Origin of the sequence: Planococcus maritimus (assembly GCF_001687625.2) — a bacterium.
Taxonomy (GTDB): domain Bacteria; phylum Bacillota; class Bacilli; order Bacillales_A; family Planococcaceae; genus Planococcus; species Planococcus maritimus.
Genome location: NZ_CP016538.2, coordinates 898,300 through 1,013,642 on the forward strand (window position 1 = coordinate 898,300; position 115,343 = coordinate 1,013,642).

General features: G+C 48.3%; 99 protein-coding genes, 3 rRNA genes and 4 riboswitches (1 of these 106 running past the window's edge). Of the genes, 85 read left to right on the forward strand and 17 right to left on the reverse strand.

Annotated elements, in window-relative coordinates; translation table 11 throughout:
* Nucleotides 1-144: 144 nt before the first annotated feature.
* From BBI11_RS04495 to BBI11_RS04735, 50 genes are all read left to right on the forward strand, one after another.
* Nucleotides 145-2,163: a penicillin-binding transpeptidase domain-containing protein gene (locus BBI11_RS04495; RefSeq protein ID WP_068461043.1), complete on the forward strand. Its 2,019-nt coding sequence runs from the start codon at nucleotides 145-147 to the stop codon at nucleotides 2,161-2,163.
* A gap of 136 nt (nucleotides 2,164-2,299) precedes the next feature.
* Nucleotides 2,300-3,925, forward strand: a complete 1,626-nt coding sequence (locus BBI11_RS04500) for an alpha-glucosidase (protein ID WP_237150318.1) — start codon at nucleotides 2,300-2,302, stop codon at nucleotides 3,923-3,925.
* A gap of 226 nt (nucleotides 3,926-4,151) precedes the next feature.
* A complete protein-coding gene (locus tag BBI11_RS04505; protein ID WP_068461045.1) occupies nucleotides 4,152-5,414 on the forward strand; it encodes a S8 family peptidase in 1,263 nt (420 codons plus the stop codon).
* Nucleotides 5,415-5,503: 89 nt separating this feature from the next.
* On the forward strand, nucleotides 5,504-6,736 hold the full coding sequence (locus BBI11_RS04510; protein WP_068461047.1) for a helix-turn-helix domain-containing protein: 1,233 nt from the start codon (nucleotides 5,504-5,506) through the stop codon (nucleotides 6,734-6,736).
* A 1-nt stretch (nucleotide 6,737) separates the two neighbouring features.
* Complete coding sequence (locus tag BBI11_RS16330; protein ID WP_156889039.1) at nucleotides 6,738-6,881, forward strand: hypothetical protein; 144 nt, start codon at nucleotides 6,738-6,740, stop codon at nucleotides 6,879-6,881.
* Nucleotides 6,882-7,031: 150 nt separating this feature from the next.
* Nucleotides 7,032-7,697 (forward strand): GNAT family N-acetyltransferase, encoded by a 666-nt coding sequence (locus BBI11_RS04515; RefSeq protein ID WP_068461050.1) that lies wholly within the window; start codon nucleotides 7,032-7,034, stop codon nucleotides 7,695-7,697.
* Nucleotides 7,698-7,783: 86 nt separating this feature from the next.
* Complete coding sequence (locus BBI11_RS04520; protein WP_068461051.1) at nucleotides 7,784-9,484, forward strand: PucR family transcriptional regulator; 1,701 nt, start codon at nucleotides 7,784-7,786, stop codon at nucleotides 9,482-9,484.
* A gap of 179 nt (nucleotides 9,485-9,663) precedes the next feature.
* On the forward strand, nucleotides 9,664-10,860 hold the full coding sequence (locus BBI11_RS04525) for a M24 family metallopeptidase (RefSeq protein ID WP_068461053.1): 1,197 nt from the start codon (nucleotides 9,664-9,666) through the stop codon (nucleotides 10,858-10,860).
* A gap of 60 nt (nucleotides 10,861-10,920) precedes the next feature.
* Complete coding sequence (locus BBI11_RS04530; RefSeq protein WP_068461055.1) at nucleotides 10,921-12,120, forward strand: cystathionine gamma-synthase family protein; 1,200 nt, start codon at nucleotides 10,921-10,923, stop codon at nucleotides 12,118-12,120.
* Between the two features lie 18 nt (nucleotides 12,121-12,138).
* A complete protein-coding gene (locus tag BBI11_RS04535; protein ID WP_068461057.1) occupies nucleotides 12,139-13,368 on the forward strand; it encodes a M20 metallopeptidase family protein in 1,230 nt (409 codons plus the stop codon).
* Nucleotides 13,358-14,410, forward strand: a complete 1,053-nt coding sequence (locus tag BBI11_RS04540; protein ID WP_068461061.1) for a homoserine dehydrogenase — start codon at nucleotides 13,358-13,360, stop codon at nucleotides 14,408-14,410. Before BBI11_RS04535 ends, BBI11_RS04540 begins: the two co-directional genes overlap by 11 nt.
* 15 nt (nucleotides 14,411-14,425) lie before the next feature.
* Nucleotides 14,426-15,862 (forward strand): aldehyde dehydrogenase family protein, encoded by a 1,437-nt coding sequence (locus BBI11_RS04545; RefSeq protein ID WP_068461062.1) that lies wholly within the window; start codon nucleotides 14,426-14,428, stop codon nucleotides 15,860-15,862.
* A gap of 343 nt (nucleotides 15,863-16,205) precedes the next feature.
* Nucleotides 16,206-17,891: a dihydroxy-acid dehydratase gene (gene ilvD / locus BBI11_RS04550; RefSeq protein ID WP_068461063.1), complete on the forward strand. Its 1,686-nt coding sequence runs from the start codon at nucleotides 16,206-16,208 to the stop codon at nucleotides 17,889-17,891.
* A 476-nt stretch (nucleotides 17,892-18,367) separates the two neighbouring features.
* Nucleotides 18,368-19,837: a nicotinate phosphoribosyltransferase gene (locus tag BBI11_RS04555; RefSeq protein ID WP_068461064.1), complete on the forward strand. Its 1,470-nt coding sequence runs from the start codon at nucleotides 18,368-18,370 to the stop codon at nucleotides 19,835-19,837.
* An 11-nt stretch (nucleotides 19,838-19,848) separates the two neighbouring features.
* Nucleotides 19,849-20,682 (forward strand): ammonia-dependent NAD(+) synthetase, encoded by an 834-nt coding sequence (gene nadE, locus BBI11_RS04560; RefSeq protein WP_068461065.1) that lies wholly within the window; start codon nucleotides 19,849-19,851, stop codon nucleotides 20,680-20,682.
* A gap of 185 nt (nucleotides 20,683-20,867) precedes the next feature.
* Nucleotides 20,868-21,818: an AAA family ATPase gene (locus tag BBI11_RS04565; RefSeq protein WP_068461067.1), complete on the forward strand. Its 951-nt coding sequence runs from the start codon at nucleotides 20,868-20,870 to the stop codon at nucleotides 21,816-21,818.
* A 35-nt stretch (nucleotides 21,819-21,853) separates the two neighbouring features.
* Nucleotides 21,854-23,029 (forward strand): DUF58 domain-containing protein, encoded by a 1,176-nt coding sequence (locus BBI11_RS04570; protein WP_237150319.1) that lies wholly within the window; start codon nucleotides 21,854-21,856, stop codon nucleotides 23,027-23,029.
* On the forward strand, nucleotides 23,026-25,209 hold the full coding sequence (locus BBI11_RS04575; RefSeq protein ID WP_068461071.1) for a transglutaminase TgpA family protein: 2,184 nt from the start codon (nucleotides 23,026-23,028) through the stop codon (nucleotides 25,207-25,209). Before BBI11_RS04570 ends, BBI11_RS04575 begins: the two co-directional genes overlap by 4 nt.
* Before the next feature lie 31 nt (nucleotides 25,210-25,240).
* Nucleotides 25,241-25,342, forward strand: a riboswitch (purine riboswitch).
* Between the two features lie 125 nt (nucleotides 25,343-25,467).
* Nucleotides 25,468-27,006: a glutamine-hydrolyzing GMP synthase gene (gene guaA / locus BBI11_RS04580; protein WP_068465606.1), complete on the forward strand. Its 1,539-nt coding sequence runs from the start codon at nucleotides 25,468-25,470 to the stop codon at nucleotides 27,004-27,006.
* Between the two features lie 113 nt (nucleotides 27,007-27,119).
* A riboswitch (purine riboswitch) is annotated at nucleotides 27,120-27,221 on the forward strand.
* A 109-nt stretch (nucleotides 27,222-27,330) separates the two neighbouring features.
* Nucleotides 27,331-28,668: an NCS2 family permease gene (locus BBI11_RS04585; RefSeq protein ID WP_068461072.1), complete on the forward strand. Its 1,338-nt coding sequence runs from the start codon at nucleotides 27,331-27,333 to the stop codon at nucleotides 28,666-28,668.
* A gap of 453 nt (nucleotides 28,669-29,121) precedes the next feature.
* Nucleotides 29,122-30,672, forward strand: a 16S ribosomal RNA gene (locus BBI11_RS04590).
* A gap of 189 nt (nucleotides 30,673-30,861) precedes the next feature.
* Nucleotides 30,862-33,794, forward strand: a 23S ribosomal RNA gene (locus BBI11_RS04595).
* A 133-nt stretch (nucleotides 33,795-33,927) separates the two neighbouring features.
* Nucleotides 33,928-34,043, forward strand: a 5S ribosomal RNA gene (gene rrf / locus BBI11_RS04600).
* Together the 16S, 23S and 5S rRNA genes form the textbook arrangement of a ribosomal RNA operon.
* A 169-nt stretch (nucleotides 34,044-34,212) precedes the next feature.
* Complete coding sequence (locus BBI11_RS04605) at nucleotides 34,213-34,734, forward strand: DUF2179 domain-containing protein (RefSeq protein ID WP_068465607.1); 522 nt, start codon at nucleotides 34,213-34,215, stop codon at nucleotides 34,732-34,734.
* Complete coding sequence (locus BBI11_RS04610) at nucleotides 34,731-34,919, forward strand: NETI motif-containing protein (RefSeq protein WP_068461074.1); 189 nt, start codon at nucleotides 34,731-34,733, stop codon at nucleotides 34,917-34,919. Before BBI11_RS04605 ends, BBI11_RS04610 begins: the two co-directional genes overlap by 4 nt.
* Before the next feature lie 85 nt (nucleotides 34,920-35,004).
* A riboswitch (purine riboswitch) is annotated at nucleotides 35,005-35,105 on the forward strand.
* Nucleotides 35,106-35,241: 136 nt separating this feature from the next.
* Nucleotides 35,242-35,730 carry a 5-(carboxyamino)imidazole ribonucleotide mutase gene (gene purE / locus BBI11_RS04615; protein WP_068461076.1) on the forward strand — a complete coding sequence of 163 codons (489 nt, stop codon included), beginning with the start codon at nucleotides 35,242-35,244 and terminating at the stop codon, nucleotides 35,728-35,730.
* Complete coding sequence (gene purK / locus BBI11_RS04620) at nucleotides 35,727-36,851, forward strand: 5-(carboxyamino)imidazole ribonucleotide synthase (protein ID WP_068461078.1); 1,125 nt, start codon at nucleotides 35,727-35,729, stop codon at nucleotides 36,849-36,851. The genes purE and purK overlap by 4 nt, the downstream gene beginning before the upstream one ends.
* Nucleotides 36,852-36,867: 16 nt before the next feature.
* Nucleotides 36,868-38,163, forward strand: a complete 1,296-nt coding sequence (gene purB, locus BBI11_RS04625; protein ID WP_068461080.1) for an adenylosuccinate lyase — start codon at nucleotides 36,868-36,870, stop codon at nucleotides 38,161-38,163.
* A gap of 15 nt (nucleotides 38,164-38,178) precedes the next feature.
* Nucleotides 38,179-38,892 (forward strand): phosphoribosylaminoimidazolesuccinocarboxamide synthase, encoded by a 714-nt coding sequence (gene purC / locus BBI11_RS04630; RefSeq protein WP_068461083.1) that lies wholly within the window; start codon nucleotides 38,179-38,181, stop codon nucleotides 38,890-38,892.
* Nucleotides 38,892-39,146, forward strand: coding sequence for a phosphoribosylformylglycinamidine synthase subunit PurS (purS, locus tag BBI11_RS04635; protein WP_068461084.1), 255 nt, complete (start codon nucleotides 38,892-38,894; stop codon nucleotides 39,144-39,146). Before purC ends, purS begins: the two co-directional genes overlap by 1 nt.
* Nucleotides 39,143-39,826: a phosphoribosylformylglycinamidine synthase subunit PurQ gene (gene purQ / locus BBI11_RS04640; RefSeq protein ID WP_068461086.1), complete on the forward strand. Its 684-nt coding sequence runs from the start codon at nucleotides 39,143-39,145 to the stop codon at nucleotides 39,824-39,826. The genes purS and purQ overlap by 4 nt, the downstream gene beginning before the upstream one ends.
* Nucleotides 39,810-42,035 carry a phosphoribosylformylglycinamidine synthase subunit PurL gene (gene purL, locus BBI11_RS04645; RefSeq protein ID WP_068461088.1) on the forward strand — a complete coding sequence of 742 codons (2,226 nt, stop codon included), beginning with the start codon at nucleotides 39,810-39,812 and terminating at the stop codon, nucleotides 42,033-42,035. The genes purQ and purL overlap by 17 nt, the downstream gene beginning before the upstream one ends.
* Entirely contained in the window at nucleotides 42,011-43,432 is a 1,422-nt protein-coding gene (gene purF, locus BBI11_RS04650) for an amidophosphoribosyltransferase (protein ID WP_068461091.1), read from the forward strand. The genes purL and purF overlap by 25 nt, the downstream gene beginning before the upstream one ends.
* Nucleotides 43,433-43,443: 11 nt before the next feature.
* A complete protein-coding gene (gene purM, locus BBI11_RS04655) occupies nucleotides 43,444-44,505 on the forward strand; it encodes a phosphoribosylformylglycinamidine cyclo-ligase (RefSeq protein WP_068461092.1) in 1,062 nt (353 codons plus the stop codon).
* Complete coding sequence (gene purN, locus BBI11_RS04660; RefSeq protein WP_068461093.1) at nucleotides 44,495-45,079, forward strand: phosphoribosylglycinamide formyltransferase; 585 nt, start codon at nucleotides 44,495-44,497, stop codon at nucleotides 45,077-45,079. Before purM ends, purN begins: the two co-directional genes overlap by 11 nt.
* Before the next feature lie 11 nt (nucleotides 45,080-45,090).
* Nucleotides 45,091-46,626: a bifunctional phosphoribosylaminoimidazolecarboxamide formyltransferase/IMP cyclohydrolase gene (purH, locus tag BBI11_RS04665; protein WP_068461094.1), complete on the forward strand. Its 1,536-nt coding sequence runs from the start codon at nucleotides 45,091-45,093 to the stop codon at nucleotides 46,624-46,626.
* 16 nt (nucleotides 46,627-46,642) lie between these two features.
* The gene (gene purD, locus BBI11_RS04670; protein WP_068465609.1) at nucleotides 46,643-47,893 is read left to right on the forward strand and encodes a phosphoribosylamine--glycine ligase; all 1,251 of its coding nucleotides are present in this window, start codon (nucleotides 46,643-46,645) and stop codon (nucleotides 47,891-47,893) included.
* A gap of 190 nt (nucleotides 47,894-48,083) precedes the next feature.
* Nucleotides 48,084-48,674: a GNAT family N-acetyltransferase gene (locus BBI11_RS04675; RefSeq protein WP_068461095.1), complete on the forward strand. Its 591-nt coding sequence runs from the start codon at nucleotides 48,084-48,086 to the stop codon at nucleotides 48,672-48,674.
* Between the two features lie 144 nt (nucleotides 48,675-48,818).
* Nucleotides 48,819-50,555, forward strand: a complete 1,737-nt coding sequence (locus BBI11_RS04680) for an adenine deaminase C-terminal domain-containing protein (protein WP_068461097.1) — start codon at nucleotides 48,819-48,821, stop codon at nucleotides 50,553-50,555.
* On the forward strand, nucleotides 50,555-51,604 hold the full coding sequence (locus BBI11_RS04685; protein ID WP_068461102.1) for a DUF3048 domain-containing protein: 1,050 nt from the start codon (nucleotides 50,555-50,557) through the stop codon (nucleotides 51,602-51,604). Before BBI11_RS04680 ends, BBI11_RS04685 begins: the two co-directional genes overlap by 1 nt.
* A 43-nt stretch (nucleotides 51,605-51,647) precedes the next feature.
* Nucleotides 51,648-51,968: a YerC/YecD family TrpR-related protein gene (locus BBI11_RS04690; RefSeq protein ID WP_068461104.1), complete on the forward strand. Its 321-nt coding sequence runs from the start codon at nucleotides 51,648-51,650 to the stop codon at nucleotides 51,966-51,968.
* A 129-nt stretch (nucleotides 51,969-52,097) separates the two neighbouring features.
* Nucleotides 52,098-52,799: a heptaprenylglyceryl phosphate synthase gene (gene pcrB / locus BBI11_RS04695; protein WP_068461106.1), complete on the forward strand. Its 702-nt coding sequence runs from the start codon at nucleotides 52,098-52,100 to the stop codon at nucleotides 52,797-52,799.
* Nucleotides 52,800-52,830: 31 nt separating this feature from the next.
* Nucleotides 52,831-55,047 (forward strand): DNA helicase PcrA, encoded by a 2,217-nt coding sequence (pcrA, locus tag BBI11_RS04700; RefSeq protein ID WP_068461108.1) that lies wholly within the window; start codon nucleotides 52,831-52,833, stop codon nucleotides 55,045-55,047.
* A gap of 15 nt (nucleotides 55,048-55,062) precedes the next feature.
* On the forward strand, nucleotides 55,063-57,069 hold the full coding sequence (gene ligA / locus BBI11_RS04705; RefSeq protein ID WP_068461109.1) for an NAD-dependent DNA ligase LigA: 2,007 nt from the start codon (nucleotides 55,063-55,065) through the stop codon (nucleotides 57,067-57,069).
* 12 nt (nucleotides 57,070-57,081) lie between these two features.
* Complete coding sequence (locus BBI11_RS04710) at nucleotides 57,082-58,212, forward strand: CamS family sex pheromone protein (RefSeq protein WP_068461110.1); 1,131 nt, start codon at nucleotides 57,082-57,084, stop codon at nucleotides 58,210-58,212.
* Nucleotides 58,213-58,311: 99 nt separating this feature from the next.
* Nucleotides 58,312-58,602, forward strand: a complete 291-nt coding sequence (gene gatC, locus BBI11_RS04715; protein ID WP_068461111.1) for an Asp-tRNA(Asn)/Glu-tRNA(Gln) amidotransferase subunit GatC — start codon at nucleotides 58,312-58,314, stop codon at nucleotides 58,600-58,602.
* Between the two features lie 18 nt (nucleotides 58,603-58,620).
* Complete coding sequence (gene gatA / locus BBI11_RS04720; protein ID WP_068461112.1) at nucleotides 58,621-60,090, forward strand: Asp-tRNA(Asn)/Glu-tRNA(Gln) amidotransferase subunit GatA; 1,470 nt, start codon at nucleotides 58,621-58,623, stop codon at nucleotides 60,088-60,090.
* Nucleotides 60,087-61,517: an Asp-tRNA(Asn)/Glu-tRNA(Gln) amidotransferase subunit GatB gene (gatB, locus tag BBI11_RS04725; RefSeq protein ID WP_068461113.1), complete on the forward strand. Its 1,431-nt coding sequence runs from the start codon at nucleotides 60,087-60,089 to the stop codon at nucleotides 61,515-61,517. The genes gatA and gatB overlap by 4 nt, the downstream gene beginning before the upstream one ends.
* Nucleotides 61,518-62,382: 865 nt before the next feature.
* On the forward strand, nucleotides 62,383-62,940 hold the full coding sequence (locus BBI11_RS04730) for a thioredoxin family protein (protein WP_068461115.1): 558 nt from the start codon (nucleotides 62,383-62,385) through the stop codon (nucleotides 62,938-62,940).
* Between the two features lie 101 nt (nucleotides 62,941-63,041).
* Nucleotides 63,042-63,956, forward strand: coding sequence for a diacylglycerol kinase (locus tag BBI11_RS04735; RefSeq protein ID WP_068461117.1), 915 nt, complete (start codon nucleotides 63,042-63,044; stop codon nucleotides 63,954-63,956).
* Nucleotides 63,957-64,005: 49 nt separating this feature from the next.
* Here the strand turns inward: BBI11_RS04735 and BBI11_RS04740 are convergent, their stop codons facing one another.
* Nucleotides 64,006-64,440, reverse strand: a complete 435-nt coding sequence (locus BBI11_RS04740; protein WP_068461120.1) for an NUDIX hydrolase — start codon at nucleotides 64,438-64,440, stop codon at nucleotides 64,006-64,008.
* A gap of 199 nt (nucleotides 64,441-64,639) precedes the next feature.
* Between BBI11_RS04740 and BBI11_RS04745 the strand changes: the two genes are divergently transcribed.
* From BBI11_RS04745 to BBI11_RS04765, 7 genes are all read left to right on the forward strand, one after another.
* Nucleotides 64,640-65,986: a cytochrome ubiquinol oxidase subunit I gene (locus BBI11_RS04745; protein WP_068461122.1), complete on the forward strand. Its 1,347-nt coding sequence runs from the start codon at nucleotides 64,640-64,642 to the stop codon at nucleotides 65,984-65,986.
* On the forward strand, nucleotides 65,983-67,011 hold the full coding sequence (locus BBI11_RS04750) for a cytochrome d ubiquinol oxidase subunit II (protein ID WP_068461124.1): 1,029 nt from the start codon (nucleotides 65,983-65,985) through the stop codon (nucleotides 67,009-67,011). Before BBI11_RS04745 ends, BBI11_RS04750 begins: the two co-directional genes overlap by 4 nt.
* 15 nt (nucleotides 67,012-67,026) lie before the next feature.
* Entirely contained in the window at nucleotides 67,027-67,137 is a 111-nt protein-coding gene (gene cydS, locus BBI11_RS16750) for a cytochrome bd oxidase small subunit CydS family protein (protein ID WP_374703198.1), read from the forward strand.
* 88 nt (nucleotides 67,138-67,225) lie between these two features.
* Nucleotides 67,226-68,584, forward strand: a complete 1,359-nt coding sequence (rlmD, locus tag BBI11_RS04755) for a 23S rRNA (uracil(1939)-C(5))-methyltransferase RlmD (protein ID WP_068461125.1) — start codon at nucleotides 67,226-67,228, stop codon at nucleotides 68,582-68,584.
* Nucleotides 68,585-68,778: 194 nt separating this feature from the next.
* Nucleotides 68,779-69,204 (forward strand): DUF1801 domain-containing protein, encoded by a 426-nt coding sequence (locus tag BBI11_RS04760; protein ID WP_068461126.1) that lies wholly within the window; start codon nucleotides 68,779-68,781, stop codon nucleotides 69,202-69,204.
* A 126-nt stretch (nucleotides 69,205-69,330) separates the two neighbouring features.
* A complete protein-coding gene (locus BBI11_RS16225; RefSeq protein WP_083389015.1) occupies nucleotides 69,331-69,489 on the forward strand; it encodes a Fur-regulated basic protein FbpA in 159 nt (52 codons plus the stop codon).
* 69 nt (nucleotides 69,490-69,558) lie between these two features.
* Nucleotides 69,559-71,007, forward strand: a complete 1,449-nt coding sequence (locus BBI11_RS04765) for an amidase family protein (protein WP_068461127.1) — start codon at nucleotides 69,559-69,561, stop codon at nucleotides 71,005-71,007.
* 38 nt (nucleotides 71,008-71,045) lie between these two features.
* On the opposite strand, the gene BBI11_RS04770 is transcribed toward BBI11_RS04765, so the two are convergent.
* Entirely contained in the window at nucleotides 71,046-71,888 is an 843-nt protein-coding gene (locus tag BBI11_RS04770) for a TetR/AcrR family transcriptional regulator (protein WP_068461129.1), read from the reverse strand.
* A 184-nt stretch (nucleotides 71,889-72,072) separates the two neighbouring features.
* Here BBI11_RS04770 and BBI11_RS04775 point away from each other — a divergent pair, with 184 nt between their 5' ends.
* From BBI11_RS04775 to BBI11_RS04790, 4 genes are all read left to right on the forward strand, one after another.
* Complete coding sequence (locus BBI11_RS04775; RefSeq protein WP_068461132.1) at nucleotides 72,073-73,539, forward strand: MDR family MFS transporter; 1,467 nt, start codon at nucleotides 72,073-72,075, stop codon at nucleotides 73,537-73,539.
* A 108-nt stretch (nucleotides 73,540-73,647) separates the two neighbouring features.
* Nucleotides 73,648-74,805 carry a DEAD/DEAH box helicase gene (locus BBI11_RS04780; RefSeq protein ID WP_068461133.1) on the forward strand — a complete coding sequence of 386 codons (1,158 nt, stop codon included), beginning with the start codon at nucleotides 73,648-73,650 and terminating at the stop codon, nucleotides 74,803-74,805.
* The gene (locus BBI11_RS04785) at nucleotides 74,805-76,028 is read left to right on the forward strand and encodes an aminopeptidase (RefSeq protein ID WP_068461138.1); all 1,224 of its coding nucleotides are present in this window, start codon (nucleotides 74,805-74,807) and stop codon (nucleotides 76,026-76,028) included. The genes BBI11_RS04780 and BBI11_RS04785 overlap by 1 nt, the downstream gene beginning before the upstream one ends.
* A gap of 12 nt (nucleotides 76,029-76,040) precedes the next feature.
* A complete protein-coding gene (locus BBI11_RS04790) occupies nucleotides 76,041-76,976 on the forward strand; it encodes an SGNH/GDSL hydrolase family protein (RefSeq protein ID WP_068461140.1) in 936 nt (311 codons plus the stop codon).
* Nucleotides 76,977-77,243: 267 nt separating this feature from the next.
* On the opposite strand, the gene BBI11_RS04795 is transcribed toward BBI11_RS04790, so the two are convergent.
* Entirely contained in the window at nucleotides 77,244-78,326 is a 1,083-nt protein-coding gene (locus BBI11_RS04795; protein WP_068465611.1) for a M20 family metallopeptidase, read from the reverse strand.
* A gap of 139 nt (nucleotides 78,327-78,465) precedes the next feature.
* Nucleotides 78,466-78,565, forward strand: a riboswitch (TPP riboswitch).
* A gap of 209 nt (nucleotides 78,566-78,774) precedes the next feature.
* Between BBI11_RS04795 and thiT the strand changes: the two genes are divergently transcribed.
* Both thiT and map read left to right on the forward strand, forming a co-directional pair.
* On the forward strand, nucleotides 78,775-79,236 hold the full coding sequence (gene thiT, locus BBI11_RS04800; protein WP_335645551.1) for an energy-coupled thiamine transporter ThiT: 462 nt from the start codon (nucleotides 78,775-78,777) through the stop codon (nucleotides 79,234-79,236).
* Nucleotides 79,237-79,397: 161 nt separating this feature from the next.
* On the forward strand, nucleotides 79,398-80,150 hold the full coding sequence (gene map, locus BBI11_RS04805) for a type I methionyl aminopeptidase (RefSeq protein WP_068461142.1): 753 nt from the start codon (nucleotides 79,398-79,400) through the stop codon (nucleotides 80,148-80,150).
* A 44-nt stretch (nucleotides 80,151-80,194) separates the two neighbouring features.
* Here map and BBI11_RS04810 read toward each other — a convergent pair whose 3' ends face one another.
* Nucleotides 80,195-80,935, reverse strand: coding sequence for a tryptophan-rich sensory protein (locus BBI11_RS04810; RefSeq protein ID WP_068461143.1), 741 nt, complete (start codon nucleotides 80,933-80,935; stop codon nucleotides 80,195-80,197).
* A gap of 185 nt (nucleotides 80,936-81,120) precedes the next feature.
* Here BBI11_RS04810 and BBI11_RS04815 point away from each other — a divergent pair, with 185 nt between their 5' ends.
* The 3 genes from BBI11_RS04815 (at nucleotide 81,121) to BBI11_RS04825 (ending at nucleotide 84,030) form a co-directional block, all read left to right on the forward strand.
* Nucleotides 81,121-82,920 (forward strand): M3 family oligoendopeptidase, encoded by a 1,800-nt coding sequence (locus BBI11_RS04815; protein WP_068461145.1) that lies wholly within the window; start codon nucleotides 81,121-81,123, stop codon nucleotides 82,918-82,920.
* Nucleotide 82,921: 1 nt separating this feature from the next.
* On the forward strand, nucleotides 82,922-83,470 hold the full coding sequence (locus tag BBI11_RS04820) for a GNAT family N-acetyltransferase (RefSeq protein ID WP_068461146.1): 549 nt from the start codon (nucleotides 82,922-82,924) through the stop codon (nucleotides 83,468-83,470).
* Nucleotides 83,471-83,547: 77 nt separating this feature from the next.
* Nucleotides 83,548-84,030 carry a DinB family protein gene (locus BBI11_RS04825; RefSeq protein WP_068461147.1) on the forward strand — a complete coding sequence of 161 codons (483 nt, stop codon included), beginning with the start codon at nucleotides 83,548-83,550 and terminating at the stop codon, nucleotides 84,028-84,030.
* Nucleotides 84,031-84,036: 6 nt separating this feature from the next.
* Here BBI11_RS04825 and BBI11_RS04830 read toward each other — a convergent pair whose 3' ends face one another.
* From BBI11_RS04830 to BBI11_RS04840, 4 genes are all read right to left on the reverse strand, one after another.
* On the reverse strand, nucleotides 84,037-84,609 hold the full coding sequence (locus BBI11_RS04830) for a beta-class carbonic anhydrase (RefSeq protein ID WP_068461149.1): 573 nt from the start codon (nucleotides 84,607-84,609) through the stop codon (nucleotides 84,037-84,039).
* 30 nt (nucleotides 84,610-84,639) lie between these two features.
* Nucleotides 84,640-85,647, reverse strand: a complete 1,008-nt coding sequence (mreBH, locus tag BBI11_RS04835) for a rod-share determining protein MreBH (protein ID WP_068461153.1) — start codon at nucleotides 85,645-85,647, stop codon at nucleotides 84,640-84,642.
* 128 nt (nucleotides 85,648-85,775) lie between these two features.
* Nucleotides 85,776-85,916, reverse strand: coding sequence for a hypothetical protein (locus tag BBI11_RS16455; protein WP_167358028.1), 141 nt, complete (start codon nucleotides 85,914-85,916; stop codon nucleotides 85,776-85,778).
* Nucleotides 85,917-86,000: 84 nt separating this feature from the next.
* Nucleotides 86,001-87,233: an aminopeptidase gene (locus BBI11_RS04840; RefSeq protein ID WP_068461157.1), complete on the reverse strand. Its 1,233-nt coding sequence runs from the start codon at nucleotides 87,231-87,233 to the stop codon at nucleotides 86,001-86,003.
* A gap of 143 nt (nucleotides 87,234-87,376) precedes the next feature.
* Between BBI11_RS04840 and BBI11_RS04845 the strand changes: the two genes are divergently transcribed.
* From BBI11_RS04845 to BBI11_RS04860, 4 genes are all read left to right on the forward strand, one after another.
* On the forward strand, nucleotides 87,377-88,471 hold the full coding sequence (locus BBI11_RS04845; protein ID WP_068461158.1) for a carbohydrate kinase: 1,095 nt from the start codon (nucleotides 87,377-87,379) through the stop codon (nucleotides 88,469-88,471).
* Nucleotides 88,468-89,379, forward strand: a complete 912-nt coding sequence (locus BBI11_RS04850; RefSeq protein ID WP_068461160.1) for a pseudouridine-5'-phosphate glycosidase — start codon at nucleotides 88,468-88,470, stop codon at nucleotides 89,377-89,379. Before BBI11_RS04845 ends, BBI11_RS04850 begins: the two co-directional genes overlap by 4 nt.
* Before the next feature lie 110 nt (nucleotides 89,380-89,489).
* Complete coding sequence (locus BBI11_RS04855; RefSeq protein ID WP_068461162.1) at nucleotides 89,490-90,797, forward strand: FAD-dependent oxidoreductase; 1,308 nt, start codon at nucleotides 89,490-89,492, stop codon at nucleotides 90,795-90,797.
* The gene (locus tag BBI11_RS04860; RefSeq protein ID WP_068461164.1) at nucleotides 90,794-91,780 is read left to right on the forward strand and encodes a class I SAM-dependent methyltransferase; all 987 of its coding nucleotides are present in this window, start codon (nucleotides 90,794-90,796) and stop codon (nucleotides 91,778-91,780) included. Before BBI11_RS04855 ends, BBI11_RS04860 begins: the two co-directional genes overlap by 4 nt.
* A gap of 416 nt (nucleotides 91,781-92,196) precedes the next feature.
* Here BBI11_RS04860 and BBI11_RS04865 read toward each other — a convergent pair whose 3' ends face one another.
* Complete coding sequence (locus BBI11_RS04865; RefSeq protein WP_068461166.1) at nucleotides 92,197-92,418, reverse strand: DUF1128 domain-containing protein; 222 nt, start codon at nucleotides 92,416-92,418, stop codon at nucleotides 92,197-92,199.
* 58 nt (nucleotides 92,419-92,476) lie between these two features.
* The gene (locus BBI11_RS04870; protein ID WP_068461167.1) at nucleotides 92,477-93,838 is read right to left on the reverse strand and encodes an alanine/glycine:cation symporter family protein; all 1,362 of its coding nucleotides are present in this window, start codon (nucleotides 93,836-93,838) and stop codon (nucleotides 92,477-92,479) included.
* A 188-nt stretch (nucleotides 93,839-94,026) separates the two neighbouring features.
* Between BBI11_RS04870 and BBI11_RS16335 the strand changes: the two genes are divergently transcribed.
* Complete coding sequence (locus BBI11_RS16335) at nucleotides 94,027-94,503, forward strand: YtxH domain-containing protein (protein WP_068461168.1); 477 nt, start codon at nucleotides 94,027-94,029, stop codon at nucleotides 94,501-94,503.
* Nucleotides 94,504-94,515: 12 nt separating this feature from the next.
* Nucleotides 94,516-95,430, forward strand: a complete 915-nt coding sequence (locus BBI11_RS04880) for a YihY/virulence factor BrkB family protein (protein ID WP_068461169.1) — start codon at nucleotides 94,516-94,518, stop codon at nucleotides 95,428-95,430.
* A 27-nt stretch (nucleotides 95,431-95,457) separates the two neighbouring features.
* On the opposite strand, the gene BBI11_RS04885 is transcribed toward BBI11_RS04880, so the two are convergent.
* The 3 genes from BBI11_RS04885 to BBI11_RS04895 form a co-directional block, all read right to left on the reverse strand.
* On the reverse strand, nucleotides 95,458-97,332 hold the full coding sequence (locus BBI11_RS04885) for a heavy metal translocating P-type ATPase (protein WP_237150320.1): 1,875 nt from the start codon (nucleotides 97,330-97,332) through the stop codon (nucleotides 95,458-95,460).
* Nucleotides 97,333-97,499: 167 nt separating this feature from the next.
* Entirely contained in the window at nucleotides 97,500-97,697 is a 198-nt protein-coding gene (locus BBI11_RS04890; RefSeq protein ID WP_068461171.1) for an SE1561 family protein, read from the reverse strand.
* 323 nt (nucleotides 97,698-98,020) lie between these two features.
* Nucleotides 98,021-98,401 carry an OsmC family protein gene (locus BBI11_RS04895; RefSeq protein ID WP_068461173.1) on the reverse strand — a complete coding sequence of 127 codons (381 nt, stop codon included), beginning with the start codon at nucleotides 98,399-98,401 and terminating at the stop codon, nucleotides 98,021-98,023.
* Between the two features lie 79 nt (nucleotides 98,402-98,480).
* Here BBI11_RS04895 and BBI11_RS04900 point away from each other — a divergent pair, with 79 nt between their 5' ends.
* Nucleotides 98,481-99,653, forward strand: a complete 1,173-nt coding sequence (locus tag BBI11_RS04900; protein WP_068461175.1) for an MFS transporter — start codon at nucleotides 98,481-98,483, stop codon at nucleotides 99,651-99,653.
* 54 nt (nucleotides 99,654-99,707) lie between these two features.
* Here BBI11_RS04900 and rlmD (BBI11_RS04905) read toward each other — a convergent pair whose 3' ends face one another.
* Nucleotides 99,708-101,072: a 23S rRNA (uracil(1939)-C(5))-methyltransferase RlmD gene (gene rlmD, locus BBI11_RS04905; protein ID WP_068461176.1), complete on the reverse strand. Its 1,365-nt coding sequence runs from the start codon at nucleotides 101,070-101,072 to the stop codon at nucleotides 99,708-99,710.
* 41 nt (nucleotides 101,073-101,113) lie between these two features.
* Entirely contained in the window at nucleotides 101,114-102,013 is a 900-nt protein-coding gene (locus tag BBI11_RS04910) for a TIGR01777 family oxidoreductase (protein ID WP_068461177.1), read from the reverse strand.
* Between the two features lie 99 nt (nucleotides 102,014-102,112).
* On the opposite strand from BBI11_RS04910, the gene recX reads away from it, so the two are divergent.
* From recX to BBI11_RS04925, 3 genes are read left to right on the forward strand one after another with little or no spacing between them, the layout of a single operon-like run.
* Nucleotides 102,113-102,919, forward strand: a complete 807-nt coding sequence (recX, locus tag BBI11_RS04915) for a recombination regulator RecX (protein WP_068461178.1) — start codon at nucleotides 102,113-102,115, stop codon at nucleotides 102,917-102,919.
* Nucleotides 102,912-103,244: a YfhH family protein gene (locus BBI11_RS04920; RefSeq protein ID WP_068461179.1), complete on the forward strand. Its 333-nt coding sequence runs from the start codon at nucleotides 102,912-102,914 to the stop codon at nucleotides 103,242-103,244. The genes recX and BBI11_RS04920 overlap by 8 nt, the downstream gene beginning before the upstream one ends.
* Before the next feature lie 4 nt (nucleotides 103,245-103,248).
* Nucleotides 103,249-103,503 carry a YfhJ family protein gene (locus BBI11_RS04925; protein ID WP_068461180.1) on the forward strand — a complete coding sequence of 85 codons (255 nt, stop codon included), beginning with the start codon at nucleotides 103,249-103,251 and terminating at the stop codon, nucleotides 103,501-103,503.
* A 46-nt stretch (nucleotides 103,504-103,549) separates the two neighbouring features.
* On the opposite strand, the gene BBI11_RS04930 is transcribed toward BBI11_RS04925, so the two are convergent.
* A complete protein-coding gene (locus BBI11_RS04930; RefSeq protein WP_068461181.1) occupies nucleotides 103,550-104,530 on the reverse strand; it encodes a metal-dependent hydrolase in 981 nt (326 codons plus the stop codon).
* 137 nt (nucleotides 104,531-104,667) lie between these two features.
* Here BBI11_RS04930 and mutY point away from each other — a divergent pair, with 137 nt between their 5' ends.
* The 9 genes from mutY to nikC all read left to right on the forward strand — a co-directional run bounded on the left by mutY (nucleotide 104,668) and on the right by nikC (nucleotide 114,687).
* Nucleotides 104,668-105,732 carry an A/G-specific adenine glycosylase gene (gene mutY, locus BBI11_RS04935; protein ID WP_068461182.1) on the forward strand — a complete coding sequence of 355 codons (1,065 nt, stop codon included), beginning with the start codon at nucleotides 104,668-104,670 and terminating at the stop codon, nucleotides 105,730-105,732.
* A complete protein-coding gene (fabL, locus tag BBI11_RS04940; RefSeq protein ID WP_068461183.1) occupies nucleotides 105,729-106,475 on the forward strand; it encodes an enoyl-[acyl-carrier-protein] reductase FabL in 747 nt (248 codons plus the stop codon). Before mutY ends, fabL begins: the two co-directional genes overlap by 4 nt.
* 99 nt (nucleotides 106,476-106,574) lie before the next feature.
* Nucleotides 106,575-107,120: a nucleoside tri-diphosphate phosphatase gene (gene ntdP / locus BBI11_RS04945; protein WP_058381347.1), complete on the forward strand. Its 546-nt coding sequence runs from the start codon at nucleotides 106,575-106,577 to the stop codon at nucleotides 107,118-107,120.
* Nucleotides 107,121-107,180: 60 nt separating this feature from the next.
* A complete protein-coding gene (locus BBI11_RS04950; RefSeq protein ID WP_068461184.1) occupies nucleotides 107,181-108,926 on the forward strand; it encodes an ABC transporter ATP-binding protein in 1,746 nt (581 codons plus the stop codon).
* A 153-nt stretch (nucleotides 108,927-109,079) separates the two neighbouring features.
* Complete coding sequence (locus BBI11_RS04955; RefSeq protein WP_068461185.1) at nucleotides 109,080-110,099, forward strand: ABC transporter ATP-binding protein; 1,020 nt, start codon at nucleotides 109,080-109,082, stop codon at nucleotides 110,097-110,099.
* Nucleotides 110,074-111,057: an ABC transporter ATP-binding protein gene (locus tag BBI11_RS04960; RefSeq protein WP_068461186.1), complete on the forward strand. Its 984-nt coding sequence runs from the start codon at nucleotides 110,074-110,076 to the stop codon at nucleotides 111,055-111,057. Before BBI11_RS04955 ends, BBI11_RS04960 begins: the two co-directional genes overlap by 26 nt.
* Nucleotides 111,058-111,086: 29 nt before the next feature.
* A complete protein-coding gene (locus tag BBI11_RS04965; RefSeq protein WP_068461187.1) occupies nucleotides 111,087-112,700 on the forward strand; it encodes an ABC transporter substrate-binding protein in 1,614 nt (537 codons plus the stop codon).
* A gap of 83 nt (nucleotides 112,701-112,783) precedes the next feature.
* Nucleotides 112,784-113,788: an ABC transporter permease gene (locus tag BBI11_RS04970; protein WP_068461188.1), complete on the forward strand. Its 1,005-nt coding sequence runs from the start codon at nucleotides 112,784-112,786 to the stop codon at nucleotides 113,786-113,788.
* 47 nt (nucleotides 113,789-113,835) lie between these two features.
* Nucleotides 113,836-114,687 (forward strand): nickel transporter permease, encoded by an 852-nt coding sequence (gene nikC / locus BBI11_RS04975; protein ID WP_208597202.1) that lies wholly within the window; start codon nucleotides 113,836-113,838, stop codon nucleotides 114,685-114,687.
* Nucleotides 114,688-114,719: 32 nt separating this feature from the next.
* Here nikC and BBI11_RS04980 read toward each other — a convergent pair whose 3' ends face one another.
* Nucleotides 114,720-115,343, reverse strand: partial view of an FUSC family protein gene (locus BBI11_RS04980; RefSeq protein ID WP_068461190.1) — the 3' portion only. 462 nt of this gene lie beyond the right edge of the window; the window shows 624 of its 1,086 coding nt (coding positions 463-1,086); the start codon falls outside the window, past its right edge; its stop codon occupies nucleotides 114,720-114,722.

Here is a 115,343-nt window from a genome sequence, read left to right on the forward strand (position 1 = left end):
ACTTCAATTAGCCTGGGTTGTATTTTATGCCAGTCTAATCTAAATGGCTGGTTTTGGGGAGAGTATTAGTATTTTTTTGTTGAATAAGCAAAAAATAGTCGCGAACCCATAACGTGAGCTAGAAAGTTACAGGAGGTCAGGAAGATGAAACGATACATAGCAATGGCAGCAGGGGCAAGTGCACTTATCCTGTCAGCGTGCCAACCCCAGCCGACGCCACAAGACCGTTTGGATGAATACGTCGACCATTGGAACGAACAGGATTTTGCAGCGATGTATGAAGATTATTTAACGGAAGGCTCAAAAGAAACCTTTCCATCAGAAGCGTTTGATGAGCGGCAACAGCAATTAATTGAGGACTTGGGCATTGAGAACTTAGAAGTTAGCTACACAGCTCAGGAAGAAGCGGAATGGGACGAAGCAGAACCGGCCGAATTTCCGTTGGCTGTGCAGATGGAAACGCTAGCAGGCCCAGTTGAATTCGAGCAGACCGTGTCATTGATTTACGAAGAGCAAGAAGACGGGGAGAATTGGTTTGTCGAATGGGATCCGTCGCTAATCTTTAAAGACCTGGAAGCGGACGATGAAGTAGCCGTGCAAACAGAAGCCGCTGAACGCGGTGAAATTTTAGATCGCGAAGGGCGCGGCCTCGCGATCAACGGCACCGGCTATAATCTTGGCGTGGTGCCGGAGCGTCTCGAGGGGGACGGCGACCTGGAGGAAGCCGCTGAACTGCTTGGGCTGACGGTGGAGTCGATTGAAGAAAGCTTGAACCAAAGCTGGGTGCAGCCGGACCAATTCGTGCCGCTGACGAAAGCATCGAAATCGGCTGAACAATTGATCGCTGATGTCGAAGCGAGTGATGTTGCGACTTATCAAGAAACAGCGATGCGCGAATATCCGTACGGAGAAGCATTCGGCCATTTGACCGGCTATATCGGTTCGATTACAGCGGAGCAATTGGAAGAATTGAAAGGTCAAGGCTATGGGGCAACGGACCTGATCGGCCGCCAGGGGCTCGAACGCCGCCTCGAAGAACAGCTTCGTGGTGAGAGCGGTGCGCGCATCCTGATCGACAAGCAGGAAGAAGGAGCGGAAGATATCGTCCTAGCTGAACAGGAGCCAACCGCTGGGGAAGATATAGAGCTGACGATTGATGCTGAATTGCAGACGGCTGCCTATGATTCGATGCAAGGAGAACCAGGTGCTGCGGCCGCAGTGTCACCTGAAACAGGCGAGACCTTGGCACTCATCAGCTCACCAGGATTTGATCCGAATGAATTTATCGCCGGCATCAGCGGCGAACGGTACGCCGAACTATCAGACGACCCATTAAATCCATTGTTCACGCGTTTTGCCGCAAGCTATGCGCCAGGGTCGACGATCAAGCCGGTGACAGCGGCGATTGGCATGGAGGCAGGAACACTTGATCCGCAGCAAGGGCTTGAAATTGATGGCCAGACGTGGCAAAAAGACAGCTCATGGGGCTCGTACCGTGTCTCCCGCTTGCATCCAGAAGCGCCAAATCCGATCGATTTGAACAAAGCGCTTGTCTACTCGGATAATATCTATTTCGCAAGACAAGCACTTGAGATGGGGACTGAGACCTTCATTGACGGCTTGACTTCGTACGGCTTCGGAGAGGAGTTGCCATTTGCCATCGAGCTGGAAAGTTCTCAGATTTCTAATGACGGAACTCTTGGGTCTGAAGGGCAATTGGCCGATACATCCTTTGGCCAAGGGGAGATGCTCGCCAACATCCTGCATCTTGCTTCTGCCTACGAACCATTCTTGAACGGCGGCACGATCTATGAGCCGACGCTTTATGCCAGTGAAGAAGCGGGGCAGGTTTGGAAAGAAGGCTTGATCAGTGAAGGCAATGCGGCTGTGCTTCAAGAAGATCTCCGCAATGTCGTCACGGACGGCTATGCCAAATCAGCGGACATTGCCGCAGTTCCGATCGCCGGCAAAACCGGCACCGCTGAATTGAAAGGCGCTCTCGGCGAAGAAGGGCAGGAAAACGGATTTTTCGTTTCCTATCACGCAGAGCAGCAGGACTTCATTTTGGCAATGATGATTGAATCCATTGAAGACAATGGCGGCAGTGATTACGTTGCAGGCTTCTCCGCCAACGCCATGGAACAGTATTATTTAAATAATTAACCGAAGCCGTCCGCACTTAGCGGGCGGTTTTTAGTATGGAAAAAAGGGGTTTTAGGAAAAAAGGCGTATATTAATAAAAACGGCGGCTGTCCTGGCGATAGGGGAGCTTCCATTTCACAACAGCAGGAAGAGGGGGATGAGCTTGAAAAAGACATGGTGGAAGGAATCAGTTGTGTATCAGATTTACCCGCGCAGTTTTTTCGATACGGACGGCGACGGGTTCGGTGACTTGAACGGCGTCCGGGCCAAACTCGATTACCTGCAAGAACTCGGTGTGGATATGATCTGGTTATGCCCCGTCTACAAATCGCCGAATATTGATAATGGTTATGACGTCAGTGATTACCAGGCAATCATGGATGAAATGGGGACGATGGAAGATTTCGACCGCTTGCTAGAAGATATTCACTCCCGTGGCATGAAGATTATGATGGATCTCGTCTTGAATCATACAAGCGACCAGCATCCGTGGTTTCTTGAATCGAAGTCATCACGCGACAATCCGAAACGCGATTGGTATATCTGGCGAGACAAACCGACAAATTGGGAAAGCATATTCGGAGGGCCGGCCTGGACGTATGACCCGAAAACGAGCCAATACTATTTTCACTTGTTCTCGAAAAGCCAAGTCGACTTGAACTGGGAAAATGCAGAGTTGCGCCGTGCGATATACGACATGATTCTTTGGTGGCTCGATAAGGGAATTGACGGTTTCCGTGTAGACGCCATCAATCACTTGAAAAAAGATTTTACGGACATGCCGAATCCAGAAGGACTGAATTATGTGCCAGCTTGGGAGAAGATGACCAATGTTCAAGGAATCCAGGAGCTGTTAGAAGAGTTGCGCCGCGAAACGTTTGGCCGCTATGATGTGGTGACAGTTGGCGAGGCCAATAGTATCAGGGCGCACGAAATCGGGGAGTGGATCAGTGAAGAAGAAGGGAAATTCAATATGATTTTCCATTTGGAAGCACATGAGGAAGCCTGGAGTGAAGAAAGCGTGGGAGGCGTCGATGTCGATGATTTGAGAATTGTGCTGGACCGCTGGCAACGCAGCACGCAAGGCATTGCATGGAATGCTTTGTATTTGGAAAATCACGACCGCCCGCGCACCGTTTCGACTTGGGGCAACGACCGAGAGCTGTGGCGAGAAAGCGCTACGGCCCTCGCTTGCATGTATTTCTTCATGCAAGGCACGCCGTTCATTTACCAGGGGCAGGAAATCGGCATGACCAATGCGCCATTTGACGACATCGATTTATACCGGGACATCGAGACGAAAAACATGTATCGCTACAATCGCCAAAAAGGGGTGCCTCACAGAGATTTGATGAACACCCTCAGGAAAATCAGCCGGGACCATGCAAGGACCCCAATGCAATGGAATTTTGGTGCAAATGCTGGTTTCACAGGGGGCGAACCGTGGATTCCATTAAATCCGAATTTCAATTGGCTGAACGTAACAGCGCAGCAGCGAGATCCGCAATCGGTTCTGTCTTTTTACAAAAAGATGGTGCAGTTAAGAACGCAGCATGAAGCCTTGATTTACGGCAGCACGCATTTGACCTTTTTGGAATGTCCGTATGTGTATGCTTATACGCGAGAATATGGGCAAGAACGTTATTTGATTATCTCGCACCTCGACAATGATACCTGCTCGTGGTGGAGTCCAGCAGAAGGCCAATTACTGTTGTCGAATTACGTTCATCATATAGACGGCAAATTGCAACCCTACGAAGCAAGGGTATACCTATTAACGTAAAAGTCGCCTAGAGCGGCTTTTTTCATTTTCTCATTTCAAGGCATATCGTTGCAGGTACAAAGGTTCATTATGAAGATATCGGCTTTTTGAGAGACGGATTTTCCCAATTACGCAACGGCTGATTGTCTGCTAGATTTAAAGCATGGCCAAGCCGCAGGATAAACAGGCGGGACGCCGCTTGCTGCAAAGAGCCATGCAAATCTATTCGGAAAAGGGGATTCGAAAGATGAAAAAATCAGCAAAATTCATTACCACAGCTATGTTGGCAGCGACTATGCTCGTACCGGCAATGGGGGTTTCAGCAAATGAAGCTCCAGACGCACAAAAAACGAACGCCAACGAGACGATCCGTGTGCTCGTCGATATGCCAGGAAAAAGTGACTTGAAAAAGGCAAAAGACCAATACGGCGTGCAGTGGGATTTCGATAGCGAAGGCTTCACGACGGATATGACTGAGAAACAATATGAAGCATTGAAGAAAAATAAAAATATAAGTATTGAAAAAGTGCCGGAATTTACAGTAGAAACGACAACACTTGAACCGCAGGCACGCTATCAAGCAATGGCTGCAGCCCAGTCGACTCCATGGGGCATCAAAGCGATGTATAACAATAGTTCCATTACGAAGACAACGGGTGGTTCAGGCGTCAACATTGCTGTACTAGACACTGGCGTCAACACAAGCCATGCAGACCTTGCGGCGAATGTCGAGCAATGTAAAGACTTTACTATTGGAACAAGCATCGTCAATGGTTCTTGTACAGACCGTCAAGGACATGGAACGCACGTAGCTGGATCGGCACTTGCAAACGGAAATGGCGGGTTGTATGGTATAGCACCGCAAGCTGATCTATGGGCTTATAAAGTTCTAGGCGACAATGGATCAGGGTCTGCCGATGATATCGCAACAGCTATCCGTCACGTAGCGGACCAGGCTTCATCACTGAAGCAAAAAACCGTCATCAACATGTCTCTTGGCTCTTCAGCAGAAAGTAGCTTGATCACGAATGCGGTCAACTACGCATACGGTAAAGGTGTTCTTGTCATTGCAGCAGCAGGCAACGAAGGCCCGTACCAAGGGTCGATCGGCTTCCCAGGTGCTTTGCAAAATGCCGTAGCGGTAGCAGCTCTTGAGAACGTACAGCAAAACGGCACGTACCGTGTAGCGGATTTCTCCTCACGCGGTTATAGCCAATACGCTGGTGACTATTCTATCGGCAAATACGATGTAGAAGTTTCAGCGCCAGGCGCAAGCATTTACTCAGCTTGGTACGATGGAGGTTATGCGACAATCAGTGGTACATCGATGGCATCTCCTCACGCAGCAGGACTTGCAGCGAAGATTTGGGCAGCAAACCCAACTGCAACGCATACACAAATCCGCAGCGATCTTCAAAACCGTGCAGCGAATAACGACATCCTATCCGGTTATTATGCAGGATCTGGAGACGATTCCGCTTCTGGATTCGGATTCTATCGCTTGCCATAAGCATGAGTTCCAAAACAAGCCCGGCTGTTACAGCCAGGCTTGTTTTTTTGTGTTAATATTTATATATTCTGACAAAGAAAGGTGAGTTTATGAACATCGGTTCTGTGATTAAATACTATCGCCACAAACACAATCTTACACAGTCACAGCTCGCTGATGGCATCTGTTCCGTCTCGCATCTCAGCAAAATCGAATCCAACACGTATACACCACACGAAGAAACCTATGAAGCGTTGCTGTTAAAAATGGGCGTGCAGTTGAAGAAAGAACTAGAGCACCAGAAACGGCTGGAACAGCAATTGGGGCGATTTATTGATTGTGCACTTCACTACGATCTCGATAATTTACATAAAATCTATAAAGAGCTTTTGGATGAAGATGATTACCTGCAATCGACGGATTTGGTGAATCAATACGAATTATATAAGTTTCGCTATTATGTCTTGGATTTGCAAATGGACAAAGCATCCACACAGCAAAAACTGCTTGAAAAGTTGAAAGCTTCATTTACAGCACCAGAGTTATGGATGAGCCGATTTTTCCAAGCGCTTTATTTCACGACTTTGGGTAAGCAAAAAGAAGCAATGGATTTAATGCACAGATTGGATCAAGGGCTGCAAAGCATTCCACAAAAACTGGAGGGAGAATTTTATTATCAAAAAGCGAGAATTTTAATAGTTCATGATCGATTAGAGCTATCTGCATATTTTGCGGAGCGGGCAGTCCGTTCTTATGAGATGCACCATAATTATATCCGTCTTCTGCATGCGCAGCTGCTGCTCGCAATTAACTACACTAGGCGCAATTTGAGTACTCAGGCCGCCAGCTTATACGAAGTGGTAAAACGCAACGCTCATTTGACCCATCAGTCCGAATTATATCAATCAGTACTTTACAATTACGCAGAATTGCTGAAGAGCCAGAAGCACGACAGCCAAGCATTCGAGATGTTTTCGGAGCTGAAAGACGTGTTACAACCTGGTAGCTATATACACAAAGCAGTTATCGTCAACCTGCTGGAACTTGAAGGCGTAAGTGAAGAAGAGACAGTTGACCTAATTGAACAATTGCGTATGCCCGGGACCCCGAAAGATGAAGAATACTTTAAGTTATACAGTGATTACTACGAGAAACGAGAATTTTCCCAACAAGAACTTTTGAACTATAAAGAAGATAAAATGTTTCCATTTTTCAAAAAATATGGTTATATAAAAGACACCAAACATCTTTCTGAAGAACTTGCGGCTCATTACAAAGACCAACAAGATTGGCAGAAAGCTTATTACTATCAAACTCATATTCTGGAAAGTGACGGTGAATAATATGGAAAAGAAAAAACTTTTAGTTGGCGCAGCATTAGCGCTAATCTTAACGTTGTCAGCTGGGTTGCCTCAACTCGCTATAGAAACAGAAAGTGCTGGTGGAGGCGTGACAGTGAATGGACCACAAGTATTGCCGCCAGTTTAATAAAAATTGAAGAAAAGCTTGCCAAATCGGCAAGCTTTTCTTTTGTGGTGATTTTTAATATGTAAACTGTCGATTGATCCGCCTCCCACAGGATTGTGGGAAGACGCAGCAACTTCGGGTAAACTAAACAAAAAGAAAGGTGGGATGGCAATGTACAAAAAACAGCAATACGTCTTCAAAGATGGGCGCCCGGTGATGGCAACCATCCGGACCTATACGGAAAAAGATTTTCCAGGCTTAATCGACGTGCAGCGCGAAAGTTTCCCACCGCCGTTTCCACCGGACCTACTATGGAATGAGCAGCAACTCCAAAGTCACATCACACTTTACCCTGAGGGTGCGATTTGTGTTGAAATCGGTGGCGAGATTGCGGGATCCATGACAGCGATGCTGACAACGATCGATCCCGAGCATCCGGCACATACGTGGGAACAACTGACGGGTTCGGGATCCATCAACACACATGATCCGCACGGCACATCGCTGTACGTTGTCGATATCGGCATCAAACCAAAATTCCGCCAATTGAAATTAGGTAAACTATTGATGGAAGCGATGTACGAACGCGTTGTTGCAGACGGGATTGAGCGGCTCATTGGCGGCGGGCGCATGCCAGGGTATCACCGGTACGCAGAACAGCTGACAGCGGAACAATACGTGGACCAAGTACTAGCCGGCGAACTAAGGGATCCGGTCATCAGCTTCTTGCTGAGCTGTGGCCGCATGCCTGTTAGCATAATACCTGGATATTTGGCTGATGAAGAATCACTTGATTACGCCTTATTAATGGAATGGAATAATCCTTTCACTCGCTAATTAGTTAGAGTATTCTGACATCACCTTTTTTGAAGCGCTTGTTTTTGCTATACTGGCAGAAACCAACTAGGCGCGGAGGGGATTATATGCAATTGACCGTGCAAGATGTTTTGGATTATGAATTGCTGGAGGGGGCAGTCGTCCGGACCGCCAAAGAGCGAGCAAATGCGCAGCCTGTACACTGGGTATCTGTCATGGAAATGCCGGTAGAGAACTTCGTGCGCCGTAATGAACTGGTATTGACGACTGCGATGGGATGCAATAATGATTTGGAGATTTTCCGGGGATTTGTCCAGGACATTATCGATTCAGGTGCTGCTGTATTGATGATTGCGATGGGACGGCATGTCTATGAGATTCCAAAAGAAATTGCGCAATTGGCGGAAGAAAATGAATTCCTGCTCGTTGAACTGCCATGGGAGCTGCGCTTTTCCACGGTTATTGAAGAAGTGATGATTGATTTGAACGACCTGCATCGACAAGAGCGGCAACGCTCTGAGCAAGTTCAGCAGGATTTGTTGAAACTGATCTTAGCAGATGCGGAATTGGAAAAAATCGCTGCCTATATTCGCCGTGAGCTCGACAGTGCGTTACTCATCACGGATGCCCACGGGACAGTGCAAGCTGCAGCCGGTTTTTCGCGTGCCAAGCTGGAACAATGGGAGCAACAGGTCGCCAAAGGAATTTTCCCGATTCATCAAACAGCCCTAAAGGAGACTCGCGATCCGATGATCCAGAAATTCAGCAGTGGTGAGTTAGGCGGCCGAAAACTTATCCAAGTTCCGGTGTTGCAAGTATCGGAGGAAGCCCAGGGCTATCTATTCGTTGAACTGCCGGAGACTGCCGATGGTCGGCTTGATGTCTTTTCGGTGCATGTGCTCGAGCATGCCGCAACGACGATTTCCTTATGGCGCTCTAGGCAAAATGCAGTCGAAGAAACCAAAGCGGCGTTGCGTATGGATTTTGTCAGAGAGCTTGCCAATGGGGAATTTGCGAGCAAAGAGCAGGCGGCATCTCGGGCGCGGGCGCTTGGCTATGACCTGGAGCTTCCCTATATCAGCCTGGCCGGAAGCCCGGAGAATTTCCGTCACTTGTTCGACCGTAAAAAACCTGGAACCAGTTCATATACCGAGTGGTCGAAAAGCATGGTTGCTTATCTCGAAGAAGAAGTCCATTACGCGGCACATGCCATGAAACGCGCAGTGATGACCGGATATGCAGACGGTTACTTAATCATCTTCTTGGAAAAGCCGCCTGAAAGCGGGCAGGAAAACCAAATTAACTTCCTGGATTTGATCGAACGGCGGCTCGGAAATTTATTGCCTGAAGTGGTCTTGTCCTGGGGCATCGGTGATCATGCAGAAGGATTTGATGGCTTTAGTGACAGTTTCCGGCATGCCAAAACAGCGTTAGACATCGGGCGTAAGAAAAAAGGGCCCGGGCACCGGATGGATTACCGTGACACCCGGGCAGACCGGCTGCTGCTGCAATTGGCCAAAACGGAAGGGATGTTAGACATCATCCAATCGACAATCCAGCCGCTCGCAGGTTACGACCAGCAGCGGCAAATGGACTTGATCGGCACTTTTTCAGCATATAATCATTATCAGGGAAATGTCAGTCAAACGGCACGCGCGTTGAACCTGCATCGCCAATCGCTGCTTTACCGTTTGCGGAAAATAGAGTCATTGACCGGCTTATCGCTAATTGATCCGGATGATTTGTTTCTATTGGAATTATGTGTCCGGACCTATCGCATGGGTGCTGCGGAATACGACGATATTTGAACGAAAGCCTTCTTCTCAAGAAGGCTTTTTTGTATGGGGGAAAATTGACTAAAGGGCAGTGTGCATTTTCATACACTATGACAGATGCCTTAAAATCCACACAGGCGGTATAGTAAAAACAAGAATAAGAAATTGATTATTCCGACTTTTCATTCGTGAATACAAGGAGGGGATTCCCCATGTCGTTCGGAACTGCAGAATATCAGGGGCGTATCAGAAAAACAAAGCAGCAAATGGCGGAAAAAGGCATTGAAGTGCTGCTCATCACGGACCCTGCCAATATGAATTATTTATCCGGCTATGACGCCTGGTCGTTTTATGTCCACCAAATGCTCATTGTCATCGAAGACGAAGACCAGCCTTTGTGGGTCGGGCGGATTATGGACGCAAATGGCGCCAAGATCACTACTTGGCTGTACCACGACAACATCATCCCGTATCCAGAAATCTACGTGCAATCACAAACGCATCACCCAATGGATTTCGTCGCGGAAATCTTGACGCAGATTGGGCAGGACCGGCGTTCGATCGGTGTAGAAATGGAGAATTATTATTTCACGGCCAAATGCTACGAACGCTTGCAAAAAGGCTTGCCGAATGCCCGCTTCCAGGATGCCTCATTGCTTGTCAATTGGGTGCGCATCGTGAAGTCGGATACTGAGATTGCCTATATGAAACGCGCCGCGCGTTTTTCCGAAAAAGCGATGGCGGCCGGCATTGAAATGATTGCAGAAGGCGTCAGGGAATGCGACGTTGCGGCAAGGATCCTCGAAGTGCAGGTGAAAGGCACGAAAGAGCACGGTGGGGACTATCCGGCAATCATGCCGCTTTTGCCGACAGGGGAACGCACCGCCGCGCCTCATTTGACCTGGACCGATAAACGCTATGAACAAGGTGAATCGGTCACGCTGGAGATTGCCGGCTGCTATAAACGCTATCATTCGCCGCTCGCGCGCACCGTGTTTATCGGGACGCCGGACGCCGAACTGCAGCATCTTGCGGAAGTGACGACAGAAGGCATCAACGAATGCATTGCTATGATCAAGCCGGGCATCTATTTGGAAGAAGTGTGTGCGACATGGACCAAAACGATCGCCCGCTACGGATTTGAAAAAGAAGCGCGCATCGGTTATCCCGTCGGCTTGAATTACCCGCCGGATTGGGGCGAGCATACCGCGAGCATCCGCAAGGGCGACCGCACGATACTCGAACCGAACATGGCGTTCCATATGATCCCGGCGATGTGGTTTGACGATTCGGGCTTTGAAGTGAGTGAAACCTTCCGTGTGACAGAAACTGGCTGTGAAACGCTGGCGAATATGCCAAGGGGCTTGTTCACGAAAGGCCATTTAATTGGCTATCAGGGCGGCGCTTGAATAATTGAAAGTGAAAAACTATTTTGCCGAAAAGGCATTCAAAAATTGAGGAGTGAGTTCATGACAAACAAAAAAATCCATCCATCCACATTAGCAGTCTGGGGCGGCGAAAAAGAGTATTTGGCACACGGAGCGTCGCAAGTTCCGGTCGTCTTGAGCGTCGCCTATACGTATGACGATATGGACGAATGGTACGACGTCGCGATCGGTAAGAAAAAAGGGCATATCTACGGCCGCAACACGAACCCGACCGTCCAGGCATTCGAAGACAAAGTAAAATTGCTCGAAGGCGCTGAGGCGGCGACCAGCTTCTCGACCGGCATGGCAGCCATCAGCAATACGCTCGCAACCTTCCTCGTGCCAGGCGACCGCATCGTCTCAATCAAAGATACGTACGGCGGCACGAACAAAATCTTCACGGAGTTTCTGCCGCGTCAGCAAATCGATGTCGCGCTCGTCGACACGGGCGACCATGAAGCGATTGAAGCGGAACTCAAAAAAGGCTGCAAGATCCTTTACTTGGAAACACCAACCAACCCGACTGTCAAAATCACGGACATTGCGCGTATGGCAAAAGCGGGGCATGAAGCGGGAGCGTTGGTCATTATCGACAATACATTCGGCACCCCGATCAACCAAAATCCGCTTGAAGACGGCGTCGATTTGGTGTTGCACAGTGCGACGAAATTCCTCGGGGGACACGCAGATGCACTAGGCGGCGTGTTGGTCGGATCCCACGAACTGGTCGAACAGGTTTACCATTACCGTGAAATCAACGGCGCGACGATGGACCCGATGGCCGCTTATTTATTGCTGCGCGGCATGAAGACTTTGCATTTGCGCATCCGCGAGCAAAGCAAAAACGCGATGGCGCTCGCCAAGTACCTGCAGACCAAAGACATTGTCGAAGATGTCTTCTATCCAGGGCTCGAGACGCATCCGAACCACGATATCGCTAAGCGCCAAATGAAAGGTTTCGGCGGCATGCTGAGCTTTTCAGTCAAAGGCGGTGTCGACACGGTCCGCGACTTGCTGCCGAAGCTCCAATACGCAAACCGAGCTGCAAATTTAGGTGCCGTCGAGACGACAGTCGGTCCGGCACGCACGACAAGCCACGTGGAATGTACGCCGGAAGAACGCGCCGCGATGGGCATTCCGGAAGGCTTGATCCGGGTATCTTGCGGCATTGAAGAAATCGAGGACATCATTAACGATTTCGAGCAAGCGTTCCAGCATGTCGAAACGGTGATGAACGTCTAAGGAAAGCCGGGTGTAAACATGGGGAATAAAGACGAACTCCTGACACAAGCGGAAAAAATGAGCGGCAAGCTCAGCGAATGGCGAAGAATGCTGCACCAATATCCGGAACTGAGCTTCCAGGAATTCCAGACAGCCGATTTTATCGCATCTATTTTGGCGACTATCGATGGCATCACCGTCGAACGGGGGATCGGCGTGCAGACGAGCGTCATCGCAACGCTCGGAAAAGGCGAGGGCCCGGTAATAGCATTGCGTGCGGATATCGATGCTTTGCCGATCACCGAAGCGAATACATGCGATTACCGGTCGAAAACCCCTGAAGTTATGCATGCCTGTGGACACGATGCGCATGCCACCATCCTGCTCGGCGCCGCTTCGCTTCTCGCAGACTACTTCCGGGACAAGCCATTGGGCGGAACGGTCAAGTTCATTTTCCAGCCGGCAGAAGAGATGATTGACGACGAATCCATGTCAGGCTCACCGTATCTGTTGCAAGCGGGCGCTTACGACGAAGCGGAGCTGGCGATTGCGCTTCACATGTGCCCATGGCTACCAGTCGGTTCAGTTCAAATGCATGACGGCATCAGCATGGCGAACGTCGATGTCTTTCACGGGACGATCCAGGGAACCGGCGGGCATGGTGCGTATCCGGAACTCGGCAGCGACCCGACTTGGATGCTCGGCCTCATTTTGCAGGCGCTGCATGGCATCGTGCCGCGGAAAGTATCCGCACTCGAACCCGCGGTCATCAGTGTCGGGCAAATCCATGCAGGAACTGCCAGCAATATCATCCCGCACGAAGTTCAAGTGGAAGGCACTGTGCGAAGCTATTCAGCCAGCACGCGTGATCTGCTCGAAATGGAAATCCGCGATGCATTCGCACTCGCGAAACATCTGGGCGGCGATTATTCCTTCCATTACCAGCGGGGAGAGCCTCCGTTAATCAATGATCGGCATGTGAATGAACAGATCACAAAAGCTATCCAAAAAACGGATCCCTCTGTCAGATTCATTCATCAAGCGTTCGGCATGGGAGGCGAAGACTTCGCTTATGTCACGCAGCAGCTGCCGGGGGCGATGTTTTTCCTCGGCTGTTCGCTGAATGACGGAATCGAGCGGGATTTGCATACGCCGCATTTCGACATCGATGAACGCAGTTTGCCGCTCGGCGCTGCTATTTTAGCAAATGCGGCAATTGGCTTTTTTAAAGGCAAAGACGGAGAAGGAGAGGAACAGCATGGCACATAAACTGGCATTTATCGGATTCGGCGTAGTCGGGCAAGGACTCGCGGAGATTCTGCATGATAAGCGAGAAAGCCTGAAAAACGAAGAAGGCTTCGAAGCGAAAGTCGTAGCGATCTCGGATTTCAGAAAAGGCTCTTTGTATCATCCACAAGGACTTGACCTCGAGGCGGTACTGGAGACTGTACAAACAACGGGGAGTTTGGGCGGCTACCCGAAAACGGAGGGCTTAATCACTGGCTGGGACAGCTTGCAAACCATCACGCAATCGAACGCTGATACAATAGTTGAAGTTTCCTATACGGACGTCAAGACCGGCCAACCGGCAATCGACCATTGCCGCGCAGCATTCGAAAGCGGTAAAAATGTGGTCATGACCAATAAAGGGCCGGTTGCGCTCGCTTACCAGGAATTATCGGCTTTAGCGCACAAGCACCAAGTATCTTGGGGCTTTGAAGGCACGGTCATGAGCGGTACCCCGGCGCTGCGGATGCCGAAACTGGCACTCGCCGGAAACGACATTACTGAAATTCGCGGCATTTTGAACGGCACGACCAATTTCATGCTTATGCGGATGGATGAAGGGGAGAGCTATGAAGCCGCGCTTAGAGAAGCCCAGGCGCTCGGCTATGCAGAAGCGGACCCGACGAGTGATGTAGAAGGCTTGGATGCCCGTTATAAAATCGTTATTCTCGCTCAACATGTCATGGGCATGCCATTATCGGTCGAAGATGTCGAGTGCACAGGCATTTCACAAATGACGCCAGAACTCATCGAGCAAGCACGTGCGGAAGGAAAACGTTGGAAACTAATTGCCACGGCAAAAAAAGACAATGGGATGGTTACAGCGAAAGTTGCAGCTGAAAAAGTGCCGCTGGATGACCCGCTTGCTGCTGTTTCGGGAGCGCTTAATGCCATCACCTACGAAACTGATCTGCTGGGCCCGGTCACCTTGAGTGGCGCAGGAGCGGGCAAAACAGAAACCGGATTTTCTTTGCTTATCGACTTATTGACCATCGCAAAGGCGAGAGAAACGGTGCGTTCATGAAAGGAGGCAGGTTAGATGGCGACACATGTTGAAGGCCAGAAAATGTTTTTGGCAGGTGAATGGGTAGAAGGCAAACAATGGATCGATGTGACCGACCCACAAGATGGGACGCTCATCGATCGTGTGCCTGCCGCTACGAAAGAAGACATGGAAGCGTGCATCGAAGCGGCAAAGTCGGGCGCTAAAACGGCAGCCCGCATGCCGGTCGTCGAACGCATGCATATTATTGGGAAAGCGGCGGAGTATATCGAGACGAATTCCGAACAATACGCGCGCATCATTGCGAAAGAAAGCAGCAAGACAATCCGTGAAGCACGTAAAGAAGTAGGACGGGCGGTGGAGACCTTGCGCTTGAGCGCAGAAGAGGCGAGACGCATCACCGGAGAGACGATCCCGTTTGATCAGTCGCCTGGTGGAATCGGCAAAGTCGGCTATTACCGGCGCTTTCCGCTCGGCATCATCGGGGCGATCACGCCGTTTAACGATCCGTTGAACTTAGTGGCGCATAAAGTCGGCCCGGCGATTGCATCGGGCAATGCCATCATCGTCAAACCGGCAACTGTCACACCGCTCAGTGCGCTTTTGATGGCACAAGCTTTTGCGCACGCAGGCTTGCCGGAAAAAATTCTGTCAGTCATTACCGGAAGAGGCGGGGAAATCGGCGATGTCCTGGTCGAGCATCCCGCGGTCCGGATGATCAGCTTTACCGGAGGCGTCGAAACCGGGCTTGCGATCACCAAAAAAGCCGGCCTGAAAAAAGTGGGCATGGAACTTGGATCGAATTCGCCTGTTATCGTCTTGCAAGATGCCGATTTGGACGACGCGGTAGCGTCTTGTGTATCGGGTGCATTTTGGGCAGCTGGGCAAAATTGCCTCGGCGTCCAGCGAGTTTACATCGAAGAGAATGTCTACGACACGTTTAAAACCCAATTTATCGAGCAAACTGAACGTTATATTGTCGGTGACAAGCAATCTGAAATAACGGACATGGGCCCATTGATTACGGAAAAAGAAGCAAAACGGGTCGAGGCACTGGTCGAGGAAGCCCTCGCAAAAGGCGCGACGCTTAAAACCGGTGGGGAACGGGACGGTGCTTTTTATTCACCGACTGTGCTCACGGATGTTCCTGAAGATTGTGCGCTCGCAACAGAAGAAATCTTCGGACCGGTCGTCTTGCTATATCGAGTGGCTGGTTTGGATGAAGCGATTGAACAGGCAAATGCTGTCGATTACGGACTGCAGGCAGGAATTTTCACGAAAAACTTGGACCATGCCCACCGTGCGATCGAAGAACTCGAAGTGGGCGGCGTCATGATCAACGACAGCAGTGACTTCCGAATCGATGCCATGCCGTTCGGCGGCGTTAAGCAATCCGGACTCGGCAGAGAAGGCGTCAAATTCGCCATCCAGGAGATGACCGATACGAAAGTGATTTGCTTTAAATTGGGATAGTTTCAGCACGAAGCGCATAGCAAGCGAGCTATGTGCTTTTTTAATGTTATAGCGCACTATGTAAAAATGGAGAAGAGACGGGGTGACGAATGGGAGAAATGCTTTTATACCATATGAAAACGGATACACAAATGTAATTGTGACAAATTGTAAAATATTATTATTAATTATCGATTTATTCGTTGAATTCTGAAAAATGTACTCTATAATAGAGAGAAACTCAAATCAGCCGGATCCTCAATTCCGGATGGCTAGCTAGGTGATTCCTCTGGGGCCGGTGAATTTAATGAGTGCTCCGTGAATCCGCGAAGCAGATACATAGAACAGAAAGGGTAGGATACTAATGAAGAAGGATTTGCGCATCAAGAGTAAAGTTTTTAGCGAAGGGCCGATGAAAGCCCCGAACCGTGCGATGCTGCGTGCGGTTGGCGTGACGGACGAAGGCTTCGAGCAGCCGATGGTCGGCATCGCAAGCACATGGAGCGAAGTCACACCGTGTAATATACATATCGATGAACTGGCGAGAGCCGCTAAAAAAGGTGCGCGACAAGCCGGTGCTGTTCCGTTTATCTTCAATACGATTACCGTTTCTGATGGCATTTCCATGGGGACAGAAGGCATGAAGTATTCGCTATCGAGCCGAGATGTTATCGCTGACTCCATTGAAACCGTTGTCGGTGCAGAAAGCTTGGACGGGCTCGTTGCAATCGGCGGCTGCGATAAAAATATCCCGGGTTGTTTGATTGCCATCGCCAATTCCGAAGTGCCGGCAGTATTTGTCTACGGGGGAACCATCGCAGCAGGTCGCTATAATAGCCAGGATATCGATATCGTGTCTGTGTTCGAAGGTGTTGGCCAGCACAATAATGGCACCATCGACGACTCGGCATTGCGCAAAATCGAATGTAGCGCTTGTCCCGGCGCAGGTTCGTGCGGCGGGATGTACACAGCGAACACGATGGCTTCAGCTGCTGAAGCGATGGGCATGAGTTTGCCGGGAAGCTCCTCGAATCCGGCCGTGTCTGAATACAAAGAAGCGGACTGTGAAGCGGCAGGTGCTGCAGTGCATAATCTTCTGGAGCTTGGCATCTATCCGAAAGACATCATGACAAAAGAAGCGTTCGAAAATGCCATCACGGTCGTCATGGCGCTTGGCGGTTCGACAAATGCGATTCTTCACTTGCTGGCAATCGCTCACGCGGCGGAAGTGGATTTGACGATCGACGACTTCAACCGCTTGCAAAAAACAGTGCCGCATATTGCGGACCTGAAACCAAGCGGCAAGTACGTCATGCAAGACCTTCACCGAGTAGGCGGCGTTCAAGCGGTTATGAAGATGTTGTTGGAAGCGGGTTATTTGCACGGCGATTGCATGACAGTCACCGGAAAAACCGTCGCCGAGAATTTGCAGCAAGCGCCGAGCCTGGAAGAAGGGCAAGACGTCATCATGCCATTCGACAATCCGAAGCGCAAAGACGGCCCGTTGATCGTCTTAAAAGGCAATCTGTCCCCAACAGGCGCCGTTGCTAAAGTGTCTGGTGTAAAAGTCAATCGCCACACGGGCCCAGCACGCGTCTTTGACAATGAAAAAGAAGCAACGGCCGCGGTCATGGCAAACAAAATCAACGACGGCGATGTCTTGGTCATTCGTTATGTCGGTCCCAAAGGCGGTCCGGGCATGCCGGAGATGCTGTCGATTTCAGCAATCCTCGTCGGAAAAGGCATGGGCGAATCTGTTGCATTGCTCACCGATGGGCGTTTCTCTGGCGGCACGCACGGCCTAGTCGTTGGGCATATTTCACCGGAAGCACAATCCGGCGGGCCGATCGCTTTGCTTCAAGAAGGCGACATGGTAACGATCGATTCCGATCTCCAAGAAATCTCTATGGATGTTTCTGAAGAAGAGCTTGAACAGCGCAGAAGCGAATGGATCGCGCCACCGCTCCACCGCAAAGGCGTTCTTGGCAAATATGCACATAATGTCTCTTGTTCTTCTAAAGGAGCCGTGACAGATTATTTAAATCGTTAACAAAAAGCAGCGTCCACTCCGGAATGAAACCGGTGCGGCGCTGCTTTTATTTCGTGCGGAAATTGGAAAAGGGCTACCCTCAAGTGAGGGTAGCCCTTTGTTTATTAGGTAACAATCATGCGTTTTGACTTAAATATTAACCCGTAATGAACGGGGAATCATTTCCATTGAAAGTGTTTGCTTTCAGTGCCGCGGTAATAGTTCCACTGGGTGCTTTAAACTTAAGCAACGTAAACCCTGCCTTCTTTTACGTCCTTGCGATCCTTTAATCGCGCCAGTGTGAATAAGTATCTTCAAAAACATTGCGTAGAATGCCAGTCATCAAAATTTATATGTTACCTCGTAGTTAACTCCGAATACTATCTCATATTTTTGGGTATATGTCAATGATAGGGCTTACGTGCGAAGACAAGAGCTTATAAAATAAGGAATTTGATGTATAATAAGAGTCATTACTGTGGAAGAAGGGGATTTTTGTGGAAACGCGTTATGCAGATGATAGCTTGGCATTACATACCGATTTATACCAAATCAATATGGCGGAAACTTATTGGGCGGATGGAATGCACGAACGGAAAGCGGTGTTTGAATTATTTTTCCGGAAATTGCCATTCGGTAATGGTTATGCCACATTTGCGGGGCTTGAGCGGGTACTAGATTATTTAAAAAACTTCCATTTTTCGGAAAGTGACATTGCTTATTTGCGCGATGAGCTCGGGTATCGAGAAGATTTCTTGGATTATTTGAAACAAGTCCGTTTTACGGGAGATGTCTATTCAGTCGTTGAAGGCGAGCTTGTTTTCCAGAATGAACCGCTGATTCGCGTCGAAGCGCCTCTATTAGAAGCGCAATTGGTTGAGACGGCGCTGCTCAATATCGTTAACTATCAAACTTTGATCGCCACTAAAGCAAGCCGCATCAAGCAAGTTGTCGGCACGGAACGCGTCATGGAATTTGGCACGCGACGGGCGCAGGAAATGGATGCGGCAATCTGGGGCACGCGGGCTGCGTATATCGGTGGGTTAGAAGCGACAAGCAATACCCGTGCCGCCAAATTGTTCGGCATTCCAGCAGCAGGCACTCATGCCCACTCAATGATTCAGGCATATAAAGACGAATACGAAGCGTTCCATGCCTATGCGAAGCGTCATCGTGAATGCGTCTTTTTGGTCGATACGTACGATACTTTGAAGTCGGGCTTGCCGATTGCCATCCAAGTGGCGAAAGAACTTGGCGACAAGATCAATTTCCGCGGCATTCGCCTGGACAGCGGCGATATCGCTTTTTTGTCCAAAGAAGCCCGTAAAATGCTGGATGATGCTGGATTTCCGGATACCGAAGTGGTCGTATCGAATGATTTGGACGAGTACACGATCCTCAATTTGAAAGCGCAAGGCGCACGAGTCGATGCATGGGGCATTGGGACAAAACTCATTACTGCCTACGACCAGCCTGCACTCGGGGCTGTCTACAAATTGGTTTCGATCGAAAACAGTGTCGGCGAAATGGAAGACACCATCAAAATTTCTGGCAATGCAGAAAAAGTGACGACCCCTGGATTGAAAAACGTTTACCGGATTATAGATAGGGAAAATGGGAAATCAGAAGGTGATTATATCACCCTACACGATGAAGACCCAGCTTCTGAAGAACGGCTGAAAATGTTCCATCCCGTCCATACCTTTGTCTCGAAGTTCATCACCAATTTTGATGCTGTCAACATCCATCAACAAGTGATCAAGTCAGGGGAAGTGATCTATACGAACCCATCGCTTCAGGAAATCCAACAATATGCGGTAGGGACGCTCGATTTACTATGGGACGAATACAAACGATCGCTCAACCCGGAAGAATACCCAGTTGATTTGAGTGAGAAATGCTGGAATAACAAAATGCGCAACATCCAGGAAGTGCGGGAATCAGTACAGGAATTCATGAACAAATAAGGAGGATCTACATGTCGATACTACAACAGCAGATCATTGACGAATTGAAAGTACAGCCTTCAATCAATCCGCAGGAAGAAATCAAACGGACGGTCAATTTCCTGAAAGAATATTTAGAGCATCATTCTTTTCTGAAGGGATTTGTACTCGGCATTTCCGGCGGCCAGGATTCGACGCTTGCCGGCAAGCTCGCACAGATGGCCGTTGACGAACTGAATGAGGAAGCTGGCGAGCAAGTATACAGTTTTTACGGTGTGCGTTTGCCATACGGTGTCCAAGGCGATGAACACGATGCACAGGATGCGATCCGATTCATTGAGCCGACTAAAGTGTATACCATCAACATCAAAGAAGCTGTCGATGGAAGCGACCGTGCGCTAGAAGCGGAAGGCATCAAACTGACAGATTTTGCTAAAGGAAACGAAAAAGCGCGCGAACGCATGAAAGCACAATATTCGGTGGCTGCCATGCATAATGCGGTCGTGCTCGGCACCGATCACGCGGCTGAGGCGATTACCGGTTTTTACACAAAATACGGCGACGGCGCAGCAGATGTACTGCCTTTGTTCCGGTTGAATAAGCGGCAGGGTCGTGAACTGCTGAAGGCGCTTGGTTCGCCCGAGCATTTGTATACTAAGGCCCCAACAGCTGATTTAGAGGAAGATAAACCAGCCATTCCAGATGAAGTCGCGCTCGGCATCACCTATGAGCAAATCGACGATTACCTCGAAGGCAAGGAAATTGCTGAAGACGCGCGCGAAAAATTAGAAGGTTATTATTTGAAAACCCAGCATAAACGCAATTTGCCGGTGACGATTTTTGACGATTTCTGGAAAAACAATTAAATAAGATCAATCAACGGGAAAAGCGGGTGCTTTTCCCGTTTTTCTATGTAAACACGTCGTTCAAAAAGCCCCGTCCACTAAGCGTGCCACGATGGCTCAGTTGAGTTATCACCTGAAATCCGCTATGATGGCAATAAGATTGTGATAATTCAAAACCTTTTTTTACTTATATAGGAGGAACCGATATGAAAGCGACAGAACGATTAGGAAAAGTCATAGATAATATCGAAAAAGTGATTATCGGAAAACGCGAAATCGCTGAGTTGAGTTTGGTCGCTTTATTATCGCACGGCCATGTTTTGCTGGAAGATGTGCCGGGCGTCGGCAAAACAATGCTGGTGCGTGCGCTGGCAAAATCAGTCGGAGCGGATTTTAAACGTATCCAGTTCACTCCGGATTTGCTGCCTTCAGATGTGGTAGGTGTTTCCATATACAGTCCAAAAGATATGCAATTCCATTTTCGTCCGGGCCCGATTATGGGCAATATCGTCTTAGCGGATGAAATCAACCGGACATCTCCAAAGACCCAGTCAGCATTATTGGAAGCAATGGAAGAAGCTTCAGTGACAACGGATGGCGTAACGATGCAGATTCCCAAGCCGTTCTTCGTGATGGCGACGCAGAATCCGATTGAATACGAAGGGACTTATCCATTACCAGAAGCGCAATTGGATCGTTTCTTACTGAGGGTGAAAATGGGCTATCCGACACGCGAAGAAGAAATTGAGGTATTGACACGTTCTCAGTCCATTCCGCCGATTGAAGAACTGGAATCGGTGCTGACCTTAGAGGAATTGCTGGAGCTGCAGGATGAGGTGCGGACGATTCGCGTCGACGATACCATTCGCGCTTATATTGTCGAGTTGGCCACTCAAACCCGTCGCGACCCTTATGTTTATCTCGGGGTCAGCCCGCGTGGCTCGATTGCCTTGATGAAAGCGGCTCAAGCTTATGCCATGCTCAAAGGGCGTAATTATGTCACGCCGGATGACATTCAATATTTGGCAAAACCTGTTTTTGGCCACCGCATCATGTTGCGCTCGGAAGCCCGTTATGACGGTATTACCGCAGAAGAACTGACAGAGCGCATCATAGCCAAGACGCGTGTTCCTGTGCAAAGGCTTGTAAATCAATGAAGCGGGTTAAACAAATTTTAGGCTCTTCGGGCAGGATGATATTTGTGCTCATCCTGCTTTTTTTGACTTTTGCATTTGCCATGTTCCAAGGCGGATTTGTTAGTTGGTTTATCTTTTACATATCTGTGCCTTTTATTGTCTATTCGATTTTGTTGTCATTTTATCCATTGCGGAATTTGCGCGCAGAACGCGTAGTGCATACGCCGCGCGTCCAAAGCGGTCATCGCTTTTCGGCCACGGTCACTGTGAGCCGTACTTTGCCATTTCCGCTGCTGTATACAGTCCTCGAAGAGCAAGCGCAATCTGCGCGTTTTAAGGTTCGCATGGCAGAATCCGGTCAGCGGCTGCTGATTCCAGGGTTCCGCCATCAGTTTTCCTGGAATTACGAAATCGGGGAAATGCCAAGAGGTGAGCACATTTTAGAGGGCGTAGTGGTGGAGACGGCCGATTTTTTTGGATGGGTAAAAAAGCGGCAAGTATTGCCGGCCACACAATCTATACTGGTTTACCCGAATACGGTTGAAATGAAATATCGGCCGATCGGCTCTAGCTTTGACCAAGGCTCGATCGCAGCACCTTACACTTTGGTGAAAGATACAACGATGGCGAGCGGGATCCGTGATTACCAGCCGGGAGACAGGGTTTCGTGGATTCACTGGAAATCGTTTGCGCGGACGCAGACGATGCGCACGAAAGAATTCGAAGACCGTCAATCGCAGGATTTGTTCTTGCTCGATGACCGTTCTCCGTCTCCGGTTTTCGAAAGGCAAGTTGAATTGATTGCCTCGATCCTTACTTCCGTGGTGGCATCCCATGCCAGTGTCGCTTATTTATCGCCCGGCACACCGCGTGCTTTTTTTCCATTGATTCAAAGCGATGAACAATTGCAACGCGCGCTCTATCATTTGGCAAAAGTTCAGGATGATTTAGACCGCCCGATCGAGGCGCTCGTCGGACAGGACTTAAAGCAAGTTCATGTATCAAGCCTAGTTTATGTCACGGGTTCGCTGTCTCGCGGCATAGTTGACGAGATTCGGCGGAATGCGACGAGCTTAAGTCAATGTCTCTGTTTCGTTGTGACAGAAAAAGGGCAATCGCTCACTCCTGAGGACGAACAAAATCATCAATATGCCAGATCAAAAGGGTTTCGTGTCAAAGTAATCGAGCCTGGAAATTTCGCTTCGGCGTTCATGGAGGCGAATCGCTCATGACTTCGATCAGAAAAAACAAAGTATTTATGGGGTTATTGTACATATTGGTTTTTTTGCTGCTGTCGGAATGGCTACGCCCAGTTATCGAATTAACTGAAACTGGCCATCACAGACTGTTTTTAGCTTTTGTAGCTATAGGTCTCATAATGGCGTTTTTCGATATCCCGTGGTGGGTCACCGCTCCGGTGAAAGTGATTTATATTTTATGGTTTATCGTCTATGTATATACCGGAAATCTGTTTTTTACGGCGGAAAGCCTAGCTTTTGTTATGGAACAGGCCAGTATCAGTTTATCGGCCCTGTTCAGTCAGGATTGGCAAGCAACAACTGATGCGTTCCGCACAGTCCTGTTTTTTGCACTATTGTGGATGGCTATTTACCTGATCCACTATTGGGTTAGTTTCCGCCTGAGTATTTTCCTATTCTATCTATTGACGGTTGTGTTTATCGCGGTATTGGATACATTTAGCCCTTATTCAGGGGATGCAGCTATCGTTCGTATTATGGTAATTGGCCTGCTATTGGCCGGGTTATTGCACTTGGCCAGGTGGATGGAGCATCACGCGGCAACTGCGAAGACCGATAAACTATTGGTCTTTTCAATTCCGTTATTGATGTTATTGGTCGCTTCAACGGCCTTTGCCTTTTACTTGCCAAAGGCCGAACCAATTTGGCCGGACCCTGTTCCATATATCACTTCCTATTCGGGGCAGGGCGGTGTCGGGCAAGGCGGCGTTGGTCGCATCGGCTATGGCGTCGATGATTCACAGCTCGGTGGCTCTTTTGTTTCCGATGATACGACTGTTTTCAGGGCAGAAGTCGAAGAAGGCCAATATTGGAAAGTTGAAGTGAAAGATGTTTACACAACAAAAGGCTGGGAGTTTTCGGACGAAGATGCACAAGAGCAGCTTTACCAAAACGGTGATGAAGTAGAGACGGATTTCCCGCCGCAAGGAGAAGACCGTACTTCAGCTCTTGTCGATATGCAATTGCCATTTCCATTTGTTCTCTATCCTTATGGTACCGCCTCTTTCTTAATGGAAGAGACATTGGATTATCGCTACGATCCCGTTCAACAACGCTTCGACACTTTACAGGAAAATACAGCGTTTGAACCCGATGTCTATGAAGTGTTTTACAGCGAACCTTCTTTCAGTTTGACCGCATTGCGTGAAACCGATGTTGAACAACTTGACGGCTTGCCAACGGAATATGATCGCTACCTGCAACTACCTGATGAATTGCCTGACCGGGTTGGGGAACTGGCACAAGAAATCGCTGCCGGTTCCGATACGGTCTATGCTCAGGCGCAAGCGGTGGAACGCTATTTTGGCACCAATGGTTTTGAATATAGCCAAAGTGACATTGCCATTCCTGAGGGAGACGAAGATTATGTCGACCAATTCCTCTTTGAGACGCAGCGGGGGTATTGTGATAATTTCTCTACATCGATGGTCGTTATGTTGCGTTCTTTGGATATTCCTGCGCGTTGGGTAAAAGGCTTCAATGAAGGAGAAGTCATTGATACAGTGGATGGCTACGACGTCTATGAAGTTACGAACAATAACGCACATTCTTGGGTGGAAGCCTATATGCCAGGAGTAGGCTGGATGATGTTCGAACCAACCATCGGCTTTACTGGCTCGTCTTCCGTTGATTTCGATTTGGAAATCGATGCTTCAGATCCGGAAGAAGAAATGCCGGACCGCCCGGAACCGGAACCCGAAACTCAGCCTGATCAGACGGATAGCAACGCTGCCACGAATGCTGGGCCTACAACAGGTGAGCGATTCCTGGCATTTGTAGCCGAACAGGCTGGAAAGCTAATCGCAGCAACTATCGCATTGCTTTTGTTGGCTCTCCTATTATTCTCGATCCGCAAAAAATGGATGCCCAAAGTATTAATTCCGTATTACCGCCGAAAACAAGCAGATGCAGAAACTTTTGAAAAAGCCTATTTGCGGCTGTTGAAGCAATTGGAACTATATGGGATTAAACGTGCGCCAGGCCAAACGCTGCGTTCTTATGCTGAATACGTCGATTCGTTTTTTGGCACGAAAGAAATGACAGCATTAACGGCAGCGTATGAGAAATCCATTTACGGCGGTGACCCTCATTCAGTCGATTGGCCGAAGCTGAAGGAAAGTTGGGAAAATTTAATCAATCGGACAAGCGGTTGATTTTAAAAACACTAGCCTGTACAATTGAGAAAATTATAGAATACAGTGCCCTCATATATGTCCGATGATACGGTTCGGATGTCTCTACCAAGTCACCGGAAATGACTTGACTATGAAGGCGGATGACGCATGCTTATTTGCCTGTGCATTCGCCTTTTTAACGTAGAGGACAAGAACGCGAGGAGTGATTTTTCGCGTTCTTTTTTATATTGTGGCCTGAATCGAACAGAAGAGGTGAAGGATTTGCCAGTCAGCCCTATGTTGAAAGAACAGAAAAAAATCGTCGTCTTGGATTTCGGCAGCCAGTATAACCAATTGATCACGCGCCGCATCCGGGAAATCGGAGTGTACAGCGAACTCCATCCGCATACAATCACTGCGACCGAAATCAAAGAAATGAACGCGACAGGAATCATCTTCTCCGGTGGACCAAACTCCGTTTATGATGAAAATGCATTTTCTATCGACCCTGAAATTTTCGAAATGGGATTGCCAATCCTTGGCATTTGCTACGGCATGCAATTGATGGCGCTTCGTATGGAAGGCAAGGTCGAGAAAGCTTCTAATCGTGAATACGGAAAAGCTGAACTGACTTTGACAAAAGAAAGTTCCATTTTCAAAGATGTACCTGAAGAACAAATCGTCTGGATGAGCCACGGTGACCTCGTGACAGCAGCACCTCCTGGATTTGATGTCATTGCGACAAGCCCAGGATGCCCGGTTGCGGCAATGGCCAACGAAGAACGCAAACTTTACGGAGTTCAGTACCATCCGGAAGTCCGCCACTCTGTTTACGGCAATGAAATGCTGCGCCAGTTTGTCTTCGATGTCTGCGGCATGAAAGACGAGTGGTCAATGGAAAACTACATTGAATTAGAAATTGCCAAAATTCGCGATCAAGTGGGCGACAAAAAAGTCCTTTGCGCACTCAGTGGCGGCGTAGACTCTTCAGTTGTAGCTGTGTTGATCCATAAAGCAATCGGTGATCAATTGACGTGCATGTTTGTAGACCACGGCTTGCTCCGTAAAGGGGAAGCGGAAAGTGTCATGAAAACCTTCGCGGATGGGTTCCATATGAACGTCATCAAAATTGATGCCCGCGAACGCTTCATGAAGAAACTTGAAGGCGTCAGCGATCCTGAACAAAAACGCAAAATCATCGGCAACGAATTCATCTATGTATTCGATGATGAAGCAGAGAAACTAAAAGGCATGGATTTCCTTGCCCAAGGCACTCTCTATACCGATATTATCGAAAGCGGCACAACGACTGCCCAAACGATCAAATCCCACCACAATGTGGGCGGATTGCCTGAAGACATGCAATTCGAATTGATTGAACCGCTTAACACTTTGTTCAAAGACGAAGTGCGTGCACTCGGCACGGAGCTTGGCATGCCGGATGAAATCGTTTGGCGCCAGCCATTCCCAGGCCCAGGCCTCGGAATTCGAATCATGGGAGCGGTCACGAAAGAAAAGCTTGAAATCGTCCGCGAATCGGATTGGATTTTGCGTGACGAAATCAAGAAAGCCGGCCTTGACCGTGATGTTTGGCAATACTTCACGGTGCTGCCGGACATCCGCAGCGTCGGCGTTATGGGCGATGCCCGCACATATGACTACGCAATCGGCATCCGTGCAGTTACATCAATCGACGGCATGACATCTGACTGGGCAAGAATCCCATGGGATGTGCTCGAGAAAATCAGTGTCCGCCTCGTTAACGAAGTAGATCACATCAACCGCGTATTATACGATATTACGAGTAAGCCACCTGCAACTATCGAGTGGGAATAGAGTAAACGGCTGCAAATTGCAGCCGTTTTCCTTTTTTACGAACTTTTAGTCAAAAAAAGTGATAATTGTTCGTGTTTCGTCTTGTTTTCTCATACCTATCGTGGTATTCTATAAATGAAATTAAATAAGCTTGTCGTATAAATTCAGGAATATGGCCTGAGAGTCTCTACCGGTTCACCGTAAATGATCCGACTACGATTTTTTGTCCGCCTTATAAAATAGGCGGACTCTCTGTTTTCAGACGGAGATAATCGGACGCATACGGCAAATCGCTGTATGCGTTTTTTTCGTAGACTTATACAAAAGCATACGGAGGAATTATGCATGAAGAAATATTTTCAGTTTGAAGAACTTGGCACAAACTATCGTCAAGAATTTATCGGCGGTTTAACCACATTTTTAGCGATGGCGTATATTTTGGTAGTCAATCCATTAACGCTGACGATGGACTCGATTCCTGATTTGGATCCGGCCCTTCGCATGGATTATGGTGCAGTATTTGTGGCGACAGCGTTAGCAGCTGCTATCGGAAGCTTATTGATGGGAATCATAGCAAAATACCCGCTTGCTTTGGCGCCAGGTATGGGCCTCAACGCGTTCTTCTCTTATACGGTTGTTCTTACCTACGGTGTGCCTTGGCAAACCGCATTGACGGGGGTATTGGTTTCAGGCTTGATTTTTATCCTGCTGACATTGTCGGGCATCCGTGAAACCATCATCAATGCCATTCCGGCCCAATTGAAATACGCAGTCGGTGCGGGTATTGGCCTTTATATTACGTTTATCGGATTGCAAAATGCCGGGATCATTGTAGGCAATCCGGATACACTTGTTGGGCTCGGCGATTTAACGACTGGATCCGCTTTGCTCGCAATCTTCGGCTTATTTATTACCGTGATCATGATGGTTCGTGGAGTAAAGGGAGGGATTTTCTTTGGGATTCTGATTGCTGCTGTCGTCGGCATGGTTTTCCAAGTAATCAGCTTACCGACTGCAGTCATTGATTTAAATGTTCCGAGCCTCGCGCCGACATTCGGCGTAGCACTCGAACCCATCTTTAATGACCCGGGTTCATTAATGACTATCCAATTCTTAGTCATTGTACTGACATTTTTGTTCGTAGACTTTTTCGACACTGCCGGAACATTGGTGGCGGTAGCGAACCAAGCTGGTCTAATGAAAGACAATAAATTACCACGCGCTGGAAAAGCTTTGCTCGCGGATTCAATTGCAACGGTGAGTGGAGCTATCTTCGGAACTTCGACTACTACGTCATACATTGAGTCGACGTCTGGTGTAGCAGCTGGAGCACGTTCCGGTTTTGCTTCGGTGGTTACAGGAATTCTATTCCTGATTGCGATTCTTTTCTATCCATTGTTGTCAGTAATCACAAGCGCGGTCACAGCGCCAGCCTTGATCATTGTCGGCGTCCTGATGGTCTCAGCTCTTGGTCAAATTGAATGGGGTAAGTTTGAGATTGCTGTTCCAGCCTTTCTAACAATGATCGCGATGCCGCTTGGTTATAGTATCGCTACGGGGATTGCGATTGGCTTTATCTTCTATCCGATCACGATGTTGGTTGCAGGAAGAAGAAAAGAAATTCATCCTATCATGTATGGGCTATTCGTTATTTTTGTTTTGTATTTCATTTTCTTAGTCTAAAGAAAGACTGTCGGCGTAAGCCGGCAGTTTTTTTATATCGCCAAAAAAGCTTCCTTCTATATATAGTAGGAAGTGTGTTAAAGAATTGTCCAGTAGGCGATGTGTTTACGAGTTGATTGACGATTAATAAATTGAGGCAAGTATTTGAATGAAAGGAAGCAACATCCTTTCAAAATTGTAATAATTTTTTAGTTGAATATTAAGAATATTGAGTTATAATTAAAACAGTAAAAGTTTCTCATAAAAGCTTGACGTTATTTTTGTAGCGTGCTATATTAGTCAAGTCGCCAAGAGAGGCGCACAACATGAACCTTGAAAACTGAACAGCAAAACGTCAATAATACAGTCGCGAGCGATCGCGACACAACTTACTGATCAGCTACGGCAGATCAAGCGAATCGCGCGTCTTTCGAGACGGCGATACGCCAGCAGTATTGAGCAATCAACTACTCTATAATGGAGAGTTTGATCCTGGCTCAGGACGAACGCTGGCGGCGTGCCTAATACATGCAAGTCGAGCGGAACCATTGGAGCTTGCTCCTTTGGTTTAGCGGCGGACGGGTGAGTAACACGTGGGCAACCTGCCCTGCAGATCGGGATAACTCCGGGAAACCGGTGCTAATACCGAATAGTTTGCGGCCTCTCATGAGGCTGTACGGAAAGACGGTTTCGGCTGTCACTGCAGGATGGGCCCGCGGCGCATTAGCTAGTTGGTGGGGTAATGGCCTACCAAGGCGACGATGCGTAGCCGACCTGAGAGGGTGATCGGCCACACTGGGACTGAGACACGGCCCAGACTCCTACGGGAGGCAGCAGTAGGGAATCTTCCGCAATGGACGAAAGTCTGACGGAGCAACGCCGCGTGAGTGAAGAAGGTTTTCGGATCGTAAAACTCTGTTGTGAGGGAAGAACAAGTACCAACTAACTATTGGTACCTTGACGGTACCTCACCAGAAAGCCACGGCTAACTACGTGCCAGCAGCCGCGGTAATACGTAGGTGGCAAGCGTTGTCCGGAATTATTGGGCGTAAAGCGCGCGCAGGCGGTCCTTTAAGTCTGATGTGAAAGCCCACGGCTCAACCGTGGAGGGTCATTGGAAACTGGGGGACTTGAGTGCAGAAGAGGAAAGTGGAATTCCACGTGTAGCGGTGAAATGCGTAGAGATGTGGAGGAACACCAGTGGCGAAGGCGACTTTCTGGTCTGTAACTGACGCTGAGGCGCGAAAGCGTGGGGAGCAAACAGGATTAGATACCCTGGTAGTCCACGCCGTAAACGATGAGTGCTAAGTGTTAGGGGGTTTCCGCCCCTTAGTGCTGCAGCTAACGCATTAAGCACTCCGCCTGGGGAGTACGGCCGCAAGGCTGAAACTCAAAGGAATTGACGGGGGCCCGCACAAGCGGTGGAGCATGTGGTTTAATTCGAAGCAACGCGAAGAACCTTACCAGGTCTTGACATCCCGCTGACCGCCTAGGAGACTAGGCTTTCCCTTCGGGGACAGCGGTGACAGGTGGTGCATGGTTGTCGTCAGCTCGTGTCGTGAGATGTTGGGTTAAGTCCCGCAACGAGCGCAACCCTTGATCTTAGTTGCCAGCATTCAGTTGGGCACTCTAAGGTGACTGCCGGTGACAAACCGGAGGAAGGTGGGGATGACGTCAAATCATCATGCCCCTTATGACCTGGGCTACACACGTGCTACAATGGACGGTACAAAGGGCTGCAAACCCGCGAGGGGGAGCCAATCCCAGAAAACCGTTCTCAGTTCGGATTGTAGGCTGCAACTCGCCTGCATGAAGCCGGAATCGCTAGTAATCGCGGATCAGCATGCCGCGGTGAATACGTTCCCGGGCCTTGTACACACCGCCCGTCACACCACGAGAGTTTGTAACACCCGAAGTCGGTGGGGTAACCCTTACGGGAGCCAGCCGCCGAAGGTGGGACAGATGATTGGGGTGAAGTCGTAACAAGGTAGCCGTATCGGAAGGTGCGGCTGGATCACCTCCTTTCTAAGGATAATATCGGAACCGATTTTTCGGAATCGGGTTGACGTTTTGCGTTCAGTTTTGAAGGTTCACTCCTTACGGAGCACTTTCAAACTTGTTCTTTGAAAACTGGATAGATCGACATTGATTAAGAAACAAGCATCATAGTAGCGTGATCGCGATTGCGATCAACTTATTTTTTTGACCATCAGTGGTTAAGTTAATAAGGGCGCACGGTGGATGCCTTGGCACTAGGAGCCGAAGAAGGACGGCACTAACACCGATATGCCTCGGGGAGCTGTAAGTGAGCTGTGATCCGGGGATTTCCGAATGGGGAAACCCACTGTTCGTAATGGAGCAGTATCCATGTGTGAATTCATAGCACATGAGAAGGCAGACTCAGGGAACTGAAACATCTAAGTACCTGAAGGAAGAGAAAGCAAATGCGATTCCCCAAGTAGCGGCGAGCGAAACGGGATCAGCCCAAACCAGAAGGCTTGCCTTCTGGGGTTGTAGGACACTCTATACGGAGTTACAAAGGAACGGATTAAGCGAAGCGACCTGGAACGGTCCGCGAGACAGGGTAACAGCCCCGTAGCTGAAAGTTCGTTCTCTCCAGAGTGGATCCTGAGTACGGCGGAACACGAGAAATTCCGTCGGAATCCGGGAGGACCATCTCCCAAGGCTAAATACTCCCTAGTGACCGATAGTGAACCAGTACCGTGAGGGAAAGGTGAAAAGCACCCCGGAAGGGGAGTGAAATAGATCCTGAAACCGTGTGCCTACAAGTAGTTAGAGCCCGTTAATGGGTGATAGCGTGCCTTTTGTAGAATGAACCGGCGAGTTACGATTACATGCAAGGTTAAGGCCTATAAGCCGGAGCCGCAGCGAAAGCGAGTCTGAATAGGGCGAATGAGTATGTAGTTGTAGACCCGAAACCAGGTGATCTACCCATGTCCAGGGTGAAGGTAAGGTAACACTTACTGGAGGCCCGAACCCACGCACGTTGAAAAGTGCGGGGATGAGGTGTGGGTAGCGGAGAAATTCCAATCGAACCTGGAGATAGCTGGTTCTCTCCGAAATAGCTTTAGGGCTAGCCTCAAGAAGAGAATCCTGGAGGTAGAGCACTGTTTGGACTAGGGGCCCATCCCGGGTTACCGAATTCAGACAAACTCCGAATGCCAGTGATTTATACTTGGGAGTCAGACTGCGAGTGATAAGATCCGTAGTCAAGAGGGAAACAGCCCAGACCACCAGCTAAGGTCCCCAAATATCCGTTAAGTGGAAAAGGATGTGGCGTTGCTTAGACAACCAGGATGTTGGCTTAGAAGCAGCCATCATTTAAAGAGTGCGTAATAGCTCACTGGTCGAGTGACACTGCGCCGAAAATGTACCGGGGCTAAACGGATTACCGAAGCTGTGGATGGACATCGTAGATGTCCGTGGTAGGAGAGCGTTCTAAGGGCGTTGAAGTCAGACCGGAAGGACTGGTGGAGCGCTTAGAAGTGAGAATGCCGGTATGAGTAACGAAAGACGGGTGAGAATCCCGTCCACCGAATGCCTAAGGTTTCCTGAGGAAGGCTCGTCCGCTCAGGGTTAGTCGGGACCTAAGTCGAGGCCGATAGGCGTAGACGATGGACAACAGGTTGATATTCCTGTACCACCTCCCCGCCGTTTGAGTAATGGGGGGACGCAGAAGGATAGGGTGAGCGTGCCGTTGGTTGTGCACGTCCAAGTTGTGAGATGAGAAACGAGGCAAATCCCGTTTCTATATACATCAAGCAGTGATGGCAAGAGGTTTACCTCAGAGTCCCTGATTTCACACTGCCAAGAAAAGCCTCTAGCGAGGCGGGAGGTGCCCGTACCGCAAACCGACACAGGTAGGCGAGAAGAGAATTCTAAGGTGAGCGAGTGAACTCTCGTTAAGGAACTCGGCAAAATGACCCCGTAACTTCGGGAGAAGGGGTGCTCTGGTAGGGTGTTAAAGCCCGAGAGAGCCGCAGTGAATAGGCCCAGGCGACTGTTTAGCAAAAACACAGGTCTCTGCAAAACCGTAAGGTGACGTATAGGGGCTGACGCCTGCCCGGTGCTGGAAGGTTAAGGGGAGTGCTTAGCGCAAGCGAAGGTGCGAACCGAAGCCCCAGTAAACGGCGGCCGTAACTATAACGGTCCTAAGGTAGCGAAATTCCTTGTCGGGTAAGTTCCGACCCGCACGAAAGGCGTAACGATCTGGGCACTGTCTCAACGAGAGACTCGGTGAAATTATAGTACCTGTGAAGATGCAGGTTACCCGCGACAGGACGGAAAGACCCCGTGGAGCTTTACTGTAGCCTGATATTGAATTTTGGTGCAACTTGTACAGGATAGGTAGGAGCCAGAGAACCCGGAGCGCCAGCTTCGGGGGAGGCGTCGGTGGGATACTACCCTGGTTGTATTGAACTTCTAACCCACAAGCCTTAGCGGCTTGGGAGACAGTGTCAGGCGGGCAGTTTGACTGGGGCGGTCGCCTCCTAAAGAGTAACGGAGGCGCTCAAAGGTTCCCTCAGAATGGTTGGAAATCATTCGCAGAGTGTAAAGGCACAAGGGAGCTTGACTGCGAGACGGACAGGTCGAGCAGGGTCGAAAGACGGACTTAGTGATCCGGTGGTTCCGCATGGAAGGGCCATCGCTCAACGGATAAAAGCTACCCCGGGGATAACAGGCTTATCTCCCCCAAGAGTCCACATCGACGGGGAGGTTTGGCACCTCGATGTCGGCTCATCGCATCCTGGGGCTGTAGTCGGTCCCAAGGGTTGGGCTGTTCGCCCATTAAAGCGGTACGCGAGCTGGGTTCAGAACGTCGTGAGACAGTTCGGTCCCTATCCGTCGCGGGCGCAGGAAATTTGAGAGGAGCTGTCCTTAGTACGAGAGGACCGGGATGGACACACCGCTGGTGTACCAGTTGTTCTGCCAAGAGCATCGCTGGGTAGCTATGTGTGGCCGGGATAAGTGCTGAAAGCATCTAAGCACGAAGCCCCCCTCAAGATGAGATTTCCCATTGCGCAAGCAAGTAAGATCCCTCAGAGACGATGAGGTAGATAGGTTCGGGGTGGAAGCGTGGCGACACGTGCAGCTGACGAATACTAATCGATCGAGGACTTAACCAATAACTGAAATGCGTTTCCATAATCCAATGTCGATTTATCCAGTTTTGAAAGAATAAGATAATATTTTTCAAAAAAATGCTTGAAATAATCGGTATTATTGATATAATAAATCTTGTCTTTCAAATTAATACAGTCTAGTGATGATGGCAAAGAGGCCACACCCGTTCCCATCCCGAACACGGAAGTTAAGCTCTTTTGCGCCGATGGTAGTTGGGGGTTTCCCCCTGTGAGAGTAGGTCGTCGCTGGGCACCTAATAGAAAGACCGTTACCGGAAAAACCGGTAACGGTCTTTTTTTATTCATATGCGTTTTTTCTAAAACAAGGTCTATTCCCCCTTGCATTCATGCGTTGATTAACCTAATATGAAATTTAATTGCGAAGGAAAGGGTGCAGAAATTGGATATCAATCCGTGGTTAATGGTTCTTATAATATTTTCAATCAATATCGTCTATGTCACTTTCTTTACTGTGCGGATGATTATGACACTCAAAGGTTTTCGATATATGGCGGCCCTTGTGAGCATGGTGGAAGTGGTTATATATATAGTAGGTCTTGGCTTGGTTTTGGATAACCTGGATCAGATTCAAAATTTAATTGCGTATGCGATTGGTTATGGATCTGGAGTTGTCATTGGTTCCAAAATTGAGGAAAAAATGGCTCTTGGATATATAACGGTCAACGTCATCAGCAACGATGAAAGCGATTATCTTCCCCGTCAGTTGCGTGAAAAAGGTTACGGTGTGACAGACTGGGATGCGAATGGAAGAGATGGCGGTAGACAAGCCATGCAAATTTTAACACCGCGGAAGATGGAATTGAAATTATACAAAACGATTCAAGAAATCGATCCCAAAGCATTTATTATTGCGTACGAACCGAAAACTATTCATGGTGGATTCTGGGTCAAACAAGTGAAAAGAGGTAGGTTATTCAAATGAATAAAAAAACACTCTGGTTTGAAGTGCAGGAACATGAAACAATGGAAGACTGCCTAGACCGGATGAAACGAGAGGGTTACATGGCTGTTGGGCGAAAAGAAGAGCCCTTATTCGAGGAAGTTAACGGAGAACCCGTACCCGTTCGTCAGATTATCAAGTTCAAAGGGAATAAAATCGAAAATTAGCAGAAGATGGGTAAAAAACACGAACGTTAAAAGATGTCTTTTGGTTATCGTTCGACTTTACCATTGACGCATATGAATCATCTTGTTATGATTAATAAGGAAACCCCATATATGCAGAAGAATTGGCTTCTGCGTCTCTACCAGGACACCGTAAATGTCCGGACTATGCGGGAAAGCAACTTATGGTACTTATAACGGAGGATGTGCTTTTTTATGCCATCACGTATGTTTTCGTTGAATCAAAGTCCTTAAGTAAACTGCTTTTCACGTCATGTGAGCAGTTTATTTGAGGGCTTTTTACTTTTGAAAGAGAGGTTATTGAATGAATCCGCGAATTGGCATTATTATGGGAAGCTCGAGTGATTGGGAAACGATGAAACATGCTTGCGATGTGCTAGATGAATTGAAAATCGGTTATGAGAAAAAAGTGATATCAGCTCATCGAACACCTGACTTGATGTTCAGCTATGCTGAGGAAGCGCGTGCCAAGGGCTTGCATGTTATTATTGCAGGCGCTGGAGGAGCTGCTCATCTACCGGGGATGGTTGCAGCAAAGACTACCCTGCCGGTCATTGGGGTTCCTGTGCAATCGAAAGCATTGAATGGCTTGGATTCCTTGTTATCGATAGTTCAAATGCCTGGCGGAGTGCCGGTCGCAACGGTAGCAATTGGGAAAGCCGGCGCAATTAACGCGGGACTACTGGCTGCCCAAATTCTTGGAACGGTGGATACTGATGCGGCCCAAGCACTAGAAGAAAGACGAAAACGAACTGCGGAAGCCGTTTTGGAAAGTTCAGGTGATTTGGTGTGACTAGAACAATCTTACCGGGTCAAACTATCGGGATTATCGGTGGAGGGCAGTTAGGCCGCATGATGGCGTTAGCTGCTAAGGAAGCCGGCTTTAAAATTGCTGTCTTGGATCCAGGTATGGATTCGCCGACGGGGCAAGTAGCAGATGTTCAAATCGTTGCCCCTTTTAATGATGCACAAGCTTTGGAAGAACTAGCGGAAGTGAGTGACGTCATTACGTATGAGTTTGAAAACATTGATGTAGACGGGCTTCGCCACTTATCTGAAATCGCCTATGTGCCACAAGGGGCTGAGCTGATTGGGATCACGCAAAACCGGATTCTTGAAAAGCAGGCTATCCGTGAGGCTGGAGTTCCCGTAGCGAATTATATAGAAGCTTCTTCTTTCGATGAATTGCAAAAGCAGATCGCTCATTTGGAGTATCCCTTTGTCGTTAAAACGGCTAGAGGTGGTTATGACGGGAAAGGCCAGCAAATGGTGGAGAATGAAAAACAATTGGCAGCAGCTGAAGCCTTATTTCAAACCGGAGATTGTGTAGCGGAAGCGTTTATAGATTTTACGATGGAAATATCTGTTGTGATCCAGCGCAATACACTAGGTGAAACAGCTATATTGCCAATAGGAGAAAATATCCATAAAAACCATATATTGCATCAAACGGTAGTTCCGGCACGTGTTAGCGAAGAAACGTTAACGAAGGCGAAAGTGGCAGCAGAGGCGATAGCCGAACATCTGCAAATGATCGGGACTTTGGCTGTCGAAATGTTTGTACTGCCGAATGGGGAAATTCTGGTGAATGAATTGGCGCCTCGCCCTCATAATTCGGGACATTATTCAATAGAAGCAACGAATATCTCGCAGTTTCATCAGCACATCCGCGCTATTTGCGGCTGGCCATTACGTGAACCGAAGCTGTGGAGCCCTGCTGTGATGGTGAATGTATTAGGTGAACATGTAGCGCAGCTGACGACGAAAATCGCGCATTACCCGGACTGGTCAATTCATCTATACGGAAAAGACGAAGCGAAGCATAAACGCAAGATGGGGCATGTGACCATTTTGACAGAAGACGTAAATCAGACATTACAAGAAATCGACGCATCTGGCATTTGGCCGGAATAATTGGAGGATATTGAATATGATCGCACGTTATACACGCCCGGAAATGGGTGCCATTTGGACAGAAGAAAACAAATACCAGGCTTGGCTTGAAGTTGAAATTCTCGCTTGTGAGGCGTGGGCGGAAATTGGTGACATTCCGAAAGAAGATGTAGCGAAAATCCGTGAGAACGCTGGTTTTTCTGTAGACCGCATCTTAGAAATTGAAGAAGAAACCCGTCACGACGTAGTGGCTTTTACACGTGCCGTTTCTGAGACACTTGGGGAAGAGCGCAAATGGGTTCATTACGGATTGACCTCGACGGATGTTGTCGATACGGCACTTTCCTATCTATTGAAGCAGGCGAACGAACTCCTGCGCAAAGATTTAACGAACTTTATCGATATTTTAGCGGTGAAAGCAAAAGAGCATAAAATGACAGTGATGATGGGCCGCACACACGGTGTCCACGCAGAGCCGACAACATTTGGATTGAAATTGGCACTTTGGCACGAAGAAATGAAGCGTAACCTGGAGCGTTTTGAAGCGGCAGCAAAATCGATTGAAACTGGTAAAATGTCCGGTGCGGTTGGAACGTATGCAAATATCGATCCTTTCGTTGAAGAATATGTATGCAAGAACTTAGGCATTGCTGCATCGCGGATTTCCACACAAACTTTGCAGCGTGACCGTCATGCGCAATATATGAGCACACTCGCATTAATCGCGTCATCGGTCGAAAAATTCGCGACGGAAATCCGCGGCTTGCAAAAGTCCGAAACACGCGAAGTGGAAGAGTTTTTCGCCAAAGGGCAAAAAGGATCTTCCGCAATGCCTCATAAACGTAATCCAATCGGTTCTGAAAATATGACTGGCCTCGCGCGTCTTATTCGCGGCTATATGATGACTGCTTATGAGAACGTATCGCTATGGCACGAACGCGATATCTCGCATTCCTCTGCAGAGCGCGTCATCTTGCCAGATGCGACGATTGCCTTGAACTATATGCTCAACCGCTTTGGCAATATCGTCAAAAACTTGACGGTGTTCCCGGAAAACATGAAGCGCAATATGGATTCGACTTTAGGATTGATCTACTCACAGCGTGTACTTTTGACATTGATCGATAAAGGCATGGCTCGCGAAGCGGCATACGACACGGTACAGCCTTGCGCGATGGAAGCATGGGAAACGCAGACGTCTTTCCGTAAAGTCGTCGAAGCGAATGACACGATCACATCACAGCTAACGAAAGAAGAGCTGGATGATTGCTTTGATTACAACCACCACTTGCAGCAAGTCGATATGATTTTCAACCGTCTTGGATTAAATTAAACGGGGGCCTCGATCATGGAAAAAGCTCAGCTATTGTACGAAGGAAAAGCGAAGCGTCTGTATCAAACAGACGAGCAAGGCGTTCTATGGGTGGAGTATAAAGATTCTGCCACTGCGTTTAACGGAGAGAAGAAAGAAGAGATCTCAGGCAAAGGACGCTTGAACAATCAAATTACCTCTTTACTGTTTGAGAAATTAAAAGCAAACGGTATCGCCTCTCATTTTGTGAAACAATTATCTGATAGTGAGCAACTGGTTCGGGAAGTAAGTATTATTCCGATTGAAGTGGTCGTGCGCAATATCGTCGCCGGCAGCATGGCGAAGCGTCTTGGGCTCGATGAAGGCAAGACGATCGACGTACCGGTCGTGGAATTTTACTTGAAAGATGATGCGCTTGGCGATCCGCTGATTACGGACGATCATGTCAGCATGCTTGCGCTTGCGACGGAACAGGAAGTCGCTTCCCTAAAAGACAAAGCACGAAAGATCAATGAGGTATTGATTGGCTTTTTCCAAGAAATCGGTGTCGACCTGGTCGATTTCAAGATTGAGTTCGGCCGTGATGAACATGGGGACATCCTCTTGGCGGACGAAATTTCACCCGACACATGCAGATTATGGGACAAAGAAACAAAACAAAAACTCGATAAAGACGTATTTCGCCGGAATCTCGGCAACTTGACCGATGCTTATGAACTCATTTTATCTCGACTGGGAGGACAAAATTGATGAAAAAAGTAAAAGTGTATGTGACATTGCGTGAAAGTGTACTTGATCCACAAGGTTCCGCTGTGATGGGATCGCTCCATAAAATGGGCTATAACGAGGTCCAGGACGTTCGGATTGGTAAATATTTGGAGCTGGTCATTGGAGATAGCGAACGCGATGTCGATGCGTTGGTCGACGAACTCTGCAACCGGATGCTGGCGAATACGGTGATTGAAGATTACAGGTACGAAATCGAGGAGGTTGTCTCGCAATGAAGTTCGCAGTGATTGTTTTCCCAGGGTCGAATTGTGACTTGGATATGTACCATGCCATCAAAGATGAGCTTGGAGAAGAAGCGGAATATGTCTGGCACGATACGAAAGACTTAAGCGGCTATGATGGAATTTTGCTTCCGGGTGGTTTTTCCTACGGCGATTATTTACGTGCCGGTGCTATTGCGCGTTTTTCAGGAGTCATGGAAGAAGTGCGCAAAGCAGCAGAAGACGGCAAACCGGTTCTAGGCATCTGTAATGGCTTCCAAATCTTAACGGAAGCAGGACTTCTTCCTGGTATGCTGATGCGCAATAAGAACTTGAAATTTACTTGCGGCACCGTCAGCTTGAAAGTGGAGAATGCCCATACTTTGTTCACGAACGAATATAAAGAAGGCGAAGAAATTCGCATTCCAGTCGCTCATGGGGAAGGCAATTATTACTGCGACGATGCGACATACCAGCATTTGCAAGACAATAACCAAATCGTTTTCACTTACGCAGAAGATTTTAACGGCAGCCGCAATAACATTGCAGGGATCATTAACGAGCGTGGCAACGTGCTCGGCATGATGCCCCACCCAGAACGCGCCGTTTCCGACTTGATCGGCGGAACGGACGGTTTGCCATTATTCAGATCAATCGTTAAACAGTGGAGGGAATCGCATGTCAGTCACGCTTGAGCCGAATACGCAGCAGATTAAAGAACAGAAAATCTACCAGCAGATGGGTTTGTCGGACGCTGAATTCAAAATGGTTGAAGATATACTCGGCAGAACGCCAAATTATACGGAGACCGGTTTGTTTTCTGTCATGTGGTCTGAACATTGTTCCTATAAAAATTCCAAGCCGGTGTTGTCAAGATTCCCGACTAAAGGCGACCATGTATTGCAGGGGCCCGGAGAAGGCGCGGGCATCGTCGACATTGGCGACGGCCAGGCTGCGGTATTCAAAATGGAATCGCATAACCACCCGTCCGCGATTGAACCTTATCAAGGCGCAGCGACAGGCGTTGGCGGCATTATTCGTGATGTGTTCTCCATGGGCGCACGACCGGTTGCTCTATTGAACTCGTTGCGCTTTGGGGAACTAGAGACACCGCGCGTCAAGTATCTGTTTGAAGAAGTGGTTGCTGGTATCGCTGGCTACGGCAATTGCATCGGCATCCCAACAGTCGGCGGCGAAGTGCAATTCGATGCATCGTATGATGGCAATCCGCTTGTCAATGCGATGTGTGTCGGTTTGATCGATCATAAAGACATCCAAAAAGGCGTCGCTAAAGGCACTGGCAATCCGGTTATGTACGTTGGCGCGAAAACTGGCCGTGATGGCATTCACGGCGCAACATTTGCTTCAGAAGAATTGACGGACGCATCTGACGAGAAACGCCCAGCAGTCCAAGTTGGCGACCCTTTCATGGAGAAATTGCTCTTAGAAGCATGTCTTGAACTCGTGAAATCGGATGCGCTAATCGGCATTCAGGACATGGGGGCAGCTGGACTGACTTCATCTTCAGCCGAAATGGCATCTAAAGCCGGATCTGGCATTGAGATGGACCTCGATCACGTCCCGCAGCGCGAAACAGGCATGACGGCATATGAAATGATGCTGTCAGAATCCCAGGAACGCATGCTGATCGTGGTTAAACAAGGACGCGAGCCGGAAATTGTCGAGCTGTTTGAAAAGTATGGCTTGGACGCTGTAACAGTCGGGCGCGTAACGGACGATTCAACTTTGCGCTTGAAGCATAAAGGCGAAATCGTCGCGGAAGTGCCGGTCGATGCATTAGCAGAAGATGCACCGGTCTATCATCAGAAATCGAGCGTGCCGCAATATTATAAAGAATTCCAGGAATTGCCGAACGAAGAGCCGAAAGTCGAAGACCATCAGTCAACTTTGATGTCGCTCTTGCAGCAACCGACCATCGCTTCAAAAGAATGGGTTTACAATCAATACGACCACCAAGTGCGCACGAGCACAGTCGTTTCTCCGGGCTCTGACGCAGCGGTCATCCGTGTACGCGGAACGAATAAAGGCTTGGCAATGACAACGGATTGCAACTCACGCTATATTTACTTGGATCCGGAAACCGGAGGCAAGATTGCCGTTGCAGAAGCTGCACGCAATGTCGTCGTCTCAGGCGGACGCCCGCTTGCGATCACAGATTGCCTGAACTTTGGCAACCCGGAAAAGCCAGAGATTTTCTGGCAGCTCGAAAAAGCGGCGGACGGCATGTCTGCAGCTTGCTTGCAATTGAATGCACCGGTCATCGGCGGAAACGTCTCTTTATATAATGAAACGAGCGGTACGGCTATTTACCCGACACCGACCATTGGGCTTGTAGGCCTCGTGGAAGATTTAAAGCACGTCACGACACAGGATGCCAAAAAACAAGGCGATTTCGTTTACCTCGTTGGCGGCACCATGACGGAATTCGGCGGCAGTGAATTGCAGAAGATGGTGGAAGGCCGTATTTTCGGTAAAGCACCATCGATCGATTTGGAAGTGGAAGAACAGCGCCAATCACAAATCCTATCAGCGATTCAGCAAGGTTTGGTCCAATCTGCTCACGATACAGCAGAAGGCGGCATTGCAGTAGCGCTGGCCGAAAAAACATTCGGCAACGGGCTTGGGGTTGAAGTCACATTGACGGGTTCAAAAACGACTGCACTATTCAGCGAAACACAGTCACGCTTTTTGCTGACGGTGTCGCCTGAACATACTCAAGCGTTCGAGGAAACGGTGAAAGATGCACGGAAAATCGGTGAAGTCACGGGTGATCACATGATCGTCAAAGGGGAAGACGGAGCCGTATGGATCGATGAATCGGTCGAAACGCTCCGCTCCGCCTGGAAAGGGGCTATACCATGCTTGCTGAAATCAGAGGCTTAAACGAAGAATGCGGGATTTTTGGCATTTGGGGCCACACCAACGCAGCGCAACTTACGTATTATGGGCTTCATGCTTTGCAACACCGCGGCCAAGAAGGCGCAGGAATCGTTTCGACTGATGGAGAAGCTTTACGCGCTTTAAAAGGCGAAGGCATGGTCAGTGAAGTGTTCACTCCCGAGAAATTGGAGCAGATTACTGGCACTGCAGCAATTGGTCATGTCCGATATGCAACAGCAGGCGGCAGCGGCATCGAGAATGTCCAGCCTTTGCTGTTCAACTCGACAACTGGCAGCTTGGCGATTTCGCATAACGGCAATTTGGTCAACGCGACGCAATTGAAGGGCCATCTTGAGCGCCAAGGCAGCATTTTCCAAACGACCTCCGATACAGAAGTGCTTGCTCATTTGATCAAGCGCAGCGGTTACGAAAGTTTCGAAGAAAAAGCGAAAAATGCCTTGTCTTTGTTAAAAGGGGCATTTGCGTGTTTAGTTCTGACAGAAGAAGCCATGTTTGTGGCACTCGACCCGAACGGATTACGCCCTTTGTCTGTCGGGAAAATGGGGGATGCGTGGGTAGTTGCTTCTGAAACTTGCGCATTCGATATTGTCGGTGCGGAACTTGTCCATTCGGTAGAACCTGGGGAATTCCTCATTGTGAATGATGACGGCATGCGCAAGGAACGTTTTGCTTATCCAGAAGAGCGTTCAATTTGCACGATGGAGTACGTCTATTTTTCCCGTCCGGACTCGGATATTGATGGCATCAATATCCACTCTGCAAGAAAACGGCTCGGCAAGCAATTGGCGAAAGAAGTTCATATCGATGCGGACGTCGTTACAGGTGTTCCTGATTCGAGTATCTCTGCCGCAATTGGCTTTTCCGAACAAAGTGGCATCCCGTATGAACTTGGGCTCATCAAAAATCGCTATGTCGGCCGGACGTTCATCCAGCCTTCACAGGAAATGCGAGAACGCGGCGTTAAGATGAAATTGTCTCCGGTCCGCCAAGTGGTCAAAGGCAAGCGCGTTGTCATGGTTGATGACTCGATTGTTCGTGGAACGACTTCACGGCGTATCGTCGCCTTGCTGAAAGAAGCGGGAGCGACGGAAGTTCATGTCGTGATTAGTTCGCCGCCGATCAAGAATCCTTGTTTTTATGGCATTGATATTAGCACATCGGGTGAATTGATCGCTGCGAACAATACAGTGGAAGAGATGCGCGAAATCATCGGAGCGGATTCGCTGACATTTTTGTCGGTTGACGGGATGGTACAAAACATCGGCCGCACGGATCCAGGTTCGAAATGCGGCCATTGCCTGGCATGTTTCACTGGCGAATACCCAACGAATATCTATCCAGATACCGTGTTACCGCACGAAAAAGAAAAAGTGAAATAGGGGGAACCGAAGTGTCTAAAGCGTATGAAAAAGCAGGCGTCAATATCGAAGCAGGCTATGAGGCCGTCAAGCGGATGAAATCTCATGTTGAACGTACCGCACGCACCGGAATGCTCGGTGCATTCGGCGGATTCGGCGGCATGTTCGATTTGTCCGAGCTGAATTTGAAACAACCGGTTCTCGTCTCCGGAACAGACGGTGTCGGCACGAAGCTAAAACTGGCTTTTATGGCGGATAAGCACGATACGATCGGCATCGATTGTGTGGCGATGTGCGTCAACGATATCGTCGCACAAGGTGCGGAACCTTTGTTTTTCCTCGATTATATTGCTTGCGGCAAAGCGGTTCCCGAAAAAATTGAACAAATCGTCAAAGGTGTTGCGGATGGCTGCGTGGATGCAGGCGCCGCATTGATTGGCGGCGAAACCGCTGAAATGCCTGGGCTATATGACGCCGATGAATACGATATTGCCGGCTTTGCGGTCGGTGCTGCAGAAAAAGCGGATATCGTGACAGGCGAGCGCATTCAAGCAGGTGACGTGTTGGTCGGGCTTGCTTCAAGTGGCATCCACTCGAACGGTTATTCGCTCGTGCGCCATATTTTATTCGGTGCGGAGGAAGGTTCATTGGATAAGACAGTGGCAGGCTTTGAACAACTTGGCACGCTCGAATCCTTGTTGCTGGAGCCGACGAAAATTTATGCCAAGACCGTTCAGTCGATCCGCAAACAGGCAGATGTTCACGGCATGGCGCATATCACAGGCGGTGGATTTATCGAAAACTTGCCGCGCATGATGCCTAAAGGGCTGGGTGTAGAAATCGAGCTAGGCTCTTGGCCCGTACTTCCGGTGTTTGACTTGTTAAAAGAGCAAGGAGAATTAGCAGACCGCGATTTGTATTCGGTCTTCAATATGGGCATTGGCTTTGCCGTGGCAGTTTCTGAAGCTGAAGCCCAACAAGCGATTCAAGCAGCTGAAGCAAGCGGCGACAAAGCCTATGTCATCGGCCGCGTGACAGATGTAGAAGGTGTCCAGTTCCAAGGCAGTCAGGACGGGACTTTACATGAAGAATAGAACAAAATTGGCCGTTTTCGCTTCTGGAAACGGCTCTAATTTTCAAGCGCTTTACGACGCGACACAAGACGGGCGGCTCGATGCGGACATTGCATTTGTCGTGGCGGATAAGCCGTCAGCGTTTGTCCTGGAACGGGCAAAGCAGGCGGGAGTTCCCGCATTTTCGTTTACACCGCGTGATTATGCATCCAAACAGGCATATGAAGAGATGCTAGTGGGAAAATTGGAGGAAGCGGGAGTCGAGTGGCTCGCGCTGGCTGGATTTATGCGTTTGGTTGGCCCGGTTTTGCTTACTGCTTACGAAAACCGCATCGTCAATATCCACCCATCGGTGCTGCCGGCGTTCCCGGGTAAAGACGCCATCGGGCAGACGCTAGAAGCCGGGGCGGAAGAAGCTGGAGTCACCGTCCATTTTGTCGATGAAGGCATGGATACAGGAGCAATCATTGCACAGCGCTCGTTTCCAGTGAATGGACAGAACCGTGAAACCGTAGAACGCAAAATCCATGACATCGAACATCAATTATATCCTGAGAGTTTGCAACAATTATTCAGCCGGCAGCAGTCGGTCTAGGAGGTCTATGCATGAAAAGAAGAGCATTGATGAGCGTATCGGACAAATCCGGTATTTTGGAATTTGCCCGTGAATTAGTGAAGATGGATGTTGAAATTCTGTCGACGGGCGGCACACGCAAACATTTAGAAGACAATGGCGTGCCGACAACTGCAGTGGATGAAGTGACCGGTTTCCCTGAAATCCTCGGGGGGCGCGTAAAAACCTTGCATCCGTTGATTCACGGCGGACTGCTCGCGAAACACGACGATAGCGAGCATCAGCAGCAAATGGATGACAACGGCATCGCGCCGATCGAGTTTGTCTGTGTGAATTTATACCCATTCCGTGAAACCATTTCAAAACCGGATGTGTCAGTAGACGATGCCATCGAAAACATTGATATCGGCGGCCCAACGATGCTGCGTTCTGCAGCGAAAAACCACGCATATGTGACGGTCATCGTCGATTCAGGCGATTACGAAGCAGTGCTAGCAGAACTGCGCGAACAACAAACAACAAGTCCGGAGCTGCGCCGGAAACTCGCTGCGAAAGTATTCCGCCATACAGCGGCATACGATGCATACATTTCCAATTATTTGACGGACCTGACAGATGAGCAGTATCCAGAGCAATTGACCCTTACATATGAATTGTCCCAAGCGCTTCGCTACGGGGAAAACCCGCACCAAAAAGCAGCGTTCTATAAGAGTGCGCTCGGTTCGGATTTCTCGATCGCACATGCCACGCAATTGCATGGCAAAGAACTTTCCTATAATAATATCCAAGATGCCAATGCGGCGCTTCAAATCATTAAGGAATTTACGATGCCGGCGAGTGTCGCAGTCAAGCATATGAATCCTTGCGGCGTCGGTACCGGCAATACGCTTTCCGAATCGTTCCAAAAAGCGTATGAAGCGGACTCGACATCGATCTTTGGGGGCATCGTCGCCTTGAACCGCGAAGTCGATCTTGAGACCGCACAGCAATTGTCGCAGATTTTCCTTGAGATCGTCATTGCGCCATCGTTCACAGAAGAAGCACTGGCAGAACTCGGCAAAAAGAAAAACATCCGAGTATTGACGGTACCGTTTGAAACCAAACGCCGCGATAAGTGGAATACCGTCACAGTTGAAGGCGGCTTGCTTGTTCAAGAGCCGGATACGTTCGGCTATGAAGATGCTGAGATTCGCGTCGTGACGGAGAGGCAGCCGACAGAACAAGAACTTGAAGCTTTGAAACTTGGTTGGAGTGTCGTCAAGCATGTGAAATCCAATGCCATTGTCGTCTGTGACGAGTCGATGACTTTAGGCGTCGGGGCTGGGCAAATGAACCGTGTGGGTGCAGCTGCCATTGCACTCGAGCAAGCAGGCGAGAAAGCAAGTGGCGCAGCGATGGCCTCGGATGCATTCTTCCCGATGTCTGATACGGTCGAAACAGCGGCGAAGGCCGGCATCAAAGCGATCATTCAGCCAGGTGGATCGAAAAAAGATCAGGAATCGATCGATGCAGCGAATGCGCACGGCATCGCAATGGTCTTCACAGGCATCCGTCATTTCAAACATTAATCGGAGGTGCACGATGATGAACGTATTGGTTATCGGGAAGGGCGGACGTGAACACGCACTCGCGCATCAATTTGCCATCTCACCGTCGGTCGCGAAAGTTTACGTCGCGCCAGGCAATGACGGCATGAAACAGGATGCACAGCTTGTGGATATCCATGAGACGGATTTTGAAGCTTTGGCAAGGTTTGCTGAGGACAATGAAATTGCCTTTACATTCGTTGGGCCGGAACAACCGCTGTCAGAAGGTATCGTTGATTTCTTCCAAGCACGCGGCTTGAAAGTTTTTGGTCCCGACAAAGCCGCTGCACGCATCGAAGGCAGCAAAGCATTTGCCAAGGAATTGATGAAGCAATACAAGATCCCGACTGCAGCTTATGAAAGTTTTACAAACACGGAAGAAGCTATAACTTATATCAAGCAGCAAGGCGCGCCGATTGTCATTAAAGCAGATGGACTTGCAGCCGGCAAAGGTGTGGTCGTCGCACAAAGTGAACAGGAAGCAATCGATGCAGTGAAGGATATGCTGGATGGCCAGAAATTTGGCGACTCGGGATCGACTGTCGTCATCGAAGACTTTTTGGATGGTGAGGAATTTTCCTTTATGTCCTTTGTCCAAGACGGCAAGATCTACCCGATGGCCATTTCACAAGACCATAAACGTGCGTTTGATGGCGATAAGGGTCCAAACACAGGCGGTATGGGCGCATATTCGCCAGTGCCGCAGATTTCGGAAGCGGTCATCGAGGAGACTTTTGCGAAAATCGTTCGTCCGACGGTAGATGCGATGGCTCAAGAAGGCACGCCGTTCAATGGCATTTTATATGCAGGCATCATCTTGACTGCTCAAGGACCGAAAGTAATCGAGTTCAATGCGCGCTTCGGCGATCCGGAAACGCAAGTGGTCTTGCCGCGCCTAAAGACTGACCTTGGCGCATTCATTGCAAGCATCCTGGACGGGATAAGCATGGATCTTGAATGGGATGACCGGCCGGTACTCGGTGTGGTCATCGCGGCGGAAGGTTATCCGGGCACTGCCGCGAAAGGAGCCGTTTTGCCGGAGTTGGATAAACTAGACGGGGTAACCGTGACACATGCTGGCACGAAAGGCGCTGATGGTCGGTTTACAGCAAATGGTGGCCGAGTCCTGCTCGTTGCCGGCAGCGGAGAAACCTTAGCAGATGCTCAGCAAACAGTCTACCACGCACTTAAACAATTGGAGTGGGGCGGTTTCTTTTACCGCACAGATATCGGCTGGCGTGCAATCTAACTAAATAATTGTTATAATAAAATGGCACAATTTCATGGCGAAACTGTGTCATTTATTTATGCAGCACCGCGCTGCAGAGGATTTTCAACAGCCCACTTTTACCTCTTTTACTAAACTCCAATTTTCACCCATCACTACCCCGGAACCAACAAAACCAGCAGGGCATTCAAACTCGGAAGGAGCAAAAATGATGAACTGGTATGAAAAATTGAATCAATATTTCCCAGTGGAGGAAATGAAATCGAAAGAGCATATGGACACTTTGCTGAAGGAAAAAGGCAGTGTCTACTACAAAGATGAGGGTCCTTATCATGTCCTAATGTATGCGGAATTCCCAAGCTTCTCGTTCGTGGACTATTTATTTGTATCGAAAGAGTCACGTGGCATGGGTATTGGCAAGAAAACTTTGCAAATGCTTAAGGACAAGAACAAACCGATCATCTTGGAAGTTGAACCGGTCGATTACGAAGACACGGATTCCGAGAAACGCCTGCGCTTCTATGCACGCGAAGGTTTTGAACATGCCGCATCAATCGGCTATTGCCGCCGTTCACTCGCGACTGGCGAAGAAAACTCAATGGAGATTCTTTACTGGGCGCCGAACAATGAAACCGAAGAAGAGATTTTTGAAGCGATGAAGAAAATGTATGAAGACATTCATACGTATAAAGACGAACATTTCTACGGCGAGTCGTATGATCCGGTTTCAGACGTCTTAACGAGAAAAGAACAAGACCAGAAGGATATCCTGAAACCATTCAGCGATCCGGTCAATAAGTAAACCTAAATCCACGTCTGAGACGTGGATTTTTTATGTCCGGTGCTGCAAAAAGGAGGCTTGTTTTCAGGTCATTCTCTGTAAAATAATGCATAATTATGCTAGGATACGATATATGGATATTGAAAAGAGAGCAGGTGCCTTCGGATGGTAAACCCTTTATGGAAAAATACAGAAATACGGAAACAATTGAAAATTGTATCGAAAGAATTGTCCCCGGATCTTGTGCTGACGAACGCGACTTATCTGCACGGGATATTTAAAAAATGGGTGAATGGAAATATATGGATCGATGGAGACCGTATCGTTTACGCAGGACAAGACATGCCAAAAATTGATGATTCGACAGAAGTAGTGGACGTCAGCGGCAAATGGATCGTTCCTGGCTATATCGAGCCCCACGTCCACCCGTATCAACTCTACAATCCCCAGCAATTTGCCGATTATGCTGCGCAAGGCGGAACAACCGGGTTCATCTCAGACAACTTGCCGTTATTTTTAGCGTTAGAAAATGAGAAAGCGTTTACATTACTTGACCGTATGGCGGAACTCCCGTTCACGTTTTACTGGTGGACACGCTTCGATTCGCAGACGGAACTCGTCGGGGAAGACCAAAAATTCACCTCGAAAGCAGTTGGCGAATGGCTAGAGCGTCCAGATGTCATCTTAGGCGGAGAATTAACAGGCTGGCCGAAGTTATTGGCTGGCGACGATCAAATGCTTTATTGGATCCAAAAAGCAAAAATCAGTTTGAAGAAAATTGAGGGGCATTTCCCCGGAGCTTCCGAGAAAACCTTGGCACGCATGAAATTGCTCGGTGCTGACGGAGACCATGAAGCGATGACTGTTGATGAAGTGGAGACGCGCTTATTGCATGGCTACGGCGTGACGCTGCGCCATTCCTCGATCCGTCCGGATTTGCCAGAATTATTAGCGGGAATTGTTGAGCGGGAATTGAATGTGTTCGATAAATTAATGATGACAACAGATGGCTCAACGCCCGTCTTTCATAAAGATGGCGTCATAGATATGTGCATCCAAATCGCGCTCGACGCAGGTGTTCCAGCAATTGATGCCTACATGATGGCTTCTTATAATGTAGCGCGTTATTACAATCTGACGAGCTTGCACGGTTTGATCGCAACGGGGCGCTATGCGGATTTGAATATTCTCGATGCGATCGACAACCCAGTGCCGAGCGGCGTCATTTCCAAAGGGGTCTGGCTCAAGCGCGATGGCGAGAAAGTGCGCTCACTCGATGAAGTGGATTGGTCGGTACTGCCGGAATTGGATCTTGACTTTGAATTGACCGATGACGATTTCCAGTTTTCGATGCCGTTTGGTGTGGAGATGGTCAATGATGTCATCACCAAACCCTATTCCGTAAGCGTCGATACGAACGTTGAGCGCTTATCGAAAGAACATGGCGAAAGCTTCCTCATGCTTATCGATAAAAATGGCAAATGGCGGGTAAATACCTTGATCAAAGGATTCGCGACAGAAGTCGATGGGTTTGCTTCTTCTTATACCAACACAGGCGATATTGTACTGATTGGCAAAAGTCAAAAAGACATGTGGAAAGCATTTGAAGCCGTGAAGCGTCTAAGAGGCGGAATTGTCTTAGTCGAAGATGGCGAGACCGTCTGCGAATTGCCGCTGCCTATTGGCGGCATCATGTCTGATTTGCCGATGGAATCGTTAATGGAGCAGGAAACTGAGCTGAAGAAAGCTTTGAAACAACGCGGCTATGAACATGGCGACGCTGTCTACACCTTATTGTTCTTGATGGCGACGCATTTGCCTTATGTGCGCATCACCCAAAAAGGCATTTATGACGTCATGAATAAAACCATTCTATTCCCAGCGTTCATGAGAGGCCAGTAATGAAAAAGTGGCTGGTCTTGCTTGCTGTGCTGTTAGTCGCAGCTGTCTTGGGTTTGTGGCTGATAGGAAGGGATAACGCGGAAGAACCGGCAAATCCACAAGTTCCAGATGCACAGAAAACACCTGACATGCCGGAGCAAGTGCTCACCACAGCCCCGTTTACAGGTATGCAAGGAAACGGGCCATATAGCAGCAGGCCAGTGATGGCAGTCATCAATAATCATCCAGAGGCGCGTCCTCAAACTGGGTTAGTCGAAGCTGATATGGTTTTTGAAATCATTGCAGAGTACAACATCACGCGGTTTTTGGCGTTGTATCAAAGTCAGTTTCCCGTAGCTATTGGGCCGGTGCGCAGTGCGCGTAATTATTTTGTCGAATTGGCTCAAGGCTATGACGCATTTTTCATTGCTCACGGTTACAGCCCGGAAGCCCAGCAATTGCTGGAGTCGGGAGTGATTGACCACGTCAACGGCATGCAATACGACGGGACCTTGTTCAAGCGTTCGGTGGACCGTGTCGCGCCACACAACTCCTATATTAGCTACGACAACGTCGGACTTGCGATGCAGATGACCGACGCTTCACCCAATTACCGCATAAAAGCACCTTATACTTTCTCTGCGGCGGGCAGTAATGATAAACTAGGAGAACAAGCTGCTTCTATTGAAGTAACCTACGGTGGCGACCCGCTTTTTGCGAGTGACTATACGTATGATGCAGAGACGCAGCTTTACGGCCGGTCAACGGGCGGAGTCGACACGGTCGATAAGGATACTTCGCAACGGATCGAAGTCGCCAATATCTTGGTCATGGAAATGGCACACGAAACGATCGATGCGAAAGGGCGTCAGGAAATTGATCTCGTTTCCGGCGGACAGGCGTTGTTGTTCCGTGAAGGACGCGTACAGACAATCAATTGGCGTGCAGAAGATGGCATGCTCGTGCCAGTCGGAAATGACGGGCCAGTTGAATTGAAGCAAGGAAAAACCTGGGTCCATATAATTCCGGAGTTGCCGGGAATAGACCAGGCGGTACAATATAGCCCGTAGAAGCGGGATCAATCGAAGAGCAATGAAAGGACGTTGAATGTGCATGCAAGTTGATAAGATTAGAGGGCCGCAGACCGATCAATTGATCGAAGCGGTGCTGGCATTGGAAAACAAAGAACAAGCCTATCGATTTTTTGATGATTTGTGCACGATCAGCGAGATCCAATCGTTATCACAGCGATTTGAAGTGGCGCATATGTTGCGCTTGAAAAAGACTTATGAAAAAATCAAGAACGAAACGGGCGCGAGCACAGCGACGATTTCGCGTGTACGCCGCTGCTTGAATTATGGCAACGATGCATACGAGGAAATGCTTGATGTATTGTATCCGGAAGAAAAGCAGAATGAACTTCCAAAAGACTGACCAGCGAATGATGCTGGTCAGTTTTTTCGTGAGTTGAATTTTCATTTGTGGATGGATGGGGACAGAGTGTTGGGCGATCTTTTGTTATAATGGAAAGATGAAAAACAAAGTACAGTTAGGAGAATACCTGTGGACTTTCAAACATGGCGGCATGTCTTTAAATTAGACCCTGCAAAAGAAATGTCAGATGGACATTTGGAACGAATTTGCAAATCCGGGACTGATGCCATCTTGATTGGCGGAAGCGATGATGTCACACTCGACAATGTCCTGGAGTTGATGGCCCGTGTGATGCACTATTCGGTGCCAGTTGCACTTGAAGTGTCGACGGTCGAATCAGTGACGCCGGGCTTTGACTATTATTTCATTCCGACGGTGCTCAACAGCAGCGACCCCAAATGGATCAAAGGGCTTCATCATGAAGCGATCCGGGAGTACGGCGAGATCATGGACTGGACGGAGATCGTTCCGGAAGGCTATTGCATTTTGAATCCGGACTGTAAAGCGGCACACTTGACCGGGGCGGATGCATCTTTGAGTGAAGAAGATGTGCTCGGATATGCACGCATGGCGGAGCATTTCTTTAAGTTGCCGATCTTTTACCTGGAATACAGCGGTGTGTATGGCGATCCGGAATTAGTGAAAAAAACCGCGTCGGTGCTATCCGAGACTCGGCTATTTTATGGTGGCGGCATTGATTCAGCGGAGCGCGCCAAGGAAATGGCCGCCATCAGCGACACGATCGTAGTCGGCAATATTATTTATGAAAATCTAAACCAAGCGATTGCGACCGTCAAGGCAGTTGCGGAAACGGCTGAGCAATCGTTATAATAGTAGGAACAAATGTTCGAGGTGGTGCACAATGGAAATAATCACGAAAAACTTGCTGCGGGGCATGAACCCCGAGCAAGAAGAAGCAGTCAAAACAACAGAAGGCCCGCTATTGATCATGGCCGGTGCGGGATCCGGGAAAACACGCGTATTGACACACCGCATCGCGTACCTGGTACTGGAAAAGCAAGTCTATCCGTCCAATATCCTCGCGATCACTTTCACCAATAAAGCCGCACGTGAAATGCGTAACCGAATCGATGGGCTATTAGGCCACGGAACGGGCGACCGTATGTGGGTGTCAACATTCCACTCGATGTGTGTGCGGATTTTGCGCCGTAACATTGACCGCTTAGGCTTTTCGAAAAGCTTCTCGATTTTGGATACGACCGATCAATTGACGGTCATCAAGAATGTCTTGAAACAGCAAAACCTGGACCCAAAAAAATACGAGCCGCGGACGATGCTGAACGCTATTTCGTCGTCAAAAAACGAATGCATTGATGCAGAAACCTTTGCGGCGAACGCCAATCAATTCAATCCGTACGAAAAAACGGTGGCAGAAGTATTCACTGGCTACCAAAAACGGCTCCAAAAAAACCAATCGCTCGATTTTGACGATTTGATTATGATGACCTTGAGACTCTTTGAAACGGTACCAGACGTGTTGGATTATTATCAGGATAAATTCCATTACATCCATGTGGACGAGTATCAGGATACAAACAATGCCCAATACCAACTGGTGCAGCTACTGGCGAAGAAATTTAAAAATATTTGTGTCGTCGGCGATTCCGATCAGTCGATCTACCGCTGGCGTGGGGCGGATATTACCAATATCCTGTCGTTCGAAAAGGATTATCCGGATGCCAAAGTGATTATGCTCGAACAAAATTACCGTTCGACTAAGCGCATTTTACAGGCGGCAAATGACGTTATCCAGAAAAACACGAGCCGCTATCCGAAAGAGTTGCGTACCGATAATGATGAAGGACCGGCGATTACGCTTCATAAAGCAGGCGATGAGCGACAAGAAGCCCAGTACATTGTCCAGACCATTCAAAACCTCATGCAAGAAGAAGGATACAAAACTTCTGATGTTGCCATTCTCTACCGGACCAATGCCCAATCGCGGATTTTAGAGGAAATGTTCGTCAAATCGAATATGAGCTACACGATTGTCGGCGGCACGAAGTTCTATGACCGCAAAGAAATCAAGGACCTGCTCGCTTATTTGCGTTTGATTGCTAATAATGAAGACGATTTGTCGCTTGCTCGCGTCATTAACGAACCAAAGCGAGGCATCGGTGCAACGTCATTTGAGAAAATGGCGCGCTTTGCGATCGAGCAGGACCGTACGATTATGGATTCCTTGCAAGAAGCGGATTTCATGGGGCTGACGGCAAAAACCGCACAGACCGCGCTGGAATTCCGGGCGATGATTGCTGGATTCACCGAAATGCAGGAATTTTTATCGGTAACGGAATTGGTGGAAGAAGTGCTGAAGAAATCCGGCTACCGCCAAATGCTCCAAAACGACAAGACCATCGAAGGCGAAAGCCGCCTCGAAAACTTGGATGAATTCCTAACAGTGACGCAAGCTTTTGAAAAACAAAGCGATGACAAGTCACTGGTAGCGTTTTTGACCGATTTGGCTTTGATTGCAGACATCGATTCACTCGACGAGGAAGAAGAACAAGGCGACGGCCCAATCATCCTTATGACGATGCACGCAGCGAAAGGTCTCGAGTTCCCGGTCGTGTTTATCGCAGGACTTGAAGAAAACGTCTTTCCGCATTCACGCTCGAACAACGATGAGGAAGAACTAGAAGAAGAGCGGAGACTCGCCTATGTTGGGATTACGCGCGCCGAGAAACGGCTGTATTTCACGCACGCTTCGTCACGGACAATTTTCGGCAAAAGCAATTTCAATATGCCATCGCGTTTCATTTCCGAAATTTCAGAAGACCTCATTGAACAAACGTTTGCCAATCACCGTGCTGGCGCTGCGACAAGTTACAAGCAAGCGCCAAAACGAAAAGCGGTCATGAAACCCTCTTACCAGCAATCTGGCGGCGACCGCTTGGGCTGGAAAACAGGGGACCGCGCGAAGCATAAAAAATGGGGCGTGGGCACGGTCGTCAACGTCAAAGGCGAAGGCGAGCAAACAGAGCTCGATATCGCTTTCCCAAGCCCAACAGGCATCAAGCGTTTACTCGCAAAATTTGCGCCGATCGAAAAAGAATGATCTGGAGGAACTTGAATGGACCGCATTAAAGCTGAAGAACGTGTAACCGAATTGAATGAATTGCTCCGCGACTATGGGCATGCTTATTATGTGCTCGACAAACCGAGTGTGCCAGATGCTGTGTACGATCAATTACTTAACGAATTGATTGAACTAGAAACCCTATACCCTGATTTGATATTCCCGGATTCGCCCACACAGCGGGTTGGCGGGACGCCTTTATCGAATTTCGAGAAAGTCCGCCATGAGCGGCCGATGCTCAGTTTGTCGAACGTCTTCAATGAAGAAGATTTGCGTGATTTCGATAAACGCGTGCGCGGAGGCGCCGGAGACTCTGTGGAATATGTATGCGAATTGAAAATTGACGGTTTGGCGGTGTCACTTCATTACGAAGACGGCAAATTCGTGCGTGGTTTGACGCGCGGGGATGGCCGCGTCGGGGAAGACATCACGGTCAATTTACGCACAGTGCGTTCGATTCCGCTTAAACTGAAAGAACCCGTGTCGATCGAAGTACGCGGCGAAGTGTTCATGCCGAAAAAATCGTTCCATGCACTGAACACGGATCGCGAAGAGCGGGGCGAGGAATTATTCGCCAATCCGCGGAACGCTGCGGCCGGTTCGTTGCGCCAATTGGATTCGAAAATCGCTGCCAAGCGCAATCTAGATGTGTTCATCTATGGCATCGGGGGCGACGGTGAAACTTACGGCTTGAACGAACATGATGAGTCGCTTCGCTATTTGACGGAACTTGGCTTTAAAACGAATGGCGAGCGGAAAGTGTGCCGCTCGGTTGAAGAAGTGCTGGCATACATCGAACAATGGACGGATGCGCGCAATCAATTGAGTTACGAAATCGACGGCATCGTCATCAAAGTCAATCGCTTTCTCCACCAGCAAGATCTCGGCTTCACGGCCAAAAGCCCGAAATGGGCAACTGCTTATAAATTCCCGGCAGAAGAAGTGATGACGACGGTGCGCGATATCGAGCTGAGCATCGGCCGTACCGGCGTCGTCACACCAACGGCGATTCTGGAGCCAGTCGCTGTTGCCGGAACGACCGTGCAACGTGCATCTCTCCATAACGAAGACTTGATTCGTGAGCGCGACATCCGCATCAATGATAAGGTCATTATTCGAAAAGCCGGCGACATCATTCCGGAAGTCGTCAAAGCGCTGATCGAAATGCGGTCGGGGGATGAACAGCCGTTTGAAATGCCGACTGAATGTCCGGCATGCGCAAGCGAACTGGTGCGCATTGAAGGGGAAGTGGCACTGCGCTGCGTCAACCCGAAATGTCCGGCACAAATCGTCGAAGGCATGATCCATTTCGTGTCACGCAACGCAATGAATATAGACGGACTTGGCGAGAAAGTCATCGAGCAACTGTACCGTGAAGGGCTGATCCAAGATATTTCGGATCTCTACGCTTTGACCAAAGAGCAGTTGCTCGAACTCGAACGCATGGGCGAGAAATCTGCCAGCAACCTAATTGAGGCGATAGACGCGTCTAAGAGCAATTCGATGGAACGTTTGTTGTTTGGCCTTGGCATACGCCATGTCGGCGAACGGGGCGCACGCATTTTATCGGAACATTTCGGCTCGATGGATCAGTTGATGCAGGCAAGCTTGGAAGAATTGATTGAGATTCATGAAATTGGCGACAAAATGGCTGATGCCGTTGTTACTTATTTTGAAAAGGAAGAAGTTGCGTCACTTGTGGAACGTTTGCGTGAGCGCGGCGTCAATTTATTTTATACAGGCACGATCGTCCGCGTCGAAGAAGGCGCCAATGCGTTTGCCGGCAAGAAAATTGTCCTGACCGGGAAGCTGGAAAGCCTCACCCGTCAGGAAGCCGGCGCACGGATTGAAGCGCTCGGTGGTAAATTGACCGGCAGCGTCAGTAAGAAAACCGATTTACTGATTGCCGGCGAGGAAGCCGGTTCCAAGCTCGACAAGGCACAGGATCTCGGCGTGGAAGTGTGGAACGAAGAACGCCTGCTTATGGAATTGAACGAATAAGGAGATTAGTATATGAAACACATTTGGTGGATCCCCATCAGCATATTGCTGCTTTCGGGATGTGTCCCTTCCGGAAATGACGAGGCGGAAGTGATCAACACAGAACAAGATGAGGTGGAAACGGCCATCATTCCGAGTATGCAGCTCGACGATCAATATTACCGGACACTGTTGCCTTATAAGCAAAGCGCTACCCGCGGGAAAATCGTCAGCCGGCTGAATTCGCGTTACGACATCAAAGAAGCAGAGCACGGTTTATTGCGCCTGTCGCAGCAGCAATTCTCGCCGGATGATTATTATTTCCAGGAAGGCCAAAAAATCACTGATGAAGAAGCTTCGCTTTGGCTACAGCGTGAAAGCAAAGACAATCCGCAAGGGCTGAATCCAGAAGATGGCCGCAGCCAAGCGGAAACGGATGAAGGCGAGCGCCCACAACCGGAATTGCTGGCGCACATCCTGGAGCAGAATTACCTAGTGAAAACAGAAGAAGACAAGATACGTCTTGGCGGGGTGTCTATCGGGCTCGCAATGAATACGGTTTATTATAATTCCTCAGACAATATTCCTTACGAGGAAACTATCCCACAAGATCAAATCATCTCGGAAGGCAAGCGGATGGCTGATGAAATCGTCAAGCGCATACGAGAGAAAGAAGGTATGGGAGATGTGCCGATCCTTGTCGCGTTATTTGCACAGAACAGCCGCAATGCGATGACACCGGGGACTTACTTTTCTTATGGAGCTGCCCCGAAAGGCGAGACAGAAGTGGCGAATTGGAACGATCTCGATGAAGCCTATGTGGTATTCCCAACGTCTGGAACAAACGAGCAATACCGCGATATCGATACAGCGTTCCGCAACTTCAAGCAAGATGTTGAAGTGTATTTTTCAAACTTCACGAGTGTCATTGGCAAAGGTTTTTATCAAAATGGCCAATTGCAGGAGCTGAAAATTGAAATTCCGATCCAATTTTACGGGTCGGCTGAAGTGATTGGCTTTACGCAATATGTCACGGGCTTGATCCTCGATCATTTTCCGGACGATGTCCAAATTGAAGTAAACGTGACATCAACGAACGGAGCGGAAGCACTCATTTTACGGAAAGCCGGAGAAACAGAACCGGTTGTCCATATTTACGAGTAGGTCGGCAATTTTAGAGACAGCCAGTTGGCTGTCTCTATTCATTTTTTTAGAAAAATGGTATGATAGACCGTATGTTTATTGAATCCGGAGGTGTAGAAAATGGCGAAAATCACAAAAGAAGAAGTTATCGAAGTGGCCCACTTGGCACGTTTGGCAATTACCGATGAAGAAGCGGTGCATTTTGCAGATCAATTGGAAGCGATAACCAATGCGATGGAGTTGCTGAATGAATTGGATACGGAAAATGTAGAACCAACAACACATGTATTGCCGCTAGTCAACGTAATGCGCGAAGACAAGTCGATCGAAGGCTTGCCACGTGAAACAGTAATGAAAAACGTAAAAGAGCACGAAGGCGGACAAGTTCGCGTGCCAACGATTTTAGACTGATTGTGAGGAGGGAAAAAGATGAAGCTAGCTGATAAAACTGCAAAAGAATTGCAGGAATTACTACATAGTAAGGAATTGACGATTGCGGACCTGACAAAAGCGACATTCGAGCGCATGAAGGAATTGGACCCGAAAGTCGATGCTTTTTTGGCATTGAATGAAGAGCAAGCGACAACGCAAGCGGCAGAAATGGACCAAACGGAAGCAGGAGAACGCGGCCCGCTTTTCGGTTTGCCAATCGGAGTGAAAGATAATATCGTCACAGAAGGACTGGAGACGACTGCCTCGAGTTTGATCCTGAAAGGCTTCAACCCCATCTACAACGCAACGGTTGTAGATAAATTGCGTGAAGCTGGCATGATCATTGTCGGGAAATTGAACATGGATGAATTCGCCATGGGATCTTCCAACGAAAACTCTTATTACAAAAACACGAAAAATCCGTGGAATTTAGAAACAGTTCCAGGTGGATCATCAGGCGGATCGGCTGCGGCAGTTGCTGCAGGTGAAGTGCCGTTTTCACTTGGTTCCGACACGGGCGGATCGATTCGCCAACCGGCTGCTTTTTGCGGCGTCGTCGGCATGAAGCCAACATACGGCCGCGTGTCGCGTTTTGGTTTAATCGCTTATGCGTCATCTTTCGACCAAATCGGCCCGATTACGCGCACCGTAAAAGATAACGCCTTATTGTTGAACGCCATTTCCGGACACGACGAAAAAGATTCAACATCCGCAAATGTGGAAGTCCCAGACTTCACAGCAGCACTCACTGGCGATATTCAAGGGCTTCGCATTGGCGTGCCAGAAGAGTATTTCGCAGAAGGCGTCAGCGAAGCATCGAAACAAGCTGTAAAAGATGCGTTGAAAGTATTGGAAGAAAAAGGCGCAACATGGGAAGAGATTTCCTTGCCGCATTCCAAATACGCACTTTCGACTTATTACATCTTGGCTTCATCTGAAGCATCATCGAACTTGTCCCGTTTCGACGGCATCCGTTACGGCTACCGGACGGAAAAAGCCGGCAGCTTGCTGGAGTTCTATATGAACACGCGCTCTGAAGGATTTGGCGATGAAGTCAAGCGCCGCATCATGCTCGGAACGTATGCACTGAGCTCAGGCTATTACGACGCTTACTATAAAAAAGCGCAAAAAGTGCGCACCTTGATCAAGCAGGATTTCGATAAAGCGTTCGAAAACTTCGATGTTATCGTTGGGCCGACAACGCCGACGCCGGCATTCAAGATCGGTGAAATCATCGATGACCCGTTAACGATGTATGCGAACGATATCTTGACGATTCCTGTCAACTTGGCAGGTGTTCCAGCGATCTCAGTTCCGTGTGGATTTGACAACGGCTTGCCGCTTGGATTGCAGATCATCGGCAATTATTTCGATGAAGAAACCGTCTACCGTGTCGCGGATGCTTTCGAGCAGGCGACCGAGTTCCATAAAGAAACACCGCAAACATGGGAGGGAGCAGCACAATGAATTTCGAAACGATCATCGGGCTTGAAGTCCACGTCGAACTGAAGACGGAATCCAAAATGTTCTCGCCTTCCCCGGCACATTTCGGTGCTGAACCGAATACCAATACAAACGTCATCGATCTTGGCTACCCTGGAGTCCTGCCGGTTGTCAACAAAACAGCTGTCGATTGGGCGATGAAAGCGGCGCTTGCATTAAACTGCGAGATTACACGCCACACCAAATTTGACCGCAAAAACTATTTCTACCCGGATAACCCGAAAGCTTACCAGATTTCCCAATTTGATCAGCCGATCGGCGAACACGGCTGGTTAGAAATCGAAGTAAACGGCGAGAAAAAACGCATCGGCATCACACGCCTCCACATGGAAGAAGATGCAGGCAAGCTGACACATACCGGCAACGGCCACTCTCTTGTCGACTTTAACCGCCAAGGGACACCGTTGATTGAGATCGTTTCAGAACCGGATATCCGCACGCCAGAAGAAGCGTATGCATATTTGGAGAAAATCAAATCGATCATCCAGTACACAGGCGTTTCTGATGTGCGTATGGAAGAAGGCTCGCTTCGCTGCGACGCTAACATTTCCTTGCGCCCGTACGGCCGTGATGAATTCGGCACGAAAACCGAACTGAAGAACTTGAACTCATTCAACTTCGTCAAAAAAGGCTTGGAGCACGAACAAATTCGCCAAGAGCAAGTCTTGCTTGCAGGCGGCATCATCGAACAGGAAACACGCCGCTACGATGAATCAACTGGTAAAACCCTGCTGATGCGCATCAAGGAAGGTTCAGACGATTACCGGTACTTCCCAGAACCGGACTTGGTTGATATCGTCATTGACGATGCATGGCTAGAGCGCGTGCGCGCAGAGATTCCGGAACTGCCGGATGGCCGCAAAGCCCGCTACGTGTCAGAACTTGGTTTGTCATCATATGACGCCATGGTACTGACTTTGCAAAAACCGATTTCCGATTTCTTCGAAGCGACGGTGAAAGCCGGAGCCGACGCGAAATTGACATCCAACTGGATGATGGGTGAAGTGTCCGCATATCTCAACGCCCAGAACAAAGAGCTCGAAGAAACGGAACTAACACCAGAAGGGCTTGCCGGCATGATTAAATTGATCGGCGAAGGTACGATCTCTTCGAAAATCGCCAAGAAAGTCTTCAAGGAACTGATCGAAAAAGGCGGAGATCCGAACAAGATCGTCAAAGCGCAAGGCTTGGTACAGATCTCGGACGAAAACGTATTGCTTGAATACGTTACCAATACATTGGACGCCAACCCGCAGTCGATCGAAGATTACAAGAACGGGAAAGACCGCGCAATCGGCTTCCTCGTCGGGCAAATCATGAAAGCAACCAAAGGGCAGGCCAACCCGCCGCTCTTGAACAAAATCCTCCTAGAGGAAATCGCGAAACGTTAATTAGAAAAAGGATGGCTCACTCAGCCATCCTTTTTTTTGTGGATTATTTTAGTGAATGCGATTCAAAAGTTAAATCTGGTAGTCGAAATGTTATTTCCTTGAGATTCCGCTCCAAGGGGCACGCTTGAGGCCTGCAGGATGCAGGTCATGCAGCTGATGCGACAGGACGTCGCGTTTTCAGCTGCCCGAATAAGGGGCGGGTGTTGAGCCAATGTGCCGCAAAGAACGCGGCACATTTGTCTCGCCAGCCCGCGCGGTCCCTCAGGCGTCGGCCCCTTTCCGCTTCATATCTAAGTGTATTGGGGAAATGAAATTCAACTGTCACTGAAATTAGTATGAATAGTTTTGGAGAGTTTTGTAATTGCATAAAGAATAGCTAATGAACCATCTTTTCCACTATCAAATCTAGCTAAGCATTCCCACCAGCGGATGAAGACAATCAACAGTGACACTTCTTCGCACGTAACATCCACTGGAATCTAAAAGCCGAACCGCGCACACGGGCGAGCCGAAGCAATGAGACGAGCGTCTTTCCCGGCTCATTGTGGGAGGCCAGCCCAAAGCGGGAGGCGACTGCTTCACGATAAAATAATCCAAGAACGATTCATTTCACTATCAAGTCCAGCTAAGCCTACTTCTTAGCTTATTGCGAAAGGCCAGCCCAAAGCAGAAGACAGCTATCTCGTGGTAAAATAGACAATGAATTATCCATATCGCTCTCATGTCTAATTTACTGCTCTGCATTATAAACCAGCAACCGCTACGAAATGTAGACTTAATTGGAACAATTCTACAGCTTTTTGCTTAAAAGTTTGCCGCAAAGGGAAAAGAACAGGTAAACTGTTGGGTAAGGAGACGTGATAGAATGATGACGGAACGGGAATATTTTGAGCACGCCATCACGCTGGAGAAATACATGGCGCAAATGGAGTCAAATCAAGAAAAAACTTATACGATCTACGAGAAATTCAAGCTGCCGGACGACACGGAATTTATCGATAAGTTGAAACAGCAGCGAGTGAACATCTTGGCGATTACCGAAGACTGGTGCGGCGATGCGATGATGGTCAACCCGATTCTGAGAAAATTGGCAGAAGCGGGGGATCTCGAAGTGCGCTGTGTTTACCGCGATGACAACCCAGAACTCATGGATCGCTATTTGACGAACGGCGGCAAGTCGATTCCGAAATACATCTTCCTGTCCGAAAGTGGGGAAGTAATGGGCTCTTGGGGGCCACGTTCACCAAAAGTCCAACAGATGGTCGATGAGAAGAAAACAAAACTGCCGGAAAAAGAAAATCCTCAATACGAATTGCATTGGAAAACGATTGTCGGAGAGATATCGGATCGTTTCACGTCTGATCCGGATCTCTGGCAAGATACGTATGAAGACATTCGCAAAAGCTTGCAAGAAATCTTGTAATACCATACAGACAGCCGGCTGCAGAATGTCCCGTTCGCGGGAACTTTCTGCAGCCCTGTCATGTCCTGTTTTTAGAGAATGGTCCAGAAAGGCTGAATCCGATGAAACGAGCACGCATAATTTATAACCCAACATCCGGCAGGGAATTGTTCCGCCGCCACCTTCCGGAAGTATTACAAAAGATGGAAATCGCAGGATACGAAACCTCTTGCCATGCAACAACATGTGAAGGGGACGCAGTCAAGGCGGCAGAGTATGCCGTCGAGCATAAATTTGATTTAGTAGTAGCAGTTGGCGGAGACGGGACACTCAATGAAGTGGTTTCAGGAATTGCTAAATATCCGGAACGCCCGAAAGTGGGCTTGATTCCAATGGGCACGACCAACGACTTCGCGCGCGCCGTACGCATACCGCGCGACATCAACCGCGCCGTTGACATCATTATCAAAGGTGAGTCGATCCCTGTCGATATCGGAGTGATGAACGATGACCGTTATTTCGTCAATATTGCCGGAGGCGGCCGTCTAACGGAGCTAACCTATGAAGTTCCAAGCAAACTCAAGACGGTACTTGGCCAGTTGGCCTATTACTTAAAAGGCATCGAGATGATTCCATCGATTCGTTCTTCACGCGTCCGCATTGAATACGATGGGCAAGTGTTCGACGACAAAGCGATGATGTTCTTGATTGGGCTAACCAATTCCGTCGGCGGTTTTGAAAAGCTAGCGCCGGACGCGAGTATTAATGACGGCAAATTTACTTTGCTCATTCTGAAAGAATTGAATATGGCAGAGTTTATCCGTGTGGCTTCCCTAGCGCTTCGCGGGGAACATTTATCCGACCCTCATGTCTTATATGTGAAGGCAAGCAAGATTTCAGTGACATCCAATGAACGCGTCTTGCTCAACTTGGACGGCGAGTTTGGCGGTATTTTGCCGGCTACTTTCGAGAACTTGGAGCGGCATATTGAAATGTTCGTACCGCTGGAATACATCAAAGAAAAAGACCGCAAATAAAAAACGATCCGCTCAACCCGGTGTGGTGGAGCGAATCGTTTTTTTAAGCTTAATATTCCAACAATTCGATGGCTTCGTCTTGGTCTGCCGCAAGCTTCGGGAGATCTTCAATTGGTTCCCAGCGATACTGGACGACTAGCCCATTGTCGCGGCCTTTGCTTTTGATCGTATGTTCAAATTCGTCAATTTTTTCGCCAGTGTATTCAAAATGGAAGATGTTGCGCTCGTACGCTTTTTCTTTGTGCGACGGGTAGTAATTGTATTTATGAATTTTCCCGACGAATTCGAGCACATTGCGCGGCAAGCCGGTTTCTTCTTTCACTTCACGGTACAGGGCATCGATCAATAATTCGCCATCGCCGATCGTTCCGCCTGGCACCTGCAGTCCGACTTCGGGTTCGCCTTTGTACTCGAATACGAGCAATTCTCGGTTGTTTTCTTCGCCTCTGGTGATATAGGCAAATACCTTTCTGCTTGTTTCCATATGAATCATCCTTTTCTTTTGTTCATTATAGAATACTAAAAATTCAGCAAAATTTCAATGCTTATGTGTTCGTTTTGTCACAGCTTATTCAAACATCGGGCGGAATCGAATGCCTCGCAGAAGTTTATAGGGGGGGCTTTGAGGTACAATAAAACATATAACGGGTTGAGTTTTAGCCCATGTAAAGGGGACGAGAATTTTGGGATTTGAAGATACGGCTTTAATGAGCCGGATACTAACCTTGATGACCCTATCTTTTCACATCATTTACGCAACGATCGGTGTAGGGGTCCCGCTTATGATCATGATTGCCCAATGGGTCGGGATCAGAAAAAATGATGAACATTACATCCTCCTGGCACGACGTTGGGCAAGAGGATTTGTCATCACGGTAGCGGTCGGCGTCGTAACCGGCACCGCAATCGGGCTGCAATTATCATTATTGTGGCCGAACTTTATGCAGATGGCAGGGAATGTCATTGCGCTTCCGTTGTTCATGGAAGTCTTCGCGTTTTTCTTTGAAGCGATTTTCCTCGGGATCTATTTGTATACGTGGGATCGGTTTGAAGACCAGCGCAAGCATTTTCTCCTGTTGGTGCCAGTCGCACTCGGAGCGGCGGCTTCTTCTATATTCATCACCATCGTCAATTCATTCATGAATGCGCCGCAAGGCTTTGATGTATTGAATGGCGAATTGGTCAATGTGAGTCCGTTGCTTGCGATGTTCAGTCCGGCAGTGCCGACAAAAGTCGCGCACGTCTTGTCGACAGCGTTCATGACAAGTGCCTTTATCCTAGCATCAATCGCGGCTTTCCGTTTGTTGCGGGGATCGAATCATATTTACCACAAAAAAGCATTGTTCCTGACGATGAAGCTGGCATTGATCTTTTCGGTTGCGACCGCTATCATCGGCGACTTCTCCGGGAAATACTTGGCCGAATACCAACCAGAGAAACTGGCGGCGGCTGAATGGCATTTTGAAACAGGACCGGAAGCCGAACTTGTGCTGTTTGGCGTGTTGGACGGCGAAGAGCCAAAATACGCAATCCGCGTCCCATACGCATTGAGCATTTTGGCACATGGTGTTCCAAGTGGTGAGGTCATTGGCTTGAACGATTTCCCAGAAGATGAAATTCCGCCATTATGGATCCATTACCTGTTCGACACGATGGTCACGCTCGGCATGTGGCTTGCGTTCTTCTCTTTCGTCTTCGTAGTCGGATTTTGGCGCGGTTGGTCCATCGTCAAGCAGAAATGGTTCCGCTGGCTGACAGTGCTCAGCGGTCCGCTCGCGATGATTGCCATCGAAGCTGGCTGGTGGTTTACAGAAGTCGGCAGACAGCCATGGATCTTGCGCGGTTACATGAAGACCAGTGAAGGGGCAACGGCAAGCGGGCAAGTCGATTTGATGATCGTGTTGTTTGCCGGCCTCTACGTCATTCTCGGAATCGGGACGGTTGTTGTCTTGTCCCGCATGTATAAACGTAATCCAGTTGAGAAAGAGTTGGCACAGCGTGAATCCAGTAAAGGCGGTGAGGAATCATGACACTTGAGATTATCGGGATTTCCGTTCTTTGGTTGTTTTTGTTTCTATACGTCATTGTGGCGTCGATTGATTTTGGCGCCGGATTCTTTAACGCTTATAGCGCTTTCTCGGACAAGCAGCATATCCTGACGGGCATCATCCAGCGTTATCTGTCGCCGGTATGGGAAGTGACGAACGTCTTTTTCGTATTCTTCTTCGTCGGCATCATCGGGTTTTTCCCGCAGACGGCGTTTTACTACGGCACGACGCTGCTGGTGCCGGCAAGTCTTGCGTTGATTTTGCTCGCCGTGCGCGGTTCGTATTATGCATTTGCCACATACGGCGCGAAGATTGACCACCGCGGCTATATTTATATGTACGGCTTATCTGGCCTATTGCTTCCGGCGGCATTGTCGCCGGTACTGGCTATTTCAGAAGGCGGCTTTATGCGGCTTGAAGGCGGGCAGCCCTCGCTTGATTACTGGGCACTTTTCACAAGCCCTCTAATGTGGAGTATCGTCGTCTTGAGCCTTGCAGCGGTGCTTTATATTTCCGCAGTGTTCTTGACTTGGTACGCACACAAAGCAGGAGATGTAAAGGCGACTCAATTGGTACGGAAATACGCATTGGTGTGGGCCGGACCGACGATCATCACCGCAACCGGGATCATTTTCGAACTGCGCGGGCATAACCCCGAACATTACGCGAGCTTGCTCGATCTGTGGTGGATGTTTGCGCTATCGTTCTTGTTGTTCCTTGGCACCGTATTTTTGATTTGGAAAAAGCGCAATTACGGTTTGGCGTTCATCTTGCTCGTCGGCCAGTTCTTCACCGCGTTTTTTGCCTACGGGGCATCGCATTACCCGTATCTGTTATATCCGCATTTGACGATTTACGATAGTTTCACGAATGAATCAATGGCGATCGCCTTAATTATCGCCTTTATTGCAGGACTTGGGCTATTATTGCCATCGCTTTATCTATTGTTCCGTCTGTTCTTGTTTGACAAAGACTATGTCAAAGGGAAATCGGATTATCATGCCTGAAGGAGGCTATGAATGATGAATGATTTTTTCATTTTCTATGCGCCGTTTCTGGTGATCATCCTGGCGATTGCCGTCGGTTTCTGGATATCATTAAAAGATGGCCCAGTAACAAAAGACAAAAAATAAAGCTGTGGCGGGAATTTCCCGCCGCAGTTTTTTACTGCTCAAAAAGCGGATATGTTACAATAAGTCAATGTGAAATGGAGTGAACGTAATGAAACCAGTAACGAAAAATGACCGCTTGTCCGTCTACGTCGAAGACTTGACGCATGATGGCGCAGGCGTTGCCAAAGTGGACGGCTATCCGCTGTTCATCAAAGATGCTTTGCCCGGCGAGACCGTAACGGTGCATGTCTTGAAAACATTGAAATCATACGGCTTTGCCAAACTCATCTCGATTGAAGAGAAATCCGCAGACCGTATCGACGCACCGTGCCCGGTGTTTGAGATTTGCGGCGGCTGCCAATTGCAGCACCTATCCTACGAAGGCCAATTGAAGTATAAAGAGAAAGTCGTGCGCGATGCGATGGCGCGACTCGGCAAATTGCCGGACGTGCCGGTCCATCCGGTTAAAGGCATGGACAATCCGTGGCGCTACCGCAATAAATCACAAATCCCATTCGGCATGGATGACGGCCGCGTCGTCGCAGGCTTCTACCAGCCGCGTTCGCACCGTATTGCCGATACCGATATCTGCCTGATCCAAACACCGGAAGCGGACACCTTGATGGCGTCACTCAAACGCAATTTGCAGGACATAGGCATCGAGCCTTACGAAGAAAAGACGCACCGGGGCATGCTGCGCCACGTCGTTCTTCGCAAAGGCCGCGTGACAGGCGAATTAATGGTCGTGTTGGTAACGAAGAAGCAGAAATTCCCGCAAGCAGAGCGTGCTGTGGAGGCGATCCGTACCGCATTGCCGGACGTCACGTCGATTATGCAAAATGTCAATGGCGACAAGACCAATGTCATCTTCGGAAATGACACCATCAATCTATGGGGCAAAGATATTATCGAAGACCGGATTGGCGATGTGCGTTTTGAAATTTCAGCGCGTTCATTCTATCAGGTCAATCCCGAACAGACGGAAGTGCTGTATGGGCAGGCGCTAGACTATGCGGGGCTGACAGGAAATGAAACAGTAATCGATGCGTATTGCGGCATTGGAACGATCTCGCTATTTCTTGCACAGCGCGCAAAATTTGTCATGGGCGTTGAAATTGTTCCACAGGCTATCGAAGACGCTAAGCGCAATGCCGATTTGAATGGCCTCACAAATACTTTATTTGAAGCAGGTCCTGCTGAGGAAGTCATTCCGCGCTGGTACAAAGATGGCAAAGAGGCAGATGTCCTGGTCGTCGATCCTCCGAGAAAAGGCTGCGATGAGGCACTCCTTCAGACGATGCTCGAACAGCGACCACAGCGCATTGTGTATGTTTCGTGCAATCCAGCGACATTGGCACGCGATTTGCGTATCTTAGAAGACGGCGGCTACCGGACACAGGAAGTCCAGCCGGTCGATATGTTTCCGCAGACAACCCATGTCGAGTGTGTGGCTTGGTTGACGAGATAACTGCCAGCGCCATGTAATTAAATGCTCCCAAACTGTTCTTGTAAAACAGCATGGGAGTTTTTTTATGCCTACAAATTGGTTTCCTCACTTCCGTGGCGAAGCTCAACTTGACAATCTAGGTATGCAGCAGGATAACCGGTAGTGGCTATGGAAGTAGTTCTAAAGCAGAGAAGTTTTTAAAAGGAGGGTTCGTGATGTACGAACAAAAAACAAAAGAGCATGAAGGCAGCGTCATCGAATTTATTGAAACAGTGGAAAAGCCATCTAAAAAAGAAGACGCTTATCGATTACTAGAGCTTTTTGAACAAGCGACAGGTTATCCAGCAAAAATGTGGGGCGACAGCATCATTGGTTTTGGTTCTTACCACTACCGCTACGCAACTGGCCACGAAGGCGATGCACCGCTCGCTGGATTTTCCCCACGCAAAGCGAAAATCAGTCTGTATCTGACAGGGTGTGCAGAAAAAGAGCCGGATGCGCTCGAACGTTTGGGGAAATGTACTGCGGGTAAATCCTGCATTTACATCAATAAGTTCAGCGACATCGATCCCGAAGTGTTGAAAGAATTGATTGGCAATGCAGTATCTTATTTGCAAAAACGCTATCCGGACAAAGGGTAAACATAAATTTGTCGAAACAAGGGCGGCCGAAAAAATTATCGGCTGTTTTTCTTTTGGCAGGTTTTAGGATAAGATCACTTCGGGTATAGAAATAGTGATACTATCTGCAAGGAGAGAAGAAGCACGATGGAACACATACCCGAGTCGAAATTCGAAGACAAACGGTCGATGGTCATTGATGAACTCGTTTCAAAGAATGTCTTCAAGATCAACGGCAGGCAGCTTTACGAACTGTCCTTATTTGAACTGCTAAAGGAATATACCGATAAAAGCCTAAGCTCATGAGCTCAGGCTTTTTTAGATAGTTTTGGCCTTAAGATGAGGCTTATTTTGTACCATGTAGGAGGAACAAGCATGCATCATCAAAAACTGGAGGATTATCGGAAAAACAAGCTCGATGAAATGACGATTGCCGAACTGCAAAAAGAAATGGAAACAGGCAAGCTGACTTCAGAAGAGCTCGTGCTGATGTATAAAGAAAACATTTCGCTGCGCGATGGCCAGATCCACGCCGTTCTCGAAATCAACCCAGCCGCTTTGTTGACCGCTCAAGCACTAGACTTTGAACGTAAGCATAAAGGGCCGCGCTCTAACTTACATGGCATCCCTTTGCTCGTAAAAGACAATATGGATACTGGAGATGGCATGCACACAAGTGCAGGATCACTCGCGATGGCAGATCACTATGCGCTGCGTGATGCCAAGGTGGTAGAAAAGTTGCGTGCGGCAGGTGCAATTATCCTCGGCAAAACGAATATGACCGAATGGGCGAATTTTATGAGCGATAAAATGACCAATGGCTTCAGCTCACGCGGCGGCCAGGTGAAAAATCCGTACGGCCCTTTTGATGTCGGCGGATCGAGTTCAGGATCGGCGGCTGGAGTGGCTTCAAATTTGGCTGTGGCTGCAGTCGGGACGGAAACTTCCGGTTCAATCATTAATCCAGCGGCACAGAATAGCCTGGTTGGCATCAAGCCAACTGTCGGGCTGGTGAGCCGCACGGGGATTATTCCTTTATCGCATACGCAAGACACAGCAGGTCCGCTTGCACGCTCAGTGGAAGATGCGGTAGCGGTGTTTGCCGCATTAATAGAGACAGACTCAGGAGATGTAATTACCGCGTTGGCGGATCAATTTATAGGCTATGACTGGCAGCAACATTTGAAGCGCGACGGATTGTCCGGCGTCGTTCTCGGCTTAGACCGTCAATTGTTTAAAGAAATTCCAGATGACCAGGCCAAAGCTTTCGAAGCAGCCATGGGGCAGTTGCACGCATGCGGAGCTACCATCAAGGAAGTCGATATCGGTACCAAGCAGGAAGATCTCGGTTTTGCGGTGTTGCTCCATGAATTCAAAGCAGACTTGAACGCTTATTTGGCGCGTTCGAACCCCGACCACCGCATTCGTTCAATGAGTGACATCATTTCATACAACGAAGAGTACGCTGAGCAGATGTTAAAATTCGGCCAGAATCTCTTGCAACAGGCAAATCGTATGAGCGGTAACTTGACGGAGCGGGAATATGTCGAGGCGCTTGAGCGCAACCGGTTCCTCGCGGCTGAACAAGGCATGAAAAAACAGCTTCAACAAGCTGGCGCAGATGCGCTTTTGTTGCCTCAAGATTTCGGCTGCAATATCGGGGCTGCTGCGGGTTTCCCATCCATTACAGTGCCGGCGGGATTGACAGCCGCTGGTGAACCGTTCGGCATTACATTTGCCGGCCAGGCATTCGATGAACCGAAATTGATTGAATATGCGTATGCATTTGAACAAGCGGCAGCGGGGCGGAGGCGTCCCTCATAAAAAAATCCCCATCCCTGACTTTCAGGGACGGGGATTTTTCATTTGATTTGGCGCCATAGTTGTTCAAGCAGTCTCTGCAGGCCTGCTTCAGACTCTGTCGTTTGGCCTAACGAAGTCAGTACACTGCTAAGGACGGCATTTCGTGGATGTTCAGCTGTTAATTCATCGGCCAAAAATGTCAGCAATTGCTTCACGTCATCGTTTTCTGCTTGCTCTGCGAATGCTTGCAATTGAGGGACACTGTCCGATAATGCCGGCGGCTGTTGAGGCTGGCCTAACAAGCCTTCCGAGAGAAATTGCTTGCCATCTTTCAATTGAATCTCTACCGCTTGCTTCATACGATGCACAATATAATCGGTCAATTCGTCTAGTGGCAGCTGTTGTTCGGTGCCAAAGCGCCAGACATGCATCAATTGTTGTAGCGCGCCATTTGCGATAGCGGCATTTTCTAATGCGTAGGGCCGTACTTTTTCACCGAATAAATCGATGATTCGGCTGCTTAGCCACTTGAGTTCCAAAATATACTGGCTTTTTCCAAAAGCTTTCAATTCTTCATCTTGTGAGTAGAAAATGCTTTCGTACAAAGAAAATAAATTTTTCTCGTGGTTCATGCGGATGCGGATCGCGAGTTGTTTTGCAAAAAGATCCGGGTCACTCGGGGATTCACCAAAAGCGACCGATATGCGTGCTGACCGGATATCTTCAGCGATCGATTCCATCAACGCGATGAGGCATTCCGATTTCGAAGTAAAGTAATTATAGAAGGTGCCTTTTGAAATGCCGGCTTCATCTAGAATGTCTTGTATGGACGAGGCATTATAGCCTTTCTTAATGAATAAGTGGTGGGCGGCATTGATGATTTGCTGTTTTTTAGGATTCATAGTATCCCCTTTTTTTGGACTGATAGTATAGCCAAAGCATACCGTCAAAAGCTGATGAAATCAATGTTTCAAACTTATTGCCCCTTACGGATTCGTCTTTCTTGTAAAAACTATACTATGAGTATAAAATATGTCGATAGAGTATAAAATGCCGAAATAATTCAGTGAGACGGAGGAAACAACGATGACAGAAACAACGAAACCCCCATATGGAATTATCGCCATTTTGTTCACTGGAGCATTTGTGGCGATTTTCAATCAAACCCTTTTGAATATTGCCTTGCCGGAAATCATGATTGACTTGAAAGTCGATGCCGCGACGGCCCAATGGCTCGTCACGGGCTATATGCTCGTCAACGGGATCTTAATTCCAGCGAGCGCTTATTTGATTCAACGCTATTCGAACCGGGCGATTTTCATTGTCGCCATGTCCTTGTTCTCGGTGGGGACCTTGCTGGCCGCACTGGCTCCAGCATTTGCCATCCTGTTGATCGGCCGCATGGTACAGGCATCCGGTGCTGCACTTATGATGCCTTTATTGATGAATGTCATGCTCGCCGCATTTCCGGTTGAGAAGAGAGGGCAGGCGATGGGCATCTTCGGCATGGTCATGGTCGTGGCGCCGGCAATCGGCCCGACCCTTTCTGGATTTATCGTCCAGACCTATTCCTGGAGAGTGCTATTTTTCATCGTATTGCCTGTCGCATTGATCCCACTTTTGCTCGGGATCTTCAAATTAAAAAACCTGACTTTCCAAAATCGCGAGCTGTCGCTTGATCCCTTATCACTTGTTCTATCGAGCCTTGGCTTTGGCGGTCTCTTGTACGGATTCAGTTCCGCCGGCTCGCTCGGCTGGGAAAATCCGGCCGTTTATTTGACAATTGCAGTTGGCCTGCTTTCCTTGACGGTCTTTTCCTTCCGCCAGATGAAGCTAAAAGAGCCGCTATTGGAACTTCGTGTCTATAAGCACCCGATGTTCGCCTTGTCTTCAGTCATTTCGATCACTTTGTCGATGGCCATGTTCTCGGCCATGATTCTTATGCCAATCTACATCCAGACCATCAAGGGGATCTCTCCAATACAGTCTGGCTTGATGATGCTCCCGGGCGCACTCGTCATGGGAATCATGTCCCCAATCACCGGGCGCATCTTTGACCGGTTCGGAGCCAAAGTGCTGGCATTGCCTGGACTGGCTCTTGTCGTCATCACCACTTATTTGTTCAGCAACTTAACACTGGATACGGGATATTTTCAAATTATGGCGATTTACACCTTGCGCATGTTCGGGATTTCAATGGTCATGATGCCCGTCATGACCAATGGGCTTAACCAATTGCCGATGAAATTCTATCCGCACGGGACAGCCATCAACAATACCCTGCAGCAAGTTTCTGGTGCGATCGGTTCTGCGTTTCTTGTGACCTTGATGAATACGCGCACCGAAGCTACTGTCCAAGACCTGGTCGCTTCCGGCACAAGCGCACAGGAAGCAACCATCCCTGCGATGCTTGAAGGCATCAATTTTTCGTTTACGGTATCGACGTATATCGCGCTCGCTGCTTTCCTATTAGCTTTGTTCATTAAAAAGCCCAATCAAAAGGTAACGGAAGCACAGAAAGAACGCGTCTACAAACAACGTTATGCCGATTGAAAAAGTGCGGTTCCTTGAAAAAAGGAGCCGCCTTTTCATTTGCCTGAAAAGGCGGTGCTGGGCCGAATATGGTACACTTAAGGCATTGAAAAGAAGGTGGAATGGCACATGAAATTTATAGAAGACTTAAGCCCTGTATGGCAAGAAAAATGGAAACAAACCGGTTTTACCGAAGCGATGCCGATTCAGGAACAGATGATTCCGGAAATGCTCGCAGGAAACGACATCGTGGCGGAATCGCCGACCGGGTCAGGAAAAACCTTGGCATATCTATTGCCAATTTTAGAGCGCGTCAACCCGAAAAAACCGAATACGCAAGCGATGATTATCGCCCCTTCACAAGAACTCGCGATGCAAATCGTCAATGTTTTGCGTGAATGGACGACGGGAACGGATGTGACCGTCACCCCATTGATCGGCGGTGCGAATATCCAGCGGCAATTGGATAAGTTAAAGAAAAAGCCGACAATCGTCGTGGGCACACCAGGGCGCTTGAACGAATTGGTCAAGACCAAGAAACTCAAGATGCATGAAGTGCGCATTATGGTACTCGATGAAGGGGATCAATTGATGGCACGCGAACACCGCGGCATCATGAAAGACCTCATCGAAAGAACACAGCAAGATCGCCAGCTTGTATTGGTATCGGCGACGATTACAGAGGAAATCGAATTGGTGGCAGAGCGTTTGATGAAACACCCGACACGCCTGCAAGTATCGGCTGAACAATTGCCCAAGCAAGGTAAAGTGACACATTCGTTCATCAAGGTCGATGAGCGCGACAAGACCGACTTGCTTCGCAGCCTATCGCATATGACAGGGGTCAAGGCATTGGCGTTCGTCAACAATCTTGACCAAGTGCTAATGAAAGAAAGTAAGTTAAAATTCCGCGACGCCAAAATCGCGACTTTGCATTCCGAAATGAAAAAAGAAGAACGCAAGAAAGCATTGGATGATTTCCGTAAAGGTGAAACAGCCGTCTTGATCGCGACCGAAGTGGCGGCACGGGGACTGGATATCGATCAGTTGACACATGTCATCCACGTCGATGCTCCGATGACTGTCGAGCAGTATTTGCACCGCTCGGGCAGAACCGGGCGCGCGGGAGCTGACGGGGAAGTGTTGACGCTTCTTGCCTATGCGGATGAAAAACATTATAAGAAATTGACGAAAGAGTTGCCGGGTAAACCAGTACAAAAAATCATGCACGGCGGCGAACTGATCGAAGGCAATAGCAAAACCATCTCAGCAAAGGGGAAGAAATAATGAGCTTCCAAGAAAAATTAGCGCAGTATGCTGAACTGACGGTCCGTGTTGGCGTCAACATCCAGCCGGGGCAGGAATTGCTGATTCAAACAACGACAGATACCGTAGAATTTACTCGTTTGGTAGTTGAAAAAGCTTATGAAGCCGGGGCAAAACAAGTCCATGTCGCTTTTTCAGATCCTTTTGTGATGCGCACGCATTACGAATTGGCGCCGGACGCTGCATTTCATGAGTTTCCTGATTGGACAGTCAAACAGCGCGATGCCATCATCGACCACAAAGGCGCATTCTTGTGGATTGATGCAGAGGATCCGGATTTATTTGCCGGCATTCCGGCAAAACGCCTGAGCGATGGGCAAAAATCTGCAGGAAAAGCATTAGAGCGCTACCGTCAGGCTGTTGGGTCCGACAAAATCGCCTGGTCGATCGTCGCCATCCCTTCTGAAAAATGGGCAGAAAAAGTGTTCCCGGACGAACAGGACCAAATGGAAACCCTCTGGCAAGCGATTTTCCAAACCGTGCGCATTGGAGATGGTGACGCGGTCGCCCTCTGGCAAGAGCATATCAAAAATTTGGAACAGCGGGCAGCTGCTTTGAATGAGCGACATTACCGGAAATTGCATTACCGTGCACCGGGAACCGATTTGACGATTGGCTTACCGGCGGGCCATATGTGGATGACCGGAGCTTCCCACACGCCAGACAATGTGCCATTTATCGCTAACATGCCGACAGAAGAAGTATATACCGTGCCGGCTAAACTGGAAGTCGAAGGCACTGTGCGCAACACAAAGCCACTTGTGTATCAAGGCAATATTATCGATGGCTTTACCTTGTATTTTGAGAAAGGTCGCATTGTTAAAGCCCATGCAGAAGTCGGACAGGAGCTGTTGGATGAACTGATTTCAGCCGATGAAGGGGCAGCGTACTTGGGAGAAGTGGCGCTAGTACCAGTGGAATCCCCGATTTCTAAGTCTGGCGTTTTGTTCTATAACACCTTATTCGATGAAAACGCATCGAATCATTTGGCCATTGGCGACTCCTATCCAACTTGTCTCGAAGGTGGAACAGATCTCGAGCGCGATCAATTGCAGGATTATGGATTGAATACATCGATTGTCCATGAAGATTTCATGATTGGTTCGAGCGAGATGGACATTGACGGGATTACAGAAGACGGCACAACCGAAGCCATTTTCCGACAAGGAAATTGGGCATTCTAACGAGGTGACTACATGAAAAAGACGATGAGTTCAGTGGCGGCGGGGCTGTTGCTAATAGCTATGGGCACCACCGTATCGGCAGAGCCGCAAATACCTGCTGCTTATGTGGCCATCGGCGATTCACTGGCGGCAGGCCAGACGCCGAACCGGGCAATTGACAGCGGTTATACAGACTTGATTGCACAGGAATTGACACGCAACCAGCCGCTTGCCTTCTATTCGAAAAGTTTAGCTTTTCCTGGCTTCACCACAAGTGACGTCCTAGAAAGCATTGAATCGGATGAGGCAAAAGAGCTGCTGGGTTCGGCAAATATCATCACGGTGTCTGCCGGGGCGAACGATTTGCTGCGACTTGTCCAAGCAACTCCAGCTGAAGGAGCTCTGAGCTTTGGCGAGATTCAGGCAGATTACGCATTGAATGGGGCCCGAGAAAACGTTGAAACCATTCTTTCCGAACTAGAAGAGCTTGCACCGTCAGCCGACATCTATGTAATGGGCTATTATTTCGCTTATCCACATGCCCGTGACAGCCAAAAGCAAGGGACGGCTAAGCAGTTGGAGCAGTTAAACGCAATCCTTCAACAACAAGCAGAACAGGCGGGCGCGACATTCGTCGATGTATCCGACCGTTTCGGCGAGGATGCGGTGGAACTCGTCCCGAATTCTGGAGACGTCCATCCGAATATGAATGGCTACCAGGAAATGGCGAACGCGTTTTTCGACCATTATGGGGAAGGGTTCCAAGTAGAAGATGCTGAACTTCCTGAACTAGCACCTGTGAGTTTCGAGGAAATTCAGCAAATGCAGGAAGAGGAAGCAGATGAAGGCGAGGGGACGCAACAACAACCCGCCTCAGAGGATGCTTCTAGCGACGACTCTGCTGCTAAGCCTTCCGAAAGCGAGGAGCTGGATTATCTAGCGATCCGTCAGGCATTGCCGCTCATTTAGCATGTAAGCAATAGAAAAAGGCCAGAGAAAATGATTCATTTTCTCTGGCCTTTTATCGTTCAGCGGCTTTTTCGCGAGTCGCTGCGAGTATCGTTTTCATTAGTTGTGTTGTTCTTTTTTCGGTTGTTTATTACTTTGCGGATGATCGGGTAAGCAATCGGCCCGTATTTAATCGCAGATCTGACAAGTCTTCCAATCGCCATATTTATCGCTCCATTCATCTATTCGTATTGAGGTTTAGTAGTGTTTTCCCGGGTCTTGTCTTAATTAAACATTCGCCGGGGCAAGGGCATGCGCTATCAAAATATCTTTAAAGGAATGGACACTAGAAATGGAGACGTATTCTGCGTTGCCATGCCAGTCATCTCCACTCGGCCCAAATTCGATTGCGCCTTGACCGCCGATTTTTTTGGCATAATGACGGGTGTCGGCAGCCCCGTGCTGGCCGAACAGCACCGGCTGTTCCGACAGCTTCGTTTCGACAGCTTTCTTCAAAGTTTGGATATACGGATGATCGCCTTTCGTCGTCAATGCAGGGGTAGAGCCGCCTGCTTGGAAATCCATCTCGACAGCTAGCGTTTCGGCAAGCTGTTCCATCTGACGAACAATCTCGTCTTTGTCCTGGCCTGGCATAAAGCGGATATCATAGGCCATCTTACACGTGTCCGGTACTACATTATAGCGATCACCTGCATCGATAATTGCTAAGTTAACAGAAGCTTGCTCATAATACTCCGTCGATTCTTTGCGGAATGGCAAATCTTTCATGCCAGCATGAAATTTCATCGCAGATTCAATAGCGTTGATGCCTTCCCATGGACGCGAGCCGTGTGCTGGTTTGCCTTTGAATGTCATATCCATTCTTAATATACCTTTTGATTGCAACCCGATCTTCAAATGGGTCGGCTCGCCGCAAATGACAAAATCACCATAATGGCCTTGATCGACAAGCCACTCTGAAGTGTAATGCCCACCGGTTTCTTCATCGGTGACGATATGTAGATGCACTTCACGTGGTAACGCGGCCGCATCAAGTTCAACGAATGCTTGCATCATTCCTGCGACACCTGCCTTCATATCAGCAGAGCCACGGCCATATAGTTTGTCGCCGTCTTCAATCGGGGAGAATTGCTCTTTACGCCCCGGCACGACGTCGACATGGCCGTTCCAAATGATCTTATCATCGCCTCGCCCTTTAGCGGCGGTCAGCATCAGGTAGCCATCGTTATCATGAACTTCGACATCTTCCCCGTGAGCCTTAAGCCATTCTGAACAGAACAACAAGGCTTCGTTTGCCCCTTCTTTTGTATCGCTTTCAATCTTGATCAAATCCTTTAATAAATCAATCATTGAACCGGCAGTTTTCAAGCTGCCTCCACCACCTTCCGCAAAGTTTGCTAATTCCTAACTACCCTAATCCGTTTAGCTGAAACAGCCTTGCAAGCCAAGCGGGCGTTGTGTACAATACACATAATAGCGGAATAATTGTATACACCACAAGGGGAGCTTTGGCTGAGAGTGAACGAGTAAGTTCTTACCCTTCGAACCTGTAAGGTAACACTTGCGCAGGGATGTGGATGGAAAACCGGCCCGAGCGGCGCCAGGATCTATCCTGGCGCCGTTTTTTTATGGTTTTGTAAAACGGCCCTTCTGGTGATGTGCAAATCCAAAAGGAGGCAGTTTGAATGAGAAATAAACGTGTATTGTTAATGGTCGAAATTGCAATTTTTGCAGCTCTCGGCTTTGTCTTGGATTTTGTGGCCTTTCGCATGCCGCAAGGGGATCGGTCAGCTTGGTCATGATTCCGATTGTGCTAATGGCATTCCGCAGAGGCGTCGCAGCAGGCGTCGTCACAGGCCTACTTGTCGGCTTATTGCAGATTGTGACGGGTTTTATCTCGGTAGCGCCGTTATCATTCGGCTTTGTGGTCATGCAAGTCATCTTGGATTATCTGCTGGCATATGGCGTCGTTGGCCTTGCCGGTTTGATGCGCGGCCGTTATTTAGAGGCGGTACGGGCGAAAAAGACTGGCAATGTCATCATCATGGTTGCACTTGGCGTCTTGATTGGTTCGTTTCTCCGTTATGCGATCCATGTTATTACGGGAATCCTGTTTTTCGGCATGTTTGCTGATGGCAATGTCTTTATCTACTCAGCGGCTTATAATGCTACTTACATGATACCGGTCGCAATCGTCGCGGCCATTGTCTGTTCGTTGCTATTCTTGACAGCGCCGCGTCTGACGCAGCCAGATTCTTGATCGAACCCGCCTAGCGATAGGCGGGTTTTTTTATGGATAACATGACAAATTCCCGTGTTTGGTTGAAGTTTTACGGTATTGCTTTTGGAAGGTGTGAGAAGCGAGAGCGGCTTATTCTATGTTATAATGCTCAAATAGAATAGTGTGAAAGAAGGGTATTTATGATAGCGACGAATGAAAAAGATATTGAAGGCTTGAAAAAAGCGGGACAGATGGTGGCAGAAATCCGAGAAACGATGAAAGCCGCCGTGAAGCCTGGCATTACGACAAAAGAACTCGATGAATTGGGCGGGCAGCTATTCAAGGAATGGGGCGGCGTCTCTGCTCCTAAATCGGAATACGACTTCCCTGGTTATACGTGTATCAGCGTCAACGAAGAAGTGGCGCATGGCATTCCAGGAAAGCGCGTCATTAATGACGGCGACATCGTAAATATCGATGTCTCCGGATCGTACGGTGAATATTTTGCCGATACGGGCATTTCCTTCGTGGTCGGCGAAGGGCATGAAGCGAAAGAAAAGCTTTGCCAAGCTGCAGAATCTGCCTTCGAGCGAGCTATGATGAAAGTAAAAGCCGGCGCTAAATTAAATCAGATCGGCAAAGCAGTGGAGCGCGAAGCGAAAGACCAAGGCTTGTTTGTCATTAAGAACCTGACTGGCCACGGCGTCGGAAAATCGCTTCATGAAGCGCCGCAATATATCCTTAATTATTACGATGCATGGGAAACAACGATTTTGAAAGAAGGCATGGTGCTGGCAGTCGAGCCGTTTATTTCCCAAAAGGCTGAGCATATTATCGAATCTGGCGACGGCTGGACCTTTATCACACCGGATCAATCGCTGGTTGCCCAGATTGAACATACTGTACTCGTCACTAAAGGCGAACCGATTTTGCTGACGAAACTGGAAAAATAAATCATCGAATACAAAAAAACAACCATCAGCCGATGGTTGTTTTTTTATGGCGTTATAACCGGTTTTGACGGTTTTTTCTTGATCAACAAAATGCCCGTTAGCAAAACGCCGCTCAGGAACAAAGCGGCCGTGCTGACTAGTAACTCATCCATGCCGTGGCGGACGGCAATTGCAACGAACGCCCAGATAAACACCAAAGTCAGCGGAATATCTGAATGGTGAAAGCGGATGTGAAGCGCAAGTGCAGTTGCGACAGTCAACATAATAACTGTCCATAATTGATCACTCAGCCCCCAGCCGCTCCAGCTATGGACAGTCAGCACGTAGCTGATATTGGCAATCGTCGCCACACTGATCCAGCCAAGATTGACGGAAATCGGCAAGCGTTCCATAAAGCCCCGTTGGTCGTTGCCATATTCCAAATACAAAGCGATCAGCGACACTAAATAGGCAATCATCGCAGCGATCGACCAAATAAAGAACTCATAATGCCAGCAAAGCAGCCAGGCAATATTGAAAACAGCGCTCAAGATGAAAAACAGTGAGACTTTTGCTTGTGGGTGCACGCCTTTTTTCAAGCGCAGCCAAAAGCCGATGATCCAAATAGCCAATAAGATGTAGATAATGGACCAGATGGAAAATGCATAACCGGCCGGCGTGAAGAGAACCGGCACACGGTCGGAGATTTCACCGGTAGTCTGACCGTTGATCGGCAGTATATTCGCCAAGGCATTCGTGGTGACGACAGCAATAAATGCCAGCGTCATCAGCAGTACGCGAATCATATGAAATCCCTCCTCAAATATCAGTATAAACTCGCCAGCCCACACCACCAACAAGAAAGTGCAGGAAGTTTTTGAAAAATGGCGATATCGTGAAAAGTACAGGGCAGTCGCCGTTCCCGTTCCACATAGGGAAATGTTATACTTATTCATGTATTTAGAAAATTCGTAAACGCAGGGGGAGAAAAATGACCAATACATATCCGGAAGTATGGGAACTTGATAATGTGTTTTCAGGTGGCAGTGATTCAGCTGAGTTGAAAACGCATCTCGAAACGACAGCGGAAAAATTAGTGGAATTCGAGCAGGCTTCGATACAATTCGCTGTGCCGAAACAAACAGACGACGCACAGCGGATCGCAGAATTCCTTGAGCAGACGAGTGATGTATCGGTAGATATCCGTCAAGCGGGCGCTTTTATCGGGTGCTTAATGGCGCAAAACACAGAAGATAAAAAAGCGTCTTTGCTGCAAAGCGAAGTCGGGCTCATGAGATCCCGCTTCCAAAGTGCATTTTTAAAATTTAAGCAGGCGCTTATGGAAACGGATCCAAACGTCTGGACCGAGCTGTTGAAGACGGAAAACTTGAAAGAATTCGCTTTTATTTTGGATGAATGGCGGCAAGAAGCGAAGCGTTTGCTGTCTGAACAAGAGGAAGGATTAATCACCTCGCTTGGCATAGACGGTTATCACGCGTGGAGCGAATTATACGATTTGTTGATTGCCGCCATCTCAGTACAAGTAAATTTAGATGGGCAAGAGAAGACCTTGTCGGTCGGACAAGCGAATAATTTAAGTGCTCACTCAAATGAGCAAGTGCGTAAAGAATCCTATGACAAGTTGGAAGCCGTGTGGCAAGAAAAAGAAGAGCTGTTCGCCAAAACCTTGAACTCACTTGCCGGCTTCCGCCTGCAGATGTATAAAAAGCGCGGAGTTGACAATGTGCTGGAAGAACCGCTTCAGATGAACCGCATGAAGCAGGAAACCTTGGACGTTATGTGGCAGGCAATCAGTGAACACAAACAGCCGTTTGCGGATTATCTGGCGCATAAGGCACAAATGCTCGGAAAAGACCAGTTGGCCTGGTACGATGTCGAGGCACCGGTTGTAGAAAACGCCCAGCAATTCGATTACGCGCAAGGTTCGGAATTCATCATCCGCCATTTCGGGAAATTCGGTCCGGAACTGCAAAATTTCGCCCGCCATGCGCTAGAAAATGGATGGGTGGAAGCGGAAGATCGTGCGCATAAAATGCCGGGCGGCTTTTGCACATCGCTTCCAAAAAGCGGCGAATCGCGCATCTTCATGACATACAGCGGATCGATGTCCAATGTTGCGACACTGGCCCATGAGTTGGGGCATGCTTTTCATACGCATGCGCTGAGACCGATGCATGATTTGAACCGCAGCTATGCCATGAATGTCGCTGAAACGGCGTCCACATTTGCGGAAATGATCGTAGCGGACGCAGCGGTCAAAAATGCATCCAATAAAGAAGAGAAAATTTCCTTGCTAGAAGACAAAATCCAACGCAGCGTGGCATTTTTCATGAACATCCATGCCCGCTTCCTATTTGAGACGAGATTTTACGAAGAACGCAAAAATGGTGTCGTTCCGACGAGCCGTTTAAACGAATTGATGGAGCAGGCGCAAGAAGAAGCCTTTGCTGGCAGTCTATCAGAAGGACATCCGCATTTCTGGGCATCGAAATTGCATTTCTATATTACCGATGTGCCGTTCTATAATTTTCCTTACACATTCGGCTATTTGTTCTCACTCAGCGTCTATGCTAAAGCGCTTGAGGAAGGACAAGGATTTGAAGAGCAATACATGGCTTTGCTGCGCGATACGGCGATCATGAGCACAGAAGAATTGGCGATGAAACATCTAGGGGAAGACATCACTGAAAAAGGATTCTGGGAAAAAGGCATTGCATTATGCACAAAAGATGTCGAAGAATTCATCAAATTGACTGCAGAAGAGGGATAAGATGAATCTGCTTTTTGAGGGGAAAACGTGTTATCTCCGGACATTGACCGTAGAAGACGCCGAAGATATGGTGAAGGTACTTGTCAAAAACCGCGACTATTGGGCGATTTATGAACCAAGACATCGTGATAGTTACTTCACGATCGCTGTACAGCGCGAGAAAATCCGCGAGTCGATTTATCAGGCGCGTGAAAATCGTGAGTACAGCTTTGGTATTTTCTCACACGACACCAATCAATTGATCGGCCATATTTCCATTTATAGCATCAAACGCTTGCCTTTTCTCAGTGCACTCGTCGGTTATTCGATGGATGAGGAATTCATCGGCCGCGGCATCGCTAGCGAGGCGGTTCGCTTGATCACGGCTTTTGGTTTTGAGCAATTGCGTCTTCACCGTGTAGAAGCCTACGTGGCGCCGGACAATATCGGTTCATTGCGTGTGCTCGAAAAGGCGGGATTTGAACAAGAAGGCTTGCTTAAGCAATTTTTGTTCATTAACGGACAGTGGAAAGACCATTATTACTACGCATTGCTCGAACAGGATTTTTGAAAGGGCAAGGCCGCCTATCTGCGTTGGTGGAAGGATATGCGGAGATGGTTTGAAAATTGAGGAAGGGAGGAACGCTTGTGGATTCCCAAAAAATGTTTGCCTACCATCAATGGGCGAGCCAAAAGGTTCTGGAATTGGTGCAAGACTGTGGCGAAGAATATTACACGAAAGAAGGATTGAATTCGTTTCCGTCCATCCGTGAAACGATTAAGCATGTGATCGGTGTCGAAAAATTATGGTTCCAGCGAATAAATGGCATTAAGAGTCCGGAGTTCGAACGGTTCGACGTCGAAACCGTGGAAAAGGCAAAAGAGGCCATTATGCTGCTTCACGCGGAGATGGAACTGTATTTTGCCACATTGTCAGAAAAAAGTTGGCAAGAAGAGCTGGATTACCGCAATATGAAAGGCCAGGAGTTTCGCCATAGCCGTGAGGAGATGCTGTTCACGCTAGTAAATCATGCGAGCTATCACCGAGGGCAAATCACTTCCTTGTTGCGCCAATTCGGCAAAGTCGGTGTCCCGCTCGATTATATTTATTATCAAAAACAAAACCGCTGAGAAATCTCAGCGGTTTTCGTTTGTATTGCCGTCAATGACGACATCTAATTTTCCAGTTTTTGGGTCTATGACAAGGCCGTGGACGGGAACGGTTTTATCCATCAAAGGATGATGGCGGACCATGTCGACGCTATGGCGTACGCTATCCGATACATTGTCGAAGCCTTTTAACCACTCGTCGAGGTTGACGCCAGAGAATTTCATTTGTTCAATCGTACTTTCTTCAATTCCGCGTTCGATCATCTTTTCGAGGATGCCTTCAGGTTTCACTTTCGCCATGCCGCAATCGTGATGGCCGATAATATAGATCTCATCAGCCTTCAATTCGTACACCGCCACGAACAAACTGCGCATAATGCCGCCAAACGGATGGTTAATGATAGCGCCGGCGCTTTTGACGATTTTGACATCGCCGTTTTTAAAGTTCATCGCTTTTGGCAATAGTTCTAGCAGGCGGGTATCCATGCAAGTCAAAATGACGATCCGCTTATCCGGGAGATTGGTGGTGATGAATTCCTCATAGTGTTTTTCTTCTACAAATTTTTCGTTGTAATCCAAAATCTCATTTAATAAAGACATCGCTTTTCCTCCTTGATGGTGGGGTATAAGTCAGCGCGACATTTTCTCGAGCTGGTCGATCATGCCGAGCGAACGGCCGGTGCCAATCGCGACGGATTCTAGTGGATCTGGAGCGATGTGGACCGGTACGGAAATTTCTTGCGCGAGCCATTCCTGCAAGCCTTTCAACAAAGCGCCGCCGCCTGAAATGACGACACCCTGGTCAACCATATCGCCAGACAATTCAGCAGGGCAATTTTCCAGTGTCGCACGGATGCATTCGAGAATGGCCGATAACGACTCACCAAGTGCTTTTTGCATTTCGTCGGAACTCAATTCGATTGTCTTCGGCAAGCCGCTTAAGACGTCGCGCCCGCGGATATTCATCTTCTTCGGCTCGTGAGGGATCGGCGCGTAGCCAATTTCTTTTTTGATTGTCTCAGCCGTCTTCTCACCAATCAATAGATTGTAATGCTTGCGCACATACTGGATGATGTCTTCATCCATCCGGTCGCCGGCAATCTTGATCGTATTGGAAGACACGACGCCTCCAAATGAAATGATGGCGACTTCTGTCGTACCCCCGCCGATATCGACGATGACCGAAGCGACAGGTTCCGTAATCGGCAAATTAGCGCCAATTGCTGCGGCTACCGTTTCTTCGATCAAGTGGACAGATTTAGCGCCGCTTTGTTTCACGGCGTCGTGAATCGCCCGGCGTTCAACAGCAGTTGCGCCAGACGGGGTGCAGACCATGACTTTTGGTTTGCGCAATGAACCGCCGAGCTGTTTCGCCGCTTTTTGCATAACCAGCTTTAAGAGCTCACGGGTGACGTCAAAATCGGCGATGACGCCTTCTTTCATCGGCCGGACGATGCGGATGGAATCAGGCGCTTTGCCAAGCATCGCTTTTGCCTCAGAGCCGATGGCGATCACAGCACCGCTGCGGGCATCGAGGGCAACGATGGATGGTTCATTTAAAATGACGCCTTTGGACTTTGTATAAACGAGAATATTGGCGGTACCGAGATCGATCCCGATATCCGTTGCAGAAAACATGGATGAATTCCTCCTAATCGGTATAAGCACTGCTTATTCAAATTTTATCACTTTTCTGTGAGATGTGATAGGGGCACGATAAACAGAAAAAAAGCTTTGCCCCGTGTTTACGAGGCAAAGCTTTTTACTTAATGACGCTCTTTCGGAAGCGGATCGATATGCTCTGCATCATGGCTATGAAGTTCTTTGCCAAGGAAATGAAGCAGTGTGAAGAAGAACATGAAGATCACAGCCATAAATCCGAGAACAGCTGTAATACCGTATAGCATAGTGATAACCCCTCTCTAAACTGTAATTATCCTATTCAGTATACATGAAAATGAATGGGAAATTAAGTGTCGAATTATCGACCTTTAAAAGGCCCAGTTGCCGCTTCTGAAAATCGGTTCGCGCGTGCCATCTTCCAAAATGCCGTCGATGTCCATATCAGCAGAGCCGACCATGAAATCGACATGCGTGATGCTTTGGTTCAAACCGTGTTCTTTTAATTCATCCGCCGACATCGTTTTGCCGCCTTCTAGGCAGAACGCATAAGCACTGCCAATTGCGAAATGATTGGACGCATTCTCGTCATACAAAGTATTGAAGAACAAAATACCGGAATCCGAAATCGGCGATTGATGCGGCACTAATGCCACTTCACCGAGGCGGTGGGAGCCTTCATCGGTGGCAACCAATTCTTTCAGCACTTCCTCTCCTTGTTCTGCAGAGACATCCGTGATGCGGCCGCCTTCGAATGTGATTTTAAAGCCGTCGATGATATTGCCGCCATAGCTAAGCGGTTTGGTGCTTGAGACAAAACCATTGACCTCATCTTTATGCGGTACTGTGAAAACTTCTTCTGTCGGCATATTGGCCATGAACGTATGGCCTTTTTCGTTGACGGAACCAGCGCCTGCCCACAGATGGCCTTTTGGCAGCGTGACTTCAAGATCAGTGCCTGGTGCCTGGTAATGAAGCTTAGCGTATTTTTTGTCATTCAAGTAATCAGCTTTTGTATGAAGCGTACGATCATGCTCCAGCCAAGCTTCAATCGGGTTTTCGGTATCGGCGCGGACAGCCTTGAAAATCGCTTCCCACAGGGCTGATACTTGTTCGTTTTCAGGGAGATCGGGGAAGACTTTCTTCGCCCACTGCTCAGATGGTGCTGCAAGAACGCACCAGCTGATTTTGTCGGACTGGACGTATTGACGGTATTTGCTCAATGCTTGCCCGGTCGCTTTTTGGGAAGCTGAAATGCGTTTGGAATCAATGCCTTTTAGTAAGTCCGGGCTTTGCGAAACGACGCTAATGAAAGCGGCGCCTTGTGCAGCCAATTGCTCACGCTCTTGGATTTTCCATTCCGGGTATTCTGCAAAAGAATCCTCCGGTGCTTTCTCAAAGCGCGTGCGGGAAATCACATCGTCGCTCCAATCCACAAAAACTTGCCTAGCGCCTTCTTCATATGCTTTCTTGACGATCAAGCGCACGAACGGCGCTGAGTCTATGGAAGCTGCAATATACAATTTTTGGTCAGGCTGAATATTGACACCCACCTTTACAGCCAATTCTGCATAGCGGGTTAACTTTTCATCAAATGTGGTCATCTTCAAAACACTCCTCTCATCCTTTCTATAGTAGCAATATTTAATTGCTCAGTGCAATAGCAATGCTTTTAGAAAGAAAGCGCTTGCAATTTAAATTATAAAAGTTTATGATTTAAACAAATGTTTAGAGAGGAGGAAATGCAATGAATCGCAATGAACAGAAAATCCTTGCATTGATCGAACGTGACCCGTATTTGTCTCAGCAGGAAATGGCGGATGTACTCGGGCTTTCGCGGCCATCGTTAGCCAATCTAATCTCTGGACTTATCAAGCAAGGCAAGATTTTGGGCCGCGCTTATGTATTGCCTGAAGAAAATGCCATTTTGTGCATTGGTGGGGCTAATATTGACCGAAAGTTTCATTTGAAAGCTGCTTCTGTTCACGGTACTTCCAATCCCGCGACAGTGACAAGAAGCGTCGGGGGCGTTGCGCGCAATATTGCGGAAAACTTAGGACGGCTGGGACACACGGTTCAATTGGTATCAGTCGCAGGAGACGATCCGGAATGGCGCTATATCGAAGAAGTGTCTTCGCCTTATATGGATACCGCCATGACCAAGACCATTGCGAAAAGCGTAACCGGCAGTTATACCGCGGTATTGGAACCAGACGGCGAGATGGCTTTTGCGCTCGCTGATATGGATGTTTATACGGCGTTGACACCTGAGTATCTGGAACCTCATCGCAGTAAGCTAATGCGCGCGAAATTGCTGGCGGTGGACTTGAACTGTCCGAAAGAAACCGTTCAGTATTTGCAAAATCTTGCCTCTTCATCTCAAGTGCCGCTTGCTGTCATTCCCGTATCGGCGCCTAAAATGGAACGACTTTCAGAGGATTTAAACGGTATAACGTTCCTAATCCTGAACCGCGACGAGGCAGCTCTCAGGCTCGGCATATCGATACATAATCAAGCGGATTGGAGACGGGCCGTCGAATTGCTTCTTGCTCAAGGCGCGAAAACGGTCGTGATCACCGGAGGAAAAGCTGGCGCCATGGCAGGAGATAGAGATGGTGTGGTGCATTTTCCGTCAATCGAAGCAAAGCACGTAGAAGATGTCACGGGGGCGGGAGATGCTTTCACTGGCGGCCTGCTGCACGCCCATCTGGCCGGATATGATTTTCGCAAATCGGTACAACTGGGCATGTTGAATGCAGCCAAAACGCTTGCGTGCAGCGAGACAGTACGCCCGGAATTGAACGAAAGCTTGTTAGTCAAAGAATTGGGGGAATTGAAATGACAAACGTAATCAGCTATTCAACAGAAGTCCAGGAAGCCATTAAACAGAACACGCCAGTCGTGGCATTGGAATCGACGATCATCTCGCACGGCATGCCATATCCTCAAAACGTGGAGACGGCACGTGAAGTAGAACAAATCGTCCGCGATCATGGTGCTGTGCCAGCGACGATCGCTTTAATGGACGGCCAGATCAAAATTGGCTTGTCGGATGAAGAGTTAGAACTTTTGGGCACTGCACCTGACGTGGCAAAAGTATCGCGGCGAGATATCGGACAATTGCTTGCCACTAAAAAGATTGGCGCGACGACAGTGGCAGCGACCATGATTTTCGCTGAACTTGCGGGCATACGCGTTTTTGCAACAGGCGGCATCGGCGGAGTTCACCGTGGGGCAGAGACGACAATGGACATTTCGGCCGATTTGGAAGAGCTTTCGACTACGAGCGTTGCGGTCGTTTGTGCAGGAGCAAAATCGATTTTGGATATCGGACTGACACTCGAATACTTAGAGACAAAAGGGGTTCCGGTCATCGGTTACCAGACGGAGGAAATGCCAGCATTCTACACACGGCAAAGTGGCTTCCCTTTAAGTTGCAATTCCCAATCGATTGAAGAACTCGCAAGTATCTTGAAGGCGCAATGGTCGCTCGGCTTAAAGGGCGGGGCTGTCATCGCCAACCCAATTCCTCAAGAGCATGCGCTAGAACAATCATTCATAGACAGCATTATCGAGCGAGCAATGGCTGAAGCACATGCAAACGGCATTAAAGGAAAAGACGTAACGCCATTTTTGCTCGGCAAAATTAAAGAACTAACAGAAGGCGAAAGCCTCGTCGCCAATATCGAACTGGTTAAGCACAATGCTAAGGTCGGAGCCGAACTCGCGGCTTCGTATCATGCACTTTAAGGATAAATTGTGAAAAAAAGGCCCATTATGGGTCTTTTTTTAATGTTTGCCGGCCGTACAGTTTTCAGGAACTCTTTTTAAGGGTAAGGAAACACAAGGAGTTGAAGTTCATGAAAACGGATGTGTTTATCGGCGGAGGGGGAATAGGCGGGTTAACGCTCGCGTTGAAGTTGGTGCGGCGCGGCTTTAGTGTCGTGCTCGCCGAACGCATGGCCGTGCGCTCTCCGACTTATAAAGGAGAGCTGCTGCAGCCGAAGAGCATGCAAGTGTTCGATGGGCTTGGCGTATACGAGTCCGTTTGTGATCGGTCCAATGAAATCAAAGTACTCGACATGCTCGAACTGTCCAGTACCTTGAAAGTGAAAGACCAATCCTTCATGGATTACAGCGTGTTGCCAGGAAAGTACAATGCCGCTTACATGATTCATCATGAAGAACTGAAGACGATTATTCGGGAAGCGGCATGTGAATACGACAACTTCCATTATTTAAAAGGCACTGCTTGTAAAGGCTATACTGATCACGCGGCCATTCTTCAAAAAGGCACTGAGAAATTTGAAGTAGAAGCCAAGTTCTTTTTCGGCGCAGAAGGCCGGTCATCGGTGACGCGAAAAGCGATGGAAGTCGAAGTCAAGCAGACCACCTACAACCATCATTTTCTGACAGTGACGTTTCCGCGTGCGGAGAATTTCACAGACGGCAAAATCATTTCCACGTACAACCGTTTCCTCGGGCTGTTCCCGCTTCCTGACGATCAAGTGCGAAGTGTATATTTGATTCCGCCGGGAGATTATAAAACCTTGAAGGAAAAGCCCATTAGCCATTTTCATAAACTGTACACCGACTTGGCGCCGGCTGTGGACGGTTATGTCCAGCAGTTGACGGACTGGAAAAAAATCCAGTTGATGATTCCAGTCATGTATCATGCCAATTCCTATGTAAAAGGCAATAAAGCCATTATTGGCGATGCGGCGCATGCAGTTCATCCAATGGCAGGAGAAGGCATGAACATGGCGATACAAGATGCCGATGTGCTCGGGGAGCTTGCGGCGGATATGCTAGCTGAGAAGACGGCCGATACAGCCAATTTGAAATGGTACGAAAAAGTACGTTATCGCAGAGCGGACCATGTTATCCAGTTGAGCCATTTGGCAGCACTCGCTTATTCATTTCCGTACCGTCCAGTCAGTTATCTGCGCCAGCGGACATTCGAACGCATGGAAGAAGACCCAATCCTCCATTTCAAGCAGATGCTAAATGTCTCAGGCCTCGGTCTCTGGAAGGAAAACGTCCGGGACCGCTTTATTCAAGGCGGGTTTATGCCGGTGCGTGCAAAGGAATTAACAGCAGGCACAAAAGAACTGAAATACTACAAACCGGAAGATGATTACCCGTGGAAAGTGGAGGGATTTAAATGATTGATGTGATGAAAATGGTAAAAGCCAGAACATATATGAAACGCAATGAGCCGTTCCTGTATAGCTGGCATGCTTATGTTGGATATGAATTAGATTTGTTCAAGTCATTTGAACGACCGATGACACAATTTGATGTGGCAGATGCACTTGACCTTGATGAACAATTGCTCGCGCAATGGGTAGCGATTGGCGTATCGATTGGATACTTGAAAGAAGTGAGCCGCAACCGTTACCAGATTAAGAATCGGTGGAAGTTACCAAAATCCAAAGGCAATAATTCTTCAGGCGTGTTGCTAAAAGAAATGATGGAACTGCATCTCCCAACCTTGCTCCAATATCCCGAAATGATGCGCAACCGGAGTCGTCTCCATTTCGATGAAGACGAACACGCAGGAACCGTGGCAGAGACTAGCCGACTGTTAGAAGTTTTAGCCTATCCAAAAATGGCCAAAAGGCTGAAGGAGAAAAACTGTCGACGTGTACTCGACATTGGCTGCGGAGAAGGTGGCTACATAAAAAAAATGGGGCTGCGATTCCCATCTACACAATTTACAGGAATTGAAATTAGCGAAGAAGTAGTGGAAACGGCGAAACAATTGACGGCAGCACAAGACAATGTCTTTATTGAGCAGGCAGATTTGTGGAATTACAAGCCCGAATCTCCGCAGGACATGGTGATGATTAATAATGTGCTGCACTACATCCCGCTCGAAAAACGCCAGGCTTTGTTCAAGGAAATCAGCAGCTGGGTCGAAGAGGGGGGCATTTTATCGATCGTCACACCAATCGCCGGAGGCCCAGACAGCCCACCGTTTGCCAACGTGTTCAATAGCTTTTTCTCATCCTTCGATAATCTCTACCGACTGCCGAAAAGAGAAGAGCTCATCGAATGGGGAGAAGAAGCCGGACTCGAAATGCTCAGCCTCCAGACCGTCATCAAAGAAGGCGGCTGGTATATCGTGCAATATGAAAAGAAAAGCTGAAATGGCCGCTATGGCTCGACAGGCGTAAGACGGGTCCCCGAAGCGGCGCCCTTTGCCGCACAGGGGAAGTGGCTTACGACCCGAGAGGCAGGCCATTGACGCTAGACAAAAAGAAAAGCAAAAGCGCCCGTTGAGCTCCGACAGGCATAAGACAGATGTCCGAAGCGGCGTCCTTTGTCGCACAGGACAGTTGGCTTATGACCCGAGGAGCTGGGCGATTGAGCTGGACAAAAGAAAAGCTGAAATGGCCGTCTTTAGGAAGCTAAGCTAAGAACGCGACGTCCTGTCGCAACGCTTAGCTGACCCACATCCTGTGGGCCCTCGGAAAGCGTCCGGCCGGAGCGAAAGGCAAAAAAGGCTGTCGAGGTTTCTCGACAGCAAATAAAAAAACCTGAAGCACAAGGCTTCAGGTTTTTTTATTTGCGTAATGAACCAAGTTCAGAGGCAATGGCTTGCATTTCATTCGGGCTGAAATTATTACGATTTTTGACCATCTCGTAAATTTCGCGCAAGTCTTCGTACTCGGAAGAATTGAAATGCTCCGCTTTCATTGCATCAACATTGACCATACGCAGCTTCGTTTTTATTTCCTCAATCATAAAATCGACGTTCTCAGGTGACTGTTTGGATAAATCCATGATCCATTCCTGCCTTTCGGGTGGGTATGCTTTATCATTTCATTATTCAAATGGAATGTCAATTGCCAGAGCGAGCCTGTTCTTTCTCTTCTTTGATCTTCGCCGTGATTTTCTTCGTCTCGTAAACGATGACGCCGGAAAGTCCGAGAAGGCCGATCAAGTTCGGGAATGCCATTAAGCCATTCATGACATCTGAGAAGGTCCAGACGACATCAAGCGAGACCGTCGCGCCGACAAATACCATTGCCACAAAGGCGACGCGGTAAACGATCAACAAGCCCGGACTCTTGAACAAATACTGGAAACACTTCTCGCCGTAGTAAGACCAGCCAATGATGGTCGACGATGCGAAGAAAATTAAACCAATGGCGACGATATAAGGGCCAACTCCTCCGAGGAACTGCTCAAATGCAGCTGTCGTGAGCGCTGCGCCTTCAAGGCTGTCATCCTTATATAAACCGGACATGACAATGGTGATACCGGTAATCGAACAAATGATCAAAGTGTCGAACAACACTTGAGTCATCGAGACCAACGCTTGGCGGCCAGGCATATCGGTTTTTGCCGCTGCCGCCGCGATCGGTGCAGAACCAAGGCCGGCTTCGTTGGAGAAGACGCCTCGTGCTACACCGTAGCGGATCGCAGCACCGATCGCACCACCCACTGCAGCTTCGCCCGTAAAGGCAGCGCTAAAGATCGTGCCGAGGGCTGCAGGAATAAGATCCATATTGAGAATCATGATGATGATTCCGGCAATGATATAAAATAAGGCCATAAATGGTACGAAAAATGCAGTTACTTTACCGATTGTTTTAATTCCGCCGATGATGACAACGGCAGCGAAGATCGTCAAGATGATCCCTGTAATCCATGTTGGCACAGAAAAAGTATCGCGTACAACAGATGCGACAGAATTGGACTGTGTGCCGTTTCCGATACCAAATGCAGCGATAGCGCCGAATATGGCGAATAGCACGGCCAGCCATTTCTGTTTCAAGCCGTGCTCAAGATAATACATCGGCCCGCCGGCCATTTGTCCTTTAGCATCTACAATGCGGTATTTGACAGCAAGAACGGCTTCACCGTATTTTGTTGCCATCCCGAAGAATGCAGAAAACCACATCCAGAAAACAGCTCCAGGACCACCGAGAATGACTGCTGTTGCCACCCCGACGATATTTCCTGTCCCAACTGTCGCAGCCATAGCTGTCGACAATGCTTGGAAATGAGAAATATCACCCTCTGCATCTTTATCCGGGTTTTTACTGAACGTTAGCTTCAATGCATATGGCAATAAGCGCAATTGCAAAAGTCCCAGCCGGACCGTCAAGAAAATCCCAGTCCCTACCAGGAGAATCAAAAGCGGCGGTCCCCATACATAACCGCTGACCGTGCCTAGAAATTCTGTTAAAGCCTCCATGTTTTCTCCCCCTCGTTGATAATTTTTTCTTTAGGAATAATTTCTCCTGTAGAGTTAATATTCCGAAAGTTTGGCGGCAGAGTCAAGTTATTTTTAAAAAAGAATTGCTGATGTGTTTAGATTTTCAAGGAAGAGGGAAAAAATCGAAGTATGACAGAAACTATATTTTATACTAGGAGGAATTTGGAATGAGCCAAAACAAATTAATGACAGGGATAGTAGTAGGAGCGGCTGTAGGAGCGTTAGTTTCATTATTGGACCGCAACACACGTGAAGACGTGGTGGATAAATCGAAAAGAGCAAGCGATAACGCTAAATACTATGCCAGCAATAAAGATGAGTTGAAGTCTGCTTTTAAAGAACAGGCAGAGCGTGCCCAAAATCTGTACGCGCGTATTTCTGAAGATGCTGCATATGTAGGTGGAAAAGTGGAACAAGTGAGAAAATTAGTGCCAGAAGTGAAAGAAGTAGCACAAGATGCAAGAGGCGCCGTGATGGAAACGAAAGAAGCGGTTGTCGAATCTAAAGATGATGTCCTATCAGCAGTGAAAGAAGACAACCCATCACCGAGTTCTTCATTGACGGACGATTCATCTTCTGACAACTCAAACAACTCAAGTAATTCAAACAACTCAAACAACTCGTACAACCAGAACCGCAACTGAGCGGGATAGGTCATGGCAAGCTCTAAAAAGAACGGCCGGTCTCAAGTGCAAAAGCCGAAATATGATGTACTGACTGGCCGTGGTTTTATAAAAGAATTAGCGATACGGATTAAAGACGTCGATGTGCAGGGACTCGGAGCGCAATTGGCGTTTTTTTTCCTATTATCGATTTTTCCGCTGTTGATTTTCCTTGTCAACTTATTGCCTTATTTAAACTTGCCCAGAGAAGAAGTCTTTACGTTCATGGAAAATGTGATTCCTGGTGAAGTATATGTACTAGTCGAACAGACTTTGAACGAAATCCTCACCAATCAAAATGGCGGCTTGCTATCGTTTGGTGTACTTGCAACGATTTGGTCAGCCAGCCTTGGGATGGATGCATTGATCAAATCCTTAAATGCGACCTACCGTGTAAAGGAAAGCCGGCCGTTATTGCTGGCAAGAGGTATGTCGATTTTAATGACCATTCTGTTAATCATCATGCTGGTTGTGGCGCTCGCCTTGCCAATATTCGGCCGACAGATCGGTTTGTTCTTTTTTGCTTTTCTTGGGCTTGAGGAAGGGTTCTTGGAGTTGTGGGGAATGATCCGCTTCACCATTCCGGCCTTGATCACCTTTGTTGTGTGCGCTGTCATTTACTGGCTTGCGCCGAATGTACGCATAAGTTTCAGGACGGTGTTGCCGGGAGCAGCATTCGCTTCGCTCGGCTGGCTTTTACTGTCTTACTTGTTCTCCATCTATATTAATAATTTCGGCAATTTCTCAGCAACATACGGAAGCATTGGCGGAATAATCCTATTATTGCTTTGGCTGTATTTATCAGCGATGCTGTTGATTATCGGCGGTCAATTAAATGCCGTCATGCAAGGCAGGAGACATTCTAGAAAACGACTCAAGCAAAAAAAGACGGCTCTACCCGGTAAATAAGGGAGAGCCGTCTTTTAGTTTGGGCGATCAAACATTGCGGTTAAGCATGCGCAATCCATTTAAAATGACCAAAATGGTGCTGCCTTCATGGCCAATGACGCCTAGCGGCAGAGAAATGGCCTGGAAAAAGTTCGAGAAAATAAGCACGAGGATGACAGCAACTGAGAAAAAGACATTTTGTTTAACGATGCGCTGCATTTTTTTAGCCAGTCGGATCGAGTAAGAAATCCGGGACAAATCATTTTTCATCAGAATGACGTCTGCGGTTTCTAATGCGATGTCTGTTCCTTCGCCCATGGCGATGCCGGTTGTTGCGGTCGCAAGAGCTGGAGCGTCGTTGATGCCGTCTCCTGTCATTGCTACATATTCATATTTGGCGAGTAACTTTTTTAAGTGCTGGACTTTGTCGCCTGGCAAGCATTCGGCAATGTATTCATCAACACCGGTTTCTTCTGCAATGGCTTTTGCGGTTTTTCGGTTATCACCAGTCAGCATGATGCAATAGATGCCGCGGTCTTGAAGTTCGGCAATGGTGGACTTGGTAATATCGCGAACGGTGTCTTTAAGCGCCATGGCAGCCAATATGCCATGGCCATCGCTAATAAATGTGACGGTTTTCCCTTGATTCGCCAAAATGGCCAGAATCCCGTTTTCGAAAGCATAGGCTTCTTCTTCACCGACAAATCCGGGCTTGCCGACCAGGATTTCATCGCTTGCGAAGTGCGTCTTCAAACCATTACCTGGAACATCCACCACTTGCAAACCGCGCAGTGGTTCAATTCCTTGTTGAATAACAAAATCGGTAATTGCTTTGGCGAGTGGATGATTCGATTGCGATTCGATTCCTGCAACAAGTGCCATTACTTGCTCGCGATTTGCATCACGGCGGATGATGAAATCAGTTACTTCGGGTTTGCCACGTGTCAAGGTGCCGGTTTTATCGAAAGCAATGGCTTTAATGACGCTCAAATTCTCTAAATGTGCACCCCCCTTAAAAATCACGCCGCTTTTAGCACCATTTGAAATGGCGGCGAGCGTAGCGGGCATAATGGATGCGACCAATGCACAAGGTGAAGCTACGACAAGCAATACCATGGCCCGGTAAAGGGTTTCATTCCAACTCCACCCCATCAAAAAATGTGGAAGGAACAACATCAGCACGAAGACAAGCAAGACGACTTTAACGTAACGGCCTTCAAAGCGTTCGATAAATTGTTGAGAGGGAGACTTCTCGCTTTCTGCGGATTGTACGAGTTCAATGATTTTTTGGAACATGGTTTCTGAACTAGGTTTGGTCATGACCATGGTAATTGAGCCGGACAAATTAACAGTGCCCGCAAATAAATTATCGCGTGCGTATTTGGACACTGGAATTGCTTCGCCACTGATGGCAGACTCATCGACGGCAGTCTGTCCGGTATGGACTTCGCCATCGACAGGGAAACGTTCACCCGGACGGACGGAGATTAAGTCCCCGGTATTCAATTCACCGACCGGAACACGCACGGTCTCGCCGGACTCTTTTAATAACCATGCTTCATCTGGTTGCATCTCCATGAGAGCAGACAATTCTTTTCGGCTTTTGTTCATTGTATAGGTTTCTAGGGCGCCGCTTAATGCAAAGATGAAGATCAAGATGGCGCCTTCTGTCCAGTAACCAATAACGGATGCGCCGATCGCTGCTAAAATCATCAGAAATTCGACGTTTAACTCTTTGTCTTCGATGGTTTTTTTGATGCCGTACTTGGCCTTGGCGTATCCACCAATAACGAACGCCAGCAAATAAACAATCACTGATGGCAGAGCGATATCCTGCAATTCCAGGATGTAGGCAATGATAATCAGAATTCCGGATAACACCGCAGCTATCAATTCGATATGAGGCCGAACTTTACTCCACATAGCCATCCCTCCATAAGACAATAGGTATCAATTCTTACTGTCAGTTTACCATAGGAAACAAAGAGAAGATGGAAGAAATTTCTTGTTGTGTGCTTGACTAGGATTTTCTCTTGAGAAAACAATAAAAAAAGCCCTGAAACATTTTTCGGCGTTTCAGGGCTTGGGAATTATTCGCTTTCAGTTTCAGGACGGTTTTTGAATTGCTGCATTTTAGTATCCAGGTCATCAACCATGGCAATCAGTCGGTCGATATCTTCAAGCTCGGTGCTTTCTGGTTCGATGGCATCTAACACATCGAGGAACATGCTGAGCCTTTGTTTCATGTACGTTACTTGCTGTTCCTTATCTGTAAGGGATTTTCCCATTGATTCCACCTCATTTCCAATGTTTATAGTAGCTGATATAGGGACGAATATCAATAAGAACTGCCGTCTTAGAGAAAAAACACAAAATTTATTAATTGAATATTTACACTATTCGATTAATATGTTATAGTTGCATCAATCCTTTACGAGGGGAGGACATGACGAATCACCAAACCAAAAAAGTACGCGATAGAAAGAGGAGGCGATTCGAGCATTTAGGTGGAGTCACCGATAGTGCGATTATGGAAACGATATGTGAATATAAAACATGAAGGCTCAGCCCGCAATCTGCCAAGCAGAAACGGACTGAGCCTTCTATGCGTTTAGACGATTTCGTAGGTTTCTACGATGTCGATGGAATCTTCAACCGATCGGACCATCGAGCAGTTTTTACGCGTCAATTCCATGACACGCGGCATTTTAGCTTCGTTGATGTCGCCTTTTATGCGGAAATGCAAGTGGACTTTTGAAACACGGTCTGCTTCTTCAGCGACACGGACGATTTCTTTTACCTCCACTTCGATATCTTGTGCCGGCATGCGTTGCTTATCCAAGACCTTGCGGATGATGCCTGCGCTGCAAATGGCAAGCGAAGAGACCAGCAATTGATAAGGCCGGAATCCGTGTTCTTCATTAGTGGATACGTGGAGCTCGCCGAATGGCAGATGCCCGGTAAATCCGTGTTCATTCATGGAAAATTTCATCTTGTAACGCCTCCTTATGTTAGAATTGTAGCGGAAACTTCGAAAAATAGAAAAGAACGTGCTCGTTCGGGGAGGCATTATGAAACATTTCTTATCAAGCGAACGTGCCCGCTTTTGGATTTTGGTTGCCATTGTGTCGATTTCCGGATTCTCACAAGGTATGTTATTACCGCTGATTGCCGTCATTTTTGAACAAGACGGCGTATCCTCTGCTTTAAATGGCCTCAGTGCCACAGGATTATACATAGGAATCATCGTTGTTGCACCGTTTATGGAGCCGCAGTTGAGAAAGTTCGGGTTTAAACCACTTATTTTAGTTGGCGGGGCAATGGTCATTCTCGCGCTGCTGTCGTTTCCGTTATGGAAAAGCGTGTTGTTTTGGTTTGTCTTGCGCATTCTGATTGGTGTCGGGGACCAGGCGCTGCATTTTTCAACGCAGACTTGGATCACCAGCACGTCGCATCATCATAAACTTGGCCGCAATATTGCGATCTATGGCATGTCGTTCAGTGTCGGCTTTGGCGCAGGGCCATTGTTTGTGCCGCTTGTCCAAGTGTTCGAGGCCTTGCCTTTCATCATTTCTGGAGGACTTTGTTTGATCGCTTGGTCGCTGGTGTTTTTTCTGCGCAATGATTTTCCGGAGTATTCCGCTAGTTCGATGGGTGCCAAAGGGACCTTGCAACGTTTTCGGACAGCGCTTATCATCGGCTGGGTCGCCTTTTTGCCGCCGCTTGGCTACGGATTTTTGGAAGCGTCACTCAGCGCGATTTATCCAGTCTATGCCTTGCGCCAGTCGTTTGATATTAGCATGGTCTCTTATATTCTTGCCGCATTTTCCGTCGGTGCGATAGCCACCCAATTGCCGCTCGGTGAACTGAGTGACCGCATCGGCCGAAAGAAAGTCCTGATGCTGGCACTTAGTGGCGGGGGCGTATCGTTTTTAGTGGCGACTTTCGTCGAATCGAATGCTTGGCTCACGCTTATCTTATTCATGGTGGCCGGCATGTTTGTCGGCTCGACGTTTTCCCTTGGCATTTCCTATATGACAGATTTGATGCCAAAAGAATTGTTGCCAACGGGTAATTTATTATGCGGAGTAGCTTTCAGCGTCGGCAGTTTGATAGGCCCGGCAGCAGGCGGCATGTTCTTAGAAGTCACGGAGCAGTTGAGTTTCCTGTTGTTGATTACAGGCATTCTACTGACCTTGTTCACCATCATTGCGTTCAAGGGCCCCAAAAAACGAATCGTGTGATTGCATGCAAAAAAGGTGTCCAGAGCAAATGCTCCGGACACCTTTTTTCATCCATTATTTCAATACTAATAAGCACACCGCTTCAACTTGAGAAGTCTGCGGGAACATATCGATTGGCTGGATGTATTCAACTCGGTAGATTTTCGTCAACTGCTGCAAGTCTTTTGCGAGTGTCGACGGATTGCAGGACGTATAGACAAAACGTTTTGGTTTTACTTTCAAAATGGTTTTCAATAGGGAATCTGCAAGCCCGGTGCGCGGCGGGTCGACTGTTAAGACATCCGGCACATAGCCTTCTTTGCGCCAAGTTTCGAGCCATTTTTCAGCCGTTCCTGTTACGTAAGTTGCTGGATGGCCTTGTTTTTTCGCATTGGCTTTCGCATCGGCAACGCTTTCCGGAATGGTGTCCATGCCGCGGATTTCACGTGCGGAATCCGCTAGCCACAAGCCAATCGTGCCCACGCCGCAATAAGCATCAACGACGGATTCTTTGCCCGTCAATTTCGCTGCCCGTTTGATTTCATCATAGAGCTTCACGGTTTGTTCCGGGTTTAATTGGAAAAACGCACGGGCTGACAAGTCGAATGACAATTCGCCGAGTTCTTCATGGATGGTCGGTTTACCGAACAGCGTACGTGTTGTTTCGCCAAATACGAGTGAAGTTTTCTCAGCATTAACATTTTGAACGATGGACACCAAGTTCGGATCGATTGCGCTCAGGCGTTCGACGAGTACTTTCTCTTTCGGGATATCTTTGCGTGTCGTGATGAGTACGAGTTGGATCTCACCAGTTTTAACCGCCGTACGCACAGCGATGGTCCGAACGAGCCCTTTCATCGACTTGCCATCATAAATGGATAAGTTCAATTCTTCGATAATGCGTTTTGCAGCATTGGTAATTTTCACTGTATCCGGGTGTTGGACGAGACATTGTTCGATATCGAGCAGCTGTTGTGAGCCTTCGGCAAACAAACCGGCCATCACTTTGCCATCTTTCTTGCGTGTTTGGAACTGGCTTTTATTACGGTAATGCCACGGATCTTCCATACCGATTGTCTCGCGCACTTGAATATCCGTACCGCGCAAATAGCGGTCCAGTGATTGCAGCACCAAATCACGTTTTTCGACAAGCTGTTGGCTGTAAGTCAAATGCTGCAATTGGCAGCCGCCGCATGTCTCAAAAATCGGACATGGTGGCGTCTGGCGGTGCGGAGAGGGTTTGCGGATCTTCAATATTCGTGCTTGTGCAAAATTGTGTTTCACAATTGTCACTTGAGCGGTCACTTCTTCGCCAGGCAGCGCACCTGGAACAAATACGACATTACGTTTGAAAAAGCCGACACCTTCTCCGTTGATGCCGAGCTTTTTGATGGTTAAAGGGAATTTCTGTCCCATTTCAATGATTGGTTTTTCAGTCATGCAGGTCACGTCCTTCAGTTGGTCATCCCATCATTATACGCTTATTTGTATAGGTCAGCCAGTGCTTCTGGCAAATTCGGGAATTCAAACTTGAATCCATGGTCGAGAAGAACGGTTGGCAGCGCGCGCTGTCCTTCGAGCACGAGCCTGCTTTTATCGCCGAGTGCAGCTTTCAGTGCAAATGAAGGAGCAGGAATCCAGTGTGGCCTGCCGAGTGCCCGGCCGATTTCCTTGCCGACCGTTTTCATACGCTGTGGATTCGGCGCTGTCACATTGAATGGGCCTGTGAGTTCTTTCTGTTCAATGGCGAACAGGATTGCGCGCGCCGCATCGCGGACATGGATCCATGACAGCCATTGCCTGCCAGTGCCGACTGTGCCGCCGGCGTATAACTTATACGGCAGCGCCATTAATGGCAGTGCACCTTGTTCTTTTCCAAGCAAAATGCCAAGACGTGCATATGCTGTTCGGATGCCGTCAATTTGCGCTTGTTCGGCAAGGCCTTCCCAAGCGAGCACAGTTTCAGCCAGAAAATCATTGCCATATTCGCGGTCGGCTTCTGTGTACGTTTTATGTTCAGAAGCAGGATAGATTCCGACAGCGCTTGCATTAACAAGCACTTCCGGTTTTTGTTCAAGCGCTGAGAGGATGCGCAGCACTTCTTTCGTCGCCGAGACGCGGCTGTCGTAAATTTTCTTTTTTTGCTTGTCTGTCCACAGTCCGTCATTGATTGATGTGCCGGCCAAATTGACAAGCGCATCGATGCCTTCAAGCTGTGCTTCAGGATACGCTCTATCAGACAGCCAACGGACATATGTGATACCCTGTTCTTTCGGTTTATCTGAACGTGTTAAAACAAACACTTCATGGCCTTTCTCCAGCAGCAGTTCCGTCAAGACAGAACCGAGAAACCCGGTGCCGCCCGTTATCGCTATTTTCATTTTCATCGCCTCCATGTTTATCCCATACCCAATTCGAGCGAAGCATATGCCAAGAGGGCGCTCAAAGTGTATAATAGAAGAAGAAGCGAGGGGAAATTGATGCCGATCATTACGAAAATAACCCGCGGAAAAAACAATCCGGAACGCTATAATATTTACCTGGAAGAAAAGTTTGCGTTCAGTGTCGACGAAACTTTGATCATCCGCTATCAATTGACCAAAGGCAAAGAACTCGACCAGTGGACAATCGAAGAAATGAACTTTGAGGATGAAGTCCGAAAAGCGTTCAATAAGGCCTTGCATTACCTCGGCTTCCGCATGCGCAGTGAAGGTGAAGTCCGCAAAAAGCTGAAAGAAAAGGAATTCGGTGAAGCCGTCATCGATGAAGCGGTCAAAAAATTGTACGAACTAAGCTTTCTCGATGACCAGCAATTTTCAGAGGCACTGCTCCGGACGCAAATTAAATCCGGAAAAAAAGGCCCTCGTGCGATCCAGCAGGACATGCAAAAGAGAGGAATTGATAAGGCTATGCAAAAAGATGTCTTAACAAACTACACGGAAGAAGAGCAACTCGAAGTTGCCACAGGCCTTGCGGAAAAAATCGCTGCAAAAGAACAGTCGAAAACCCCGAGCCAGGTCAAGCAGAAAATCAATGACTCGCTAATGAGAAAAGGTTATCCCTATCCAATCATTAAGCAAGCCATTGAGACCTTGGACCTTGAACGCGACGGCGATCAATGGCTTGATAGCGTCCGCCAACAAGGGGATAAATTATGGCGCAAACATGAAAGTAAATTATCGGGAAATGACCTTAGCCGGAAAGTGAAACAAGGGCTCTACCAGAAAGGCTTCCCAGGTGATGTGATTAGCCAGTACATCGAAGAAAAGGAGTTTGAAGATGAGTGAACATAAACCCTACTCACAAATGGACGAGACGGAATTGCGCAATGAAATCGCCCGTCTGAAAGAAAAAGCACGCAAAGCGGAGCAACTCGGCATTGTGAACGAGTTCGCGGTGCTCGAACGCAAAGCCATTATGGCGGCGTCGTTCCTGCTCGATCCCAGTGACTTTAAACCTGGGGAAGTATACCGCGTAGAGGGCGATCCGAACGTCTATTTTCAGATTGATTATTTAAAAGGCAATTTTGCATGGGGTTACCGCATGGGCGGCGACAAGTACACAGAAGCGCTGCCGATTTCCATGCTGCGCCCATTGAAGGAAGGGAAGTGAATCGATGAAGGAAGTTATTGAACAATTAATCATCGAATTAAGAGAAAAAAACCCGGAGCTGTCGGATGACAAAGCCCGGACATGGATCGAGTTATTGGTATCTGACTTTGAATCGTCGTATGCGAAGGCTGGGTACGATTACCAAGGTACGGCAGTTGTCGAGAAAGTTGTACGCCAGTGGATTGAAAGCTACGGCGACAAGATTCACGAATTTGCAGGAAACAATCCGAAATATGCACATCTTTTGCATGATTCGTAAACATTAAAAAAACGGCCGGGAGATATCCCTGGCCGTTTTTTTATATTCAGTTATGGCTAAAATCGAGCTTTTTCCTCAATTTGTCTTCGCTGAAAATCCACCCTGTATAAGAGTTCAGGATATTATGGTCTTCATCGAGATGGGCCACGGCGACAAACGGATAATAATCATTGCTGCGGTAACGCAAGTCGATCAAACGCACTTCGAAAATGTCCCCGTATTGGTTGATCTCCCAGCGGTATAGCGGGGAAAACGACACAAAGGCGTCCAAGTTCTTGTCTTTCATCGCCGTCTGGATCAAAGCATTTTCAGGCATCGGTTTTTTCAAAAACTTGTCGTAGATGTTGATCGAGCGCCCGTAGGCTTGGCCGACATAATGGTGGCGGTCAGTGTCAGCCGCAATGCGCCACTGGAAATAGCGCATGGTCGGTGCGACGAAGACATCGTTGGTACCTGGAATCGTATTGCGTATCGCTTGTTTGATCGCCGATTGGAGCGCGAACCTGGAGACGTAATAGAAGAACAAGAGGATATACAAAATGCTCATCGTCCACACCGGATCGGCTCCGAAGGCCCAAATCATTAACGCTACGACATGTGCGCCGAAAATAATCGGGTCAAACGTATTGATGACGCCAAGCGCCACCCAATGGTTGGAAAATGGCCGCAACGCCTGCGTGCCGTATGAATTGAAAATATCGACAAAGACATGCAAAAATACAGCAAGAAATGTCCATAGCCATAAATGAAGAAGATTAGCTTCCGGGAAAATAAGGTAGATGGCACCTGAAAGTAATAAAGGCCACGATAGTACAGCTGGCACCGAATGCGTGATGCCTCGGTGGTGGCGTATATAAACCGCATTGTCACGCAGTTTCAAGACGGTATCGATATCGGGGATTTGTGAACCGATAATGGTGCCTGTCATAACGGCAGTCCATGTGGCTGGATGGGCGGCGACAACCGGGTCGGCCATTGCCAAACCGCCGAGTGCAATGCCCATCACGATATGTGTTCCTGTATCCATCGACGCATCCCCCTTTGTTGCGAGCGTTTATAATATCTTGTCAGCCCGCCATTTGATAAAATAAGCATATTCCTTAAGTATACATACCCGCTTCTGGGACGGAATAATCAGTATGAACGGAGGCAGTAACTATAAATATGGACAAGCAGCAATTTCAGCAGGACTTGATCGGCTGGTTCCAAAAAGAACAGCGCGATCTACCGTGGAGGCGCACGGCCGACCCTTATCAAATCTGGATATCCGAGGTCATGTTGCAGCAGACAAGAGTCGATACGGTTATCCCTTATTATAAACGCTTCGTCGAGAAATTTCCCACTGTAGAATCTTTGGCAGGGGCGGAAGAAGAGAGCTTATTGAAGCTTTGGGAAGGACTTGGTTACTATTCGCGCGCCCGAAACCTCCAGGCCGGGGTGCGCGAAGTTGCTGAGCAATACGGCGGCATCGTGCCATCGACGCGCAAGGAAATTTCTTCTTTGAAGGGCGTCGGGCCTTATACGGCAGGCGCTGTTTTGAGTATTGCCTACGGCGTGCCGGAGCATGCTGTTGACGGTAACGTCATGCGAGTGCTCAGCCGCATTCTTTTAATCGACGAAGACATTGCTAAACCGAAGACGCGAAAAGTGTTCGAACAGGCCGTAACGGAATTGATTAGCCACGAAGATCCGTCGTCCTTCAACCAGGGCTTGATGGAACTCGGCGCACTCATTTGTACACCGACGTCGCCGAAATGTTTGTTATGCCCGGTACGCGATCATTGCAGCGCCTTCCACGAAGGCAAGGAAACTGAACTACCTGTTAAAACAAAGGCCAAGAAAACCCGTGCCGTGAATTTTGCCATGGCGGCAATCCGAAGCGGAGACAAAATTTTGATGGAGCAGCGGCCGTCTAAAGGATTACTTGCTGGTATGTGGCAATACCCAATGCTCGAGCTGACAGCACCACTTGAAGTAGACAAAGTCGGCGAATTGTACGCAGAAACATTGAATGGCTCACTCATGGATATAGAGAAAATTACTGCTTTCAAACATGTCTTTTCTCATTTAACATGGAATGTGGAAGGCTATTTGGCCAAAGCGGAAGAATTCACTCCGCCCGGTAATATGAAATGGGTAACGCCTGAGCAATTGGAGCAGTTGCCGATTGCCGGGCCGGGACAAAAAATGAAGACTGCTTTAGAGCAAAGAGGAGATGTAGCAAAATGACAGAACAAAAAGTGGCATTAGTGACAGGAAGCAGCCGTGGGCTAGGAAAAGCGATGGCCATTGCGCTGGCGGACGAAGGCTATGACATCGTCGTCAATTATGCCCGCAGCAAAACGGCTGCACTCGATACCGTAAAAGAAGTCGAAGCAAGAGGAAGAAAAGCGTTGCTAGTTCGTGCTAATGTCGGAGATGTCGAGAAATTGCGCGGCATGTTCGAGACGATAAAAGAAGAATTCGGCCGTTTGGATGTATTTGTGTCCAATGCGGCGTCCGGCGTCTTGCGCCCAGTAATGGAACTAGAAGAATCCCACTGGGACTGGACAATGAACATTAACGCCAAAGCAATGCTATTCGGCGCGCAAGAAGCAGCGAAATTGATGGATAAAGGCGGCAAGATTATTGGCATTAGTTCGCTAGGATCGATCCGTTATTTGGAGAACTATACGACGATTGGCGTTTCTAAAGCAGCGGTTGAGTCCATCACGCGTTATTTGGCAGTGGAACTCGCGCCAAAAAACATTGCGGTCAATACCGTTTCTGGCGGCGCGCTCGATACAGAAGCATTGAAGCATTTTCCGAACCGTGAAGAACTGCTCGGCGATGCGCGTGACAACACGCCAGCCGGGCGCATGGTCGAAATCGACGATATGGTAAAAACAGCGATGTTCCTCATTTCTGACCATGCTGATATGATCCGCGGGCAGACGATTATTGTTGACGGAGGTCGGTCTATCGTCATGTGATTCTCACAACTTTCGGCTTATCGCTGTATGTTTTCAGAATTGATTGATATAATGAACGGGAGATAACATATAGTGATAGACGAAAAGGTGGGATGGTGCATGGCGGTTCCTGCGGAGGGTGAAACAATCCAGATCCACAGTTACAAGCACAACGGACGCATCCACCGTGTCTGGCAGGAAACAACTGTACTGAAAGGGACGAACAATATTGTGATCGGCGCGAACGAACGCACGCTGGTGAGGGAATCGGACGGCAGGACATGGTTGACACGAGAGCCATCAATCTGCTATTTCCATGCCGAACATTGGTTCAACATCATCTGCATGTTGCGTGATGACGGCGTTTACTATTATTGCAATATCAGCTCCCCGTTCGTCTACAATAATGGATCGTTGAAATACATCGATTATGACTTGGATGTAAAAGTGTTTCCGGATATGTCTTACACGCTGTTGGATGAAGACGAATTTGAAGACCATAAGCGGCAAATGGGCTACCCAGAAGTCATCGATCAAATACTCTACCGAAATGTGGACAAATTGATCAGCTGGATTAAGCAAAGAAGAGGCCCTTTCGCCCAGGACTTTATCGAAGTATGGACGAGCCGGTATGAATTTCATAAGCATAACCGGATTCATGATTAACATGGAAAACCTGTTGCCAGCCAACAGGTTTTTCATTTTGAACAGAATGGAGTGAACAGTTTGAGCAGTATGAAACGCTATATGAAATTCGTCAAGCCCTATTATTGGCAAATTGCCTTGACGATTTTCATCGGGATATTCAAGTTTGCGATCCCTCTTTTTATCCCTCTGTTAATCAAGATTGTCATTGATGATATCATCGGCGCAGAGGCGTTGTCGGATGCCGAAAAACTCAGCCAGCTTTACTTATGGCTCGGGGGCACCGCCATCGTGTTTTTCCTGCTGCGCCCGCCGATCGAATATTTCCGGCAGTATTATGCGCAATATGTCAGCAACAAAATTCTCTACGACATCCGCGGCTATCTTTACAGTCACCTGCAGCGCTTGAGCTTGCGCTATTACGCGAACACAAGAGCTGGGGAAATCATTTCGCGGGTTATCAATGATGTGGAGCAGACGAAAAACTTCGTCATGATTGGCTTGATGAACGTTTGGCTAGATGTGGCGACGATTCTCATAGCGATCATCATCATGTTGACGATGGACGTCTCCTTAACGATAGTTGCGCTGTTAGCATTTCCGTTTTATGCATTCAGCGTCAAATACTTTTTTGGGCGTTTACGCGATCTGACGCGCGACCGTTCCCAGGCGCTCGCCAATGTCCAAAGTTATTTGCACGAACGTGTGCAGGGCATGAGCATCATTAAAAGCTTTGCGCTAGAGAAACATGAACAAAAGATTTTCAACAACACGAACGATCAATTCTTGGAAAAAGCGATGGACCATACGAGATGGAATGCCAAGGCATTCGCAGTTGTCAACACCATTACGGATGTAGCTCCGTTACTAGTCATCGGCTATGCCGGCTATCAGGTCATTCAAGGGAATTTGACGCTCGGGACGATGGTGGCGTTTATCGCCTATATCGAACGGCTTTACAATCCGCTGCGTCGCCTCGTCAACTCTTCGACAACGCTCGTCCAATCACTTGCTTCGATGGACCGTGTCTTTGAAATGGTCGATGAAGAATATGATGTGACGGATAAAAAAGACGCGCGTGAACTTGGGCGTGTCGATGGCAAGCTTGAATTCCATAATGTCGGATTTCATTATAATGACGGGGGAAGTGAAGTGCTGTCTAACCTAAACTTCACGGTCCGTCCAGGTGAGACCGTGGCATTCGTCGGCATGAGCGGCGGTGGCAAATCGACAATTGTTTCGCTTATTCCGAGATTTTACGACGCCACAGAAGGAACGATTCGCATGGATGGACACGATTTGAAAGATGTCACAACCCATTCCTTGCGCGACCAGATCGGCCTTGTCTTGCAGGATTCGATCTTATTCAGTGAATCGGTCAAAGAAAATATTCTGATGGGTAAACCCGATGCGAGCGATGCAGAAGTCATCGAGGCAGCAAAAGCGGCCAATGCCCATGAATTCATCTCAAACTTGCCAGAAGGCTACGACACGAAAGTTGGCGAGCGCGGCGTCAAATTATCTGGTGGCCAGAAACAGCGTATCGCCATTTCCCGAGTCTTCTTGAAAGATCCGGCGATCCTCATCCTAGATGAAGCGACATCCGCGCTCGATCTCGAAAGTGAAGCGCTCATTCAGGATTCCTTGGAGCGTTTGGCACATGACCGCACGACATTGATGGTCGCACACCGCTTGTCAACGATCACCCATGCAGACCAGATTTTGGTCATCGACAACGGTCAATTGGCTGAACAAGGCACGCATGAGGAGCTATTGCAAAAACGCGGCGTCTATTACAAACTATTCCAAGTGCAGAACATTGGATAACTATTTCAAGCTCCCCAATTATTGGGGAGCTTTTTCAATATGAAGGAAGGCTCACACCAATCTCCCGAAAACTATTGCATTACTACTAATATTACGTATAATGGAAACACGGAGAATGTTCTGAATAATTCAAAATGAAGAAGGAGGATCTCTATGGACGAACGTAAAACCATCTTGGATGTGAAAGGGCTGCGTACTTCCTTTTTCACAGATGATGGCGAAGTACCGGCAGTCGACAACGTAGATTTCCATATTCGCCAAGGCGAAGTGCTCGGCATCGTAGGAGAATCAGGCTGCGGCAAAAGCGTTACCTCATTGTCCATAATGGGGCTGGTGCCAAGTCCTCCAGGGAAGATCGTGAGCGGGGAAATTTTATTCCAAGATAAGGATTTGACCAAACTATCCGATAAAGAAATGCGCCAGATTCGCGGCGATGACATAGCGATGATTTTCCAGGAGCCAATGACTTCACTGAATCCGCTATTCACCATCGGCAATCAGTTGCGAGAAGCCTTGAAGATCCACAAAAAAGACTGGTCGAAAAGCCAGATTCAAGAACGCGCTGTCGAGATGATGAAACTGGTCGGCCTGCCGCGAGCAGAAGCTTTGCTTAACGAATATCCGCACCAATTATCTGGAGGGATGCGCCAGCGCGTCATGATCGCGATGGCTTTGTTGTGTGACCCGAAAGTTCTGATCGCCGACGAACCAACGACAGCGCTTGATGTAACGATTCAAGCCCAGATCCTTAAATTGATCAAAAACTTAAATGAACGACTTGATACCGCTGTCTTGTTAATCACTCATGACCTGGGGGTCGTCGCTGAGACATGCGAACGCGTCGTGGTCATGTATGCCGGAAAAGTTGTTGAGGAAGGGCCCGTACATACGATTTTTAACGATCCGCAGCATCCCTATACGCGAGGACTGCTAGAAAGCGTGCCGGATATGCGCTACAAGAAAGAGCGCTTGTATTCTATTCCAGGAAATGTTCCGAAACCCGGATCCATTAAGACAGGCTGCAAATACGCAGCGCGTTGTGAGTTTGCATTCGATCGCTGCCGCGTAGAAGATCCTGAGTTGTACCAAACGGCAGAAGATCATAAGACGCGCTGTTTCCTATTCGATCCAAAGGAGGCCAAGTCGAATGACAGAACCGTTGTTGAAAGTTGAAGGTCTGAAGAAGTATTTCCCCATCACAGGCGGGATGCTTGGCCGTGTAAAAGGTCAGGTCAAAGCGGTCGATGATATTTCCTTCTACGTAAATGAAGGCGAAACGCTTGGCATCGTCGGCGAATCAGGCTGTGGCAAGTCGACGACAGGGCGCATGCTGATGCGTTTGCTCGATCCGACAGAAGGCAAAGTGACGTTTGACGGACAGGAATTGACCAGTTTATCAGCGTCTGACATGCGTAAAGCAAGACGCGATATCCAAATGGTCTTTCAAGATCCCTATGCTTCGCTCAATCCACGCCACAGTATCGAGAAAATTTTGATGGAGCCGCTGAATGTACATAATATCGGCGACCCGAAAGAACGCAAGCGGAAAGTCCATGAGTTTCTCGAAATCGTCGGGCTCAGCAGCTATCACGCGAAGCGTTATCCGCACCAATTCAGCGGCGGGCAGCGACAGCGTATCGGCATCGCGCGTGCGCTCATGACCAATCCGAAATTGATCATCGCCGATGAACCGGTCTCAGCACTCGATGTATCGATTCAAGCGCAAGTGCTCAATTTGATGCAGGATTTGCAGCGTGACTTGAAATTGACTTACATATTCATCGCTCATGATTTGGGCGTCGTGCGCCATATTAGCGACCGTGTAGGGGTCATGTATTTGGGCAATATGGCGGAGTTAGCGGATACAGAAAGCCTGTATGAAAAGCCGCTCCATCCTTATACACAAGCGCTGCTATCGGCAGTGCCGGTACCGGACCCTGATTTTGTCCGCGAAGAAGTAGTGATCAAAGGGGATGTGCCAAGTCCGGCCAACCCGCCATCCGGCTGCCGCTTCCATACGCGCTGCCCATTCAAAATGGATATTTGTTCACAGGAGATTCCGCGTTTTGCGGAAGTTGAACCAGGTCATTCTGTGGCTTGCCACCTCTATGAGGAATGCAGGCCGCAATGATAATAAAAAAACAAAATGGAGGGGTTATTTTGGGGAAAAAGAAAATTTTATCACTTGCTTTCCTGATGCTGCTTTTACTGTCGACAGCTCTTTACGGCTGTTCAGGCGGTGATTCAGGATCAGACGGAGAAGGTGGAGATTCAGAATCAGGCGGCGAAAAAGTTTTAATCTTCGGCCGTGGCGGCGACTCAGTATCACTGGATCCAATTTCGGTTACAGATGGAGAGTCTTTCAAAGTAACTAAAAACATCTTTGACACATTGATCAATTTCGGCGAGCAAGATACAGAAATTGAAGCAGGACTTGCTAGCGATTGGCAAGCAGAAGAAGATGGTTTGACTTACACGTTCCAATTGCAAGAAGGCGTCACGTTCCATGATGGAACAGATTTCAACGCAGAAGCAGTTGTCGCGAACTTTGACCGTTGGGCTGCTGGAGATGCAGACCAGTTCCCGTACTATAAATCAATGTTCGGTGGATTTGGCGACGAAGAAGAACACGTCATCGAATCGGTTGAAGCAACAGGCGATTACGAAGTCGTGATCAAATTGAAACGCCCTCAAGCACCATTCTTGAAAAACTTGGCGATGAGCCCGTTCGGTATTGCTTCACCGACTGCATTTGAAGAAGCCGGTGAATCATTCGGCGACAACCCTGTCGGAACCGGTCCTTTCCAATTTGTGGAATGGAAGCGCAACGATACGGTAACAATCGAGAAATTTGATGATTATTGGGTGGATGGAGAGCCGAAACTCGATCAAGTCGTGTTCCGTGCGATTCCGGATAACTCAGCTCGCTTGAATGCTCTATTGTCTGGCGAAATCGATTTGGCTGACGGCATCACGCCATCAGATTCAGAAACAATCGAAAATGAAGAAAATCTTCAACTGTTCGAACGCCCATCGATGAACGTTGGCTACCTTGGGTTGACAACAACTCGCGAGCCGTTCGACGATCCGAAAGTCCGCCAGGCGATGAACCATGCGATCGACCGCCAGGCAATTGTTGATTCATTCTTTGAAGGCCGTGCAGAAGTCGCGAAAAACCCGATGCCTCCGGTAATCAGCGGTTATAACGACAGCATTGAAGGCTATGAATACGATCCTGAAAAAGCAAAAGAACTATTGGCTGAAGCAGGGCTTGAAGATGGCTTCACGATGGAACTATGGGCAATGCCAGTTCCGCGTCCATACATGCCGGATGGCCAAAAAGTAGCAGAAGCCATCCAAAGCGATTTGGGAGAAGTCGGCATTACAGCTGAAATCGTTTCTTATGAGTGGGCAACTTATCTCGAAAAAGCGGCAGCAGGTGAAGCTGATGCATTCCTTCTTGGTTGGACAGGCGATAACGGCGATGCCGATAACTTCCTGTATGTATTGCTTGACCAAGACAATATCGGATCAAACAACTACACATACTACGAAAAACAGGAACTTCACGATCTATTGATCGAAGCACAGACAGAAGTTGATGAAGATGCCCGCAATGAATTGTATATGCAGGCTCAGGAAATCATCCACGAAGATGCTCCATGGGTACCGCTTGCGCACTCTACACCGCTTCTTGCTGGTGGGACAAACGTAATCGACTTTAAAGCGCATCCAACTGGCTCTGATAAACTGGCATCAGTAGATTTGGAGTAGGCATTTCTTTTGGGGGGAGAGGTCATACTGATTTCTCCCCCTTTTTCAATACATAACGCAATTGAGATGGAGAGGTGAAGAAGATGCTTCACTATATCGGGCAGCGGCTTTTGCAATTGATTCCTGTATTGCTCGGAATGACGTTTATCGTCTTTATGATCATCCGGGCGATTCCAGGCGATCCAGCACAAGTCATCCTTGGGCAACAAGCATCCGAAGAAGCAATTAAAGCATTACGGACCAGTCTGGGGCTTGATAATCCCTGGTACATCCAATATTTCGATTACTTAAAAGGCCTCGTTACAGGGGACATGGGGGAGTCATTGCGTACGCGTTCTCCCGTTTCTGAAGAAATCTGGCCCTATTTGGCGGCAACATTTGAATTATCCTTATTTGCGATCATTATTGCCGTAGTGATCGGCATCAACGCAGGCATCATCTCGGCGTGGTTCCAAAATTCTTGGTTCGACTATTTGGCAATGATTTTGGCATTGATCGGTGTCTCCATGCCAATCTTCTGGCTCGGACTTATGAACCAATGGATCTTCTCAATTGAACTCGGCATATTGCCGACAACAGGACGTGAAAACGTTAGGGATCCAATCGACAATATTACCAATTTTTATGTGTTAGACACGCTCATTCAAGGCGATTTTAACCAGCTTGCCACGGTCTTGAAGCATTTGGTGCTGCCAGGTACGGCACTTGCGACCATCCCAATGGCAATCATCGCACGGATGACACGCTCATCGATGCTGGAAGTTATGCGTTCAGATTATGTTCGGACAGCTCGAGCTAAAGGCGTCAAAATGTTCTGGGTTGTCTATAAGCACGCATTGAAAAATGCAATCATTCCAGTTCTCACCATCATCGGCTTGCAAATGGGCTTGCTGCTTGGTGGCGCGATACTGACAGAGACCATTTTCGGATGGCCAGGCATCGGACGCTATATTTACGAAGCGATCGGGTTCCGTGATTATCCAGTTATCCAATCCGGTATTCTAGTCGTCGCGTTCATCTTTGTTATGATCAATCTTATTGTCGATTTGCTTTACGGCTTGGTTGATCCAAGGATCAAATATGATTAGGAAGGGGGAGGAGCATTTTGGCAGAAACAACAGTAGATAAGCAGGAAATGCAGAAAGTCGCTGGCCCTTGGAAAGAGGCGTGGCGTGGATTCCGCAAAAGTAAAGTCGCGGTCGTCGGCATGGGCATCGTCATCTTCTTCATTCTTTTGGCGATTTTCGGACCTTTGTTTACACCACAAGGCATTAACGAACAAAACCTTTCCCAGCGGCTCCTGGCTCCTTCCGCCGATCATTGGATGGGCACGGACGATTTCGGCCGCGATATTTTATCGCGTGTCGTATACGGAGCGCGGATCTCACTTTGGGTTGGCTTCCTGGCAGTTATCGGATCGGTGGTCGTCGGCAGCATACTCGGCATCTTAGCCGGCTACTACGGACGATGGGTAGATACCATCATTTCCCGTCTGTTCGACATCATGTTGGCGTTTCCGAGCATCCTTCTGGCGATTGCCGTTGTATCGGTTCTAGGGCCGTCACTGCGCAATGCCTTGATTGCGATTGCCATCATCAACGTGCCGAACTTCGGGCGCTTGATCCGTTCGAAAGTATTGAGCATCAAAGAAGATGAATACATCATGTCGGCAAAAGCGATCGGCATGAAAGACAACCGAATCTTGGTTTCGCATATTTTGCCAAATTCCATGGCACCGGTCATCGTCCAAGGCACATTGGCGATTGCGACAGCGATCATCGAAGCGGCCGCTCTTGGCTTCCTTGGCCTCGGAGCGCAGGCGCCTTCTCCAGAATGGGGCAAGATGCTTGCCGATTCCCGTTCGTATTTGACGAACGCTCCCTGGACGATGATTTTCCCGGGTGTTGCGATCATGTTGACGGTTCTAGGTTTTAACTTAATGGGAGACGGGTTGCGCGATGCACTCGACCCGCGTATGAAATCATAAGAAAAACGCCCGGAAATTTTTCCGGGCGTTTTTTATATGGCATTTTCGATGTCGGGGTCGACTTCTTCGCTATGGTAATTGTGGTACGCGATGATCAGCAAGTCCAGATGCTCCAAATGCTCTTCATAATCAAGCAGGGCAGATAAAACATGCATCAAATGATATACGGAAAATTCATCTTCTTCGACTTCAGTCGATAAATTGATTTCCTTAACAAAAATCGACATGACTTCATTGCGTTTCAACACCGCATCCGGCCCTGAACTTTCGCTATGTTCCGGGCGTATCTTACCGACATATTTCATGTAAAGCTGTTCGTGGTAACTTGCCAAACTTTCTAAGCGTTCCTGCACCATCATGTGGAATTGTTCGGGCAAATCCCTCAATTCATTTTCGTAGCGGTTCAGGCGACGGAGAACTTCCAGGCTTTTTTTCGAAGTAGCAATCATCTGGCGATACAATACCAACTTGCGTGCTTTCGTATATTGCTGTTTCTTCGTATAGCTGCGTTCTTCTTTATAAAACAAATACCACTGATCGACTTTTGTCAGCTTTTCAGTCAATTTGTCGATGTCTTCTTTGACCGATGAATGATCAGATGCGTGGCGTATGGAAATCCGGATCCACCGAATGACATCCTCACTAACTGAATGGAT

Excerpts from the sequence above, each read along its gene's own strand:
- BBI11_RS04495 (WP_068461043.1), top strand. The coding sequence starts at position 145 with ATGAAACGATACATAGCAATGGCAGCAGGGGCAAGTGCACTTATCCTG.
- BBI11_RS04500 (WP_237150318.1), top strand. The coding sequence starts at position 2,300 with ATGAGCTTGAAAAAGACATGGTGGAAGGAATCAGTTGTGTATCAGATT.
- BBI11_RS04505 (WP_068461045.1), top strand. The coding sequence starts at position 4,152 with ATGAAAAAATCAGCAAAATTCATTACCACAGCTATGTTGGCAGCGACT.
- BBI11_RS04510 (WP_068461047.1), top strand. The coding sequence starts at position 5,504 with ATGAACATCGGTTCTGTGATTAAATACTATCGCCACAAACACAATCTT.
- BBI11_RS16330 (WP_156889039.1), top strand. The coding sequence starts at position 6,738 with ATGGAAAAGAAAAAACTTTTAGTTGGCGCAGCATTAGCGCTAATCTTA.
- BBI11_RS04515 (WP_068461050.1), top strand. The coding sequence starts at position 7,032 with ATGTACAAAAAACAGCAATACGTCTTCAAAGATGGGCGCCCGGTGATG.
- BBI11_RS04520 (WP_068461051.1), top strand. The coding sequence starts at position 7,784 with ATGCAATTGACCGTGCAAGATGTTTTGGATTATGAATTGCTGGAGGGG.
- BBI11_RS04525 (WP_068461053.1), top strand. The coding sequence starts at position 9,664 with ATGTCGTTCGGAACTGCAGAATATCAGGGGCGTATCAGAAAAACAAAG.
- BBI11_RS04530 (WP_068461055.1), top strand. The coding sequence starts at position 10,921 with ATGACAAACAAAAAAATCCATCCATCCACATTAGCAGTCTGGGGCGGC.
- BBI11_RS04535 (WP_068461057.1), top strand. The coding sequence starts at position 12,139 with ATGGGGAATAAAGACGAACTCCTGACACAAGCGGAAAAAATGAGCGGC.
- BBI11_RS04540 (WP_068461061.1), top strand. The coding sequence starts at position 13,358 with ATGGCACATAAACTGGCATTTATCGGATTCGGCGTAGTCGGGCAAGGA.
- BBI11_RS04545 (WP_068461062.1), top strand. The coding sequence starts at position 14,426 with ATGGCGACACATGTTGAAGGCCAGAAAATGTTTTTGGCAGGTGAATGG.
- ilvD (WP_068461063.1), top strand. The coding sequence starts at position 16,206 with ATGAAGAAGGATTTGCGCATCAAGAGTAAAGTTTTTAGCGAAGGGCCG.
- nadE (WP_068461065.1), top strand. The coding sequence starts at position 19,849 with ATGTCGATACTACAACAGCAGATCATTGACGAATTGAAAGTACAGCCT.
- BBI11_RS04565 (WP_068461067.1), top strand. The coding sequence starts at position 20,868 with ATGAAAGCGACAGAACGATTAGGAAAAGTCATAGATAATATCGAAAAA.
- BBI11_RS04570 (WP_237150319.1), top strand. The coding sequence starts at position 21,854 with ATGATATTTGTGCTCATCCTGCTTTTTTTGACTTTTGCATTTGCCATG.
- BBI11_RS04575 (WP_068461071.1), top strand. The coding sequence starts at position 23,026 with ATGACTTCGATCAGAAAAAACAAAGTATTTATGGGGTTATTGTACATA.
- guaA (WP_068465606.1), top strand. The coding sequence starts at position 25,468 with ATGTTGAAAGAACAGAAAAAAATCGTCGTCTTGGATTTCGGCAGCCAG.
- BBI11_RS04585 (WP_068461072.1), top strand. The coding sequence starts at position 27,331 with ATGAAGAAATATTTTCAGTTTGAAGAACTTGGCACAAACTATCGTCAA.
- BBI11_RS04605 (WP_068465607.1), top strand. The coding sequence starts at position 34,213 with ATGGTTCTTATAATATTTTCAATCAATATCGTCTATGTCACTTTCTTT.
- BBI11_RS04610 (WP_068461074.1), top strand. The coding sequence starts at position 34,731 with ATGAATAAAAAAACACTCTGGTTTGAAGTGCAGGAACATGAAACAATG.
- purE (WP_068461076.1), top strand. The coding sequence starts at position 35,242 with ATGAATCCGCGAATTGGCATTATTATGGGAAGCTCGAGTGATTGGGAA.
- purB (WP_068461080.1), top strand. The coding sequence starts at position 36,868 with ATGATCGCACGTTATACACGCCCGGAAATGGGTGCCATTTGGACAGAA.
- purC (WP_068461083.1), top strand. The coding sequence starts at position 38,179 with ATGGAAAAAGCTCAGCTATTGTACGAAGGAAAAGCGAAGCGTCTGTAT.
- purS (WP_068461084.1), top strand. The coding sequence starts at position 38,892 with ATGAAAAAAGTAAAAGTGTATGTGACATTGCGTGAAAGTGTACTTGAT.
- purQ (WP_068461086.1), top strand. The coding sequence starts at position 39,143 with ATGAAGTTCGCAGTGATTGTTTTCCCAGGGTCGAATTGTGACTTGGAT.
- purL (WP_068461088.1), top strand. The coding sequence starts at position 39,810 with ATGTCAGTCACGCTTGAGCCGAATACGCAGCAGATTAAAGAACAGAAA.
- purF (WP_068461091.1), top strand. The coding sequence starts at position 42,011 with ATGCTTGCTGAAATCAGAGGCTTAAACGAAGAATGCGGGATTTTTGGC.
- purN (WP_068461093.1), top strand. The coding sequence starts at position 44,495 with ATGAAGAATAGAACAAAATTGGCCGTTTTCGCTTCTGGAAACGGCTCT.
- purH (WP_068461094.1), top strand. The coding sequence starts at position 45,091 with ATGAAAAGAAGAGCATTGATGAGCGTATCGGACAAATCCGGTATTTTG.
- purD (WP_068465609.1), top strand. The coding sequence starts at position 46,643 with ATGAACGTATTGGTTATCGGGAAGGGCGGACGTGAACACGCACTCGCG.
- BBI11_RS04675 (WP_068461095.1), top strand. The coding sequence starts at position 48,084 with ATGAACTGGTATGAAAAATTGAATCAATATTTCCCAGTGGAGGAAATG.
- BBI11_RS04680 (WP_068461097.1), top strand. The coding sequence starts at position 48,819 with ATGGTAAACCCTTTATGGAAAAATACAGAAATACGGAAACAATTGAAA.
- BBI11_RS04685 (WP_068461102.1), top strand. The coding sequence starts at position 50,555 with ATGAAAAAGTGGCTGGTCTTGCTTGCTGTGCTGTTAGTCGCAGCTGTC.
- BBI11_RS04690 (WP_068461104.1), top strand. The coding sequence starts at position 51,648 with ATGCAAGTTGATAAGATTAGAGGGCCGCAGACCGATCAATTGATCGAA.
- pcrA (WP_068461108.1), top strand. The coding sequence starts at position 52,831 with ATGGAAATAATCACGAAAAACTTGCTGCGGGGCATGAACCCCGAGCAA.
- ligA (WP_068461109.1), top strand. The coding sequence starts at position 55,063 with ATGGACCGCATTAAAGCTGAAGAACGTGTAACCGAATTGAATGAATTG.
- BBI11_RS04710 (WP_068461110.1), top strand. The coding sequence starts at position 57,082 with ATGAAACACATTTGGTGGATCCCCATCAGCATATTGCTGCTTTCGGGA.
- gatC (WP_068461111.1), top strand. The coding sequence starts at position 58,312 with ATGGCGAAAATCACAAAAGAAGAAGTTATCGAAGTGGCCCACTTGGCA.
- gatA (WP_068461112.1), top strand. The coding sequence starts at position 58,621 with ATGAAGCTAGCTGATAAAACTGCAAAAGAATTGCAGGAATTACTACAT.
- gatB (WP_068461113.1), top strand. The coding sequence starts at position 60,087 with ATGAATTTCGAAACGATCATCGGGCTTGAAGTCCACGTCGAACTGAAG.
- BBI11_RS04730 (WP_068461115.1), top strand. The coding sequence starts at position 62,383 with ATGATGACGGAACGGGAATATTTTGAGCACGCCATCACGCTGGAGAAA.
- BBI11_RS04735 (WP_068461117.1), top strand. The coding sequence starts at position 63,042 with ATGAAACGAGCACGCATAATTTATAACCCAACATCCGGCAGGGAATTG.
- BBI11_RS04740 (WP_068461120.1), bottom strand. The coding sequence starts at position 64,440 with ATGGAAACAAGCAGAAAGGTATTTGCCTATATCACCAGAGGCGAAGAA.
- BBI11_RS04750 (WP_068461124.1), top strand. The coding sequence starts at position 65,983 with ATGACACTTGAGATTATCGGGATTTCCGTTCTTTGGTTGTTTTTGTTT.
- cydS (WP_374703198.1), top strand. The coding sequence starts at position 67,027 with ATGAATGATTTTTTCATTTTCTATGCGCCGTTTCTGGTGATCATCCTG.
- rlmD (WP_068461125.1), top strand. The coding sequence starts at position 67,226 with ATGAAACCAGTAACGAAAAATGACCGCTTGTCCGTCTACGTCGAAGAC.
- BBI11_RS04760 (WP_068461126.1), top strand. The coding sequence starts at position 68,779 with ATGTACGAACAAAAAACAAAAGAGCATGAAGGCAGCGTCATCGAATTT.
- BBI11_RS16225 (WP_083389015.1), top strand. The coding sequence starts at position 69,331 with ATGGAACACATACCCGAGTCGAAATTCGAAGACAAACGGTCGATGGTC.
- BBI11_RS04765 (WP_068461127.1), top strand. The coding sequence starts at position 69,559 with ATGCATCATCAAAAACTGGAGGATTATCGGAAAAACAAGCTCGATGAA.
- BBI11_RS04770 (WP_068461129.1), bottom strand. The coding sequence starts at position 71,888 with ATGAATCCTAAAAAACAGCAAATCATCAATGCCGCCCACCACTTATTC.
- BBI11_RS04775 (WP_068461132.1), top strand. The coding sequence starts at position 72,073 with ATGACAGAAACAACGAAACCCCCATATGGAATTATCGCCATTTTGTTC.
- BBI11_RS04780 (WP_068461133.1), top strand. The coding sequence starts at position 73,648 with ATGAAATTTATAGAAGACTTAAGCCCTGTATGGCAAGAAAAATGGAAA.
- BBI11_RS04785 (WP_068461138.1), top strand. The coding sequence starts at position 74,805 with ATGAGCTTCCAAGAAAAATTAGCGCAGTATGCTGAACTGACGGTCCGT.
- BBI11_RS04790 (WP_068461140.1), top strand. The coding sequence starts at position 76,041 with ATGAAAAAGACGATGAGTTCAGTGGCGGCGGGGCTGTTGCTAATAGCT.
- BBI11_RS04795 (WP_068465611.1), bottom strand. The coding sequence starts at position 78,326 with ATGATTGATTTATTAAAGGATTTGATCAAGATTGAAAGCGATACAAAA.
- thiT (WP_335645551.1), top strand. The coding sequence starts at position 78,775 with ATGATTCCGATTGTGCTAATGGCATTCCGCAGAGGCGTCGCAGCAGGC.
- map (WP_068461142.1), top strand. The coding sequence starts at position 79,398 with ATGATAGCGACGAATGAAAAAGATATTGAAGGCTTGAAAAAAGCGGGA.
- BBI11_RS04810 (WP_068461143.1), bottom strand. The coding sequence starts at position 80,935 with ATGATTCGCGTACTGCTGATGACGCTGGCATTTATTGCTGTCGTCACC.
- BBI11_RS04815 (WP_068461145.1), top strand. The coding sequence starts at position 81,121 with ATGACCAATACATATCCGGAAGTATGGGAACTTGATAATGTGTTTTCA.
- BBI11_RS04820 (WP_068461146.1), top strand. The coding sequence starts at position 82,922 with ATGAATCTGCTTTTTGAGGGGAAAACGTGTTATCTCCGGACATTGACC.
- BBI11_RS04830 (WP_068461149.1), bottom strand. The coding sequence starts at position 84,609 with ATGTCTTTATTAAATGAGATTTTGGATTACAACGAAAAATTTGTAGAA.
- mreBH (WP_068461153.1), bottom strand. The coding sequence starts at position 85,647 with ATGTTTTCTGCAACGGATATCGGGATCGATCTCGGTACCGCCAATATT.
- BBI11_RS16455 (WP_167358028.1), bottom strand. The coding sequence starts at position 85,916 with ATGCTATACGGTATTACAGCTGTTCTCGGATTTATGGCTGTGATCTTC.
- BBI11_RS04840 (WP_068461157.1), bottom strand. The coding sequence starts at position 87,233 with ATGACCACATTTGATGAAAAGTTAACCCGCTATGCAGAATTGGCTGTA.
- BBI11_RS04845 (WP_068461158.1), top strand. The coding sequence starts at position 87,377 with ATGAATCGCAATGAACAGAAAATCCTTGCATTGATCGAACGTGACCCG.
- BBI11_RS04850 (WP_068461160.1), top strand. The coding sequence starts at position 88,468 with ATGACAAACGTAATCAGCTATTCAACAGAAGTCCAGGAAGCCATTAAA.
- BBI11_RS04855 (WP_068461162.1), top strand. The coding sequence starts at position 89,490 with ATGAAAACGGATGTGTTTATCGGCGGAGGGGGAATAGGCGGGTTAACG.
- BBI11_RS04860 (WP_068461164.1), top strand. The coding sequence starts at position 90,794 with ATGATTGATGTGATGAAAATGGTAAAAGCCAGAACATATATGAAACGC.
- BBI11_RS04865 (WP_068461166.1), bottom strand. The coding sequence starts at position 92,418 with ATGGATTTATCCAAACAGTCACCTGAGAACGTCGATTTTATGATTGAG.
- BBI11_RS04870 (WP_068461167.1), bottom strand. The coding sequence starts at position 93,838 with ATGGAGGCTTTAACAGAATTTCTAGGCACGGTCAGCGGTTATGTATGG.
- BBI11_RS16335 (WP_068461168.1), top strand. The coding sequence starts at position 94,027 with ATGAGCCAAAACAAATTAATGACAGGGATAGTAGTAGGAGCGGCTGTA.
- BBI11_RS04880 (WP_068461169.1), top strand. The coding sequence starts at position 94,516 with ATGGCAAGCTCTAAAAAGAACGGCCGGTCTCAAGTGCAAAAGCCGAAA.
- BBI11_RS04885 (WP_237150320.1), bottom strand. The coding sequence starts at position 97,332 with ATGTGGAGTAAAGTTCGGCCTCATATCGAATTGATAGCTGCGGTGTTA.
- BBI11_RS04890 (WP_068461171.1), bottom strand. The coding sequence starts at position 97,697 with ATGGGAAAATCCCTTACAGATAAGGAACAGCAAGTAACGTACATGAAA.
- BBI11_RS04895 (WP_068461173.1), bottom strand. The coding sequence starts at position 98,401 with ATGAAATTTTCCATGAATGAACACGGATTTACCGGGCATCTGCCATTC.
- BBI11_RS04900 (WP_068461175.1), top strand. The coding sequence starts at position 98,481 with ATGAAACATTTCTTATCAAGCGAACGTGCCCGCTTTTGGATTTTGGTT.
- rlmD (WP_068461176.1), bottom strand. The coding sequence starts at position 101,072 with ATGACTGAAAAACCAATCATTGAAATGGGACAGAAATTCCCTTTAACC.
- BBI11_RS04910 (WP_068461177.1), bottom strand. The coding sequence starts at position 102,013 with ATGAAAATAGCGATAACGGGCGGCACCGGGTTTCTCGGTTCTGTCTTG.
- recX (WP_068461178.1), top strand. The coding sequence starts at position 102,113 with ATGCCGATCATTACGAAAATAACCCGCGGAAAAAACAATCCGGAACGC.
- BBI11_RS04920 (WP_068461179.1), top strand. The coding sequence starts at position 102,912 with ATGAGTGAACATAAACCCTACTCACAAATGGACGAGACGGAATTGCGC.
- BBI11_RS04925 (WP_068461180.1), top strand. The coding sequence starts at position 103,249 with ATGAAGGAAGTTATTGAACAATTAATCATCGAATTAAGAGAAAAAAAC.
- BBI11_RS04930 (WP_068461181.1), bottom strand. The coding sequence starts at position 104,530 with ATGGATACAGGAACACATATCGTGATGGGCATTGCACTCGGCGGTTTG.
- mutY (WP_068461182.1), top strand. The coding sequence starts at position 104,668 with ATGGACAAGCAGCAATTTCAGCAGGACTTGATCGGCTGGTTCCAAAAA.
- fabL (WP_068461183.1), top strand. The coding sequence starts at position 105,729 with ATGACAGAACAAAAAGTGGCATTAGTGACAGGAAGCAGCCGTGGGCTA.
- ntdP (WP_058381347.1), top strand. The coding sequence starts at position 106,575 with ATGGCGGTTCCTGCGGAGGGTGAAACAATCCAGATCCACAGTTACAAG.
- BBI11_RS04955 (WP_068461185.1), top strand. The coding sequence starts at position 109,080 with ATGGACGAACGTAAAACCATCTTGGATGTGAAAGGGCTGCGTACTTCC.
- BBI11_RS04960 (WP_068461186.1), top strand. The coding sequence starts at position 110,074 with ATGACAGAACCGTTGTTGAAAGTTGAAGGTCTGAAGAAGTATTTCCCC.
- BBI11_RS04970 (WP_068461188.1), top strand. The coding sequence starts at position 112,784 with ATGCTTCACTATATCGGGCAGCGGCTTTTGCAATTGATTCCTGTATTG.
- nikC (WP_208597202.1), top strand. The coding sequence starts at position 113,836 with ATGCAGAAAGTCGCTGGCCCTTGGAAAGAGGCGTGGCGTGGATTCCGC.